At 45.1% G+C, this 115343-nt stretch carries 103 protein-coding genes and 2 tRNA genes (1 of these 105 only partly in view); 63 read left to right on the top strand and 42 right to left on the bottom strand.

Translation table 11 applies throughout. From position 1 onward, the window contains the following. From AC1RNB_RS07335 to AC1RNB_RS07310, 6 genes are all read right to left on the bottom strand, one after another. On the bottom strand, positions 1–803 hold the 5' portion of the coding sequence (locus AC1RNB_RS07335; RefSeq protein ID WP_493082008.1) for a hypothetical protein. 484 nt of this gene lie to the left of the window's left edge; only the first 803 of its 1287 coding nucleotides appear in the window; its start codon is at positions 801–803; its stop codon lies beyond the left edge, outside the window. 45 nt (positions 804–848) lie between these two features. Beyond that, positions 849–1148: a winged helix-turn-helix domain-containing protein gene (locus tag AC1RNB_RS07330; protein ID WP_493082007.1), complete on the bottom strand. Its 300-nt coding sequence runs from the start codon at positions 1146–1148 to the stop codon at positions 849–851. Next, positions 1145–1783, bottom strand: coding sequence for a hypothetical protein (locus AC1RNB_RS07325; protein ID WP_493082006.1), 639 nt, complete (start codon positions 1781–1783; stop codon positions 1145–1147). Before AC1RNB_RS07325 ends, AC1RNB_RS07330 begins: the two co-directional genes overlap by 4 nt. A 54-nt stretch (positions 1784–1837) precedes the next feature. Next, positions 1838–2125: a hypothetical protein gene (locus AC1RNB_RS07320; protein ID WP_493082005.1), complete on the bottom strand. Its 288-nt coding sequence runs from the start codon at positions 2123–2125 to the stop codon at positions 1838–1840. Positions 2126–2319: 194 nt separating this feature from the next. Next, positions 2320–2667: a DUF8817 family protein gene (locus tag AC1RNB_RS07315; RefSeq protein ID WP_493082004.1), complete on the bottom strand. Its 348-nt coding sequence runs from the start codon at positions 2665–2667 to the stop codon at positions 2320–2322. A 57-nt stretch (positions 2668–2724) separates the two neighbouring features. Then, positions 2725–3396: a 3-keto-alpha-glucoside-1,2-lyase-like domain-containing protein gene (locus AC1RNB_RS07310; protein ID WP_493082003.1), complete on the bottom strand. Its 672-nt coding sequence runs from the start codon at positions 3394–3396 to the stop codon at positions 2725–2727. 506 nt (positions 3397–3902) lie between these two features. On the opposite strand from AC1RNB_RS07310, the gene AC1RNB_RS07305 reads away from it, so the two are divergent. Then, positions 3903–4964, top strand: coding sequence for a Fic family protein (locus AC1RNB_RS07305; RefSeq protein WP_493082002.1), 1062 nt, complete (start codon positions 3903–3905; stop codon positions 4962–4964). Positions 4965–5101: 137 nt separating this feature from the next. Here AC1RNB_RS07305 and AC1RNB_RS07300 read toward each other — a convergent pair whose 3' ends face one another. Together AC1RNB_RS07300 and AC1RNB_RS07295 are read right to left on the bottom strand one after the other, a co-directional pair. Continuing rightward, a complete protein-coding gene (locus AC1RNB_RS07300) occupies positions 5102–5863 on the bottom strand; it encodes a LamG domain-containing protein (protein WP_493082001.1) in 762 nt (253 codons plus the stop codon). Position 5864: 1 nt separating this feature from the next. After that, positions 5865–6380: a DinB family protein gene (locus tag AC1RNB_RS07295; protein ID WP_493082000.1), complete on the bottom strand. Its 516-nt coding sequence runs from the start codon at positions 6378–6380 to the stop codon at positions 5865–5867. Positions 6381–6460: 80 nt separating this feature from the next. Between AC1RNB_RS07295 and AC1RNB_RS07290 the strand changes: the two genes are divergently transcribed. Continuing rightward, positions 6461–6823 carry a winged helix-turn-helix transcriptional regulator gene (locus tag AC1RNB_RS07290; RefSeq protein WP_493081998.1) on the top strand — a complete coding sequence of 121 codons (363 nt, stop codon included), beginning with the start codon at positions 6461–6463 and terminating at the stop codon, positions 6821–6823. Between the two features lie 78 nt (positions 6824–6901). Here AC1RNB_RS07290 and AC1RNB_RS07285 read toward each other — a convergent pair. Both AC1RNB_RS07285 and AC1RNB_RS07280 read right to left on the bottom strand, forming a co-directional pair. After that, positions 6902–6978: transfer RNA gene (locus AC1RNB_RS07285), tRNA-Asn, on the bottom strand. Between the two features lie 65 nt (positions 6979–7043). After that, positions 7044–7400 (bottom strand): Rieske (2Fe-2S) protein, encoded by a 357-nt coding sequence (locus AC1RNB_RS07280; RefSeq protein WP_493081996.1) that lies wholly within the window; start codon positions 7398–7400, stop codon positions 7044–7046. A gap of 75 nt (positions 7401–7475) precedes the next feature. Here AC1RNB_RS07280 and AC1RNB_RS07275 point away from each other — a divergent pair, with 75 nt between their 5' ends. Further along, complete coding sequence (locus AC1RNB_RS07275; RefSeq protein WP_493081994.1) at positions 7476–8129, top strand: hypothetical protein; 654 nt, start codon at positions 7476–7478, stop codon at positions 8127–8129. Between the two features lie 113 nt (positions 8130–8242). On the opposite strand, the gene hflX is transcribed toward AC1RNB_RS07275, so the two are convergent. Beyond that, positions 8243–9430, bottom strand: a complete 1188-nt coding sequence (hflX, locus tag AC1RNB_RS07270) for a GTPase HflX (RefSeq protein ID WP_493081992.1) — start codon at positions 9428–9430, stop codon at positions 8243–8245. 150 nt (positions 9431–9580) lie between these two features. After that, positions 9581–10303: a porin family protein gene (locus AC1RNB_RS07265; RefSeq protein ID WP_493081990.1), complete on the bottom strand. Its 723-nt coding sequence runs from the start codon at positions 10301–10303 to the stop codon at positions 9581–9583. Positions 10304–10582: 279 nt separating this feature from the next. On the opposite strand from AC1RNB_RS07265, the gene AC1RNB_RS07260 reads away from it, so the two are divergent. Continuing rightward, positions 10583–11839, top strand: coding sequence for a DEAD/DEAH box helicase (locus tag AC1RNB_RS07260; protein WP_493081988.1), 1257 nt, complete (start codon positions 10583–10585; stop codon positions 11837–11839). Positions 11840–11896: 57 nt separating this feature from the next. On the opposite strand, the gene AC1RNB_RS07255 is transcribed toward AC1RNB_RS07260, so the two are convergent. Next, on the bottom strand, positions 11897–12346 hold the full coding sequence (locus AC1RNB_RS07255) for a hypothetical protein (protein WP_493081986.1): 450 nt from the start codon (positions 12344–12346) through the stop codon (positions 11897–11899). A gap of 558 nt (positions 12347–12904) precedes the next feature. Between AC1RNB_RS07255 and AC1RNB_RS07250 the strand changes: the two genes are divergently transcribed. The 9 genes from AC1RNB_RS07250 (at position 12905) to AC1RNB_RS07210 (ending at position 31148) form a co-directional block, all read left to right on the top strand. Further along, positions 12905–15838, top strand: coding sequence for a PAS domain S-box protein (locus tag AC1RNB_RS07250; protein WP_493081984.1), 2934 nt, complete (start codon positions 12905–12907; stop codon positions 15836–15838). Between the two features lie 128 nt (positions 15839–15966). Further along, positions 15967–16284, top strand: coding sequence for a hypothetical protein (locus AC1RNB_RS07245; RefSeq protein ID WP_493081982.1), 318 nt, complete (start codon positions 15967–15969; stop codon positions 16282–16284). A 74-nt stretch (positions 16285–16358) separates the two neighbouring features. Next, on the top strand, positions 16359–17489 hold the full coding sequence (locus AC1RNB_RS07240) for an efflux RND transporter periplasmic adaptor subunit (RefSeq protein WP_493081981.1): 1131 nt from the start codon (positions 16359–16361) through the stop codon (positions 17487–17489). 8 nt (positions 17490–17497) lie between these two features. Beyond that, entirely contained in the window at positions 17498–20656 is a 3159-nt protein-coding gene (locus AC1RNB_RS07235; RefSeq protein WP_493081980.1) for an efflux RND transporter permease subunit, read from the top strand. Positions 20657–20661: 5 nt separating this feature from the next. Beyond that, positions 20662–22092, top strand: coding sequence for a TolC family protein (locus tag AC1RNB_RS07230; protein ID WP_493081979.1), 1431 nt, complete (start codon positions 20662–20664; stop codon positions 22090–22092). A 159-nt stretch (positions 22093–22251) separates the two neighbouring features. Continuing rightward, positions 22252–23658, top strand: coding sequence for an MBOAT family O-acyltransferase (locus AC1RNB_RS07225; protein WP_493081977.1), 1407 nt, complete (start codon positions 22252–22254; stop codon positions 23656–23658). A 12-nt stretch (positions 23659–23670) separates the two neighbouring features. Then, entirely contained in the window at positions 23671–24669 is a 999-nt protein-coding gene (locus tag AC1RNB_RS07220; RefSeq protein ID WP_493081976.1) for an SGNH/GDSL hydrolase family protein, read from the top strand. A 243-nt stretch (positions 24670–24912) separates the two neighbouring features. Next, positions 24913–29841 (top strand): glycoside hydrolase family 44 protein, encoded by a 4929-nt coding sequence (locus AC1RNB_RS07215; protein ID WP_493081974.1) that lies wholly within the window; start codon positions 24913–24915, stop codon positions 29839–29841. Positions 29842–29999: 158 nt separating this feature from the next. Beyond that, entirely contained in the window at positions 30000–31148 is a 1149-nt protein-coding gene (locus tag AC1RNB_RS07210) for an alpha/beta hydrolase family protein (protein WP_493081972.1), read from the top strand. 56 nt (positions 31149–31204) lie between these two features. On the opposite strand, the gene AC1RNB_RS07205 is transcribed toward AC1RNB_RS07210, so the two are convergent. Further along, positions 31205–31786: a PhnA domain-containing protein gene (locus tag AC1RNB_RS07205; RefSeq protein ID WP_493081970.1), complete on the bottom strand. Its 582-nt coding sequence runs from the start codon at positions 31784–31786 to the stop codon at positions 31205–31207. Between the two features lie 174 nt (positions 31787–31960). On the opposite strand from AC1RNB_RS07205, the gene AC1RNB_RS07200 reads away from it, so the two are divergent. Continuing rightward, positions 31961–32401: a hypothetical protein gene (locus AC1RNB_RS07200; RefSeq protein WP_493081968.1), complete on the top strand. Its 441-nt coding sequence runs from the start codon at positions 31961–31963 to the stop codon at positions 32399–32401. A gap of 186 nt (positions 32402–32587) precedes the next feature. Here AC1RNB_RS07200 and AC1RNB_RS07195 read toward each other — a convergent pair whose 3' ends face one another. Beyond that, the gene (locus AC1RNB_RS07195) at positions 32588–33016 is read right to left on the bottom strand and encodes a hypothetical protein (protein WP_493081966.1); all 429 of its coding nucleotides are present in this window, start codon (positions 33014–33016) and stop codon (positions 32588–32590) included. Positions 33017–33161: 145 nt separating this feature from the next. Beyond that, positions 33162–33590, bottom strand: a complete 429-nt coding sequence (locus tag AC1RNB_RS07190; protein ID WP_493081964.1) for a DUF302 domain-containing protein — start codon at positions 33588–33590, stop codon at positions 33162–33164. A gap of 196 nt (positions 33591–33786) precedes the next feature. Between AC1RNB_RS07190 and AC1RNB_RS07185 the strand changes: the two genes are divergently transcribed. After that, the gene (locus tag AC1RNB_RS07185) at positions 33787–35244 is read left to right on the top strand and encodes a glycoside hydrolase family 30 protein (protein WP_493081962.1); all 1458 of its coding nucleotides are present in this window, start codon (positions 33787–33789) and stop codon (positions 35242–35244) included. A 103-nt stretch (positions 35245–35347) separates the two neighbouring features. Here AC1RNB_RS07185 and AC1RNB_RS07180 read toward each other — a convergent pair whose 3' ends face one another. After that, positions 35348–35536 carry a hypothetical protein gene (locus AC1RNB_RS07180; protein ID WP_493081960.1) on the bottom strand — a complete coding sequence of 63 codons (189 nt, stop codon included), beginning with the start codon at positions 35534–35536 and terminating at the stop codon, positions 35348–35350. A gap of 388 nt (positions 35537–35924) precedes the next feature. Continuing rightward, positions 35925–36083, bottom strand: a complete 159-nt coding sequence (locus AC1RNB_RS07175; RefSeq protein ID WP_493081959.1) for a hypothetical protein — start codon at positions 36081–36083, stop codon at positions 35925–35927. 417 nt (positions 36084–36500) lie between these two features. On the opposite strand from AC1RNB_RS07175, the gene AC1RNB_RS07170 reads away from it, so the two are divergent. The 6 genes from AC1RNB_RS07170 to AC1RNB_RS07145 all read left to right on the top strand — a co-directional run bounded on the left by AC1RNB_RS07170 (position 36501) and on the right by AC1RNB_RS07145 (position 43685). After that, on the top strand, positions 36501–36956 hold the full coding sequence (locus tag AC1RNB_RS07170) for a styrene oxide isomerase (protein WP_493081957.1): 456 nt from the start codon (positions 36501–36503) through the stop codon (positions 36954–36956). Positions 36957–37550: 594 nt separating this feature from the next. After that, on the top strand, positions 37551–38597 hold the full coding sequence (locus AC1RNB_RS07165; protein WP_493081955.1) for a 6-bladed beta-propeller: 1047 nt from the start codon (positions 37551–37553) through the stop codon (positions 38595–38597). A 3-nt stretch (positions 38598–38600) separates the two neighbouring features. After that, positions 38601–41414, top strand: a complete 2814-nt coding sequence (locus AC1RNB_RS07160; RefSeq protein WP_493081953.1) for an outer membrane beta-barrel protein — start codon at positions 38601–38603, stop codon at positions 41412–41414. Positions 41415–41494: 80 nt separating this feature from the next. Then, on the top strand, positions 41495–41602 hold the full coding sequence (locus AC1RNB_RS07155; protein WP_493082069.1) for a DUF4391 domain-containing protein: 108 nt from the start codon (positions 41495–41497) through the stop codon (positions 41600–41602). Positions 41603–41706: 104 nt separating this feature from the next. Beyond that, positions 41707–42810, top strand: a complete 1104-nt coding sequence (locus AC1RNB_RS07150; RefSeq protein WP_493081951.1) for a Fic family protein — start codon at positions 41707–41709, stop codon at positions 42808–42810. A 314-nt stretch (positions 42811–43124) separates the two neighbouring features. Further along, positions 43125–43685: a GDSL-type esterase/lipase family protein gene (locus AC1RNB_RS07145; protein ID WP_493081949.1), complete on the top strand. Its 561-nt coding sequence runs from the start codon at positions 43125–43127 to the stop codon at positions 43683–43685. A 264-nt stretch (positions 43686–43949) separates the two neighbouring features. Here AC1RNB_RS07145 and AC1RNB_RS07140 read toward each other — a convergent pair. Beyond that, positions 43950–44023: transfer RNA gene (locus tag AC1RNB_RS07140), tRNA-Ile, on the bottom strand. Positions 44024–44293: 270 nt separating this feature from the next. On the opposite strand from AC1RNB_RS07140, the gene AC1RNB_RS07135 reads away from it, so the two are divergent. Next, positions 44294–44908, top strand: coding sequence for an HAD family hydrolase (locus AC1RNB_RS07135; protein WP_493081947.1), 615 nt, complete (start codon positions 44294–44296; stop codon positions 44906–44908). A gap of 45 nt (positions 44909–44953) precedes the next feature. On the opposite strand, the gene AC1RNB_RS07130 is transcribed toward AC1RNB_RS07135, so the two are convergent. Next, the gene (locus AC1RNB_RS07130) at positions 44954–45208 is read right to left on the bottom strand and encodes a DUF4834 family protein (protein ID WP_493081945.1); all 255 of its coding nucleotides are present in this window, start codon (positions 45206–45208) and stop codon (positions 44954–44956) included. Between the two features lie 234 nt (positions 45209–45442). On the opposite strand from AC1RNB_RS07130, the gene AC1RNB_RS07125 reads away from it, so the two are divergent. The 13 genes from AC1RNB_RS07125 (at position 45443) to AC1RNB_RS07065 (ending at position 59511) form a co-directional block, all read left to right on the top strand. Continuing rightward, positions 45443–45913: an LSm family protein gene (locus AC1RNB_RS07125; RefSeq protein ID WP_493081944.1), complete on the top strand. Its 471-nt coding sequence runs from the start codon at positions 45443–45445 to the stop codon at positions 45911–45913. A 44-nt stretch (positions 45914–45957) separates the two neighbouring features. Then, positions 45958–47208 carry a transcription termination factor NusA gene (nusA, locus tag AC1RNB_RS07120; RefSeq protein ID WP_493081942.1) on the top strand — a complete coding sequence of 417 codons (1251 nt, stop codon included), beginning with the start codon at positions 45958–45960 and terminating at the stop codon, positions 47206–47208. Between the two features lie 123 nt (positions 47209–47331). Continuing rightward, complete coding sequence (infB, locus tag AC1RNB_RS07115) at positions 47332–50262, top strand: translation initiation factor IF-2 (protein ID WP_493081940.1); 2931 nt, start codon at positions 47332–47334, stop codon at positions 50260–50262. 198 nt (positions 50263–50460) lie between these two features. Then, on the top strand, positions 50461–51873 hold the full coding sequence (locus tag AC1RNB_RS07110; RefSeq protein ID WP_493081939.1) for a peptidylprolyl isomerase: 1413 nt from the start codon (positions 50461–50463) through the stop codon (positions 51871–51873). Positions 51874–52597: 724 nt separating this feature from the next. Further along, entirely contained in the window at positions 52598–53056 is a 459-nt protein-coding gene (locus tag AC1RNB_RS07105) for a MarR family winged helix-turn-helix transcriptional regulator (protein WP_493081937.1), read from the top strand. Between the two features lie 53 nt (positions 53057–53109). Further along, a complete protein-coding gene (locus AC1RNB_RS07100; RefSeq protein ID WP_493081935.1) occupies positions 53110–53829 on the top strand; it encodes a pirin family protein in 720 nt (239 codons plus the stop codon). A 2-nt stretch (positions 53830–53831) separates the two neighbouring features. Next, positions 53832–54704 carry a pirin family protein gene (locus AC1RNB_RS07095; protein ID WP_493081933.1) on the top strand — a complete coding sequence of 291 codons (873 nt, stop codon included), beginning with the start codon at positions 53832–53834 and terminating at the stop codon, positions 54702–54704. 62 nt (positions 54705–54766) lie between these two features. Continuing rightward, positions 54767–55294 carry a YceI family protein gene (locus tag AC1RNB_RS07090; RefSeq protein WP_493081931.1) on the top strand — a complete coding sequence of 176 codons (528 nt, stop codon included), beginning with the start codon at positions 54767–54769 and terminating at the stop codon, positions 55292–55294. A 188-nt stretch (positions 55295–55482) separates the two neighbouring features. Continuing rightward, positions 55483–55872, top strand: coding sequence for a hypothetical protein (locus tag AC1RNB_RS07085; RefSeq protein ID WP_493081929.1), 390 nt, complete (start codon positions 55483–55485; stop codon positions 55870–55872). A 10-nt stretch (positions 55873–55882) separates the two neighbouring features. Continuing rightward, positions 55883–56263 (top strand): OsmC family protein, encoded by a 381-nt coding sequence (locus AC1RNB_RS07080; RefSeq protein WP_493081928.1) that lies wholly within the window; start codon positions 55883–55885, stop codon positions 56261–56263. Between the two features lie 32 nt (positions 56264–56295). Continuing rightward, the gene (locus tag AC1RNB_RS07075) at positions 56296–57006 is read left to right on the top strand and encodes a pirin family protein (protein ID WP_493081926.1); all 711 of its coding nucleotides are present in this window, start codon (positions 56296–56298) and stop codon (positions 57004–57006) included. Between the two features lie 38 nt (positions 57007–57044). After that, positions 57045–57608, top strand: coding sequence for an NADPH-dependent FMN reductase (locus AC1RNB_RS07070; protein WP_493081924.1), 564 nt, complete (start codon positions 57045–57047; stop codon positions 57606–57608). A gap of 55 nt (positions 57609–57663) precedes the next feature. Continuing rightward, entirely contained in the window at positions 57664–59511 is a 1848-nt protein-coding gene (locus AC1RNB_RS07065; RefSeq protein WP_493081923.1) for an amidophosphoribosyltransferase, read from the top strand. 74 nt (positions 59512–59585) lie between these two features. Here the strand turns inward: AC1RNB_RS07065 and AC1RNB_RS07060 are convergent, their stop codons facing one another. From AC1RNB_RS07060 to AC1RNB_RS07050, 3 genes are all read right to left on the bottom strand, one after another. After that, a complete protein-coding gene (locus AC1RNB_RS07060) occupies positions 59586–60665 on the bottom strand; it encodes a 3-oxoacyl-ACP synthase III family protein (RefSeq protein ID WP_493081921.1) in 1080 nt (359 codons plus the stop codon). Positions 60666–60898: 233 nt separating this feature from the next. Further along, on the bottom strand, positions 60899–61981 hold the full coding sequence (locus AC1RNB_RS07055; protein ID WP_493081920.1) for a mannose-1-phosphate guanylyltransferase: 1083 nt from the start codon (positions 61979–61981) through the stop codon (positions 60899–60901). A gap of 73 nt (positions 61982–62054) precedes the next feature. Continuing rightward, positions 62055–63017, bottom strand: a complete 963-nt coding sequence (locus AC1RNB_RS07050) for a KpsF/GutQ family sugar-phosphate isomerase (protein ID WP_493081918.1) — start codon at positions 63015–63017, stop codon at positions 62055–62057. Positions 63018–63263: 246 nt separating this feature from the next. Here AC1RNB_RS07050 and recQ point away from each other — a divergent pair, with 246 nt between their 5' ends. Next, positions 63264–65558 carry a DNA helicase RecQ gene (gene recQ, locus AC1RNB_RS07045; RefSeq protein ID WP_493081916.1) on the top strand — a complete coding sequence of 765 codons (2295 nt, stop codon included), beginning with the start codon at positions 63264–63266 and terminating at the stop codon, positions 65556–65558. Positions 65559–66499: 941 nt separating this feature from the next. Here the strand turns inward: recQ and AC1RNB_RS07040 are convergent. Both AC1RNB_RS07040 and AC1RNB_RS07035 read right to left on the bottom strand, forming a co-directional pair. Continuing rightward, positions 66500–69094, bottom strand: coding sequence for a DEAD/DEAH box helicase (locus tag AC1RNB_RS07040; RefSeq protein ID WP_493081915.1), 2595 nt, complete (start codon positions 69092–69094; stop codon positions 66500–66502). 9 nt (positions 69095–69103) lie between these two features. Further along, positions 69104–70687 carry a site-specific DNA-methyltransferase gene (locus AC1RNB_RS07035; RefSeq protein WP_493081913.1) on the bottom strand — a complete coding sequence of 528 codons (1584 nt, stop codon included), beginning with the start codon at positions 70685–70687 and terminating at the stop codon, positions 69104–69106. A gap of 139 nt (positions 70688–70826) precedes the next feature. Between AC1RNB_RS07035 and AC1RNB_RS07030 the strand changes: the two genes are divergently transcribed. Continuing rightward, a complete protein-coding gene (locus tag AC1RNB_RS07030) occupies positions 70827–71192 on the top strand; it encodes a helix-turn-helix domain-containing protein (protein WP_493081912.1) in 366 nt (121 codons plus the stop codon). A 58-nt stretch (positions 71193–71250) separates the two neighbouring features. Here AC1RNB_RS07030 and AC1RNB_RS07025 read toward each other — a convergent pair whose 3' ends face one another. Next, positions 71251–71421, bottom strand: coding sequence for a hypothetical protein (locus AC1RNB_RS07025; RefSeq protein WP_493081911.1), 171 nt, complete (start codon positions 71419–71421; stop codon positions 71251–71253). A gap of 12 nt (positions 71422–71433) precedes the next feature. Here AC1RNB_RS07025 and AC1RNB_RS07020 point away from each other — a divergent pair, with 12 nt between their 5' ends. Next, positions 71434–71688, top strand: a complete 255-nt coding sequence (locus AC1RNB_RS07020; RefSeq protein WP_493081910.1) for a hypothetical protein — start codon at positions 71434–71436, stop codon at positions 71686–71688. A 254-nt stretch (positions 71689–71942) separates the two neighbouring features. On the opposite strand, the gene AC1RNB_RS07015 is transcribed toward AC1RNB_RS07020, so the two are convergent. Further along, positions 71943–72992, bottom strand: coding sequence for a DUF3089 domain-containing protein (locus AC1RNB_RS07015; protein ID WP_493081908.1), 1050 nt, complete (start codon positions 72990–72992; stop codon positions 71943–71945). 127 nt (positions 72993–73119) lie between these two features. Here AC1RNB_RS07015 and AC1RNB_RS07010 point away from each other — a divergent pair, with 127 nt between their 5' ends. From AC1RNB_RS07010 to AC1RNB_RS06990, 5 genes are all read left to right on the top strand, one after another. Further along, the gene (locus tag AC1RNB_RS07010) at positions 73120–74064 is read left to right on the top strand and encodes an isopenicillin N synthase family dioxygenase (protein ID WP_493081907.1); all 945 of its coding nucleotides are present in this window, start codon (positions 73120–73122) and stop codon (positions 74062–74064) included. A gap of 159 nt (positions 74065–74223) precedes the next feature. Then, positions 74224–75480, top strand: a complete 1257-nt coding sequence (gene chrA, locus AC1RNB_RS07005; protein WP_493081905.1) for a chromate efflux transporter — start codon at positions 74224–74226, stop codon at positions 75478–75480. A 134-nt stretch (positions 75481–75614) separates the two neighbouring features. Further along, a complete protein-coding gene (locus AC1RNB_RS07000) occupies positions 75615–76358 on the top strand; it encodes a ParA family protein (RefSeq protein ID WP_493081904.1) in 744 nt (247 codons plus the stop codon). An 86-nt stretch (positions 76359–76444) separates the two neighbouring features. After that, positions 76445–77176: an esterase family protein gene (locus tag AC1RNB_RS06995; RefSeq protein WP_493081902.1), complete on the top strand. Its 732-nt coding sequence runs from the start codon at positions 76445–76447 to the stop codon at positions 77174–77176. 143 nt (positions 77177–77319) lie between these two features. Further along, complete coding sequence (locus tag AC1RNB_RS06990) at positions 77320–78090, top strand: peptidase associated/transthyretin-like domain-containing protein (protein WP_493081900.1); 771 nt, start codon at positions 77320–77322, stop codon at positions 78088–78090. Between the two features lie 195 nt (positions 78091–78285). Here the strand turns inward: AC1RNB_RS06990 and AC1RNB_RS06985 are convergent, their stop codons facing one another. The 4 genes from AC1RNB_RS06985 to AC1RNB_RS06970 form a co-directional block, all read right to left on the bottom strand. Continuing rightward, on the bottom strand, positions 78286–79338 hold the full coding sequence (locus AC1RNB_RS06985) for a phosphotransferase family protein (RefSeq protein WP_493081899.1): 1053 nt from the start codon (positions 79336–79338) through the stop codon (positions 78286–78288). 84 nt (positions 79339–79422) lie between these two features. Then, the gene (locus AC1RNB_RS06980; RefSeq protein WP_493081898.1) at positions 79423–80640 is read right to left on the bottom strand and encodes an acyl-CoA dehydrogenase family protein; all 1218 of its coding nucleotides are present in this window, start codon (positions 80638–80640) and stop codon (positions 79423–79425) included. An 81-nt stretch (positions 80641–80721) separates the two neighbouring features. Beyond that, positions 80722–81489, bottom strand: a complete 768-nt coding sequence (locus AC1RNB_RS06975; protein ID WP_493081896.1) for an SDR family NAD(P)-dependent oxidoreductase — start codon at positions 81487–81489, stop codon at positions 80722–80724. A gap of 21 nt (positions 81490–81510) precedes the next feature. After that, on the bottom strand, positions 81511–82347 hold the full coding sequence (locus AC1RNB_RS06970; RefSeq protein ID WP_493081895.1) for an SDR family NAD(P)-dependent oxidoreductase: 837 nt from the start codon (positions 82345–82347) through the stop codon (positions 81511–81513). Between the two features lie 175 nt (positions 82348–82522). On the opposite strand from AC1RNB_RS06970, the gene AC1RNB_RS06965 reads away from it, so the two are divergent. From AC1RNB_RS06965 to pdxH, 3 genes are all read left to right on the top strand, one after another. Beyond that, positions 82523–83575: an efflux RND transporter periplasmic adaptor subunit gene (locus tag AC1RNB_RS06965; RefSeq protein ID WP_493081893.1), complete on the top strand. Its 1053-nt coding sequence runs from the start codon at positions 82523–82525 to the stop codon at positions 83573–83575. A gap of 69 nt (positions 83576–83644) precedes the next feature. Then, complete coding sequence (locus AC1RNB_RS06960) at positions 83645–86722, top strand: efflux RND transporter permease subunit (RefSeq protein ID WP_493081891.1); 3078 nt, start codon at positions 83645–83647, stop codon at positions 86720–86722. A gap of 160 nt (positions 86723–86882) precedes the next feature. After that, a complete protein-coding gene (gene pdxH / locus AC1RNB_RS06955; protein WP_493081889.1) occupies positions 86883–87527 on the top strand; it encodes a pyridoxamine 5'-phosphate oxidase in 645 nt (214 codons plus the stop codon). Between the two features lie 18 nt (positions 87528–87545). On the opposite strand, the gene AC1RNB_RS06950 is transcribed toward pdxH, so the two are convergent. Beyond that, the gene (locus AC1RNB_RS06950) at positions 87546–89159 is read right to left on the bottom strand and encodes a M1 family metallopeptidase (protein ID WP_493081887.1); all 1614 of its coding nucleotides are present in this window, start codon (positions 89157–89159) and stop codon (positions 87546–87548) included. 160 nt (positions 89160–89319) lie between these two features. On the opposite strand from AC1RNB_RS06950, the gene AC1RNB_RS06945 reads away from it, so the two are divergent. Next, positions 89320–90162, top strand: coding sequence for a bifunctional helix-turn-helix domain-containing protein/methylated-DNA--[protein]-cysteine S-methyltransferase (locus AC1RNB_RS06945; protein WP_493081886.1), 843 nt, complete (start codon positions 89320–89322; stop codon positions 90160–90162). Between the two features lie 65 nt (positions 90163–90227). Beyond that, positions 90228–90950, top strand: coding sequence for an alpha/beta fold hydrolase (locus tag AC1RNB_RS06940; protein WP_493081884.1), 723 nt, complete (start codon positions 90228–90230; stop codon positions 90948–90950). An 18-nt stretch (positions 90951–90968) separates the two neighbouring features. On the opposite strand, the gene AC1RNB_RS06935 is transcribed toward AC1RNB_RS06940, so the two are convergent. The 4 genes from AC1RNB_RS06935 to carB form a co-directional block, all read right to left on the bottom strand. Continuing rightward, on the bottom strand, positions 90969–91475 hold the full coding sequence (locus AC1RNB_RS06935) for a GNAT family N-acetyltransferase (protein WP_493081882.1): 507 nt from the start codon (positions 91473–91475) through the stop codon (positions 90969–90971). A gap of 160 nt (positions 91476–91635) precedes the next feature. Beyond that, positions 91636–92595 carry a nitrilase family protein gene (locus AC1RNB_RS06930; RefSeq protein WP_493081880.1) on the bottom strand — a complete coding sequence of 320 codons (960 nt, stop codon included), beginning with the start codon at positions 92593–92595 and terminating at the stop codon, positions 91636–91638. A gap of 118 nt (positions 92596–92713) precedes the next feature. Next, positions 92714–93679 carry a transketolase family protein gene (locus AC1RNB_RS06925; RefSeq protein ID WP_493081878.1) on the bottom strand — a complete coding sequence of 322 codons (966 nt, stop codon included), beginning with the start codon at positions 93677–93679 and terminating at the stop codon, positions 92714–92716. Between the two features lie 104 nt (positions 93680–93783). Beyond that, positions 93784–95430: a carbamoyl-phosphate synthase large subunit gene (gene carB / locus AC1RNB_RS06920; RefSeq protein WP_493081876.1), complete on the bottom strand. Its 1647-nt coding sequence runs from the start codon at positions 95428–95430 to the stop codon at positions 93784–93786. Positions 95431–95569: 139 nt separating this feature from the next. Between carB and bcp the strand changes: the two genes are divergently transcribed. Both bcp and AC1RNB_RS06910 read left to right on the top strand, forming a co-directional pair. Beyond that, positions 95570–96043, top strand: coding sequence for a thioredoxin-dependent thiol peroxidase (gene bcp, locus AC1RNB_RS06915; RefSeq protein ID WP_493081874.1), 474 nt, complete (start codon positions 95570–95572; stop codon positions 96041–96043). Positions 96044–96320: 277 nt separating this feature from the next. Beyond that, entirely contained in the window at positions 96321–97400 is a 1080-nt protein-coding gene (locus AC1RNB_RS06910) for a hypothetical protein (protein WP_493081873.1), read from the top strand. A 151-nt stretch (positions 97401–97551) separates the two neighbouring features. Here the strand turns inward: AC1RNB_RS06910 and AC1RNB_RS06905 are convergent, their stop codons facing one another. The 3 genes from AC1RNB_RS06905 to AC1RNB_RS06895 form a co-directional block, all read right to left on the bottom strand. Continuing rightward, positions 97552–98451, bottom strand: coding sequence for an OmpA family protein (locus AC1RNB_RS06905; protein WP_493081872.1), 900 nt, complete (start codon positions 98449–98451; stop codon positions 97552–97554). A gap of 246 nt (positions 98452–98697) precedes the next feature. Continuing rightward, positions 98698–100344, bottom strand: coding sequence for an AMP-binding protein (locus AC1RNB_RS06900; RefSeq protein WP_493081871.1), 1647 nt, complete (start codon positions 100342–100344; stop codon positions 98698–98700). Positions 100345–100354: 10 nt separating this feature from the next. Beyond that, positions 100355–100921, bottom strand: coding sequence for a 1-acyl-sn-glycerol-3-phosphate acyltransferase (locus AC1RNB_RS06895; protein WP_493081869.1), 567 nt, complete (start codon positions 100919–100921; stop codon positions 100355–100357). 166 nt (positions 100922–101087) lie between these two features. Between AC1RNB_RS06895 and AC1RNB_RS06890 the strand changes: the two genes are divergently transcribed. The 9 genes from AC1RNB_RS06890 (at position 101088) to AC1RNB_RS06850 (ending at position 108908) form a co-directional block, all read left to right on the top strand. Continuing rightward, positions 101088–101555 (top strand): hypothetical protein, encoded by a 468-nt coding sequence (locus AC1RNB_RS06890; RefSeq protein WP_493081867.1) that lies wholly within the window; start codon positions 101088–101090, stop codon positions 101553–101555. 103 nt (positions 101556–101658) lie between these two features. Then, the gene (locus tag AC1RNB_RS06885; RefSeq protein ID WP_493081865.1) at positions 101659–102792 is read left to right on the top strand and encodes a DmpA family aminopeptidase; all 1134 of its coding nucleotides are present in this window, start codon (positions 101659–101661) and stop codon (positions 102790–102792) included. Further along, entirely contained in the window at positions 102789–103634 is an 846-nt protein-coding gene (locus AC1RNB_RS06880; RefSeq protein ID WP_493081864.1) for an aminotransferase class IV, read from the top strand. The genes AC1RNB_RS06885 and AC1RNB_RS06880 overlap by 4 nt, the downstream gene beginning before the upstream one ends. Positions 103635–103714: 80 nt before the next feature. Next, a complete protein-coding gene (locus AC1RNB_RS06875) occupies positions 103715–104455 on the top strand; it encodes a hypothetical protein (RefSeq protein WP_493081863.1) in 741 nt (246 codons plus the stop codon). A 62-nt stretch (positions 104456–104517) separates the two neighbouring features. After that, entirely contained in the window at positions 104518–105234 is a 717-nt protein-coding gene (pxpB, locus tag AC1RNB_RS06870) for a 5-oxoprolinase subunit PxpB (RefSeq protein ID WP_493081862.1), read from the top strand. After that, on the top strand, positions 105231–106220 hold the full coding sequence (locus tag AC1RNB_RS06865; protein ID WP_493081860.1) for a 5-oxoprolinase subunit C family protein: 990 nt from the start codon (positions 105231–105233) through the stop codon (positions 106218–106220). The genes pxpB and AC1RNB_RS06865 overlap by 4 nt, the downstream gene beginning before the upstream one ends. Positions 106221–106246: 26 nt before the next feature. Beyond that, positions 106247–106993: a 5-oxoprolinase subunit PxpA gene (locus AC1RNB_RS06860; RefSeq protein WP_493081859.1), complete on the top strand. Its 747-nt coding sequence runs from the start codon at positions 106247–106249 to the stop codon at positions 106991–106993. Further along, positions 106990–108171: an NRAMP family divalent metal transporter gene (locus AC1RNB_RS06855; protein WP_493081858.1), complete on the top strand. Its 1182-nt coding sequence runs from the start codon at positions 106990–106992 to the stop codon at positions 108169–108171. Before AC1RNB_RS06860 ends, AC1RNB_RS06855 begins: the two co-directional genes overlap by 4 nt. Before the next feature lie 119 nt (positions 108172–108290). Beyond that, a complete protein-coding gene (locus AC1RNB_RS06850; protein WP_493081856.1) occupies positions 108291–108908 on the top strand; it encodes a class I SAM-dependent methyltransferase in 618 nt (205 codons plus the stop codon). A gap of 298 nt (positions 108909–109206) precedes the next feature. Here the strand turns inward: AC1RNB_RS06850 and mnmH are convergent, their stop codons facing one another. After that, positions 109207–110325, bottom strand: a complete 1119-nt coding sequence (gene mnmH, locus AC1RNB_RS06845) for a tRNA 2-selenouridine(34) synthase MnmH (RefSeq protein ID WP_493081854.1) — start codon at positions 110323–110325, stop codon at positions 109207–109209. A 32-nt stretch (positions 110326–110357) separates the two neighbouring features. Between mnmH and AC1RNB_RS06840 the strand changes: the two genes are divergently transcribed. After that, positions 110358–110852, top strand: coding sequence for a SixA phosphatase family protein (locus tag AC1RNB_RS06840; RefSeq protein ID WP_493081852.1), 495 nt, complete (start codon positions 110358–110360; stop codon positions 110850–110852). A gap of 6 nt (positions 110853–110858) precedes the next feature. On the opposite strand, the gene AC1RNB_RS06835 is transcribed toward AC1RNB_RS06840, so the two are convergent. Continuing rightward, positions 110859–111764, bottom strand: a complete 906-nt coding sequence (locus AC1RNB_RS06835) for a DMT family transporter (RefSeq protein ID WP_493081851.1) — start codon at positions 111762–111764, stop codon at positions 110859–110861. Between the two features lie 96 nt (positions 111765–111860). Next, positions 111861–112952, bottom strand: coding sequence for a glycosyltransferase (locus tag AC1RNB_RS06830; RefSeq protein ID WP_493081849.1), 1092 nt, complete (start codon positions 112950–112952; stop codon positions 111861–111863). 192 nt (positions 112953–113144) lie between these two features. Between AC1RNB_RS06830 and AC1RNB_RS06825 the strand changes: the two genes are divergently transcribed. From AC1RNB_RS06825 to AC1RNB_RS06815, 3 genes are all read left to right on the top strand, one after another. Then, positions 113145–113399, top strand: coding sequence for a hypothetical protein (locus tag AC1RNB_RS06825; RefSeq protein WP_493081848.1), 255 nt, complete (start codon positions 113145–113147; stop codon positions 113397–113399). 349 nt (positions 113400–113748) lie between these two features. Beyond that, complete coding sequence (locus AC1RNB_RS06820; protein ID WP_493081846.1) at positions 113749–114615, top strand: hypothetical protein; 867 nt, start codon at positions 113749–113751, stop codon at positions 114613–114615. Positions 114616–114815: 200 nt separating this feature from the next. Further along, positions 114816–115178: a DUF2200 domain-containing protein gene (locus tag AC1RNB_RS06815; protein ID WP_493081845.1), complete on the top strand. Its 363-nt coding sequence runs from the start codon at positions 114816–114818 to the stop codon at positions 115176–115178. The last annotated feature ends 165 nt before the right edge of the window (positions 115179–115343 follow it).

Genomic DNA, 115343 nt, shown 5'->3' with positions numbered 1-115343 from the left:
GCGATAACAGGAGAGATTTTATTGACCAGCTGAGGATTGTTTACTACCAGGTAAGCAGAAAGTATCGGAATAGCCGAAAGCCCCCATACGGCAATATTTTTTGCATAAAATTCCTGAATATGCAAACCGATCAGTTCAAATAAACCAATCGTGATACCGGTGAACAAAATGCCTGCCAGCGTTAACAGGGCTGCCATCACCGCAAAGTCTCCGTTGAAACGCAGATAGTCGATCCGTTGTGTAAGGCTCTTCCAGTTACCCCCGGCAAAACTATAACCCAACAGGGTCCATAAAAAAACAGGCAGGTGAATACAGGCCAGCACAAGGGAATTGCTTGTAGGGTTATTGGGTAAGAAATTAATATAGAGAGCCGACAGTAAAACTGCTACCAATGGTACCAGTAGCTGGTTGATGCTGGTCTTTTGTTTCCATAAAAAATATGCCAGTAACATCGGAAAACCTACCAGGCCAATATTGCGCATAAAAAAGTAGTCCGCGTTCATACCGGTAAAATCCGGGATCTTGGCCAGGAATCCGGTAACCAACGCCGAGAGTAAAACAAACAACATTTCATTTTTCGCGCCGAGAAAGAAATCTTCCTGTTCAAAATTCAACCGTTCATTCCATACCTGTGCACTGGCATGTGTCTGGATGTCTGGGTACACCGCATTGAATACACGTAAGAATAACGTTTTGTTTTTCCGGTATAGTTTTTCCAGTTGTTTGGGATTGTCTATGTTATGGATGATGGCTTCCTTAACAGTGGTAAACTCTGTGCCGGGTTCTTGTATGGTTGCTTGCATATGTGGGTAATTTGAATGCCTGATAAAAGGGTAAGTGTATAGCTGTTAGATAGATTGTCTGATCAATTTCTCCAGCGCTGTGAGGTGTTCACTGAATGCTTTTTTTCCGGCACTGGTTACGGAATAAGAAGTATTGGGTTTTTTGCCGATGAATTGTTTTTTCACTGCTATGTATTGCAGTTTTTCCAGGGCACTCAGGTGACTGGCCAGATTACCATCGGTGATCTGCAATTGTTCTTTGAGGGTACCGAAATCAATACAATCGTTCACCATCAGGATCGACATGATACCCAGGCGCACCCTGCTCTCAAATGCTTTATTGATTTCTTCTATGAAATTTTTCACTTCTCGTATGTAAAATAAATACTGATGCCGTAAACAATATGCAGTATGCCAAATCCAAATGCCCAGAACAGCAGACCATAATCTGTAAAATAGGAAGCGATCAGTCCAAGACCAACTTCCAGCACACCCAGGTAGCGAATATCGTTGATGGTGTACTTGCTGGCGTTGAGTAGTGCCAGTCCGTAGAAAAGCAGGGTAGCCGGAAGAACCAGTGCCGGTTGACCCTGGTAAAGTAATATCAGACAGTAAATGCCGCCTGTTACCAATGGAATGGATAAGTTCAGCAGCATTCGTTTGGCGGTAGCATCCCAAACCGGCAGGTTTTGTTTTCTGGCTTTGCGTGCAGACATATAAATGCCGGTAAGCAGTGAGAGTAACAATACGAATCCAAAATCGGCAGCCAGCAATGTAAATAGCGTATAGCCGGCTATGGGAGATTCATTGTTCAATAATGTATAATACCCTTGTTCAAGTGGTGTTATACCCAGTAATAGATAGGCAGTCAGAATAGCGCCAAGGGCAAGGATCCCAACGACGACCCCCGCCAGACCGCTCAGCGATGAAAATCGCGATGAGCGTTCCATTAAGTTCCTGATGTCGCGGATGGCATCTAACTGTTCCTGTTGTTGATTCATCTGAATAATTTTAGGGTAGTAGGTAGTAAACGGTATATAAAAGTTGGTGACGTTTTAAAACGATTGCAGCATGAGGTCTATCTTATCAAATAATTGACCCACCCCTAGACTTGCCCAAATAATGAATATCGCCAGCAGAATTTTCAGTACACCGTGTACAGCATAGCCGGTCAGTTTCCGAAATAGGGAATGTAAAGGCGGATAGTAGACCAACGAAAGGGTAAACAGGAATAAGCCAAACATGGCATCGTTACCCCAGCACATATTCACGATGCCGATAGCAGAAAACAGGATGCCGCAGATCCAGCCCAGCAGATTTAAGATCAGTGATCTGTAATTCATGGGTTCTTTATTTTAAAAGTACTTTGTAATTCAAAGTTAACAAAAAATACTGACCTGCCAAATCTATTCAGGGTTTTGGCTTTGTTTTAACCTGAAAGGTGAAGGGAAAGAGATTGTTAAGTTATTTTGTTGTTGATTTTCAATCGATTACCTTAATTTCAAGGAGCTTCGCTCTGAAATTGCCTGCAACCGGATCATACAAGGTGCTGGCCAAAATGAATGATATTACCGCTATTATCCAGTATACTGAACTGCCGCAGTTGCCAGGGTTTGGTCTCTAATTTTCCGTTGGGATGTACAATACCGAGCGCATTGCATTCCTGGTACAGGGCATCAATTTCATCTACATACACATAACAGCCGGTGTTTTTGGGAATATTCTCATCATCGCACCGCCACAAATGAATGCTGATCTGGTCACGGTGAAACATCAGGTAACCATCCCAGTTCGCATTACAGGTAAAGCCCAGCTTTTCATAAAAGCTGATGGTGGGCTGCTGTTCCAAAAAAGCAAGTATAGGTGCGGCGGTTAATAGGGGCATGGATTAAAAATACGAAAAAGCATTAACCCTATACAGCAAACACAAACTTTCCAAAAGCTATTGGTTTTTGATGGTCAGATCTCTGAAAAAACCCTCGGTACCGATATCCACAAACAAACCGATTGCTCCGCTGGTATGTTCTCCGAGTTTCAGATCATTCACAATTAAAGAGGGATGTGCCTGGTTATTGATAAATAATTTTGCACGGGTCCCTTTTACTTCAATTCTCAATTGTATCCATTCGTTCAACCCCATATCCGCATAACTCTCATATTCACCGGCACTTTCCTTTCGTAATCTGTCATATTTAAAATCAGGGAAAGAAAAATACTGCACAGACCGGTTTCTCCGTAACTGCTGCCCGGCCCTGCCATTGGTTGGGCGGATATAGATACATTCGAAGCGCTCATTTTTTTCACTGATCCGGAATGCCACACCGATAAATCCCCTAGCATGTGCGGGAGCATCGGGTAACAGTCTGCTCAAAACATTTACTTCTATAGTGCCGTCCCGGAAAGTCAGATCGTTTATCCTCACAAAAGTGGCTTCATCATCTTTTTTAACGGCTGTATCTTTTGTTACCCGGATGGCTTTTCTACCATCCAGTTCAACAGCTTTCATCATTACCTGAACGGGAGTCAGTTTGTTTGGCGTTAATGCAATGGATTGCCCATAGACTTCCAAACCGCTGGTGAACAGAGACAATAAAAAAAGAATGTACTTATGCATGATAGAACAAATTGTTACAGGAAAGATACAATTTGCAGCAAATAAGATGAAGGATTACGTTACTTATGAGGATAGCGCAATGTTACGGCCTTTGTTAAAAGGCCATGCAGTTCAAACCTTGCAGGAAACTTTATGGAAAAGGGAAGTATCATTTGAAAAGAAAAGGGATTCGGTTTTATAGGTGATGTTGCGATGCAAGACAATCGTTGACAGAAAAGACAAATAGTAAAATTCAACCCGCTATGCTTACAAAATTCAAGGCACGAGCGGAAGCTTTTTTAACAAGTTTAGGGGGGTAAAAGCCAGTTTTGTGCAAGCCACAGAAAATAAGAGATACTTTTTTGGCGTAACTATTTGATTTTTAAGCCCCGCTTATTGATAGAAACTATACTTTTTCCGCCTTTCCATACTTTAAATACAACCCAGAAATAGGAAATAATGGGTTGTTTTTGTTTAATACAACCCCAAAAATTGGTATTTTGGGTTATATTAAATAATTAGACCCAATGCTCCAATTTCTGCCTATACGAGGAGATATCGAAACTAAGGCGGTCTTGCGTAAAGTTGCGATGGCGCATAAGGCACTAGCTGAACTGAAAGGTGTAATCGGAACAATTCCGAATGAGCATATTCTTCTCGAAACTCTTACACTCAGTGAGGCAAGGGAGAGTTCAGCCATTGAGAATATTATAAGCACTTTTGATGAGATATATCAAACCAGTTTGTTTAGTAATCAGTTTGCAAGTCCGGCAGCAAAAGAAGTACATCAATATGCCAAAGCATTAATTGAAGGGTTCCGACTGGTTAAAAAAAACAGGATCATTACCAGTAATCATATACTTCAGATCCAGAAAGTCGTAGAACAAAATGATGCCGGATACAGAAAGTTACCGGGAACTAAATTATTGAATGACAAAACCGGCGAAGTGGTATATACTCCTCCACAAGACCATGAATCTATTGTTGCGTTGATGAATAATCTGGAACTTTTCATCAACGACGATTCTCAAATGGATATAGATCCCTTACTAAAAATGGCCATCATACATCACCAGTTTGAGAGTATCCATCCATTTTATGATGGTAATGGCAGAACAGGTAGAATTATAAATATTTTATATCTGGTTCAAAAAGAATTGTTGCATTTGCCCATACTTTACTTAAGTCGCTATATTATTAGAAATAAAACGGACTATTACCGTTTGTTACAGGATGTACGTTCAAGCGAAAATTGGGAGGAATGGCTGCTTTATATGTTGGATGGAGTTGAAAAAACCGCATCAGAAACTGTCCTATTGATCAACTCCATGAAACGTTTGATGCAGGAATATAAAATGCTGATAAGAAGTAGATATCCAAAAATGTATAGTCAGGATCTGCTGAATAATCTTTTCAAATATCCTTATACAAAAATTGAATTTATACAATCAGACCTTCAGGTAAGCCGGAATACCGCCATCCGTTACCTTGAAGAATTGGTAAAAGCAGATATTCTTGTAAAACATAAAATTGGCAGAGAGAATTTTTATGAGAACAGAGAATTGTTTAAACTGCTGAGTGGAAAATAAAAAAACAGCCTTGCAGAATCTGCAAAGCTGTATAGTGTGGCTCCCCTTATTGACGAAAGATGCAGCTATATTCCGATGATTAAGGTTGCAATTATCTGAAAATTAAAGACTTGAACATCGTGTGAGATTGCAGGAGGTTAAATCCCATTCTGCTTTTCCTCTTTCTTCTTGGGAGCTTTGTATGCTCTTTTTATTACCTTCAAATCCTTAAAGTATCCTATGGTTGCAATATCAACATAAAGACCAACTCCTCCTTTTTTAACATTACCCAACATTTTATCAACGATAAAAGAAGAATACTTCATATTGTTTATAAACATCTCCGCTGTTTCACCATTTACTTCAATTCTCATGGTAATCCATTCTTTCAATGCAACCGGTGCAGAACCTTCATAAGAACCAGGAGGATAATTCTTTCTCAATGTTTCAAATTTAAAATTAGGATATGAGAAGTATTGAACAGCGTGGTTTCTAAACATTTGATTGGACGACCTACCAACTTTTGGTCGCAGATAAATGGACTCAAATGCTGAATCGTTTGGAGCAATTCTATAATACAAGCCAATAAAACCAGCAGCTGCAGGAAAAGGTGATGGGTCTTGGATTTGACTATACATTTTAACCTCAATAGTCCCGTTTTCAAAATCATCTATTCCAACTAATTTTGCATAATGCTTTTCATCCACAGTTGCTTCTAATCTATTAGCATCAAAAGGTAATGACTGCAAATCTCTTTCAATTTTAAGGACATTTTCACCTTGGAACTTAATGATTGAACCAGTTACATTATGTAATTCAAATTCTTGTTTACCCAACTTTAATTTAGTTTGAGCAAAGTTTGTTGAAGTTATTAGTAGTTGGATAATTGCTAATAAGATAATCTGTTTACTATTTTTCATATTAAAATAATTTTTCAGCTGGAGGTGTTGCACCTGCCAATCTTAAATAAACTGTTGTTTGACCACGATGATGTGTTTGATGTTCAAAGCATTTATTTATTGCTTGTTCTCTACTCATATCAAACTGACCAAATAACTTAATATGTTCTGCAAGTTTTGAATTAGGATATTTTTGAATTGCATTTATAGCAAAATCATAGGCTGCTAATACTTTTGCTGTAACAGATGCCTTATTTGTGTCGTTTGATTTTTCCAAATCAGACGCTGTTGGTTTCTCGTTAGTTGCAAAAGCGACAAACCCATAAATTGCATCACTCAAGTGTAAAACCTGACCAGAAAACGAACGCATTTCTTTTGTTGGCTTCAATGAATAACCACTTTCTGGCATTGCATCTAAATACTCTTTTGTATAAGCCTTCGCTCTTTGCCACTCTTTAACAAGTGTTTCATTTGACGTCTGTGCTTGTAAATTCCCCATAATTAAAATTGTTGTTAACAGTGTTAAAGTTTTTTTCATCGTGTTTATTATTTTGTTCAATACAAAACTAAATCACATAGTTTATATTTGTAACCAAATAAGTAAAAACCAGTAACCTTATGGTAACCACAAATTTTAATTCAAGATTTATTGACAACCCATTAAACTGTCCTGTAACAAGAGCAATGAGCATTATTGGTGGAAAATGGAAACCCATTATACTAAACTGTATTGGGGACAAGCAAATACGTTTTGGTAAATTAAATCAGATTATCCCCTCAATTTCTAACAAAGTGCTCTCGAGTGAACTAAAAGAAATGGAGAATTTTGGGTTAATTAAAAGGGTTGAATACACTGAAATGCCTCCAAGGGTGGAATACTCCCTTACAACGTCAGGCAAAACATTGCTACCAATTCTACATGAATTAGCTTCTTGGGGAAACACGAATACCGCTAAGAAAATAATTAAGGAGTTTGCTTGATTTTTTTACAAAGATGCAGCACACCTAAATCATTGACGGACAAAGAAAAAGCCATCATTTCTGATGGCTTGTCTAGTTTGGCTCCCCCTTCTGGACTTGAACCAGAGACCCTCTGATTAACAGTCAGATGCTCTAACCAACTGAGCTAAGGAGGAATTTCCCGCTATGGGGTTGCAAAAATAGGGAAAAATGTATTCCGGCAAAATCTGTGGCTGAAAATTTACAACAAACTCCAAAATCCCTTGTCTTCCAGCCCTATATAAATGCCATCGGGGCGGGTTTCTATGGGGTAGGTCTTTAAAAAATAGCCCTCGCCACTGGTATTGCGTCCGTTTTTCAGGTCAAACCGATAACGGTGCAGGGGGCAGGTTACCTGTCCGGCTGCATTAATATACCCATCGGCCAGAATCCCACTGGCATGCGGACATTTATGCGCACAGCTGAATAACTGTCCATTGTGCCTGGCCAGGGTCACCGTTTTACCTCCGGCTTCTACCAAACAGAGGTTATTATCCTGCCAGTTTAATTCGGCTTCATTGTCAGCGATTTTATACCAGGTTCTAGTTTTATCATCCATAAATGTATTTTTCTTTTATTATGTCTATCTTTAATATTCCCCCCCCCATCCCATATTGTGACGAATTTCTATCTTATGCGTAAACTATGCGTTTTTCTTTCCTGTGCAGGATTCTTTCTGGCAGGAACTGTTCTTTATGCACAATCTGTAAGGGTTGACCAGGTATTCGGATTAGGGGTAACCAGCGCCAATATTTCCGGTGAAGCCAGATCAATTACAGACTCATCTGTTACTGATGCTGCGTATTCTGTAAAACTACGTCAGTTCGGAATTGTGTATGGTGCAAGAGTAAACGTTCTTACCTGGTCTTTTGGATCGGTTAGTATCGGTTCTCCCGTAATGCTGGGTTTCAGCACAACGAGTAATTATCGTTCCGTCGATTTCAATGGTACCAAAAGAGATACGATTGTGGGACTCAGGGGTACTCGCCTGGCATTTGAGCTTCCTTTACTGGCAGACCTGAATATTGGCCTGTATTCAGCAGCTGAAGATTCAAGAAAGAAAAAATTCGGGATCTATGTTGGGGCAGGGTATGTATACAGTTATACCAAACTACATACTTCGGTAGGCAACGTGATTTTTGATGGATTCGATCCTTGTGTACGGGCCGGTATTCGTATGGGAGATAGCTGGGAAAGACGTTTTAGTATTGGCTTTACCCTACGGGGCAACTTTTCAAACAATGGTTCACCACGTACTTACGGCATTCAATTGTTGAAAGAACTGTAAGCAACCCGATTCAGACGCCAGCATTAATTTGAAAATGTCATAATCTGAAAATGGAAGCATCTACCCGGCGGTTTCATTTTCAAATTTTCAAATTGCCAAATTTTCAAATTGTTTTAGTACTGAACCGTTCTATAGGGGTATCTGATCTTATACATATCCCTCACTTTCGTTAAGATCATTTCTCGCAACGCGTCGATATTGTTTTTTTCCTGGGCCGAAACAAATACGCAATTATTATCGGTGGCTTCGTCCCATTTCTCTTTCAATTCGCGCAGGATCTCCTGTTGTACGCTTTCATCCAGCCACTCGTCAAAGTTCTTCTCGGTGTAGAGGTCCATTTTATTGAAGACGGTGAGGATGGGTTTTTCGAAAGCTTTCAGTTCCTGCAGGGTCTTGTTCACCACACCTATCTGTTCTTCGTATTGCGGGTGGGATATGTCTACTACGTGTAGCAGAATATCCGCTTCGCGCACTTCATCCAGGGTGCTTTTAAAGCTTTCTACCAGGTGGTGGGGCAGTTTGCGGATAAAACCTACCGTATCACTCAGCAGGAATGGGGTATTCTCAAAAACCACTTTACGGGTGGTGGTATCGAGGGTAGCAAACAATTTATTTTCGGCAAAAACCTCACTTTTACTCAGCAGGTTCATCAGCGTGCTTTTACCTACGTTGGTATAACCCACCAGGGCTACCCGTATCAGCTCGCCACGTTCTTTGCGCTGGGTAAATGCCTGTTTGTCTATTTCGGCCAGGCGTTTTCGTAAGAGGGAGATCTTATCCTTCACGATCCGGCGGTCAGTTTCAATCTCCGTTTCGCCCGGACCACGGGTACCAATACCTCCCCCCTGACGTTCCAGGTGTTTCCACATACCTTTTAAACGTGGCAGAAGATATTGGTACTGAGCCAGTTCTACCTGTACTTTGGCCTGAGCGGTGCGGGCCCGGCTGGCAAAAATATCGAGGATGAGATCGCTACGGTCAATGGTTTTTACACCCAGTTCCTTTTCAATATTGGAGATCTGCGAACCGGTTAACTCATCATCAAAAATCACGAGGTTGATATTCCGTCCCTTTACATAGGTCTTGATCTCTTCCAGTTTACCCTTGCCCACAAATGTGCGGCTATCCGGATGCGGTAGTTTCTGGGTAAAGCGTTTCACGGCCACGGCACCGGCGGTTTCTGATAGAAAAGCCAGTTCATCCAGGTATTCGGTTACCTGCGCTTCTGTTTGCTCTTTCTGGATCAGCCCCACCAACACGGTCTGCTCTTCATTCTGTATCGCTTTCTTTTTCTCGATCAAGGGGAAATAATTTAGGCGAAGGTAATCAATGATGGCGGGAATCGTGAGTCGTGAGTCGTCAGACGTGAGACGTCAGTCGTGAGAGAGGCAAAAAAAATCGTGAGCAGGATGCAATCCCACTCACGACTCACGTCTCACGACTCACGCGGCCTACAGTCCGCTGATGGTAACGCCGAGTGAAAATTTATTCATACTGGCACCAACGCCGTCTTTTAATACACCATTAAACTGGTAACCGGCATCAATCGAGAAAATGCCATAACCCACGCGGCCGGTAAGGGCCAGCATGGTGCCGTTGAAGAAGCGTTTGCTGCTTTCTTTTTCAATATAACTGGTACCGTACACAGAAGCACCACTTTTGGTGACCAGGTTTTTACCCTTGCTATAGGTTTTCAGCAGGGTGCCCACTTTAATACCCAGGGCCGCTTTCCATGATTTGCCGGGGTTGGCAGGGTCTGAGAAATAACGCAGTTCTACCGGGATCTCGGCGTAGATATTGGTTACTTTATATTTACTGAAGTGATTGGCACTGTCTACATTGGTAAATGGTAGTTTGGCCGTATTGGCATTGATATCTACATTGGTGTTCTTGAAGAACATATTGCTGCTCCCGATACCGATTCCATAAGCGATGCTGTACTTAGGATTGGTTTTGAAAGGTTTATCCAGCATGAAATAGATATTGAAATGCCTGCTGAAACCGCTGGTACGAACACTGTCAGGACGGTTGGTCCAGCTATCGGCTCCATATTGGATCATAAAATGATCGGCAGCACGGTTGCTGAGGTCTATTTTATTCTTGGTGTCGGTGGTTTGAGACAAAGCCAGGAAAGAAGCAGAGAGACTTAGAAGAACAAGTAATGTTTTTTTCATTTCAGATAGTTAATGGCAGATAGTTTGCCTTAGGGCGCAAAAATAACAGAATTGGCTGCATACCAGTGGTTAAAAATTAGTCAAAACACAGATTGTGGGTACCAGGCATGCTGTTTTCTGTGTAAAATCCGCGAAATGGCCTGTCTGAAGCCGTAAATGACCGCTGAAATGCCCCTTTTGATCCCGGTGTAAACCGGGTATCGGGTAAACAGAAGCGTCGATATCCTCCATAACAGCCTATCTTTACAGCTAATCATCACTTAAATATTTTTATCCGCTTTGAAGTTTACTGAATTTGGCCTCGACGAAAGATTACTGGAAGGGATCGACTCGATGGGCTATGAAAACGCCACCCCCGTACAGGAACAGGTGATCGTACCGATTTTACAAGGGAAAGACATTATTGCCTCTGCTCAGACGGGAACCGGCAAAACAGCCGCTTTTCTCCTGCCTGTTATCAATAAGATTATTACCGAACCGCATGATGCGCATAATATCAATGCCCTGATCATTGTACCCACCCGTGAACTGGCTGTTCAGATAGCCCAGAGCATGGAGGGGCTTTCTTATTTTACCGATGTAAGTTCCATTGCCGTTTATGGTGGTGGCGATGGTACCAGTTTTACCACCGAGAAAAAAGCTTTATCGAGCGGCGTGGATATGGTGATCTGTACCCCCGGCCGTATGATTGCCCACCTGAACATGGGTTATGTGAAGATGCAGGCAGTGAAATACCTGATCCTGGATGAGGCCGACCGGATGCTGGACATGGGTTTTTATGATGATATCATGAAAATCATCTCTTTTCTGCCCAAACAAAGGCAGAACCTCCTGTTTTCGGCCACTATGCCCATGAAAATGCGCGAAATGGCCCGGAAGATCCTGCACCAGCCACTGGAGATCAATATTGCCATATCCAAACCACCGGAGCAGATCGTACAGGAAGCTTTTGTAGTGTATGAACCCCAGAAGATCCCCCTGGTGAAAGAGATCCTGCGTAAGAAAGACTTCCAGAGTGTGATCGTTTTCTGTTCCAAAAAGATCAATGTAAAACAGCTTTCGAATGAGCTGAAACGTTCTAAGTTCTCCATCGAAGAGATCCACTCAGACCTGGAGCAGGACAAACGCGAGCAGGTATTACAGGATTTCAGGAACAAAAAACTGAAGATCCTGGTGGCCACTGATATTTTAAGCCGCGGTATTGATATAGAAGACATAGACCTGGTGATCAACTACGATGTTCCCAACGACGGTGAAGATTATGTACACCGGATTGGTCGTACGGCCCGTGCCGCCAGTGAGGGAACGGCTTATACCTTTATCACCGAAAAGGAACAGCAGAAATTCGGCCAGATCGAAGAATTGCTGGGCCATCCGGTAACCAAGGCAGCAGTGCCGGAACAGTTTGGTCCCACACCCGCCTATAATCCCCGCGCTGGTCGTGCCCCCCGTGGTGGCAGTGGTGGTGGACGAAATCATCCTCCCCGCGGAGGAGGAGGCGGTAAAAAATATGCCGGACGTAATCCGAAAAGATAATCAGGCTGATTAGCGATACTGATGTAAAGGACCTGAAAGGGTCCTTTTTGGTTTCTTTTAATTCAGTGTAACGGATAGTATCCAGGCAAGGGCCGCTGCGGAATCTGTAAAATACTGTTCAAAAGGGTTACTGAATTTTTCCTGGTAGTCTTTCATTTTGGTTTCATCCTGGTGCACATTGGCCATGGCCACCACCCGGATACCCTGTTCGGTGCTAAGGGTAATAGTTGCTTCGGGAAACATATCGAGGTAGCCAATGCGGTATCCATGCCGGGCGAGTAACAGGGGTATAATATTGCGGTATTGTTTGTGTACCTCAAAATTCTCTGCCTTGAATCCATGCAGATCAACCAGCATCTTCACATCTGTATTATCGGGTACCTGCTTTATGGTTCCGATCAGCGTATTTTCCCAATATTGTATATCTGCTGTATCTAAGAGGCCGCTTAGGCGGGTAGTAACCAGTTGTTCTGCAGGTTGCCAAAAACTATTAATAATTTTTGTCATAGGTTGATTTATATTAAAATTAATAGTAATCGTAATATCTGTCCCGCCTCTTGTATGTACGGCTTCTGACCTCTCTATCTGAAGCTATCGGATTTTTCAGGTTCGCGATCAGCAAGGGATTCAAGCAGGCAGTAGGATGGAACGGAAAGACGGGAAAAGGATGAAAGGGAAATAGTTCCCCCAACCGGGGCTGAAAAATCTGTCTGGCGTAAAATAACTAATCTGTAGTATCATAATAACATACACTATCTTACATTTATAGGCGCTAAGTCAAGTACTTTTCTTTCTTTTTACAGATGGGTATGATAATTATCATTCATCATTGTTGAAAGAAAAAATACCTTACTATGGTAAGTCAGGAATAGGAACTGATAGGCATACTCATCAAACAGGCAAGCGCACCGGTTAGCAAATGCAACACCCGTTCTGATACTAATCCATATCCACGAAAACAGGTATGTTATCCCCCCCGATTACACCTGATTGTTTTTATTACAGTTGTCTGTGATAGTATCATCTATTTCAGATGCATGCGGTTGTAAACGTGTATAGATTAGTATGAAAAGATATCGCCTTCGGTTATTAGTATATTTTTTTGCGAGCTTTTTGGTCACTACCCTGCTCATTTTATATGCGATTGAGTTTAATCGCCTGTCTGCCAGTAATAACAACAATAATAGTTCAAAAAACATCATCAACCTGATAGATCAGGTAGATGCATTCAGGGCCTCTCTCAACAGCATAGACATTACTATTAATAAATACCTGCTCACGCGTGATCCGGAAAGGCTCGAGGACATTAAGAGGGCACAGGTAAACGCAATGGCACATCTTGATAGCCTTAAACAGATCTGCAGCAGCTCTTCTGAAGGATGTACCAGTATAAACCGGCTGGATTCTCTTTATCAGAAGAGCCAGTTTTACATGACTTCCCTTTTAGAGCAACTGACCACCGCTGCAAAAAACCTGCGTAAGGATATACCGAACGAAAAAAAATACGACTCGCTCCGTCATAACATCATCCGGGAGTGTGATAATATTACAAAAACAGGCGATAATCGTTTATTGATGATTCATGATCTGTACGACAGTGAGTCTACGGATAAGTATTTGTTACTCGGGATGGTAACTTTTATTACGCTCCTGATCCTGGGTTTTATTATCTGGCGGATTTTTGTAGAACTCAGAGCCAAAGAATCGATATTAAAAAGATACCGGCTTTTTGAACAGTCGAATGAAGGACTGTTGGTTACCAATAGTGATTTTGTGGTTACTTATGCAAACAAGGCCATTGATGGGTTGCTGAAGTTGAATGGATTTGATATTATCGGTGCCCGCATTTTTGATTATATCAGTGATCTGGATGTACCGATGAATGAAGAGCTACGGTCTGAGCTCGTTAACAATCTCGCTAAAAGCGAGACCACTTATTTCGATTTTTATCACGACGCTGTGGCCAAATGGCTGCGGGTTACCATTCTGCCTTCTTTCAGTAATTATACTTTTTTTGTAAAAGATGTTACGGCTATCAAAGAAGCGGAGCAGGCAGCGTATAAGTCGAGAAGGCTGTATGAATTTATCGGAAGCTGTAACGACCTGATTTTACGGGCCAAAACCCCGGAAGCGATCTACAGTGAGATCTGTAAGATCGCTGTTGAAAAAGGTGATTTTATTTTTGGATGGGTAGGGATTCCGGATGAGTCAAAACATATGATTGAAGCGCGGTATCAGTGGAATGAAGAACAGGATTACGTGAAAGAGCTGAAAGTATCTACCCTCGACGATGCTTATGGGCAGGGACCTACTGGCAGGGCTTACAGAACGGGTAAATATTATTACTGTAATGATATTATGAACGATCCGGTGATGGCTACCTGGGCATCGCGCGCTTTGGAAAGAGGTTTCCGTTCTTCTATTGCGTTGCCGGTGAAAGCAGGAGACAAAGTGGTAAGCCTGGTTACCCTATATGCACCACGGGCTTTTTTCTTTACTGATGATGAGATCCGTTTGTTATTGCGGGTAGCAGAAAATATCAGTTTTGCCATTACGGCTTTTGAGAATAACCAGAAAAGAATAGCGGCCGAAAATGAATTGCTGAAAGTAACCCGGGCTGTTGAGCAGAGCTCTGCCTCTGTGGTTATCACCAATATCAATGGTAATATTGAATATGTAAATCCTGCCTTCACAAAACTGACGGGCTTTGAAATGGAAGAAGTGGTAGGGCAGAATCCAAACATGTTAAAAACCGGGCATACCAGCAGAGAAGAGTATGGGAAAATGTGGTATGCGATTACTCATTTCCAGACATGGGAAGGTGAGTTCCTGAATAAAAAGAAAAACGGGGAAACCTATTGGGAGCATGCTGTTATCTCACCGATATTGAATGAAAAAAAAGAGATCACCCATTTTGTAGCCGTAAAAGAAAATATAACCGAACGCAAACGGATAGAACAGGAACAGCAGCAATTACTCGACATATTTGAGAATACCAATGCCTTTGTAGCTACCTGCGATATGTCGAGAAGGTTCATTTATGCCAACAAAGCCATTCGTGATATCCTGGAAATAGACGGAGATGATATTACCCAATACATAGTCGATGATTTCAGGGGGGATGACGGGTTTAGGGTGCTTGAAGAAATGGATGTTGCTTTACAGAAGACCGGAAAATGGATCGGCGAAAATGTTTACCGGTCCAGATCAGGGAAAGAGATCCCGGTAATGCAGGTAGTGGTATTACATAAAGACCAGTCAGGAATAAATACGCAGATCTCTACTACAGCCCTTGATTTATCGAGGGTAAAAGAAACAGAGAAAGACCTGTTACGGCTGAACAGGGAACTGCGTGAGTTTTCGAGGCACCTGCAATCTGTACGGGAAGTAGAGAAGAATAAAATCCTGAGTGAAATGCATGATGAACTGGGGCAGGGGCTGGCTGCATTGATGATTGATGTATCATGGATCAAAAAACACCTGAAAGACGAAGACCCCACGCTGGTATCAAAAAAAATTGATGGGTTACTGGATGCGATCTCAGGTAATATTGATGCTTTCTCGCGCATCTATAGTTCGATGAATCCGTCTATGCTGAGCGAGCTGGGACTTCATGCATCTATCGAATACCTCATCAGTTCCTTTACCAAATCCAGCGGTATCCAGGTACGTTTTTCGTCCAATATAGAAAATGAATCGGTTCATCCCAATCAGAGCCTGGCTTTGTACCGGATTATTCAGGAAGCTCTGGCCAATATCAAACAACATGCAAGGGCCAGCCATGTAACGGTTTCGCTGATCAGGCTGGACGGTATGCTGGATCTGTCTATAGAAGATGATGGTATCGGATTTTCATCTTCGGCGGTAGATTCGGGCAACCACTACGGACTGCTGGAGATCAGGGAGAGAATCTATGCCATGAACGGAACTTTTAACCTGATAGCTGCGCCCGGTCAGGGCACTAAGTTGCAAATCCAGATTCCCTTAGAGAAACGTTAATTTTTTTTATCGCCGGTTACTCCTACATTCTAATGCAATCCTGGCGCGGAAAAGCCTATGTCATACAGTTGTCAGCTTTCCTGTAAAACGGTTTTTTAAGCCTTTTTTAATATAATTTCGCGGGGCAAATGGGAAAATTAGCCGCATTCTTACTGATACTGGTAGGGTCTACCCAATCCCCTGTTTTTGTTTACGCCCTGCAAACAAAAGCCAGGCCGGTTATTCATCTCCTGCAGGATCTTACACAGGAACAGGACCAGCAGGATCTTCCCGCTCCATCCGCTGATGATGGGCCGGATCAGTCTGACGATTACAAATTACCCCTCTGTCGTATCCAGGTTCCCGAACCTCTCTGTAAAGAGATTCCCGGTATTTCGGATCCATACCTGCTCATAGAAGTTTTGCAACAGAACTATGCGATAACCACACCACCACCCGAGTGTTAGTACGGTTCGCTTCAGTTCTCCCTGCCTGTTAAGTTTATTTTTTACCGGCCCGTTTGGGCAAAAAACCCCTAGTTATGCATAGTCGTGTACTGTATGTAAGTATTCTTAGTTGCATAGGAATGCTCTTTGTTGCCTGTTCCTCCAAACAACAACCCAGCCAAACTGCCCCTGAGAGTTTCCAGGTATTTAATCCCATTGTGATAGACACATCGTACGACAAATCTTACGTAGCAGATATCCATTCTATGCAGAACGTTGAGATCCGCGCCCGCGTAAAAGGCTTTATTGAAAAGATTTTTGTGGACGAGGGTAAACCCGTAAAAGCCGGTCAGGTACTTTTTGCCTTCAGTAACATGATGCTGAAAGAAGAATTACTCAAAGCCAATGCACAATTGAAAAATGCCGTAGCAGAGTTAAAAGTGGCAGAAGTAGAACTGAAGAACAGCCGTAATCTGGTAGAGAAAAAAGTGGTTTCAGAAACAGAACTGGAAATGGCCAAGGCCAAAAAAGAAGCCATCGAAGCAAAAATACTGGAAGCCAAAGCCGCCGTATCTATTGCAGAACTGCATATTTCCTACTCGCAGATCAAAGCGCCCTTTGATGGGGTGATTAACCGGATCCCCTATAAAGTGGGTAGCCTGGTAGATGAGGGTACCCTGCTGACCACCCTCTCCAATAACAAGGAAATGTTCGCTTATTTCAATGTATCGGAGAAAGAGTATCTGCGCTTTTCCAAATCAAATGAGCTGACCAAACAGAACAATATTTCGCTGCTGCTGGCAGATAATACCCCGTTCAAATACAAGGGAAGGATTGAAACAGCGGAAACAGAAATTGATAAAAATACCGGCAATATCGCAATCCGTGCACGGTTTGCCAATCCTGAATACCTGCTCAAACATGGCGCTACCGGTAAGATCATCCTCAACGGTGTATTGAATGATGCATTGGTGATTCCGCAGAAATCTACGTTTGAAGTGCAGGACAGGGTGAATGTTTTTGTGGTTGACAGTAAAAATAAGGTTAGAACAAGACCGGTAGAAATACTGTGGAGATTACCACACCTGTATGTGGTGGGGGCTGGACTAACTACCGGCGACAAAGTAATCTATGAAGGCGTGCAATTGGTGAAAGAGGGAGACAGTATCAACGCCAAGCCTGTTGATCTGCGCAGCCTGCTTCCACAACTTTTACCTACCAATTAATCCATCCCATGACAGCTAATTTTATACGCCGACCGATCTTATCCATTGTTATTTCGTTGTTGATCACTTTTCTCGGACTGATCTCACTCTCGCAACTGCCGGTAACCCAGTTCCCGGATATTGCGCCACCCGAAGTAACCGTAACCACCAAGTACACCGGAGCTAACGCAGAAACCTGTGTGAAAGCCGTAGTAACGCCACTGGAGCGCGCCATTAACGGCGTGCCGGGTATGTCTTATATGTCGTCTGTTTCCGGTAACGACGGATCCAGTGTGATCTCCATCATTTTTAAATCCGGGGTAGACCCTGAAGTGGCTTCGGTGAATGTACAGAACCGGGTATCTTCTGTGGTGGATGAATTACCGGAAGAAGTGATCAAAGCAGGTGTGATTGTAGAAAAAGTGCAGAACAGTATGCTGCTGTACCTGAACATTCTCAGTGAAGACAGTACCGTGGATGAAAAATTTCTCTACAACTATACAGACATTAATTTATTACCCGAGTTAAAAAGAATTGAAGGAGTTGGTTTTGCCGATATCATGGGATCCCGCGAATACTCGATGCGGATCTGGATGAATCCCGACAAAATGACCACGTACAATATTTCTACCGATGATGTGATCAAAGCATTGAAAGAGCAGAACGTAGAAGCGGCACCCGGTAAAATAGGCGAAAGCTCGGGCAAAAGGCCGGAAGCGTTGCAGTATGTATTAAAGTACACGGGTAAGTTTAACACAGAAGAACAATATGAAAATATTATCCTGAAGAGTACGGTAGATGGTGAGATCATTACGCTGAAAGATGTGGCCCAGGTAGAATTTGGTTCACAGGAATATGATGTGATCTCGAAAGAGAATGGAAAACCTTCTGCGGCCATCCTGCTCAAACAAAGGCCGGGCAGTAATGCCAGTCAGGTAATTGCCAATATCAAAAGCCGGATGGAGGAACTGTCTGCCGGTTTTCCTTCCGGTATGAAGTATACAATCAGTTACGATGTATCTGCTTTCCTCGATGCCTCTATTCACGAAGTAATTAAAACCCTGATCGAGGCCTTCCTGCTGGTGGCATTGGTGGTATTTGTGTTTCTGCAGGATTTCCGTTCCACCCTGATCCCTGCTATTGCGGTGCCGGTATCGCTGGTGGGTACTTTCTTTTTCATGCAGCTGTTTGGTTTTTCGATCAATATGATCACCCTGTTTGCATTGGTATTATCAATCGGGATCGTGGTCGATAATGCCATTGTAGTGATAGAAGCGGTACACTCCATCATGGAAGAAACCAATCTGGGTCCGCGAAAAGCCACCGAAAAAGCTATGAAGGAAATCAGCGGTGCCATTATTGCCATTACATTGGTGATGTCGGCGGTGTTTCTGCCGGTGGCGTTTCTCGAAGGTCCTACAGGCGTGTTCTACCGCCAGTTCTCTTTAACCATGGCGGTATCGATTGTGTTATCGGGTGTGGTGGCTTTAACTTTAACGCCCGCACTCTGTGCCACCATGCTCAAGAACAAACACCATGATGGTACTCATGCAAAGAAGAGCCTGTTTCAGTTTTTCTTTGATGGATTTAATAAAAAATATAATGGTGTTGCCGATAAATATAAAAAACTGATCGAAGCGATTGCCAACCGCCGCGTAGTTACCTGGCTCATCATTCTGCTGTTTTGCGGATTTACCGGATTGGTAGGAAGTGTATTACCCGGTGGCTTTATTCCTAACGAAGACCAGGCTACCATTTATGCCAATGTTACCGCACCATCCGGCGCTACCCTGGAGCGTACCGAAAAAGTAGTAGATGCCATTCAGAAAGCCGCACAGGAATTACCCGATGTGGCATCCGTATCTACCCTGGCCGGTTATAGTGTATTGTCTGAGGGCGTGGGTGCCACATTTGGAATGAACCTGATCGGTTTGAAAAAATGGGATGAGCGCGAGCGGACAGACAAAGAAGTGATTGAATTACTGAAAGACAAAACCCGCCATATCAAAGATGCCCGGATCGAATTCTTTACACCGCCACCGGTGCCGGGTTATGGTAATTCGAGTGGGTTTGAATTGCGGTTATTGGATAAAACCGGTAGAGGTGACCTGAAAAAACTGGAGTCTGTTGCCAACGATTTTGTGCGTGAGTTGAAAAAACACCCGGCTATCGGAAATGCCTTTACCACTTTTGATGCCAGTTTTCCGCAGTACCTCGTAAGTATTGATAATATCAAAGCTGCACAGAAAGGCGTGATCCTTGCAGATGTACTAAACACACTTCAGGCATTTATCGGTAGCGAGTATGCCACCAATTTCATCCGCTTTGGTCAGCTGTACCGGGTAATGATCCAGTCATCGCCCGAGTTCCGCTCAAGACCCGAAGACCTGATGCGTTTGTTTGTAAAAAACAAAATGGGCGAAATGGTGCCCGTAGCTGCTTTTCTTAAAATAGAAAAAGTATATGGTCCGGAACAGGTAACCCGTTACAATATGTATCCTTCTGCTATGGTAAACGGAGAACCCAATCCGGGATTCAGCAGCGGCCAGGCCATTGCCGCCATCCGCGAAGTAGCCAAGGACAAACTGCCGGCAGGTTTTGGTTACGACTGGGCAGGCTCCTCGCGCGATCAGGCCAATACCGGTAGTGAAGCCATATTGATTTTTGTGGTGAGTCTGCTGTTTGTGTACTTACTGTTATCAGCACAATACGAAAGTTTCCTGTTGCCCATGCCGGTGATCCTGTCATTACCAACGGGGGTATTCGGTGCCTTCTTTATGCTGTGGGCACTTGGTTTGGAAAACAATATTTATGCGCAGGTGGCCATGATTATGTTGATTGGTCTGTTGGGTAAAAATGCCATCCTGATTGTAGAGTTTGCTTCGCTGAAACACAGGGAAGGTAAAACGCCTTTGCAGGCAGCCATCGAGGGAGCGGCATCGAGGCTGCGCCCGATTCTCATGACATCCTTCGCCTTTATTGCGGGCCTGATCCCGTTGATCTTTGCCAGTGGTGCAGGTGCCATCGGTAACAAAACCATTGGTACCGCAGCAGCGGGCGGTATGCTGTTCGGAACCCTGTTCGGGGTGATCGTGATCCCGGGGATCTATGTGATTTTTTCGAAAGTGACAGATGCCATGAAGAAAACAAAAGGGAAGGAAGAAAAACCATTTACTGAGACAATCTAATCAATATGAAAAGAAATCATCTGGGTACCATCATGTTACTGGTAACAGGATTATTCCTGGGAGCCTGCAGCACACCCGCTGTTATAACGAAGAAAGCAGACATCACTTTACCAGCTACCTATCCGGGGTCTGCAGATACAGGAGTAACCGTTCTGCATTCATGGAAGAATTTTTTCACCGATACCAACCTGATAAACCTGGTAAATAAAGGGCTTACCTATAACCAGGATCTGCAGGCAGCTTTGCAACGTTTACAATCCGCGCAGGCAGAAGTGTTGCTACAGAAAGGTTTGTTATTACCCACGGTGGGTGCCAGTGTAGCCGGCAGCCTGAAAAAATTTGGTCTGTACACCATGGATGGCGCGGGTAATATTGTGACGGAGATAACACCCGGTAAACTTATTCCCATCAATCTGCCCGATTATTTTATGGGCATACAAACCAGTTGGGAAATAGATGTATGGGGTAAACTGAAAAACAGGAAAAAAGCGGCAGTGGCCCGTTATATGGCCAGCGTAGAAGGAAAGAACCTGCTTACTACGCAGATCGTTTCGGCCATTGCTGCCAGTTACTATGAATTGCTGGCCATAGATCATACCATCAAAATCATTGATGAAACCATTCTGCTGCAGGAAAAAGCCTATGAGCTGGTAAAAGCGCAGAAAGAATTTGCGGCATCCAATGAGCTGGCGGTAAAACAGTTTGAGTCGCGCTTATTAAACCTGCGCGGGTTCAGGGTTGATCTGCAGCAACAAACGCGGCAGGTAGAAAATGCCCTACATATCCTTACCGGCACATTACCGGGAGAAATCAAAAGGGAACAACAGTTTTTTGAAGCCAGATTCCCGGGCATGATCAGTACCGGTGTACCAGCTGCACTGTTGCAGAACCGGCCCGATATACGCCAGGCCGAATGGAATGTACTGGCCACCAATGCAGAATTACAGGCTGCCCGTGCGGCTTTTTATCCTTCAGTAGCCATCAATGGCTCATTCGGTTTTCAGGCTTTTAAACCCGATCTGTTATTGCGCACACCCGAATCAATGGCGTATGGTTTGCTCGGCGGACTAACCGCACCCCTTATTAACCGCACCGCATTGAAAGCTAATTTTCAGAAAGCCAATGCCGGACAATTAGAAGCCTATTATCAATACCAGAAAACCATCCTTACGGGATATGTGGAAGTGTATAATGAAATGCTGCGGGTAAAAAACCTGGAACAGGTATTTGAACTGAAGAACAAAGAAGTAGCTTCTTTATCTCAATCCATTGATATTGCTGAATTACTTTTTAAAGCAGGACGTGCCACTTACCTGGAAGTGCTGTTAACACAGCAGAACGCATTACAGGCAAAACTGGAACTGGTAGAAACCAAAAAGAAACAGTTTCAAACCACTGTGAATCTTTATAAAACATTGGGTGGTGGCTGGCAGTAATGCCTTATAAACAATGAATGATTGTAGGAACCCGGCAACGAATAGCCGGGTTCTTTTTTTGAATAGATTTTTATGTGTTCCGGGATACATGATTCTATCACTAAGATAACGGACGTATTCTGCTATATTTGGTAAATCTCTACAGGTAAACTTCCGGCTATGCAGTTTAACACATGGGAATTCGGCTATTTTGCGCTGGGCATACTTGTATTGTATTGGCTGTTCTATCAAAAAACGGCGATACAGAACCTGCTTTTACTGGCAGGCAGCTATTATTTCTACAGCCGTTTACACGTGCTGTTTCCTGTGTATTTATTGGCACTCACCGCGGTCGGATTTCTGGTGGGGCTGGCTATCTCCCAGGCAACACTGTACCGTAAAACATGGTTGGTGGCAGGGATAGTGCTTTTATCGTCCTGTATCATTATTCTCAAATACGCCAATTTCGGGATCAGTACTATTAATTCATTAGGTGCAGATATTGGTTTACTAAAACTGCTGGTACCCGTGGGACTGAGCTTTTATACTTTCAGTTCCATCGGTTATATCACGGATGTTTATAGAAAACATATCACTGCAGAAACGAATCCTGTTACCTATGGTGCTTATATCAGTTTCTTCCCGCATCTGTTGGCAGGCCCTATTCCGGCAGCTACTGTTGTGCTGCCGCAGTTCAGGCAAAAACGTGTATTCGAACTAACCCGGCTGGAACCAGCCGTACAACAAATTGTTTGGGGCTTGTTTAAGAAAATGGTGATAGCCGACAATATCAGCATACCGGTGAATTATTGTTTTGCCCATACCGATTCGCTGAACAGTTTCTCTTTATACCTGGGTATTGTATTGTTCAGTTTTCAGATCTATGCAGATTTCTCAGCTTATTCAGAAATAGCCCGCGGTGTGGCTTCCTTATTTGGTATTGATCTGTTTGCCAATTTCAAATACCCATTGCTTAGCCGTAACCCGGCAGAATTCTGGCGGCGCTGGCATACTTCTCTCAATAAATGGCTTACCGATTATTTGTACCTGCCCCTTGGCGGAAGAACCAGTAATCGGTTGCGTTATACGGCTGTATTACTTTTTATTTTTCTCTTTAGTGGATTATGGCATGGCGCCAACTGGACTTTTGTATTATGGGGCCTGCTGAACGGACTCTATTTTCTGCCCTATTATTTTACCGGGCGACTGGTCCGTTACAAAGAACCACCTAATCCGGGCAGGTGGCTGCCAACCACATTTGTGTTCCTGAATATCCTGCTCACTTTTCACCTGATCACGTTCAGTCGTATCCTGTTCAAGTCGTCCACTTTAGCACAGGCATGGAGTTATGCCAAAAGTCTTGCTACCAACCATAGCTTTAGCATGCCGCCGGCTTTCCTTTTTAATCATTTACACTGGTGTGTATTATTGGTTGTGCTGGAATGGATACAGCGTTCCCGTAATCATGCGCTGGATCTGAAGGCACCGGTATGGATCCGATATGCTGCGTATGTATTGGTTTTATTACTGGTAGTGCTATATCACAAATCTTTATCTTTACAGGAGTATTATTATTTTCGGTTTTAATCTTTTACAGCTATGAGAAAATTATTATTGGCAGTATCTTTTTTCAGTTTACTGCATGCTGGCTGTGAAGAGAAAAAAACAGAAACGACTGTTTCAGCTGATGTTAATCAGGAAAGAGAAGAACTGTTGAAAACCTATAGCCAGGTACCCGATGCATCGGCCATACTGCAGGCAGGTGATACTGGTAAGGCTGTGTATGACCTCTGTAAGCAACGTTATGCAGACCAGTTAAACGCCCTGAAAAAGGAAGCAGAAGCCATTGGTGCCAAACTCATTGTTACCATACTTTCTCCTGAGATTGGCGAATCTGTTACCAAAAGTACCCGCGAGGGAATTCCTTTTATTATGGAAACGGCTGCCGGGCTTGGATTGGAAGCCTACGATCTTACTACACCGCTGGCCGGGTATACGGCTAAACAGATTACACAGATGCCATTGGATGGTCACTGGTCTGCAGAGGGTTCTAAAATTGTAGCGGCTTTGTACCAGCCGGTTATTGCTGCGGCTAAAGGTGTCAGGTCTACCAAAACTTTTACCGATGCAGAAAGACGCGCTACCTTCGGCGATCTGGATCCCAACCAGGATGTAGCGTTGGATGGCGGTAAAAATATTCCTTACCAGCTCGTTACCAATAGCCAGGGATTAAGAATGAAAACAGCACTTGTTTTTCCGAAAACCAAACAACGTGTGTTATTGCTGGGCGATTCGCAGGTATATTCTCCTTTCCTGGATAATGATCAGATCTTCACCAGTCTGCTGCAGCAACAGTTCCCTGATACTGAGATCATGAATGCCGGCGTGATTGGATATACGCTGGATGACTGTACAGGACTACTTGCAGAAAAAGCAAAATACAGCGAACCGGATCTGATTATATTGGTAACCAACCCCAACGATATCGGCGACTTTTATTTTACCCAGCGTAACCGTATGGCAAGGTCTAAAAAAACCTTTACACCTACTTCCACCGAAATCGCTCTTTATCAGCAGCTTTTCGGCGAAAAGAAATAAGTTGCTGCGTAGAACACAAACCGCGTTTTGCTTTTACAGATACTTTTCTGCAAAAAAGAATTTCAACTGCTGATTATCCTGCCTGAGTTAACATATTAAATGTTTCAGTATATATTCCGGAAGAACTTTTTTCTGTAGGCTTTACTTTGTATGAATAAAACATTCGACTGCTGGTAAGCCGATGGTTATTGCTATGTGATAACCATCGCTTTACGGCAGTTTTATTTTGTAAAGTAAGCAACTATGGAAGTAAAGATGTACACAGGTAAACAGAACAGGCACAGGAAAAGTAAAGAATGGATAAGGGCTGTCAGGTCAAAGACTTTCTGGTTTCTCTTTTGCTGTTTCCTTACAGTAGCGGGTTCTGCACAGAAGCAGGTCCGTTTTTCTATTAATACCCAGCAGGCACGCAAGGCAATCAGTCCGCTGATTTATGGTACCAACGATCCCTACGATCGGGCGGGCTCTCTGCGTTTGGGCGGTAACCGCTTATCGAGTTATAACTGGGAGAGTAATGCCTCCAATGCAGGGCGCGACTGGATTCATTCCAGTGATAATTATGTTCCCTGGACGCAGCGGGTGCCTGAAAATGAATATGATTCTACAGGATCATCGCTGCGTTATTTTCAGAACCGGGCTTTATCACAAAATGCCTATTCCCTGCTTACCCTGCCCATGGCTAAATATGTAGCAGGGGATAAGTTCGGCGCGGTTCCTGAAACAGAAGCGGCACCATCGGCCCGCTGGGCAAAAGTGCTTCACCGCAAACCGGCAGATAAACTGCCCCTGCAACTGAAACCGGATCTGACAGATGGTACCGTGTATACTGAAGAAGAAGTAAACTTTATGCTTCATCATTTCGGGAAAAGTAATACGGCCACCGGTGTAAAGGCCTATTCGCTGGATAATGAACCCGGATTGTGGTTTGATACACATAGCCGTATGTTTGGACACACTAATGTATCTGTGAAGTATCTGATGGATCAGTCATTCCAGGTGGCAGAAATGGTGAAAGAAAAAGATCCTACCGCAGAGATCTATGGCCCCGCTTCCTGGGGTGTATCTGAATTTGAGAACCTGCAGTTTGCGCCGGATTGGGATGTGGAGAAAGGTCCTTACAGCACTTTTATAGATCTCTACCTGGCCCGTATGAAACAAAGGGGCGAATATCTGAACAAACGTTTACTGGATGTACTCGATCTGCACTGGTATCCGCAAACCAATAACGATGGCATTGCCCCTTTCAGCGATAATACCGACTATGCCACCAACGCAGTAAGAATGGCCATGCCAAGATCGTTATGGGATTCTACCTATATCGAAAATACCTGGATCGGCGCAGATCCGTATAAAGTGCAGCAGTTCCTGCCCTTTATTCCCAAAATCAATCAACATATCAATACCTACTATCCCGGAACCAAATTCGCTATCACCGAATACAGTTATATGGGAGCAGGCCATGTGTCGGGCGGTATTGCGCAGGCCGATGCATTGGGCATTTTCGGCAAACAGGGATTATATATGGCTACCTATTGGGGAGCGATCAGCGGTTTTGTTAAATCAGGTTTTGATATTTACCGCAACTACGATGGCAAAGGAGGCAGTTTTGGTAATGTATCGGTTGCCTCTGAAACCAATGATATTGTAAACAGCTCTGTATATGCTTCCATTACGGATAGTGATGAAAGCAAACTGCATACCATTGCCATGAACAAAAGCCAGGACGAATCCCTGGTAGCAACTATTACGGTTCAGGGCAGCAAACAATATAAAAGCGCAAGGGTATGGGCTTTCGATAACAGTACCGAAACCCTGCGGCAGTTAAAGAATATCCGTGTTATCAATAACAACACATTCGAGTACACGATCCCGGCATTAACCGTTTGCCATTTTCTATTAACAGAAGAAGACCTCTCTGTTTACCCTGATATTGATGAAGCTAAAGCAGAACCGGCCGCAGGTTATTCTGATGGTACGGCTTCTTTGGTACTTACAGCAAAAGTGTCCGATGGTAATCATAACCTGGCAAAAGTTACGGCCGACCTGAGTGGAGTAGGAGGCAGTGCAACAGCGGCACTCGCGCAAAGTGCTACCGATACTACTTTATATACCTTGTCATATCCGGTGCCGGTGGGTACTGCTTCGGGACTGAAATTTATCAAGATAGTAGCTACCGATGCTACCAGCTTAACGGCAGAAGCAACGGTAACCTATCGTGTTATCAAAAAAACAAGTTCTTCGCTGATCTGGGATGGAGATTCCATTACCAGGGGGGTTGGCCAGGCTTTTTACGATGGCAAAGATTCCAATATTCCGCAGATCAAAGTGCAGCGCGAGAGTACGGGTGGTAACACGGCTCCGGGTAGTCTGTATATGCATTTTAAACATGATCCCAATCTGTACAATGTAATGACCTGGCGTTTATCTAATGCAGATAACCCGGCCGATGCGGTTGATATCAGCGATTATGGAGCACTGGAATTTTATATCCGCTCCAACGCACCTGCCGGTTCAGATATTGAAGTGAGTATGAGAGATGCAACAGCACAGCTGGCCACTTCTGCGGGCATTTACCTGAAACAGAACGGCTATATCGCTTCATTCAGCAAAGATGCTTTTACCAAAGTAAGAATTCCTTTATCGGTATTTACAACCGGTTCCAATGTATCGTTGAACGAGATCTGGCAGTTTAACTTTCACTCCAATACAGCCGCAACCGGATTTGATGTTTGGGTAGATGATATCCGGGTAGTACCTTATTCACATCCTGTTTACCAGCCGGTAATTTCGGAAGCAACGGTTACACCCGCTTCAGGTTATGCGGATGGTAAAACAACCTATACCGTATCGGCCAAAGTAACCGATCCGGATAATAACCTGCAAACGGTTACGGTAGATCTTTCTGCCATCAATGGACCTAATAACCAGCCGATGCAGTTAGTAAATGGCCTGTATACATTTACCGGTACCATTCCTGCTACGGTATTGTATGGTAAAAAACTGCTGCGTATTTCGGCAACCGACCAGCATGAAAATGCAACAGATAAAGCCGTTAGCTTCCAGGTATACGAAAAAGCTTCTGACCTGGTGTTATGGGATGGCGATAGTGTGAATACTGGTAGTGGCATTACAGTAAATACCGCTACTACTATTAAAATTGATTCTACTGGAGGTAAAACAGCACCACTTAGTATGAAAATACATCTTGATATGGCAGACAACGGATTTGCTTCTGCGCATTGGGATTGGAACGAAGGCACATCGGATACGCAACTGAAAGATCTCAGTCGGAAAGGATATGTGAAGTTTTACCTGAAAGTAAATCAACCTACGCCCAATTTTGATCTGGATGTATTTATGAAAGACCGCTTCGGCCGTTTTTCCAGTGGTGTTAAACTGAAAGCAGAAGGATATGTTAGTTCGTTTACCGGCGATTACCAGCTGATCCGGATCCCAATGGAAAAAATCTGGGGTAACAGTGAAGTAGACAGACAGCAGATGGCCCGCCTGGGTGTATTGGCTGTGCAACTGCCCCAACAGGGTGTTGATATTGTAATCGATGATATCATTGCAGGCGGAAGTAATGTAGCAGAAGTAACATTCGATACTACTAATGCCAAATGTGGTGCTGATGGAAGTATTACGGTCGCTGGTGTAAACGGATCACTGATCAATTATACTTTCTTTATTAACGGCCAGCCCAATCCGGCCGGTATTAACCAACCGAAGTTTTCGGCATTAGCAGCTGGCACGTATGAGATCAGGATTGAAGGGCCACAAAATTTTGTATACGTAGAAAATATCACGGTAGGTGGTTCTGCACAGGGAATTACTGTAGCCGGAACCAGCACGGCCACTGCTATCGATATCACAGTAGCGGGCGGAAGCGGTCAGTACAGCTATCGCTGGTCAAACAATGCGGTATCAGAAGATCTCTCAGGACTGGCAGCAGGTACATACACTGTAACCGTTACTGATCAGCAAACGGGTTGTACGGCTGTGTTCGTTGCTACGGTTGCGGGTGCAGCTACCAAACCCGGTGCCGAGGTGTCGGTAACAGATGCAGCCTGTGGACCTAACGGAAAAATACTTGTACACAGCATCACCGGCTCTGCGGGCAACCATCGCTTTTATATTAACGGCAAAGCCAATCCTGCGGGCATAGACAGTGCCGCATTTACCAACCTGAAACCGGGTACCTATACTATCCGTGTAGAAGGCGATGGCGGTTTTAGCTGGAGTAAAAAAGTAACGGTGGCAGGCATTGGCAAGACCTTACAGCTTATCGGAAATGTGAAATATGACAATATCGATATCACGGTAAGAAACGGAAGCGGTATTTATATTTACCAATGGTCTGAAGGATCTACTACCCAGGATCTGAAAAAAGTACCCGATGGTAAGTATACCGTACTGGTAACCGATGCGGCTACACAATGTACGGCCAGTGCCACTTTTACCATATTAATACCTGGTATGGAATTGGCGGCTACCGATGCGCATTGCACACCCGATGGAACCATTACCGTAACCAGTGTAAAAGGAGCAACGGGTAATTACCGCTATTACATCAATAACCAACCCAATCCGGCGGGTATCACTAACCCGGTATTTACCGGTTTAAAACCTTCTACCTATACCATCAAGGCAGAAGCGGGTAATAATTTTAAAATCACCAAAAAGATCAGTGTAGAAGGTTCGGCAACAGCACCCATCGTAACCGCTGTTTGCAACCGTGAGAATATTAACCTTACCGTGAAAGGTGGAAGTGGGATCTATACCTATGCATGGTCCGAAGGATCTACCACGCAGAACCTGTGGAAAGTAGTACCTGGTAAATATTCGGTACTGGTAACAGACCTCGTAACCCAGTGCACCACTACTTTCGCTGTTGATCTGAGCAGCTATGCAGAAACCGTAACGGAAGATCTGCTGGTCATTTATCCAAACCCGGTTAAAACAGGCGGCCAGTTAAAAGTGAAGTATACTTTTACCGGTAAAACCATGCAGAAGCTGGTGCTGAAAGATCATTTCGGGGTAGTATTATTCAGTAAAAACCTATCGGCTAAAACCGGCGAAGTGTACATTCCCATGCAGAACATTAAACCAGGTATGTATGCGGTTATTCTGCAGGGCACACAGCAGTTATCGCGCCAGGTAATTGTAGAATAAGCGATGAGGTATACCATAATCGATAATACAAACAAAGGGGTTCTAACATAACCCCTTTGTTCATTTTGCCACCTGTCACAATTTGTTTTTTGAATGAATCGGGTATATCTATATTGATTCTGCGTTCGATTACGAGGATGCATGCTAAACAAATCCATATGAAAAAAGGATCTTGCCTGTTTTTTATTTTAATACTGGGATGCACTTGCCAAACCATATTGGCAAAACCAATCGCTGATACCGTAACTGGTTCGTTCGTATTACCAGCCCCCTCCGGTAAATATGGCGTGGGTCGTTCATTGGTGTACCTGCGCGATGCATCGAGGAGTAAAAGAGAAGTTCCTGTATTTATCTATTATCCCACTGCCCAAACAAACTTTGAGAATCTGATTGTTCCTACGGATGAGTGGAGAAAAGAGTACCTGCCGGTGCTAACAAGAAAACTGGGAGCTATTGCTGCAACAGCCATCGTAAACGGAAGGGCTTTTTTTACAAACGATGCTCCTGCTATCTCCCTCAAACAGAAATTTCCATTGATCCTGTTTTCGCATGGAATGGGCTGGTCAACACTTGAATATAGTTTTGTGCTGCAGGAACTGGCCAGTGCGGGTTATGTGGTGGCAGCTGTGAATTCTTATCCGGTGGCTCCTCTATTACAGGCAGAAGATGGCTCTTTTGTAAACGGAGATTATGCGGGCGATAAGTATTACCTGCTAACGCAGGATCTGACTTTTGTGTTAAAAGAGATCATGCAGCAACAAGGCAAATTGCATCCGGTGCTGGATCGGGTAGATCCTGATAAAACAGCCATGGCAGGGCATTCGATGGGTGGCGCAGCCGCTTTACTGGCCGCTTCATTTGGTACCGGTTTTGCCGCTTCTGTGAATTTTGATGGCGATTTGATGGAGGCCAGTAACAAAGCGGCACCCAAGGGCGCCGTTCTTTTCCTGAACCAGCTGCCAGCCGAAATGAAAGATAAATCCTTCGATGATTTACAAACAGACAGTAGGGTAGGCTGGCGTTACAAACAGATGGCCAAAACGGCCGGTCTTTCAACCAGTGGCCTGTATATTTCTATCCAGGGGATGTATCATTCCAATTTCCAGGATTATGCTTTGCTGCCCGAAAATTGGATTCCGGAAAATATCCGGAAAATAAGACTGGGCCCCATCAATGGCGAAAAATGTCTCCGGCTGATTACAGCTACTACGCTTGCCTTTTTTAATGAAACATTACGGGGCGAAAAAGCAGATTGGAACCAGCTAAGCCAGCAGCATGCTGAATGGAGATTGATAACGCTGCAATAAAAGAAAGGCTTTCTCGCAGAGAAAGCCTTTCTTTTGTCGGTGAACCTATCGGTCGGTTATCCCTGTTTTCGCACATATTTTGTCAGGATCACAATGGTCTGTCCCTCAATTTTTCCTTCTATCTGTTCTGTATTATCGGGCACCAGGCGGATATTTTTTACTACTGTACCCATTTTAGCGTTCAGGGTAGAGCCTTTTACATCCAGCGATTTGGTAAGAACGATCGTGTCGCCCTGTGATAGTACGGCGCCATTTACGTCTTTGTGCAGGTCCACACTGCCATCACTTTCATGATCGCCGGTGGCTTTGGCCCATGCCAGTTTTTCATCGTCGAGGTACAGCATATCCAGCTGGTCTGCTGCCCAGCTTTCGGTACGCAGGCGGTTCAGCATGCGCCAGGCTGTTACCTGTACCGCGGGAACTTCGCTCCACATAGAAGTAGTTAAACACTGCCAATGTGTTTGGTCCAGTTCCGCTTTTTTATCAATCTGGTTGCGGCAGGTTTTACAGGCTATCAGGCAATTTTCTTCGTTGCTATTATCCTGCGGCTGCACTTCGTACACCTCGATCTCACCTGTTGATCCGCATAATTCGCATTTGTTTTCACTCCTGCTGAGCAGGGCCGCTTCCAGTTTCATCTTGTATGAATTTGGGCCGCAAGGTAAAAAAACTATTTCAGTCTGGCGAGCTTTTATCAGATCCGCACAAAATAATGGGCCCGGAATCAGGGAACCGGGGTGGCGGAGAATGACAAATGTCATAGGCATTGGCAGGGGGCAGTACTATCTTTAGTGTACAATAAAACCAGTTTTATGGCAACGAAAACAAAAAGCCCCATCCATTGCGCTATATGGATCGATCATAAAAAAGCCATTATTGTCAGAAGAGAAGGTGCTGCTTTTATGGCTGCAGAAGTATTGCTTTCTGACAGCGCTTCACATCAGAGATTCAAGGGAGAAGGTTCCTCCAAAACCGGTTTGTTCGGTACCACCCTCAATAACAAAGAAAAGGAACAACACCGCGAGCATGAGATCCTGGGTCATTTCTATAAAAAAGTGATCACACATATTCCTGCAACCGTCGCTTTCCTGTTACTGGCTGGTCCGGCAGAGGCCAAATATGAACTGCACAAAGTGCTGGGTAAGAAAAAAGCATTGGCGCATGTACCTACAGAAATCAAAACCACCGGTAAAATCAAAGCAGAAGAACTGGGGGCCTTACTCCAGGAAAGAATGAAAGTAAAAGTGCTCTGATAAAAACCCCCTCTTTAACTCTTTTTCTCTTTAGCTCTTAGTGAAACATCCTCCATCTCCCTCACAATGTTTATAGTGCAGAAGGTTTCACTAAGAGTGGGTAAGTGAGAAAGAGGATAAAAGAATTCGTTGCTAAGTAGTAATTGAGTAGAACCAATTATGCCCTTGGCCTTTGTGTGGTATCCGTTATAACAACTTCATCCCATAATGCCCCAGCGTGGTAAACAGGGCACATCGAACTATTACACCCAGACTGCACCATAAAACCATTTTGTTAACCGGCACATTAAAACCCACTCCTACGCCAATACTGATGGGTGCGCCCACCGTCATAGTGCCCAGGAAGCCGAGCCCTACCACACCATATTTTTCCCAGATGCGGATGATCATACCTGATCGCGGTTTTACTGCCACTTCTTTCTTTTTCTTATACCGGTTAATCAGTTTGCGGGTCTGGTTGCCGAGGTAGGCTGCGGCAAATACCCCGATCAATCCACCTACCGTACTTGCCACACCAATGATCCATGCCGGTAAAGCAAAAGCGAAACCAGCCGGAATAGCAGCGTATACTTCAAATGTGGCCAGTCCGGCAACGGTCAGGATCTTGAGGGTCATAGTGTAAACGATTGGGTGCCGAAGATAGCGGATAACCCGCTTAGTTCTTCCTACTGGGTAGCAGCCTTACACACTTTAACATTACGGTACGGATATCAAAAAACCATGTACGTTGGGTGGTAAATGCCCGGTAAGATGGGAACTGTTATGCAACCAGAAACTGCATCATTTCCTGTATGGATTGATAGATCGCAGCAGCTTCTGCATATAATTCCTTATTGTGTTGGATCGATTCCATGGCCGGTTCCATATTCATGGTAGATACAATGGTTTTACCATTTTCTTCATACACGGCTATCCGGCAGGGCATAAATATGGCAAAGGATGGATTCACAGCCAGCATTTTAGAAGCCATAGGCGCCCGGCAGATCTCAAACACAAATACTTCGCGCTTTATGGGAAAACCCTTTCCTGCCAGGATCTCGGAAAAGTTATAACTGTGCAGTACAGAAAATTTGAACTGTTCACTAGCGGCACTCACCTGCGAAACGGTTTCGCCCACAGATTTTGAACTGCTGATCTGGTAGGTAAATTGAACAGGTGGCGTTTGGTTGGTGGCAGGTGTTGGGTGCATGGGATATTTTTTGCTAAGCTACCATTGTACCAGACCGTTTATTGTAACATTTGTTACAATTCGGGGTAACTGCGGTCCCTATCAGTCCCGGGAATGACAAATGTCATACCGGTATCGTAACTGAAACAATACATTTGTTTGCCATACAAAGCAGATCAACTGAATTATAACTCATTTTTTATTAAAAAGTGTACCTATGAAGTTCATCCTAACCACCGCACTGTTTTTTTGTGCAGCCTTCTCTTTGGCGCAAGTCAAAAAAACACCACCATCACATCCGGCCGCATATACCGGTAAAACAGTAACGGTGTATACAACCGCTGCCAATACCAACCTGCGTTTATCGCAAACAGATCAGGTGGTATTTAAAGAACTGGCCCAGCCAACAGAAGGGGAGATCAGTGTATTTGTTGATCCTGGTAAAACCTTTCAGTCGTTTATGGGAATCGGCGCTGCTTTAACCGATGCCAGTGCCGAAACATTTGCCAAACTTTCTAAAGAAAAACAGGAAGAATTTCTGACGGCTTATTACGATGTGTCAAAAGGTATCGGTTATACCCTGGCCCGCACCAATATACACAGCTGCGATTTCAGTAGCGGCAGTTATACCTATGTAACGGAAGGTGATGCGGCTTTAACTTCTTTCAATATTGAGCACGACCGGCAGTTCCGTATTCCCTTTATCAAAAAAGTGATCGCAGCTGCAGGGGGTAAGATCACTACCTATGCCAGCCCCTGGAGTCCGCCGGCATTTATGAAATCGAATAAAAGCATGTTACGCGGCGGCAAGTTATTGCCGGAATACAGGCAGAGCTGGGCCAACTATTATACCAAATTCATCAAAGCCTATGAAAAAGAAGGGATCCCTATCTGGGGTATCACTATTCAGAACGAACCCATGGCTACACAAAAATGGGAGTCCTGCATTTTTACTGCCGAAGAAGAAAGGGATTTCCTGAAGCAATACCTGGGCCCAACCATGGCACGTGAAGGACTGGCTGATAAAAAGATCGTGGTGTGGGACCATAACCGCGACCTGATGTTTCACCGCGCCAACGTGATCTTTGATGACCCCGATGCAGCAAAATATGCCTGGGGTATGGGTTTTCACTGGTATGAAGACTGGAGCGGCGGATTGCCCATGTACGAGAATGTGGGCCTGGTAAACAAAGCGTATCCCAATAAACATTTACTGTTTACAGAAGGTTGTGCCGAAAGTTTTGACGCCACCCGTTACCAGTTCTGGGGCCTGGGCGAGGAATACGGCCGTTCTATGATCAATGATTTTAACAACGGGTCTGTGGGCTGGACCGACTGGAATATTTTACTCGATGAAAAAGGTGGTCCCAACCATGTAGGTAATTTTTGTTTTGCACCGGTACATGCCAATACACAGGATGGCAGTTTAATCTATACCAACTCCTACTACTATATCGGGCATTTTTCCAAATTCATCCGCCTGGGTGCCAAAAGAGTGGGCAGTGCAGCCAGCAGAAGCCAGCTCTTAACTACTTCCTTTATCAATACCAACGGAAAAATGGCGGTCATAGTGATGAACCAGAGCAATCAAAAAATCGACTATAATTTATGTGTTGGAAAAAATGCAGCAGTGCTTTCTATTCTGCCGCATGCCATTCAGACCCTCGTATTCTAGCATGCCTCTGCTGTACAAAAAAGCGCCCTACACTTTGCAGGGCGCTTTTTTTACAGGTACATTACTAAAAGAAACCTCCACTCTGCCAAACACATACCGTACGTTACTGCCAAAATGCAGCGCAGTTCCGGAGTAAATAAACTGTCTGGTATAAAAAAACCACAATGGTGTAGGTACCGTGGGTAAGTGAAATGCTATACACACCCGCCGCATTGGTAGTGGTACCGGCTCTGCCTACCTGTTCTGCGTCATCTGCCAGTGGGGTGTTGCCTGCTCTTAGCATTCCTTTCAAGCGGGGCTGTTCGTGCCAACAGCGATATGGAAAACAGCGTGAACAATAGGGTTAACAGTTTTGGTAAAAAGTTTGCATGCTTCATACAAATAAAGTTTAGGTCCGGATAGAGTGTGTTGTATACGCTTCCTCCGGTGAGTAGATAAAAAAAAGAGGCAGGCGATTCTGTTAAGAATCGGTAAGAACATCAGCAAATCGATAATAAGCCGGACATGTGTAACAGTTTTTCAATTGGAGAAATAAATATCAGGAGGAGCTTAGTAATCCGCTAAAATGATAGACTATTTGTATAGAGATTTCTATCGGCCTTTCTAAAAACAGGATGAACAGCGTGTAACATCAGCCAATTGCGGTGTATCGTATCTGCAAAGTGGAAAGAAAAAAATATTTATTCCGGCGCACGCGAATCGGCCACAATTTTATGAATGATGTTGTCGAGATAAGTCAGTTCCTGTTTAATATCTTCGAACAAACGGTCTTTCTCTGCTTCCGATACCAGTTCCTTTTCGTTGCGGATCAATTGGATACAACCCAGTATGTTCACCACCGGCGAGCGTAACGGGTGCGATTGCAGTCAGGTTATTTCTCTTGGCAGGTCTATACCGGTACAGATTACCGGATGTTGTAAACGGTACCGGTTATACCAGTTAGATCTAACTGGTATAACCGCTATAATGCATTGACATATATTTCTTTGCATAACAGCAATGGTCTGAAACAGGCACTGAGCCGATGGTTCCGGACCAGGTGACGATAAGTTGCCGCTGAAAATGTGGATAAACCCAACTTATACTGAACTATCATTGGGAAGCGACCGGGAAGTAACCGGGATACAACCGGAACAAGACCGGAAAGAGACCGGGAAACAGTACTGTCTTGTATAAAAAAAGATCAGGCCTATCGTGGTTTCCGGGCGGGATTTGTATTTTGTTACAGCATGTATGCCAACCATCAACCGCTGCCTATGCCACTATCTTCTGCACTTTCAGAACGCATCCGTTTTTTCACCCTTTTGCTCGGAGTAATACAGGTAACCATGGGTTGCCTCGTGGGATTGATCCCGCCCGATGCCATTGCCTGGTACCGGGGCCTGGTAATGGCGCATATCCAGTTTACGGCCAATGGGGTATTGCTGGTGGTGCTGGGTTTTTTGCTGCGCGAGATGGCACTCTCTCCCTTGCAACTTCGCCTCTGGTTTGTTAGCACGCAGGCGGGTACCTGGCTCAATGGTATTGCGGGGATGATAGCCGCTTTCATCGGTCAGTCTTCCTCTCAGATGCCCGCGCTCAACAAAGCCTATCCGCCACCCACAGCCGGCTCCAGCGTGTTGGTGTACACAACACTGGTGCTTTGTGGTTTGTTGATTTTGGCGGGGTTGGGGTTAACGGTATGGGGTCTGGTAAAAGGAAGGAAGGGTTGATGTCTCTGATTTTAAACTGTCTGCTTTTTAGGGACACTTACAATATCACACTATTCCCCCGGTGGCAAAAAAAGTTCTAGTTGTGTTTTGAGTTTATATAAATGAGTGTGTTTCTCTATTAAACCTGCGCCGGGTAACTTTTGCGGAAGGGACAGGTGAATCATTGAGTCGTAAACTGTTGTATTTCAGCATTATTACAGTAACAAGTCTTTAGTAAGCCGGTTTGCAGCGATGAATAGCGGTAGTTGCCGCATAAGTGCAGTGAATATCGCTTAACAAAAAATTATAATTTGTAAAATAGTTTAAACCTCTTTTTTTGTATACTTTTCAATTAACCAAACTAACCGATAGAAAGTGCATTATCGCTATAGTTATTTTTTTGGGTCATGTAGTCTTTTGAGAAACCGATCCTCCCTGCCTGTATTTTTAATGGGTTGCTGTTTTTTTGTAAATAGTCTCAGAGCGCAACAGGTTGAAAAGATCTACCTTAATCCTAAGAGCCCCGTCATTCAAAAACAAACAAGCTTTGTAGACTCCCTTCAATTTACAGCTTTTGAATCTGTTGCAGGGGTCAGCTTTAATGAATATGCCAACGTGCGTTTGACGCATGCATATTTCCTCGTTACAGATTACACTGCAGGATTTTTATACATCTATACAAAGAAGGGAGCCTTTGTTAAGAAAATAAACTTTAAATCACTGACTAACGATTTATACCCAGCCTACAACGCGAAAACAAATGAAATTGTATTCTTTGGTAATAACAACAACTATACACTTACCTCGAAAGACAGGGTAAAGATTCAATTGGATTGGAGTAATGAGCGTAACCTGAAGTATTTCAAAAAATATGTCATCGATTTAAGTGATACTTCTTTTGAGATCAAAAAAGCGAAGCCTGATAAGTATAACCTCATAGGCGCCTATGCTTTTTATGCAGACCAGTACATTCAGACAAAAATTACTACCAGCCCTCTATATAAAGACAGCACCGGGTATGAAGTGAACTTATATAAGAATGAGAAACTGGTAAAAAACTATTTCCCCTATAACCGTGTGAATGAACCCAGATTCCTGTTCAGTGAAGAAAACGTGTCTGTCCCTTCTTCAGGTTCGCCCAATATATCTTATTTGATGAGGCCCTACTGTGATACCGTATACAAATTGGTGGAAGACAGATTATCTCCAGTTTACCATTTGGTAATGCCTGTTGAGAACAGTCTTCCCGCCACATTTTTTACTGATGTATCCGTAACAAAAACAGAAAGGGAAAATTTTAAAAGAAACAATGGCTGGGCTTTTCACCAGATCCGGGATTTTTATGAAACTTCCCGACTGATATACATCACCATCAGTTTTTTTTCGCACTATGAAGTTTTTGTGTATGATAAGCAAACCCAAACCGCCTATAACGCTACTAAAATAAAGGGAGATTCCCAACAATACAACCTGTCACTTTTAACCGCATACAATGTTACACGGGCAGGACATAAGTTTTATAAGTTATTGAAAGCTGATGTAATGATTTCTTTTTTCAGGCAGAACCCTACTATAGCTGTTCCAAAAGAACTGACTGCATTGTTACAGGGCAACCCCGATAAAAATGTGCCGATACTGGTGGCATTTACGCTCAAAGATTAACGGATGAAAAAACTATTCCTGGTCCAGGTGCTGATGGTTTGTTTTGTGGTGGCTTTTGGCCAGTCGGGCAAACTAAAGGCCGTTGTGTATGACTCAACATCAAAAATGCCGCTTGAGCTGGCTACCGTAAGTTTGTTTAACCTCGATTCAAGCCTGCTTACTTACCAGTTGTCTGATAAAAGCGGAAGCGTTTCTTTTGATAAACTGCCGCTTAAAAACAAAGTGCTGATCAGTATCAGTTATGTAGGGTACCATACATATAGTTCCCTTTTGCAGTTAACGGGGAGAGATTCTCTGCGTGTTCACCTTTCTCTAAATACAAGAGATACCAGTTCGGTAGTGGTAACTGCCAGAATTCCTGTTAGGATGAATGGAGATACACTGGAGATTAATCCGGCTGCATTTAAAATGAAAGCACACCAGGTTGTAGAAGAGTTGTTGAACCAGGTGCCGGGTATGACGGTATGGTCTGATGGAAGCATCACGGTATCGGGACGGAAAGTGCAGAATGTTTTTGTAGACGGGAAGCCTTTTGCAGGATCAACGGACCCGCGTATTGCCACCCAAAATCTTCCCAAATCGGCTATCGATAAAATCCAGTTATACCAGGAATATGACAGGGAGAATATCGGGAAACCTGGGCAGCAGCAAGCTGACTCCATTTTATCAATGAACATAAAATTGAAGGAGAGTGCCCAAAAAGGCTATTTCGGTAAAGGTGCTGCTGGCTATGGTACGGATAACCGGTTTGAGTCTGACCTGGTAATGCAGACCTATGATAAAAAATCCAGTATAGGGATTGGAGGCGGGTATAATAATATCAACAAAGATATCGGTAGTCTTGAACAAACGCTGCGGAATAATACCTACCGGACTACCAACCCCGATCTGTACAGGGTGGGCAGGTTTGGAGCCGGCGGAATTAATAAGAACCATTCGGTAGGTGTATCATTTACGCGGAATTTTGAAGAATCGAACAATAGCAGGCAAAGTAACCGACTGACTGTTAACTACAACAAGAGCGGAGGCGATAGCTGGATTACCAACCTGCGCACGCAGAACAGGATAGTTGCAGGATCAGAACAATTGGTAAAAGAAGAAGGACTACAGAACAACAATAGCAGTAACCATATGGTAGCGGTCAATTATATGAAAACCAATACCTATAATGATAACCTGATCCTGAATGGAACAACCTCTTTTCAGGACAGGAATGAGATTTCATCCCTTCATTCCGAAACAGGGGATGCACAGGGTTTGCTGCAGAGCACAAATGATCTGTTTACCCGGCAAATCAACCACTCTGATAATCAATACCTGAACCTGAATTTCGCAAGGAATGATTTTGACCGTCCGCTTACGAACATGAACCTGTCGGCTAACCTGCAACGTTCCCATTCTTTTTCGGACAGGAATGTGATCAGTGTATTTAAATCCATGACGGTGAATAATAAGGATACTTCTTACAACCGCCGATACCTCAATAACAGCCAGACTTTTAGTGCCCGTGCAACATTGCTATATGGAGGATTCAGGCGATTGCTGTTCGGCAGGTACAATCTGGGAGGTGTTGATCTTAAGCTGGAACAGGCGTTCAATTATGCGCAGGTAAACGGCAGTTCGCGGGTAAGCGATTTCGACAGTTCTGCCAAAAACTATACAGCCAATAAGAACCTGAGTAATGAGAATGACCGGAGAACGATCAGTTATGTACCTGCCTTATTGATAACAAAATCTTTTTCAAGAAGCAGGGTATCCGGATACAAGAATATGAGCCTGCAGGCAAAATTTATGGAGGATATCAGGTCGGATAAAAATATTTCCACCATCGCCTGGCGCAACCTCGACAGGGCTTTCCATTTTTTCAGGTATGAAGCAATGCTTAGTTTTTTCAGTTACAAAGCCAAAAAATACACTTACAACGCGTCACTTAACTATAATAAGAATTTCGACTATCCCTCCATCGATGCATTATATACCATCGTGGATGATATCAACGCCTATAGCATTACGGTGGGTAACCCCACACTCAAAAACCGTATTAACCATAACCTGAACCTGAACAGTTATTTCAATACGCAGAACCCGCAATCACTCTATGCCATCAATGCTAATATCAACGCCGGGTACAACCGGTCACGCAATCCGATAACAGACAGTGTGATTAACGCGCCCTCAGGTAAAAGAACATCGTATTATATCAATGCCGATAGAAGCGAAGACCTGTATATGAATTACAGCTTGAATATTTCAAAAAAGATGAAAAAGAATACGCTGCAGCTTATGTATAACGGAAGTTTTCGTTCAGGCAACCAGCCTAATTATATCGATGGGATCTATAACCTTAGTAAAAGCTCCCGGTTGTCAAACCAGCTATCGCTCCGGTTTTCCCTTGCTTCTATGTTGGTAGTAAGTATCGCAGAAATAGTAGAGCAAAACGAGGTGCAACAAACTGTAACCAAACTAAATCAGTTCAGAAACAACAGTAATACCACCAATATCAGTGTAACCCTCAACTATCCGAAAGATATCAGTTTTGGCAGTACCCTGGATCATATCAACAACTCCAGCCTCAACAACCCCACCATCCTCTGGAATGCATTTGTTACGTGCCGTATCATGAAACAACAGGGAGAGGTAAAGCTGGCGGCTATGGATATACTGAAGCAGTACAGGAATATCTCCAACAGCGTAAGTGCTTATGGCACATCAACCAGTATCTCCAACGGTCTGCAGCAGTTTTTCTTACTAACATTTGCGTATTATCCGAGAAAATTCGGGAAAAAAGCAGGAGAGGGAAAGGGTGAATGGGATTGATTCTGCATAAGTGAGGATAAGGCGATTTTAATTTCTATGCGTTGTACAAATGCAGGATAATATAAGTTCTTCGCCAGAAGATCAATAAACTAAAAAGTGCCATCAAACGAGCGACCCAGTTCAATAAAAAAGTTGAATTAAATCAGGAATTAAAAAGGCTTGAAGGTCAGCTCTCAAGCCTCAAATAGCCTGATACGGAGAATAATGCAGTTAATCTCCGCAAAAAAGCGGCGAATATATTGACAATACGGTGAATGGATGCTATATTTACCGCATTAAATGCGGAGAATGTATGTATATCCATGAACATCCTGAATGGCCGAAGTTTACCTGGAGTAGTGAGCAACTCGCTACCCAGCTTGCTGAAATACGGTACAGGCAAGGAAAGCTATTGGGCCGTATGGAGGCTTTAGGCTTTTCTATGCGCGAGAAGGCTGTATTGGAGACCCTTACCCTGGATGTGCTTAAGTCCAGCGAAATCGAGGGGGAAATACTTGATTCCGACCAGGTGCGTTCTTCTATCGCCCGCCGCCTGGGCATGGAAGTAGCCGGTGTTGAAATGGTAGACAGGAACGTTGAGGGCGTTGTTGAAATGATGCTGGATGCAACCCAGCACTTTGTCCAACCGCTTACAGACGAGCGTTTATTTGGCTGGCAGGGCGCTTTATTTCCTACCGGTAGAAGCGGCCTGTACAAGATTTCTGTCGGAGCATGGCGAACAGGCAAAAACGGGCCAATGCAGGTAGTGTCCGGTACATTTGGTAAAGAGAAAGTCCATTTTCAGGCCCCGGAAGCGAAAAAAATCCCGGATGAAATGAACGCATTCCTGGAATGGTTCAATGACAAGCAGGATTTAGACCCCGTTCTAAAATCTGCCATCGCTCATTTATGGTTTGTGACGATCCACCCCTTTGAAGATGGTAACGGCAGGATTGCGCGCGCGATTGCTGATATACAGCTTTCAAGGGCAGATGGAACAGCACAGCGTTTTTACAGCATGTCGGCGCAAATCCGCACTGAGCGGGATGCCTACTATACGATCTTGGAAAATACACAGAAAGGCGGCCTTGATATTACCTCTTGGCTGGAGTGGTTTCTTAGCTGTTTTGGACGGTCGCTGGATAAAGTCGAGGACACGCTAAAGGGCGTTCAACGTAAAGCGAAGTTTTGGGAAAGTGCTGCAGAAGTAGAAATGAACAGCCGACATCGTCTGATGCTTAACAAGCTCATAGACGGGTTTGATGGCAAGCTTAATTCATCAAAATGGGCGAAGATTACAAAATCCTCTCCCGACACAGCGCTTCGTGATATCAAATACCTAATAGACAAAGGCATATTGGTTAAGGATGATGCAGGAGGGCGTAGCACAAGTTATCTTTTGTGTGAGGTAAAATAATTTGCCTAAAACGAGAAAATAGTTTTCTATCAGTTCGGCTTCCTATAAATCTTGTGCAAATGAAAAAGCCGTTACAGTTTCTACATTGTAACGGCTTTATTTTTAAGTGGGCCCACCAGGGCTTCATCCCCAGTCCTCAGATTATGAATTTTTTCGATAACCATTGAAAGTGCGTAATAATTGTATTTAAATTTGATATCAATAATTTACGTTAAGAGATGATTCGTAAATCGATTCTCTATTCGACTATTTTTTTTTCGTCATTTATATCCTGTAGTAAATCTGTATTAAATAGTAATTATTATGCAGAGCGAGTGAATGCATTTAAAAAGGAGCCAATTGTTACAGGAAGAATTATTTTTCTTGGAGACAGTATTACAGAAATGGGTGACTGGAAATGGCTTACAGGAGATTCTACGGTAATAAACCGTGGCATTAACGGCGATAATACAACTGGTATACTGAATCGTCTTGATGACATTATTGTACGCCAGCCATCAAAATTATTCATACTGATTGGGATCAATGATATTGCCAACAATATTTCTGATATAGAAATCATTGATAACTACCGCCAAATAATCAAGAGGGTAAAATCGGAGAGCCCAGGAACTATTCTTTATTTACAAAGTATACTGCCTGTTAATATTTCGGCAAACTCATTCCTACATAATTACGATAAACAGTCGCATATTATTTCTACAAACCTGCTACTTGAGCAGCTGGCAACCAGTGATGTATTTGTAAATATCTATCCTTTGTTTTTAAATGTAGAGCAAAAAATGGATTTAAAATATTCAATAGATGGATTGCATTTGAATTATGATGGCTACCTTAAATGGGTGTCTTTTTTAAAACAGCAGCATTTTTTATAATGGAACTTCCCTGTTATTTCATGATTACTCAAAATCATTTAAAAATATAATATAGGTTGATCGTTATTATGACTACATAGAAAATCATCTAGGAGCAAAGAATGCTGAGAATTTTTCTGAAAAGAGATTTTGTTATTGTTCTGAAGTTACAGATCTCGAAATTGACGTTATTGTTAATTAAATCTACTTAACCTGTTTATCCCAAGGTCTATTGCGAGAGAAAAAAAGGATCCTAATCGCTTAGAATCCTTTGGAGTAAATAAGTGGGCCCACCAGGGCATGATCCTGGGACCCCCTGATTATGAGTCAGGTGCTCTAACCAACTGAGCTATAGGCCCGAAAACAACAGTGTTGCTTCCAAATATGTAAAAAAGAACGTTTGCCAATCCTGTAACCCTCCCGCCTACGCGGCGGGATGCTCTAACCAACTGAGCTATAGGCCCATCGAATTCACCATAGGCGAACTCAATAAGGCGGCAAAAATAGAAAAATTCACCACAAGAAAAAACTAAACATCTCTAACCGCGCCTTGGCGCCCTGGCGAGAAAATTTGCCCGCAAAGGCGCAGAGGCGCAGTTGGGTTTTGATGGCAGCCCTACATTTGTGCTATGACTCCGATCAAAAACATCATTTTCGACCTGGGTGGCATATTTATGAACCTGGATTTCAGTCTTACCGAAAAGGCTTTCATTAATCTCGGCATCACCCAGTTCCCCAGCATGTTTACCCAGCACCATTCCAACGACCTGTTTGAACAACTGGAAACCGGCCAGATGAGTGAAACGGAATTTTACGATGCTTTTCGCCGCGAAACCGGCAGTGAATTAACCAATGAGCAGATCAAAACCGCCTGGAACGCCCTGCTGCTCGATTTTCCGCCCGAAAGACTGGATTGGCTGGGCCAGATCAGGCACAAATACCGCATCTACCTCTTCTCCAATACCAACCGCATCCATTACGATGCCTTTGTAGAGATCCTTGCCCGCGAGAACAACTGCACCAACTTCGACAGCTATTTCATCAAAGCCTACTACTCGCACGAGCTGGGTCTGCGCAAACCTTATGTGGCTTCTTTTCAGAAAATTCTGGAAGAACAGGCCCTTAATGCCGCAGAAACCCTTTTTATAGACGATACGGCTAAAAACCTGGTGGGTGCGGGTGAGGCCGGGATGCAAACTATACACCTGGTGGCTCCGAAAACGGTATTGGACCTGGGATTATAAAGTCAAAAGTTAAAAATCAAAAGTTAAAAGTTAGGGAGGGTACTTTTACTTAACTTCCTCAAAATCAATATAATCGCCGCCTTTTGTGGCAGTTTCTTTGGCTGCTGCCTGCTGGGCCTGGGCTTCGGCGGCCTGCTTTTGCTGCTGCTGGTACTGCTGTTGTTGTGCCTGCTGCATTTCCTGCATTTTGCGGAGATTGTCTTTTACCTGCGATGTGGCTTTACTAACGGGGATCACCAGCTCAAATATGAATTTGTACGCCAGGTAAATCAGGAAGCCGTATAGGATGATCTTGAACATAGGGTGGCAAAGGTAAAGAATAATCTTTCCTTCCCTTACTCCCACAGTTTACTTTCCTCATCCCCCCGCCCTTCTCCATTCCATGGAGAAGGGAGCCTCCCCCTCTCCACTTTGTGGAGAGGGGGCCGGGGGGTGAGGAAAGATTTTTTCCATCTTATCCCCATTTTCCCTACATTTGCACTATCAAAGAATCAACAGAAGGGAACGGCTACCGTTCCCTTCTCCTTTTTTAATATGGCAAACGAAACCGCATTAGAGGCTATCGAACACATGCTTAACAGCGTGCTGGCAGATGAGCCTGAATATTTCCTGGTATCTGTGCGTATCAAACCCACCAACAATATCAAAGTGTTTATTGATGGCGATAACGGCATTACCATCGAAAAATGTGTACGTTTTAACCGGGCCCTCTACAAACTGATCGAAGAAGCAGGTATGTATCCCGAAGGCGAATTTTCGCTCGAAGTATCCTCGCCGGGTATTGATGAGCCCCTGAAAATGCACCGCCAGTACACCAAAAATATCGGTCGCGAGGTAGAAATCACATTTACAGATGGCAGCATCAAAGCCGGCAAACTGATTTCTGTGGCCGAAGCCGATCTGCTTATCGAACACACAGAAGGCAAAGGAAAAAAAGCGGTAACCCAGCAATTGGTAGTGCCGTTCAGTAACATACAATCAACAATTGTTCAAATAAAATTCTAAACCCGTTCCGCTTGGCGAAACGGCCCGTACTTAAAAATTGAATTATGGCCAGTATCAACCTGATTGAGGCGTTCCAGGAGTTCAAAGACGCAGAGAATATCGATCGTCCTACGATGATGAAAGTGGTAGAAGATGTGTTCAAAACCCTGCTCCGTAAAAAATTCGGCAGCGATGATAATTTTGATGTGATCGTAAACGCCGAGAAAGGTGACCTGGAGATCATCCGCAGACGTACCATTGTGGAAGATGGCGAAGTAATGGATCCATTGGCCGAAGTAGCGTATACCCAGGCAGTGAAGATTGAACCCGACTTTGAAGTAGGCGAAGAATTATACGAAGAAGTAGACATCCTCGATTTCGGACGCCGCGCTATCCTGGCCGCCAAACAAACCCTGGCCAGCCGTATCAGCGACCTGAAAAAGAATGTACTCATTAAAAAATATGGCGACCGCATCGGTGATATCATCAGTGCAGAAGTATACCAGGTTTGGAAAAAAGAAGTGCTGTTACTGGATGAGGAAGGCAATGAGCTGATCCTCCCCAAATCTGAGCAGATCCCGCAGGATTACTTCAAAAAAGGCGAAAATATCCGTGCCGTAGTGGCCCGGGTAGATCTGAAGAACAATTCACCGGTCATCATCCTGTCAAGAACCAGTCCGCTGTTCCTCGCCAAACTGCTCGAAATTGAAGTGCCTGAGATCTTCGACGGTCTTATCGCCATCAAAAAAATCGTTCGCGATCCGGGGGAAAGGGCCAAAGTGGCGGTGGAGTCTTACGACGACCGTATCGACCCCGTGGGAGCCTGCGTGGGTATGAAAGGAAGCCGGATCCATGGTATTGTGCGCGAACTGAAGAACGAGAATATAGACGTGATCAACTTTACCACCAATATCCAGTTGCTGATCCAGCGTTCTTTAACGCCTGCCAAGATCAGTTATATGGAGCTGGATAATGAGAAAAAACACGCCGAAGTATACCTCAAAGCCGACCAGGTTTCCCTGGCCATTGGCCGCCGCGGGGTAAACATCAAACTGGCCTGCGAGCTCACCGGCTACGAAATTGATGTGTACCGCGAAGACGAGGAAGTGGTGGATGAATTCGATATCGATCTGGATGAATTTGCAGATGAGATCGAACCATGGGTGATCGAGGAATTCAAGCGTATCGGTTGCGATACCGCCCGCAGCATCCTGAAACTGACCGCCGAAGAACTGGAAAGAAGGACCGATCTGGAGAAAGAAACCATCGACGAAGTCAGAAGGATTCTGCAGGAAGAGTTTGACAGAGAGGAATAAGCAGCTTATAAGCGCTTATCTTTGTCGAAGAGAGAGCGTATTGGAATAATCAGAAAACTGACCATGGACCATAGTCCATAGCCATGGATCAGCAATAATAGAATATGGACTAAAAACAACTGAATGTCAGAACTGAAATTACCGAGACTGTTAGCAGCCGCCAAAGAATTCAATATTGGCCAGGATACCCTGGTCGAATTTTTGGTGAAGAAAGGATTTAACCGCGATGACCTGAAGCCTACCGCGAAGCTGCAGGAAGACCAATACTATGCACTGCAGGCAGAGTTCCAGAGCGATAAAGTAGCGAAGAACAAAGCCGACCAGGTAGAGATACCCAAAGGTGCGCAGGGAGAGGCCAAGAAGAAAAAAGACGAGGAAGAGATCACATTCAGGAAAGAAGAGAAAAAGCCTGCGAAAGAAGAACCCAAACCGGTAGAGCCGGTGGTTGAAGCTCCCAAGCCGGAGCCGGTTGTTGAAAAGCCCGCCGCCCCAGCCCCACCACCACCGCCTCCTGTAGCAGAAGCTGAAGTAGTTAAAATAGATGCCCCCGAACTGGAAGGCACCAAAGTAGTTACCAAGATCGACCTGTCTGCCATAGACTCTTCTACCCGTCCTAAAAAGACCGCCAAGAAGAAGGAAGAGAAAGAAGAAGCGCCTGCTGTTGAAGAAGCGCCAAAAGCAAAAAAGAAGGAAGAAGCCGCACCCGTTGCTGAGCCAGTTGCCGTTACACCTGCACCTGCGCCTGCACCTGCACCCGTGGTACCCGAAGAACCAGTCGGACCCACTATCACCAATATCAGGGCCGAAAAACTGGAAGGTCCCAAGATCCTGGGAAAAATTGAATTACCTGTTAACAGCGATACCCGTCCGAAGCCTATGGGCAGGGACGAAAAACGTAAACGCAAACGCATTCCGGTAGATAAAGCCGGTACACCGGGTCAACCGGCCGCACCAGGTGCTATCCCGCGCGATGCCAATGGACGCCCTACCGGACCTAACCGTCCCATCGTACCGGCCAATAACAACACCGGCGGACGCGATAACCGTGGCCAGGGTGGTGGTTTTAACCGTGGCGGTGCACAGGGTGGCAACCGTGGTGGCAGCCGTGGACCAGCCGTTCGCAGGGAGGATAAAGAAATTGATCAGAAAGCCATTCAGGAAAAGATCCGCGAAACCCAGGCCAAACTGGCCGGTACGGGTGGAAGGGGTAAGAGCCTGAAAGCCAAATACCGCCGCGCCAAACGCGATGAAGCCGCCGAATCAATGGGCGAAGAGTCGATCGATAACAGGCTGCAGGTGACAGAATTTGTGACCGTAAGTGAACTGGCCAACCTGATGGACGTAAGCTTTGCCGATGTAATTGGTAAGTGTATGAACCTCGGTATCATGGTATCCATTAACCAGCGTCTGGATGCGGAAGTAATTGAACTGGTAGCCAGCGAATTTGGTTTTGAAGTAGAATTTATCGGTTTGGAAGATGCCGATGACCTGGAAGACGATGATTATGAAGATGATGCTGAGGACCTGGTTCCCAGACCACCAATTGTAACCATCATGGGTCACGTAGACCATGGTAAAACTTCCTTGCTCGACTATATCCGGAGCGCCAATGTGGTAGCCGGTGAGGCCGGAGGCATTACCCAGCACATCGGTGCCTACGAGGTAACACTGCCTAACGGAAAAGCGATCACTTTCTTAGATACACCGGGTCACGAAGCGTTTACCGCCATGCGTGCCCGTGGTGCCAAAGTAACCGATATTGCCATTATTGTGGTAGCTGCAGACGATGCGGTGATGCCACAGACCAAGGAAGCCATCAGCCACGCACAGGCTGCCGGTGTACCAATGATTTTTGCGGTGAACAAAATTGATAAAGACGGAGCCAATCCGCAGAAAATATACGAGCAGTTATCACAAATGAATATCCTGGTAGAAGCCTGGGGTGGTAAGTTCCAGAACCAGGAACTCTCTGCCAAACAGGGACTGAACGTGGATCTGCTGCTGGAAAAAGTATTGCTCGAAGCAGAAGTGCTGGACCTGAAAGCCAATCCTGAAAGGGAAGGTTCCGGTACCATCATTGAAGCATCGCTCGATAAGGGTCGTGGATATGTGGCCACCATCCTGGTGCAGAACGGAACACTTCGCCAGGGCGACCTGATTGTATCGGGTCAGCATTACGGACGTGTAAAAGCGATGTTCAACGAGCGTAACCAGCGTATTGAAGAAGCACCGCCATCTACACCGGTAGTGATACTGGGATTGAACGGTGCGCCTCAGGCCGGTGAGAAATTCAAAGTATTTGAAGATGAGGCCGAAGCCAAAGAAACCGCTACCAAACGTGCCCAGATCCTGCGCGAGCAAGGTCTGCGTGCAAGGAAACATATTACACTGGATGAGATCGGACGCCGTTTGGCACTCGGTAACTTTAAAGAACTCAACATCATCATCAAAGGTGACGTGGACGGTTCGGTAGAGGCCCTGAGCGACTCCTTACAGAAATTGTCTACCGAAGAAATCGCCATCCGCGTGGTACACAAGGGTGTGGGACAGATCTCTGAAAGTGATGTATTGCTGGCCACTGCCTCAGATGCCATCATCATCGGCTTTAACGTACGTCCTTCCATGCAGGCCAACAAACTGTCTGAAACAGAAGGCGTGGAGATCAAACTCTACTCCATCATCTACCAGGCCATCGACGAGATCAAGAGCGCGATGGAGGGTATGCTGGAACCCAAGTATCAGGAAAAGATCACTGCCAACGTGGAAGTGCGCGAAGTATACAAATTCGACAAAGCCACTGTGGCCGGTTGTTATGTACTGGAAGGAAAAATTGCCCGGAACAGCAAGATCCGTATCATCCGCGATGGTATTGTGGAATATCCCAAGGGAGAAGGCCAGGCCGCAGAGCTGGGCAGCCTGAAACGTTTCAAAGACGACGCAAAAGAAGTGGCATCCAATATGGAATGTGGTCTGACCATCAAAAACTTCAACGACCTGAAAGTGGGAGATATCGTGGAAGCGTTTGAGGAAGAAGAAGTGAAAAGGACTTTATAAGCCGTGAGCCATGAGCTTTGAGCTGCGAGCAGGAAAAGGTATAGACGACAAAACTGTTCTATACCTTTTCCATTTATCCCCGCTTCGCTCGCAGCTCAAAGCTCAAGGCTCGCAGCTAACTACATATATTTTGTTAAAAGCCCCACCCCATAAGGGAAACCGGGGCTGAATAATTACATTTGAATGATATTGAAGTTTATGAAGTATTTATTTTCAGTAGCAGTTGCTTTTCTGGCTTGCGGAACCATTGCTGTTTCGGCACAGGGCAAGAAAGTAGTGGCGGATAAGATTGTGGGACAGGTAGGAGACCGGATCATTCTCCGCTCGGATATCCAGAATGCCATGGCCGATATGAAACGCCAGGCCCAGGGCCAGGAAAATGTGATCCTGCCCACCGAATGCCAGATCATGGAAGGTCAGTTGATCCGCAAAGCGCTGGTATTACAGGCGCAGAAAGATTCGCTGAACGTGAGTGAAGACGAGATCGATGCGGCCCTCGATAACCGGATCCGCAGTTTTATCATGCAATACGGCTCCAAAGACATCCTGGAAGAAATTGCCGGTAAAACCGTTTACCAGATCAAAGAGGATTTTAAGGAAGCACTGCGCGAGCAGAAAATGTCGGAGCAGATGCAGAGTAAGATCGTGGATGCGATCAAGATCACCCCTACAGAAGTAAAAGCCTATTACAATAAGATCCCGAAAGACAGTCTGCCTTTTTACGAAAGTGAAATTGAAGTAAGCCAGATCGTGATCCATCCCAAAGCCAATAAGGATGTGGAAGAATACGTATCCAAACAATTATACGATTACCGCAGACAGGTAGAAACACAGGGTCCGAAAAAGTTTGACCAGCTGGCCAAATTGTATAGCGAAGATCCGGGTGTGAAAGAGAATGGCGGACAGTACAGCCTGAACCGTAACGACAAAGGTTCCTGGGATCCGGCTTTTCTTGCCGCTTCATTCCGTTTGAAAGAAGGACAGATTTCGCCGGTGATCAAATCCAAATTCGGTCTGCATATTATCCAGATGGTAAGCCGTTCGGGTGATGAAGCGGTGGTAAAACATATCCTGCGTATCCCACCGGTAACGGAAGACGAGATCAATGATGCCAAAAAATTACTCGATTCAGTTCGTAATAAACTGGTCGACGGATCCCTCACTTTTGGTGCGGCCGTAAATAAATTCAGCGACGACGAGAACAGTAAATTCAGCGCCGGTGCCCTCTCAGGAAGAGATGCTGCCGGGCAGCCTACTACTTTCCTTTCCATTGACCAGCTGGATAAGGATATCGTGGTTTTACTGAAGGACCTGAAGCCGGGTGAATACTCAAAACCACAGTTGTACAAAGATGAGCGTGGTACCCAGGTGGTTCGCCTCATTTACCTGCGCAACCGTACCGAGCCACACCGCGAAAACCTGAAAGAAGATTATGACCGCGTAGCCAAAAGAGCCCTCGAAGAAAAGAAAAGCAGTGCGTTGGAAAGATGGTTCAAAGAACATATTCCTACCTATTATATCTCTATCGACAAAGAATACGCCGCCTGCCAGGGACTGGAAGAATGGAGAAAATCAGCGGATAATGCGGAGAAGGCGAGGAACAACAACTAGGCGTGAATCGTCAGTCGTGAGTAGTCAGTGGTGAGTAGGGAGTTTTGAGGGGGTGGTTGATAATATGGAAAGGGTGAGAAGTAAACGGTAACATGTAAACCGCGTACTTCTCGCCTTTTTTCATGCAGCTAACTGTTGCAATTGTCAATGGGCAATGGTGAATCGTCAATCGTCAGTCGTCAATCGTGAGTGGTCAGTGGTGAGTAGGAAGTTTTAAATACTGCGAGATGGTTCCTCTTATTACACTCTTTCTCTCTTTTGCTCTTAGTGAAACATCCTCCATAATCATCAGAAAACCCGATAACGCGGAAAGTTTGAGGTATTGTATCAAGAGCGAGATGACTACAAAGAAAGAAATATTGCCATTCACCATTGCCCATTGACAATCGTGAGTGGTCGGTGGTGAGTAGGAAGTTTTAAATACTGCGAGATGGTTCCTCTTATTACACTCTTTCTCTCTTTTGCTCTTAGTGAAGCATCCTCCATAATCATCAGAAAACCCGATAGCGCGGAAAGTTTGAGGTATTGTATCAAGAGCGAAATGACTACAAAGAAAGAAATATTGCCATTCACCATTGTCCACTGACGATTTGCGTCCCATCTTACTCACTACTGACTACTCACCACTCACGATTCCTGTTCCCGAACATATTGAAAATCAATCACTAAGAAAATGGGACCAAAAAGATTTGGTAAATTACATGTATGTACATACATTTGTGTTGTGAAATTAGAACAGGCCATACAAAGTACCAAATTCAAGAACGAAGTGCACAAGGCAGGATTGAATATACTGTATACAGCCTGGTGGCTGAAAACAGTGATGAGCAGGGAATTGAAAGAATTCGGGTTAACACATGAGCAGTACAATGTGTTACGGATCCTGAAGGGTAAATATCCTGACCAGATGTGTGTACGGGATATTGCCTGCCGGATGATCGAGAAAAGCTCGAACGTACCGAGGATCATTGACAGGCTGGAGATCAAGAAACTGGTGAAACGCTCCACCTCGGCACAGGACAAGCGCGAAACAGTGATCACCCTTACACAGGCAGGTATCACTATTCTGGAAGCCAGTACCGTGGTACTTAACCGTGTGATGGATGAGATGATGCTGGTGAACGAGGCAGAAGCCCTTGATCTGAATAACCTGCTTGAAAAAGTAAGAAGCAACGAAGAGTAGATTTTTTTTAAACAAATACGTGTATGTACATGTATTATAAAAAGGAGGATAATATGAAAACGATCGTACACAAAGCAGCTACCCGCGGTCATGCCAGTTTTGGCTGGTTGAACAGCTACCACACATTCAGTTTTGGCAGCTATCATAACCCCGAGCGTGTTCACTTTGGTGCTTTACGGGTATTAAACGATGATACGGTGGCCAAAGGCATGGGGTTTTCCAAACACCCGCACGATAATATGGAGATCGTATCCATTCCATTAGAGGGAGATCTGCACCACAAAGACAGTACCGGTAGAGATGAGATCATCCGCCAGCATGATGTACAGATCATGAGTGCCGGAAGCGGCATCGCTCATAGCGAAATGAATGCCAACAAAGACAGAGAAGTAAAATTTCTGCAGATCTGGGTATTTCCGAAAGTAGCCAATATAGAACCGCGTTACGAGCAAAAGAATTTTAAACCGGAAGACCGGAACAACCAGTTACTGACCGTAGTAGCACCCGATGATGAAAATGCCGTATGGATCAACCAGGATGCCTGGTTCTCGCTGGGTAAGTTCTCTAAAGAATCAACCACCCGCTACCAGATCCGCAAACCCGGAAACGGCGTGTATGCATTTATCCTGAAAGGCACCGTAACCCTGAACGGAGAAACCGTAGCTGACCGCGACGGACTCGGTATCTGGGATACAGATACCATCGAGATCAAAGCAGACACCGACGCAGAATTTTTACTCATTGATGTACCGATGGAATTAGAAGGAGCGTAATCATGAAAACAAACAGAACCATACAATCTATTTTATATGCCACGCCTATGGATATGGGAGGTTTCCCGATCAGGCAGCCCTTCCCTTCCGGCAAAGCGCCGCAGATAGATCCGTTTTTATTGCTGCACCATGCAGACCTAAAAGTTTCTGCTAATGTAGATCCCCTGAAGGCAGGGGTGGGTCCGCACCCGCACCGTGGTTTTTCTCCCGTTAGTTTTATCCTGAAAGGAGGTGTACACCATCGCGATAGCCGGGGAAACAACAGCGTGATCTACGCAGGCGGTACCCAATGGATGAATGCCGGAATGGGTGTGATACATAGTGAGCGTCCGCCAAAAGATATTCAGGAACTGGGTGGCCGGCAGGAATTGCTGCAGTTATGGGTAAACACACCGGCCAAACATAAAATGGATGCGCCATCGTACCAGCCCTTAACGGCAGAAGAAACACCGGTGCTGAGATCAACCGACGGACAAACCACCATTCATATTGTGGCCGGTGAACTGGACGACGTGAAAGGTCCTATTCACACCCTTTCAGCTGTAAATACGTTTACTGCCGAAATGAAAAAAGGAGCAAAATACTATTTCCGTATTCCCGCCACCCACAATGCATTTATCTACCTGATAACAGGCAAACTACAGGTAACCGGTGATGGAGAAGTGGAAGCAAAATACGTAGCCGTGTTTAATACAGATGGAGAAGGTTTTGAATTGGAAGCACTGGAAGATAGTCACTTCTTCATCGGAACCGGTGAGCCCCTGAACGAACCCGTTGCTTCGCATGGTCCCTTTGTAATGAACAGCCAGACCGAACTGATGGAAGCTTTCCGCGACTACCAGATGGGGAAGATGGGGGTACTGATAGAAGAATAATTAAAAATTAAAAATCCGCAAATCCGTAATCCGCAAATTCAATAATCATTAAAACAAACAACATGTCAACTTACAAAATCGATGCAGCACACAGTGAGATCACATTTAAGGTAAAACACCTGATGATCACCAATGTAACCGGTAACTTCAACCAGTTTGATGCTACCCTGGAAAGTGAAGCCGCTGACTTCAGCGATGCTACAATTTCTTTTGAAGCAGATGTGAACAGCATCTCTACCAATAACGAACAGCGTGATGGTCACCTGAAAAGTGAAGACTTCTTTGCCGCTGAGAAATTTCCCAAACTGAGTTTTGTATCTACTTCTTTCAGCAAACTGAACGACAGCGAATACCAGTTAAAAGGAAACCTGACCATCCGTGGTAACAGCAAACCCGTGGAACTGGCTGTGGAATATGGTGGTACCGTTACCGATCCTTATGGACAGGTGAAAGCAGGTTTTGAGATCAGCGGAAAGATCAGTCGTAAAGAATTTGGTCTTTCCTGGAGCGCTACCACAGAAGCAGGTGGCATAGTGGTGAGTGATGAAGTAAAACTGCAGCTTGCTGTTCAGATGATCAAACAAGCATAAAGAAAAAAATCTGTGACCCTCTGTCTCTCTGTAACTCTGTGTTGAAAAAAGGGATGATGCCGTAAGAATGGGTCTTTTTCAACACAGAGACACTGAGATAGGGAGTTACACAGAGTGAAGGGTAAGTATCACACCCATTGTACATGAGAAGATAATGGGTCTATTGTAAACAACTATATATAATGCATATGAAAATCTTAAAAGACACGCCGGTGTATTTACTGGCATTGATTTACCTCGTATTTGGTTCCAACTATTTCTTTCATTTTATCAATATGCCGCCCATGGCCGGTAATGCAGGTAATTTTGTAGGTGTATTGTTCAGTACCAGCTTTTTGCTGGTGGTAAAACTGCTCGAGATCAGTTTTGCTGTGCTGATGCTGGTACCCAAAACAAGGGCACTCGGACTGGTGCTGATCGCACCGATTACCGTAAATATCCTTTTATTCGAATTACTGATTGCTAACCAGCCTGGTCTGGCAGTACTGATGGTAATACTGAATGGCGTAGCCATTGCACAACGCAAACAGCAATACCTCGGCATGATTGGCAGCCGGTTAGGTTTAGCAACTATTTAAAAATAAGTATATGACAACAGCCAGTATTGCTTCCACAGCTTACCGGGCAGAGATCCGGAACGGAAGGCATGAACTAACAGTAGATGAACCCTTGAACCTGGGAGGCGGAGATACCGGTCCTACGCCCGATGAGTTGCTGGAAGCGGCGCTGGCCAGTTGTACCGCTATTACCTTACGCATGTATGCCAACAGGAAAGAATGGCCCGTTACCGAAATCAATGTGGCGGTTTACCTGGAGCGAAAAGAAGACAAAACCTTTTTCACGCGTAACATACAAGTGGAAGGGACCCTTGATGAAGTCCAAAAAGAACGGTTGCTGCAGATAGCGAAAGCCTGTCCGGTTTCTAAAACTTTATCAGGCGCAATTGATATCAGCACCCAAATCGTATAATAACCGATTTATCACAAATACATACTCGGATCATGCAATACATGCTTTACCCCAATGCAGAAAGAGGACAGAAAGATCTGGGCTGGCTACAGAGCAGATTTTCTTTCAGCTTCTCATCTTACCGCAACCCGGTGAGAAAAAACTTCGGACTGCTGCACACCTTCAACGATGATACGGTAAAACCTGGTGGTGGTTTTGGTCTGCACCCGCATACCAATATGGAAATCATCAGTGTGATGCTGAAAGGAACGATGAACCACAAGGATACTCTGGGGTATTCAGAAATAGTGCAAAAAGACTGGGTGCAATTGATGAGTGCCGGAACCGGCTTACGCCATGAAGAGCATAATGTGGGAGAAGAGGAAGTGGCTTTTCTACAGATCTGGATCGAACCCAAACTGCAGAACATTAGCCCGCGGTACCAGAAAAGATATTTTCCGAGAGAAAAAAGAAAAAACCAGCTCACCACCATCGTGAGTAATGAAGAAGGAACGGACCATTGCTGGATTAACCAGAACGCCTGTTTACAGCTGGGTTGGTTTGAGCAGGGAAAGGAAATTCCGTATCTCCTGAACCCGCTGAATAAGGCCGTATTTATTTTTGTTCTGGAGGGCGCAGTAACTGTTGCCGCTAAAAAAATAGGGAAACGGGATGCGATCGGCATCTGGGAAACAGACCGGTTTACCATCAGCATTGAACAGGAAGCCGATTTTATTGTTATAGAAGTACCGGTGAATCATTAATATACCCATGTAAGCATTCATGGATCAAATCAAAGAAAATGAATATTGAAATTATAGCGGGAAGTCCGCGCAAAGAGAGTGTGACGCATAGAGTAGCTGTTTATTTACAAAAATACCTCTCGGCTAAAACCACTCATACTGTTAATATCATAGATGTGCGCGACTGGAACCTGCCTTTATTGCAGCATGTGTTCACCAGTGTGGAACATACGCCTGATGCTTTTAAGCCTTTGGCTGAAAGGATGTTTGCGGCAGATGCGTTTATACTGGTAACGCCGGAATACAATGGCAGTTATTCGCCCGCTTTGCAGAACCTGCTGGATCATTTTCCCAAGCAGCACCACAAGGCTTTTGGCATTGTAACGGCTTCGCCGGGAGCCATGGGCGGTATGCGGGCTACCCAGCAATTACTGCTGCTGGTGCCGGCTTTATTCGGTGTAGCATCGCCCTACATGCTGGTAACCCCGTTTGTAGACAAGAAATTTGATGCGGAAGCGAACCTGTTAGACACTGGTTTCCAGAAAAATATAGATGTTTTTGTTAATGAGTTCCTCTGGCTGGCAGAAACCCTGCACCCGGAGCTGGAAACGGTCTATAATTAACCTGATAAAAATGTGGCGGAGTTGTAACTTCGCCACTTTCTTTTAAATACCCCGCATGAGCGACGAAATTAAACACGAATGTGGCCTTGCCTTCATTCGTTTGCGTAAGCCTTTTTCTTATTACCTGCAGAAGCATGGCGCCGTTACGTATGGTTTGAACAAACTATACCTGTTGATGGAAAAACAACATAACCGAGGGCAGGATGGGGCCGGTATCGCCGCTGTAAAACTGAATACCGAACCGGGTAGTCCTTTTTTACACCGCATGCGCAGCAATGCACAACAACCCATTGCGGATCTTTTCTTTAAAATTGGTCAGGAAATAGGGGAACTGGAGAAATACCAGCCAGATATCAAACAGCATCCGGGTTTGATGAAAGGTCATCTGCCTTTTCTGGGAGAATTGCTGTTGGGACATCTGCGATATGGAACACAGGGTAAGAACAATGTAGAATTCTGTCATCCGTTTATCAAACGCGACCTGATGCCTGGCAAAAACCTGGCACTGGCGGGTAATTTTAACCTGGTTAACACCGATGAGTTATTCGATCTCATCAATATGGATCCGGGCGATTTTCAGAAGCAGAGCGATCTGGCAGCGATGATGGAAGTGCTGCATTATTTTCTCGCGAAGGAAGATGAACTGCATCCCAATGCCGCCAACCTATCCAACGTACTGAAAAAAGCGACGCCTTTGTTTGATGGTGGTTATACCATTGGCGGTTTACTGGGCAACGGGCACAGTTTTGTAATGCGTGATGCGCATGGTATCCGCCCTGCTTATTATTATATCAATGACGAAGTGATTGTTGCCGCCAGTGAGCGTGCGGCCATCCGCACCACGTTTAATGTGGGCGAGAATGAAGTGCTGGAGCTGATGCCGGGTATGGCACTGATCGTGGATGATGCGGGTAATTATACCATTGAACAGATCCTCGAACCCAAAGAAAGAAGGGCCTGCAGTTTTGAACGCATTTATTTCTCGCGCGGAAGTGATGAAAAAATCTACCGCGAGCGGATCGCGCTGGGGCATCACCTGAGTAAAACGGTGCTGGAAAATATTAACTACGATCTTAAGAATACTATTTTCTCCTATATCCCCAATACCGCTGAAGTAGCTTTTTATGGATTGGTGAAGGGGATGGAAGAGTACCTGAATAAGATCAAAGTAGAGCGGATCCTCAGCTGGGGAAAAGATTTTACGCCCGAGAAGCTGGAAGAAATGGTGAACCGTAAGATCCGCCAGGAGAAGATCGCCATCAAAGACGTAAAACTGCGCACATTCATTACCGAAGATGCCAACCGGAATGAAATGGTGCAGCACGTGTACGATATTACTTACGGAACCGTTCGCCGCAAAGAAGATACGCTGGTGGTGATAGACGATAGTATTGTTCGCGGCACTACCCTGAAAGAAAGCATTATCAGGATGCTGGCCCGCCTGCAGCCCAAAAAGATCACCGTGGTTTCTTCTGCCCCACAGATCCGTTACCCGGATTGTTATGGGATCGATATGAGCAAACTCGGCGACTTCATCGCTTTCCGCGCCGCCACTGCTTTGCTGAAAGAACGGAATATGGAACATATACTCACTGATCTGCTGGAGAAAGTGAAAGAATTACAACGTACCAACCAGCTGCATACAGAAAATGTGGTACGGCAGGTGTACAAACCCTTTACTACACAGGAAATTTCAGATAAAATTGCCCAGCTGATCACACCCAAAGAAGTAGATGTAAATGTAGAAGTGATCTACCAGACCATCGAAGACCTGCATGACAGCTGCCCCACCAATACCGGCGACTGGTACTTTACCGGTAACTACCCCACTCCGGGTGGCAACCGCGTGGTGAATAAGGCGTTTTTGAATTATATGGAAGGGAAAAATGTGAGAGGGTATTGATAATGAGTGAATGAGTGAATGAGTGAATGAATTTTGAGTCTGTCCATTCGCTCATTCGCTCATTCACTCATTGATTACACCCTGTAACAGATCGCATTAATATTCATGCCTGCCCCAACTGAAGCAAACATGATGATATCTCCCTTCTCCAGTTCGTGAGAGCCGAGTTGTTCGTGTTTAACGAGGTCGTACAGGGTGGGGATGGTGGCTACGGAACTGTTGCCGAATTTATGAATGCTCATGGGCATGATACCCTGTGGAACTTCTCTTAAACCGTAGAGTTTGTACAAGGCTTTTACAAATCCCTCATCCATTTTTTCGTTGGCCTGGTGCAGGAAGAATTTTTTTACATCGGTAACCTGTAATCCACATTTTTCAAGACAGGCTTTCATGGCCAGGGGTACGTTTTTGATGGCATATTCGTACACTTTTCTTCCTTTCATTTTCATATACCGGATATGCTGGTCTGCCTGCAGGTTATAGGAACTTCCGTAACGGAGGTAGTAGGCCTCATCAAAACAATGACTCTGCACGCTGGTGGCCAGTATGCCGCTATCGGAGGGTTCGCCTTCTACTGCTTCGATGATGGTAGCGCCTGCCCCATCGCTGAAGATCATACTGTCGCGGTCGTATTTATCAATTACGCGGCTCAGCGTTTCAGTACCGATCACGAGACATTTTTTTGCGATGTTGGCTTTGATATAAGCATCGGCCTGTATCACGCCCTGGATCCAGCCGGGGCAGCCGAAGAGGATATCATAGGCTACACAGTTGGGATTACGGATACCAAGCGATTGTTTAACACGGGAGGAAAGGGCCGGTAAAGCATCGCTCTGGATGCTTCCGCACAGGATATTCCCGAAATTGTGTGCCACAATGATCTGGTCCAGTGTCTCAGGATCAATGCCCGCATCTTCGACAGCTCTTCCGGCCGCAATGGCTGCCATATCAGAAGAATTCATTTCCGCATCAGCATAACGGCGTTCTTCAATACCGGTGATATCCCTGAATTTGTCTACTATCTCGTTTGGTGCGGCAACAATATGTTCATGATCTTCACTATAAAACTCCTGATCAGCAAAATCTCTGTTGGTCTTGATATTCGGTGGAATAAAACTTCCGCTTCCGGTGATAACGGTTCTTGTTTGCGACATGAGCCATACAATTAGTGATGTTCAACAATAGCCAGTGAAGATAGAATCCTGGGTTAACAGGCTGGTTTTCAAATGTAATAATTATTCGGCCAGAAAGGCTTTGCAATCCCCGATTTTACGCATAAAAAAAGCGACAGGTTGTTAGTTCCGGACGCGTACTATCATACCTAAACATACCTACCATATCCAAGCATGCCTGATCATGGAAATCAGCGTTAGTAAAATCAGAGATATCAGAGATATTTGTCCCCCTTATTCCGTTTTACCTCCGCCACATATTCCTTGATGGATTGTTCCTTTTCTTTTTTACAGATCAGCAGCACGTCTTTTGTGTCTACGACGATGAAATCGTCGAGTCCCTGTAACACCACTAATTTTTCATTGGCGGCAGATACCATACACTTGGTTGCATCGATCACAATTACATTTTCACCTGCTACGGCATTACCGAGATAATCTTTTTCAAGATTATCATAGGCGCTGTTCCAGGTACCGAGGTCGCTCCAGCCAAAAGAAGAGGGGATCACATATACATTGTCTGCTTTTTCCATGATAGCAATATCGATGGAAACATTGGTGCAGAGAGGATAGATCCGGTTAATGGCTTCATTTTCGGTTGGGGTATTAAAATGTTCTTTTTCGGAGTCAAACAATTCGAACATTTCGGGCTGGTAAATTTCAAATGCTTTGATCACATTTTTCACCTGCCAGATAAAGATACCCGCATTCCACAGAAAATCGCCACTGGCCAGGAAGGCCTTGGCCAGTTCGAGGTTGGGTTTTTCGGTGAAGGTCTTTACCTGGTAAATACCGTCTGCAACAGGTAAAGCCTCGTGCTGTATATACCCGTAACCGGTATTGGGATGGGTGGGTTTTACCCCCAGGGTTACCAGCGATTTTATATGCGATACAAAATCAAGTGCCTGCAACGTGATCTTTTGAAAATTTTCATCGTCAAGGATCATATGATCGCTGGGGGCCACAATCAGCGAGGCTTCCGGGTCTTTTTGCAGAAGCTTGAAAGAGATATAAGCCACGCAGGGAGCTGTGTTTTTGCGGCTGGGCTCTGCCAGGATATTTTCTTCGGCCAGTTGCGGAAGTTGTTCCTTTACAATAGAACTATACTCTTCGGAGGTTACTACGAATATATTTTCCGTAGGGATAAAACCCGCAAAACGTTCATAGGTCCATTGAACAAGTGTTTTGCCGTTATTGAGGATATCGAGAAACTGTTTGGGATAACTGCTGCGACTACTTGGCCAGAAACGACTTCCGATGCCACCCGCCATAATCGCAACATAGTGATGCTTGTTCATCTGCTATAATTAGGTACGGCAATTTTGTGATGCAATATTACAGGCTTATTTGTCGAATACCTGCAAAGATTGGTTAAACAATCCCCTCCCGCACCAGATCGTGCAGGTGTAAAATACCGAGATATATACCCTCTTCTTCCACGATCAGCTGACTAATATCGTTTTTCCTTAATACATCCAATGCTTCTACCGCCAAAACAGAGGCGGCAATGGTTTTGGGGTGTGGTGATAAAATATCTTTTGCGGTGATGGAACTGATATCATTGCTTTTTTCCAGCATTCTCCGTAGGTCTCCATCGGTAATGATCCCGATCACGTGGTTGCTATTGTCGGTAACGGCGGTTACTCCCAGTCTTTTTTCCGTGATCTCTACGATCACTTCTTTGAGGCTGGCGCCGGGCAGAACAGCGGGTTTTTCGTTGGCAGTAATCAGATCGGCTACCCGCAGGTACAAACGTTTGCCCAGGTTACCTCCGGGATGGTATTTGGCAAAATCCTGGCCGGTAAAACCGTTCAGTTGCATCAGGCAAACGGCCAGTACATCACCCATCACCATCTGTGCGGTAGTGCTGCTGGTAGGGGCCAGGTTATTGGGGCAGGCTTCTTTGCTTACCGTGGTATTCAGCACGAGGTCGCTGTTCTGCGCCAGAAAACTGCCGGTATTACCTACCATGCCGATCAGGGTATTTCCGAAATTCCGGATCAGGGGTACCAATACTTTGATCTCAGGGCTTTCGCCGCTTTTACTGATAATCAGCACCACATCATCTTTCTGAACCATGCCCAGGTCGCCGTGAATGGCGTCTGCGGCATGCATAAAAAGGGAGGGAGTGCCGGTAGAGTTCAGCGTAGACACGATCTTCTGTCCAACGATCGCACTTTTGCCAATGCCGCTGATGACAAGCCGGCCTTTTGACTTGTGAATGAGGTCTACAGTTTTTTCAAAACTGTCATCTACAAAAGCGGCCAGACCAGCTACGGATCGGGCTTCCAGTTCAATGGTATGGAGGGCAGTTTGCCGGATAATTGCATTCATGTGCAGCAAAGGTAAACTTTAACAGCAATGTGACAGTATTGCAGGTATACTTTAGTAACTTCGCTACCCTTTTTACAAAAGCTTTCTGCTGACCCCGGAACAGGGAACCCGATTGCAGCCGTACACGCTGTAATCCTCGCCGTTTAAAATTTTTAAGTGACGATTCCGGGTAAAAAGAAGTATATTATACATTGATTGAAAAGAGCGCTCCTCTACCATCCGGCAGGAGAAAATTGATTTTGATACATGGCAACAAGTACTAAAAAAACAGCTACCAAAACGGCTGCCCCCAAACCTAAGAAAGCGGCATCTCCTAAAGTGGCTGCTGCAAAGGCCAAAACGTCACATTCCCATGATATTTACGGGGCTCTGGAACAGTATTTTGGCTTCCGTGAGTTCAAAGGCACACAGGAAAAAGCGATCAACAGCATTCTCAACGGTAAAGACACATTTGTGATCATGCCTACCGGCGGGGGCAAAAGCCTGTGTTACCAGTTGCCTGCCATGATACTTCCGGGCTGTGCCATCATTGTTTCGCCCCTGATTGCGCTGATGAAAAACCAGGTTGATCTGGTTCGTGGCTACAGTGAAAAAGATGAAGTGGCGCATTTTCTGAACTCGTCTCTTAACAAAGGCCAGATCAAGGAAGTAAAAGACGATCTTACCAGCGGCAAAACCAAACTGCTGTATGTAGCGCCTGAAACACTCACCAAACAGGAGAACCTGGATTATTTCAGCGACCTGGATATTTCTTTTTTTGCGGTAGATGAAGCCCATTGTATTTCTGAATGGGGGCACGATTTCAGGCCCGAATACAGGCGCCTGCGCGAGATGATGGATATCATCAACCCCGATATCCCCGTGGTAGCATTAACTGCTACGGCCACGCCCAAGGTAAAAAGCGATATCGTTAAAAACCTGGGCCTCCGCGATCCGGATATTTTTCTTTCGTCTTTTAACCGGTCTAACCTGTATTATGAGATCCAGCCCAAGATCGCGAAAGACCAGACCATTAAAAGCATTGTCAAATTCATTACCGGCCACAAAGGCAAGAGCGGGATCATTTATACACTGAACCGTAAAACCACCGAAGAACTGGCTGAGATCCTGGTAGCCAACCAGATCAAAGCTGTGGCCTACCATGCCGGTCTTGACCAGAAACTGCGCGCCGAAAGGCAGGACCAGTTCCTGAACGAAGATGTACAGGTAATCGTGGCCACCATCGCCTTCGGGATGGGGATTGATAAACCGGATATCCGCTATGTGATCCATTTTAATATTCCTAAGTCGATAGAGAACTATTACCAGGAAACCGGCCGTGCCGGAAGAGATGGTATGGAGGGGCTCTGTGTACTGTATTACTCGCACAAAGATGTTTCCAAACTGGAGCACCTGATGCGCGATAAACCGCTGAGCGAAAGGGAAGTGGGTGCACAACTGATTGATGAAACAGTGGCTTATGCCGAGAGTGCGGTATGCCGCCGGAAAATATTGCTCCATTATTTTGGAGAGAACTGGGATACGCCCAACTGCGGCAACTGCGACAACTGTTTGCATCCCAAAGAAAAAATAGAAGCCAAGGATGATGTGGTGAAAATGCTGAAAGTAATCAAAGCGCTGGACGAACGTTTTACCACCGATTATGTAGTGAATGTAGTGATGGGAAAACTGACTCCGCAGATCAATATTTACCGGCACGATGCCTTGCCCGTTTTTGGTATCGGTAAGGACAAAGACGCGCATTTGTGGAACAGCCTGGTACGCCAGATGTTACTGGAAAACCTGATCAAAAAAGATATTGAGGAATATGGTTTGCTGAAAATGACGGAGAAAGGAGAGAAGTTCATTAAAAAACCGGCTTCTTTCAAGATCGTACTCAACAACCTGTACGAAGATGCGCAGTTTGATGAGGATGAGGGGGAGAATGCCTCACAATCCGGTGCGGCTGCCGATGAGAAGCTGTTTGAAATGCTGAAGGAGCTGCGCCAGAAAGAGGCTAAGAAAAAAAGTCTGCCACCTTTTGTGATCTTCCTCGAAAACTCGCTGCAGGATATGGCCACCATTTATCCAACCACACTGGAGGAAATGGAGAAATGCCAGGGCGTGAGTAAAGGGAAGTCCATTAAATACGGCAAACCTTTTGTGGAGCTGATTGCCAAATATGTGGAGGAAAATGATATTGAAAAGCCGGATGATTTTGTGATGAAGAGTGTGGCCAATAAAGCCAATAACAAAATCTATATCATCCAGAACGTAGATAAAAAGATTCCGCTCGAAACCATTGCTAAAAACAAGAGCCTGAAATTAGACGAGTTGCTGGAAGAAATGGAAACCATTGCTGCCAGCGGCACCAAATTAAACCTTGATTATGCCATTGATGAATGGCTGGATACCTACGACCAGGAAGAGATCATCGAGTATTTCAAAAGCTGCGAAACCTCCTCGCTGCAGGTAGCGCAGGAAGAGCTGAGTGAGAACAATTACAACTGGGAACAGCTGAAGATCATGCGGATCAAGTTTCTGAGTGTGTATGGGAATTGATTGATCACAGATTGCGCAGATTTCAGATCGCTGATGGCGCAGATTATATATGATTTTTGGGGGCCCGCTTTTTTGAGCGGGCTTTTTTATGGAGATAATAGGCTGTCAGGGCTAAAGCCAGTTGCATGTATTCGCCTTGTTCCCCAGCCTAAAGGCTGGGGTTATGGAAACATTTTTTTCAGTATCTGAATATACGGATTCATTCTCCCCCTGCCTTTATGCTGGAGTTATAAAAAAATTGTCTTGCGTATCTGAATACAAGGATTCATACTACCGCCTGTTTTAAGCTGTAGCTATAGAATAGCCGTATTCAGTGGCTGAATACACAGGTTCATTTTTAACCCCAGCCTTCAGGCTGGGGGCTTGGATGTCGAATTATTCTCGGGCTTTAGCCCTGACAAGGGTTGTGCATTGAGCGGAGTGGGATAATATGAGGTTGTTAAGGCTAAAACCGGTTGTATGTATTTGTGTTGTTCCCCAGCCTTTAGGCTGGGGGTGAGACGTCGAAGTATTCTTTGGGGTTGGCCATTGAGCGGGCGGGATGATATGAGGTAGGGCTAAAGCCGGTTGTATGTTTTTGCTTTGTTCCCCAGCCTAAAGGCTGGGGTTATGGAAAAGTTGTCTTCAGTATCTGAATGAATATACGTATTCATTCTACCCCCTGCTTGTAAGCTGGAGCTATGGAATAGCAGTGTTCAGTATCTGAGTGCACTGGTTCATTTTTAACCCCAGCCTTTAGGCTGGGGGTCGGATGTTGAAGTATTCTTTGGCTTTAGCCCTGACAAAGGTTGGCCATTGAGCGGACGGATGATATGAGGTTGTCAGGGCTAAAGCCGGTTGTATGTTTTTGCTTTGTTCCCCCGCCTGAAGGCTGGGGTTATTGAACCTTTTCCGGTTAGAGTTATGCTGGCGCTGTTTCGTTTTTTGCTATTCTATTGCTATCAAAGTGCCCTGATGGTGGATAGGAAGGCGTCCAGTGTATACGCGCCGTTTACTGAACGGTTTTCGTATACCATAAAATATCGGTACTCATTACCCGCTTTTTGGACCCAGGCAGTACTCAGCTTGATTTTCTGTTCTGCATCCAGGTGGTCTCCCTTGGTTTCGAGTATAATTGTTTTACCACTTTTGCTGCGGATAATAAAATCCGGGTAGTGATTGATATAACCGTTGATGCAAAATCCTCTTCTTTCTATGTTCCGCGTCCAGAAAGCGATATTTTTCATATTGGCTATCTCATTGATAATCCGCTCTTCAAAACCATTCATGCTACCCTCTGTTTCGTATAATGATTTCGGAAAATCTTTGGCTTTGTCGGCGGGAATAATTTCAGCGGGAAAACGATACGAAGGTCGTATCAGCACTTGATCGGTATCAAGAAACTCTCTGAATTTTCTCTCGGCAAATGCTTCTTTCAGACTATTGATCTTGTCTTTTATTTTTCTGGCGTAGGTATATTCCTGGTTGGCAAGTTCTGTAAATTGCTCATCGGTAAAACTTTCCAGGATTCTGCTGATATATTGTTTGATATCTCCTTCTGAAACAGAATCAAATTTTCCAATACTATCCATGATTCTTTTGGTAAAATTTTTGACCCTGCTGTCTTTTCTGGCCGGATCAAGCAGGTATGCCTGTAGATTTTCCCGGAGATCTCCATCCAGTTTGATAAAAGTGGGTGTATGTTCTTTTTTACTCTCGTCGAGATCTACCTTATAGAGATTAGATGAGATATTGTCAAAATCAATTTTGATATCTTCTTTAGATAACTGGAAATCTTTTCCTACTAACTCCTCTTTTTCCAACAGTTTATCCCCGCCAAAAATTTCTCCGGCAGGTACTTTCAGGAAGAACTGTGGTATTTCCATGGACAGCGCCTCTGCCCGGAAAAATTCTTTCATGGGGTATTTTTTCACGGCCGACTGAATTTCTGATGGTAATGATATCGTTTGCGCAGTAGCCAACTCCTTCACTTTCACATCCATGGCTGCTGTTTCCTGTATGGCGAGGGTTTCAATAATGGATACGGGTTCAGAAGAAACCTTCGTCTCAATCATAGCCATGATCCGGGATGAATCAATATCTGCTGTGATATCTTCTGAGACATCCTCTTTGTCTGTAGCAAATACGGTGAGCTGGTTAAATACATTGACAGGTTCTGGTGAAACAGTGGCAGCAACCGAATCCGGCAGTTTATAATCCTGTTTACTGAAGCCGGCTTTGTTAAGCCCCTTTACAATATTGTCGAGTGTGTCCAGAAATTTATCTGAAGCGGTTAATACATAACTGAGATTCAGTAAGGGAAATTTGTGTTTGGTAACATAGGGCTGCCGCAATACACGCCCCAGAATCTGCTCCACATCTACCGCAGATGTTTTATCGGCAAGTGATGCGAGAATATAGGCAAACGGACAGTCCCATCCTTCTTTTAACGCATTTACGGTGATGATAAAGCGAACCGGACAATCAGGACTCATCAGGTCCTCAGATTTTATCTCATTGATATTAGCCGTCTTAATCCGGATCCGCTCGGCGGGAATTTTGAGTTCAATCAGTTTCTCCTTTAGTTTTTCAAAAGTGGTATTGTCTTCCGCATTTCTGGGTTGGGCCTGAAACAGCACAATGGGCCGGATATATCTTCCGCCATTTTTGTATTCTTCTTCAGCTTCTTTCTCCAGTTTTTGCTGCAGTTGCAGGGCAGACTGGATCACATCTGTTTTATCATGGTGGTTATATACAATTACAGGCAGTTTTACCATGTTTTCCCGCTTCAGTTCCATGGCATCTACGAAACTGATGATATTACTGTTTTTCCGGGGTGTGGCGGTGAGGTCGAGAATAAAACAGGGGTTGAGGTTGGTAAGCATATCAACACTCAACTCACTTTCGGCATTATGACTTTCATCTACCACTACCAGTGGGTTCAGTGCCTGTATCACTTTCATGAGGCTGATCTCTTCTTCGTTAGCCAGCATGGGACTGAAGGATTGCAGGTTCCCGTTTTCCTGGTACACTTTCCGGTCTTCTTTGCTTCGCGAGCGGAAACTATCAAAGCTCATCACTATAATACTGAGTTGTTCCTGTACACTGGATGAGTTAAATCCACTGCCCTGCAGCAAACCTGATTTATCGAAGATCTCTACCCGGTTGCCAAAATGTGTATTCAGTTTCTGGCGGTAGGGGTGAGCGGGATCTTTCAGATTTCGAAGCGTTTGCTCCAGTATGGTAATGGAAGGCACCAGCCATACCACCACTTTGTTTTTATCGTGGTAAAACGCATCGAATATGGTTTTGATGGCGTTGCAAGCAATAAAGGTTTTACCCCCTGCTGTAGGAACTTTTACACATATATGCGGTACACCGGGAATATTGTTTTTGTAAGGCTCAATAGCCGAACCGGGAAAGGGTTGTAAAGGCGTTTTGGGATGGCCGGACCAGAAGCTGTGAAAAGACTCGCCCAGATTTTTTACTTCCTGTATCCGCGAAAGAAATCTTTCCAGATCTGAAATGACATCCTGCTGGTATTTTTTCAGTTCCATAGGGTTGACTTAAAACCGGGTAATATCTCTCGGTATTTTTTTAAAACTGATGGCAGACAGGGTTAAAAAATCCTTGGTTAGGGTGCAATTGTCTGCGTATATGATATATTGTTCTGCTTTGGTTCGTATAGTGGCCAGAAAATCGTGATCGAGGGTGGTAGTCTGACCGGGCTCGAATACGAAATAGTAGGCTGTTTGGTTATACAGGCCCAGCAAATAAGGGGTGTCTTTACCTTTTGTAACATCCGGTAAAGGCTGTTGGGTTTCGGTATAAAAAATATACTGCCGCAGTTCTTTCAGCGGAACCGTTTCGTTCAGGTTGCCCTCTTCGGTAAACAATGGTTGCCCCAGTGTATAGTAATCAAAAGCGCCACCGGTGGCTTCTTTATCTGCATAACCATTAATGACCCTTTTAACCCTTTCTGCCGTAATGGTTTCGGCATAGGGTTCCATTTCTATGAGAATGAATTTGCGGTTGCCGCCGTCCTGCTTATTGAGATTAAGAACAGCGTGGGCTGTGGTGCCGGAACCAGCGAAGGAATCTAAGATGATTGAATTTGAGTCTGTACCCAGTTGAACAATCCTTTCCATTAGTTTGATGGATTTGGGTGTATCAAATGGCAGATCGCTTTCAGAGAAAATTTGTTTTACTTCTTTTTTTGCTTCCTGCGTATGTCCTACTTCTTTATAGGTCCAAACCGTTAATGGGGTCATACCATCTTTTACATCACACTTAAATCTCTTAAGACGAGGCATATTCGAACCTGTTTCACCGAACCAGATCCTGGAATCTTTTTTTAATTCGTTGAACCTTTCTTCCGTTACAACCCAACATCTTCCTGCAGGTGGCACAAATTTTTTACCGCTTGGAGATATTATTTCATATAATTTTTCTTTTATAACTGGTCCGACTGTTAAATCACTTGAGGTCCATACTCCACGACTATCATTGTCCGGGTTAGCGTATCTATTGTCTGCATCTTCAGTTCTTGGTAAAACAAATTCTACTAACGCAATATTTTTGGCATAGCACAAGATGAAATCATGATTCGGGGAAAACCTTTTCTTAGTATTGATAGGGGAGAATGCCCTTTGCCATATTATATTGTTGATAAAGTTAGTTGTCCCAAAAATTTCATCCAGTAACAGTTTTAGGTTGGCATGTTCGTAATCATCAATTGAGCAAAAGAATATACCATCTTCTGTTAAAAGTTTGTGCATGATTTTTATTCTGGGATACATCATGCAAAGCCACTTATCATCCCGAGAAAGGTCTTCCCCTTCCTTTCCGACAATTTTGGCAAACCATTTTTCAATAGTAGGATGATTTACTTTGTCAGTATATAACCATTGTTCTTTCCCCGTATTGTACGGCGGATCTATATAAATACACTTGATTTTTCCTTCATACGCCGGCAGCAAAGCTTTGAGCGCTTCCAGGTTATCGCCATGGATGATTTTATTACCGCTATTGGTTTCGGCACTGCCCAGTTTTCCATCCGTAAATCCATACCCATGTTCCAGCACACGAAAGGGAACGGCGAGGTGATGGTTGATCACCTTGTCTTTTCCTATCCAATGTAATGTGGGCATCTGTCTTACCGGGTTTGGTTGCGTACAAAACTGTCTTTAAACAACAATATTGCACTATAAAGACAGTAAATGTATTTAAAATATCATAAACTATACTTTTAAGACAGTTGAAGAGTTGGGTGTTGAAGAAATTTGACTTGTGAAAAAAACCATTGGAGAACGTATACGGAGGTTGCGGCAAAGCAGGGACTATACTCAGGATAATATGGCTGCCGAACTGGATATCACTCCCGGTGCCTATGCCAAAATAGAACGTGGCGAAACCGACCCCTCTGCCACCCGCCTGCTGAGGATAGCCGAGATACTGAGTGTGGACGTAACCAGCTTCTTTAAAGACAGTACGGGTACTTCGCTGGTACAACAATCTGCTCATCAACCCTACGGGACAGCTTCGAAAGAAGAATTGGAACAACTGGCCCAGTTGGTAAGGCAATTGAGCCAGGAAATGGAAAAACTGAAAAAACAAATCAATACGGTTTCTAAGACTGGTAAAAGAGGAAAATGATAAGCCCTACCTATGGAAGAAAAATTGTATAAAGCAGCTCCGTAACCGGGCTGCTTTTTTATACCGTTCCTTCCAACTTTCCCAGTAAGGGAAAAATTCCCTTCCTCACAGGGGAAATTTCCCGTTTCTGCCCGAGCCGCTGTTTTTTGGCATTATCCTTGCCATATTTGAGCAGCGATAAACGCAGATCGGGTGTCATATAATTACCTCCCCCGATTTTTTGCAACACAAAGTAAGATTTATGCATATCCAGAACCTACAGCTTGGGTTGGTAGAAGAACTCAGTTATATGACCGTGATGGCCGATAAAACCGACCGGCTGGTATTCAAAGTGCTGGATATGGATGGCCGTATAGCCAAAACAATGGTGGCGCAGGTAAACGAGGGCAGGCAGCAACTGGCATTAAACATGGCCGACCTACATAGCGGGCGCTATGTAATCAATGCTTTCAGCGGGGATATTTTTATCAAATCCATCCGTTTTGAAAAGCAGTAAACCAGGGTTCAATTGGGGGTATTAATAATGGGTCCCGCTGATGGCGGGACCTTCTTTTTGCAAACGCGGGACTAAAGTCCCGGGATCTACTATGTAATTATCTCCTTCTACCACGCCCTTCAGGGCGTGGCAAATTAAAGTTGCAGTAAATAGAAGTAAACTGTTTTCAACCTGCCACGTCCTTTAGGACGTGGGTTAGAGGCTTTTTACTAATAGGATTGCGGGCTTTAGCCCGGAGTAGGGAGAGACAGTAGTTACTTTATTTGTGATTGCTTATAAGCCCGCACCCTTTGTTTCACATTCTCTCTCACGTTCAGGTAAAACAGATTCAGATCGGCTACATGGTAATTTTTGTTGGTGAGAAAAAAATTGCCAAAAAAATGTGGCTTGTCTGTCCAGAGCACTCCCTCGGTTGCATGGGCATTGGTAATTTTCGGGATCAGTTTATTGAAGTTCAGTAACAGTCCACCTTTGTTATCCGTTCTGTCGGCCATCTGTTTATTGCTGTCCCAGGTAAGCGGGTTGGTGACGATGGATACAAATTTCTCGTTGGCTACATATGCCGGTTTATAGCCATCGCGCAGGGTACGCCAGCTGACGGCACAGCCTGTTTGTGTGGGTGTGATACAGGGCTGAATAGAACCAAACCAATCGGGCTCCAATGGCATGCCTACCAGGTAGGCTACTATCAACTGTTTACCGAGATCTTTTCCATCAAAAAATTCTTTCAGTAAACGTTTGGCATGCTGGGTGCCCTGGCTATGTGCAGCAATCACGATCGGGTGGCCATGGTTATACTGCGAAAGAAAATATTGAAAAGCGGTTTTCACATCCTGGTAAGCTATTTCAAAGGCAGCGTAGGACTGTAGACTGTCTTCGGCAGTTACCGGGAAATAGGCGTAATAATTGGCCTGCCGGTAACGGGGTGCATACACGCTTCCGGCCTCATTAAAAACACTGGCCTGGAACAGGATGGTAGAATAATCTGTTTTGGCATTCAGTTCTGCATTATCGATAGGGGCATTCCATCCCAGGGCTTTGTGTTTGTCGGTATAGGTAGTAGGATGAATAAAAAAGACATCTGCTGTTGTATCCGGCGCATACGTATTACGTAGTGGTAGTGGAATACTGTCTGAGGGATCCCATTTACCGGGTAATGCCGCCCAGTGGTCGGGGTTGTGATAGTCGGGTACGCCCGCTTCATTGGTAAATTGGTACCGGGAAGCCAGTTGATGGTATTTGTTGGCACAGCTGGTTACCATGCAGGAGAGCAGGAGCAGAAAAGGCAGGTATTGACGGATCATAGCTTAAAGTTGATAAAATTTTGCAAGAAACCCATCTTATCTACATACTACCTCATCTCGCACTTGTTTTGTACTTTTCGCGGCGGATCCGGACAGATCTGATTATTCACGATAAAATTTAATGCGTATGTCTATTCCAGTTGTTGATCTGGCTGATTTTCTGAGTGGCGATGTTACACGCAAAGCTGCTTTTGTAGAGTCGCTTGGAAAAGCCTATGAAGAAGTTGGGTTTGTAGCCGTTAAAAACCATGGGGTGCCCGATGAACTCATAGCCCACCAGTATGAATATGTGCAGCAGTTTTTTTCGCTGCCGCTGGAGAAGAAACTGAACTATGAGATCAGCGGACTGGCCGGCCAGCGCGGATATACCAGTTTTGGCCGCGAGCATGCCAAAGGAAGTGAGGCACCGGATCTGAAAGAGTTTTTCCAGTATGGACAAACAGTGGAAGACAATGATCCCATTCAATCAGAATACCCTGCCAATGTTTCTGTAGCGGAGATCGGCCCTTTCAATCAAACACTTTTTAATGCGTACCGCAATTTTGAAAAAAGCGGTAAATCCTTACTGCAGGCCATTGCCCTGTACCTCGGGCTGGACGAACATTATTTTGATGCGCATGTACACAACGGAAATTCTATCCTTCGTTGTATCCATTATCCGCCTATTACCAACGAACCCAAAACTGCCATTCGTGCAGAGCAGCATGAAGATATCAACCTCATTACTTTGCTGGTAGGTGCTTCGGCAGATGGATTACAGATTCTGACCAAACAGGGCGAATGGGTAAATGTTACTTCCCTGCCCGAGCAGATCGTGGTAAATGTGGGCGATATGCTACAGCGCCTCACCAATAACAAACTGCGCAGCACTACACACCGTGTGGTAAATCCACCGAGAGAACTCTGGCATACCAGCCGGTTCTCTATGCCATTTTTCCTGCATCCGCGAAGCGAGATGAGCCTCGCCTGCCTGGAGAGCTGCATTGATGCAGCACATCCCAAAGCCTATCCGGATGCCACTGCCGGCGAATACCTGGATGAACGTTTACGGGAGATCGGTTTAAAAAAATAAAATTGGTTTAACCGCGCCTTTGCGAGCGTACTTTTTCTCGCAAAGGCGCAAAAGCGTGGTTTTTTGTGTGGGCTGTCCTTGTTTTAGGGCCTGTGTTTTATTTATTTCGCCCCTCCCTTAAAATTTTATTAATTTCCGGTCATAACCCCGTTGTGCCCCATGGTTTTAACCCGCCATATCCCCTTTCTGCGTGCTGTGTTCTGGCATAGTGTTACGGCGGTGGGTGGTCCGCAGGGACATATGGGCATGATGCTGAAAACTTTTGTACAGCAACGGAAAGATGTTACTGAAAAAGAACTGATTGAATACAATGGGTTCTGCCAGTTACTGCCGGGTGCTTCTTCTACCCAGACACTGACCCTGATCGGCTATAAAAGAGGGGGGCTTCCGCTGGCGATCATTACTTTATTGATCTGGATCCTGCCTGCCTGTACCTTGATGGGAGGCATTTCTTTTCTGCTCGATTATTTTGATGATATGGGGTTGAAAGTAGGGGTATTCAAATTTGTGCAACCCATGGCCATTGGGTTTATTGCCTATTCTGCTTACCGGATTTTTGGGGTGGCTGTTACGAATACGATTACACGGGTAATTATGCTGGTAGCTACCGTGGCTACCTTTCTCGCTTTTAAAACCCCCTGGATCTTTCCTGTATTGATTGTGGCCGCTGGCATTGCTACCAATTTCAGTGACAAAAGGATTCCGAAACAGGAAATCCCAAACAAACGGATTGGCTGGGGTAATATCCTGATCTTTTTTGCCTTGTTTGGAATGGCGGGTTATTTTTCTGAAACAGCTACCCGGCAGAACTGGGAGAACCGCAAACCCATCAACCTGTTTGAGAACGCCTATCGTTTTGGCAGCCTGGTTTTTGGTGGGGGTGATGTACTAATACCTCTGATGTACGAACAATATGTAACCCGCCCTGAAACCAAAAGAGTGCAGGAAACCGGTAGGGATGTACTGCGGATGAACCGGGCCGATTTTTTAACCGGCTCGGGCATGGTGCGGGCCATACCCGGTCCGGTATTTTCTATCGGGGCTTTTACCGGGGGTATGGTGCTGCGCGACCAGGGTCCGGGCATGCAACTGCTGGGTTGTGTAATCGGGGCCATCGCCATTTTTCTGCCAAGTGCCTTATTGGTTCTGTTCTTTTTCCCGGTATGGAATAATCTGAAGAGATATGCCGTCATATACCGCTCGCTCGAAGGCATTAATGCGGCCGTGGTAGGCATTATGACCGGTGCCACCTGTTATCTCATCAAAGACAGTTTTCTCAATTCGCTGATCCAGGCCGAGGCCATCGGAATCTGGGACCTGGTGGTGGTGGTGGTTACTTTTCTCCTGCTCAGCAGCCATAAAATTCCCGCCCCGCTGATCGTATTGGGCTGTTTGGTCATGGGCTGGCTGGTTTAATGCTTTCTTTTCTAGAGATATTGATAGTAACCGTGCCTTTGTGTGAGAATATTTTAGCACACAAGGGCATAATTGAGCTGATTGATAAAAAGCCGTAAAATCTCCACAGATTCAGTAATTCCGTATATTAGAGTATGGTCACACTAGCACTCTATAACCTGAAAGGTGGGGTTGGTAAAACCGCTGCCACTATTAACCTGGCGTATTTAGCTGCCAAAGAAGGCTATAAAACCCTGATATGGGATATGGACCCGCAAGGCTCTTCTTCCTTTTACCTGGGTGCCGAAGCGAGTACCAAAAACGAATCGCGCAAGTTGCTGAGCAGCGAAATGGATCTGCTGGATGCCGTACAGCATTCTCCTTACGAGAATCTCGACATCATCCCCGCCGATCTTTCTGCACGCCATGCAGATGTTCTGCTGAGTGAAATGAAACAATCGAAGCGGAAGATCTCTACCTTACTGGCCGGATTGAAAAAAGACTACGATGTAGTGATCCTGGATTGCCCACCCGGCATTTCCATCCTGCATGATGCTGTTTTCTTTGGGGCCGATTGGGTACTGATGCCCAATATTCCCACTACCTTATCCATCCGTTCTTACGAAACAGTAGCAGGATATTTTAAAGAACATGAATTGGACCTTTCCAAACTCAAATGTTTCTTCAGCATGGTAGATCACAGAAAAAACCTGCACCATGAAGTGATGAACAGCTTTTACAAAGACAAGGTTTTCCTGAAAAGTTATATCCCTTACCTGAGCGATGTAGAAAAAATGGGCATTAACGAAGCACCGCTCGAAACCTTTGCTGCCAGCAGTTATGCGGCACAGTGCTACCGTGATCTGTGGAAAGAGATTAAGAAAAATTGTATTGACTAGATTTTGAAAGCCGGAATAGAAGATGCAGGAACGGAGTGTATCCATTCCTATGCTACAGTTGCTTCTCATTCCCCAATCCTTACGCAATGAACAGAGAACTTACGTCCTGGTATAGTCCCGCACTGGGAAAAGAGATGCCGATCGCTTCTTACGGTCATTATGGTTTTGCCTTATTACTGATACCTACTGCAGCCGCTGATTACCTGGAATATGAACGTTTTCAGTTGATAGATGCTCTATCACCATTGATCAAAGCGGGCAAACTGCGGGTGTTCAGTATCGATAGTATGAACAAAGAAAGCTGGATGAACAATGAGATGGTGCCCGAACACAAAGCCATCCGTCATAACCAGTTCAATGAATATGTGTTTAATGAAGTGGTTCCTTTTATCCGCAATGCCACCAGCCAGGAAACCATGATCTACACTTGCGGGGCTTCTTTTGGTGCCCTGCATGCGATGAACCTTTTCCTGAAAAGACCCGATATCATTAATGGTGTGATCAGTATGAGCGGGGTGTACAATCTCACAGAATATACCAAAGGCTTTTTTGATGAGCAGGTATATTATAACAGTCCGGAACATTATTTGCCCAACCTTACCGATCACTGGTACCTTGAAAAAATCAGGGCCAGCCATCATATCCATATTTATAGCGGCAGTGGTGCCTATGAAGATCCGGAAGCGTCAAGGCGTTTTGCAGGGGTGCTTTACAACAAGGGAATCAATTATGACCTCGATATATGGGGGCATGATATTACCCACGACTGGCCCACCTGGCGTACTATGTTGCCCTATATTATTGATACAAAGTTTTAAACAGCAACAACGGGTAAAAAATTCCCTTGGTCTTATTCCCGAATGTGGAGATCAGTTGTTATTCTGCAAAAACCTAGTTAATTCCCCTTACATTTCTTGTACTCTGCCGCCGCTGCTTTAATATTACAGCCTAAATGATGGATTTGAGAAAAAGGCTACCCATTCTGCTGCTGGTATTGTCTGTATGTTTTCTTACCAAGGCCCGTGCCCAGGTAGTTACCATCAGCGGAACAGTGTATGATATATCTGCCCGCCGGCCACTGGAAGCGGTGGGGGTACTTAGTACATCCGGCAGGGGAACCATCACCGATTCGCTGGGTAAGTATACCATTACCGTGCCTGCGAGAGATTCTATCTGGTTCTCTCTGATCGGTAAAACCACGATGAAATACCCGGTGGATACCATTACCAACCTCGATAATTTTAATGTGATGATCCATATCCGCAGTTTTGAACTGCCGGAAGTGAAAGTGCGGAACAGTTATTACAAGTTTGACTCTATACAGAACAGAAAAGATTATGCCAAGATCTTCGACTTCAGAAAACCCGGACTGAGGCTGAGCAATAATCCAACCTATAATCCCGGCGGTTTAACGGTGGGATTTGACCTGGATGAGATCATCAACATGTTCCGTGTAAAACGGAACCGCAGTATTCTGAGTTTGCAGAAGCGCCTGCTTGACCAGGAACAGGAGAAATATGTGAACAACCGGTTTAGTAAACAGTTTGTTCGGAAGATCACCAAACTAACATCACCCGAGCTGGATACGTTTATGGTTCGCTACCGGCCCGATTACGAAGTGGTGCAATTACTGAACGATCTGGAACTGGGGTATTATATCCAGCAGAGTTATGAACAGTATAAAGCTTCGAAGAATGTGCCCAAAGGGGCTTTGCGGAGGAGGGAGGAGTAGAGAATTTTGAATAGCGAATATCGATCAAGGAATGTCGAATATCGAATCGCTGATGTTGAGGGAGCCCAACTGCTTTTCTCTGTGTAACACAGAATCTCTGTGTTGAAAAACACCAATCATCCGCAATCATTCAACAACATCTATTTTAATTTTTAACACTGAGATCACAGAGGAACAGAGAATCACAGATTTTTTTTACAACACTTCTTTTTCTATAGCATCTGCTGCTTTTTTCCCTAATAGTTGTATCATAGGTAATAAGGCGCCAAAACGGGCGTCGCTGCTGTGGCCCTGTTTCCAGCGGTGATAGATCTGCTGCGCGATAACGGCATTTTTAAAGAGGCCGAAAGCATAATAAAAAGAGATATGCGAAAGATCCCTTCCGCTTTTGAACGCATAGTGCGCTATCACTTCCCTGCGCGAAAAGTTGCCTGGTAACCAGGTAAGATTGTAGCTTTTGAATACATCTTCCTCGCCCGCTTCGAACCAATACGCGAGACTGGCGCCGAGGTCCATCAACGGATCCCCTACGGTAGCCATTTCCCAATCGAGTACACCCACTATTTCTGAAAAATTAGCAGGGTTCAGTATCACATTGTCGTACTTGTAATCATTGTGCAGAAAAGCCGGTGTCTGTGCGGGCGGTTGTTGTTGCTGTAACCAGCCTGCCACCGCATCCATGGAAGGGATCTTATCTGTTTCGGCTGCATAATATCTTTTGATCCAGCCCTCTAACTGCCTTTGTACGTACCCCTCCGGTTTGCCCAGTTGTATAAGTTCGGTGGTGTTTATATCCAGCGCATGCAATGCAACCAGGTTATCGATCAGTGCGGCAGATAAATTCCGGAATGTTTCCGGTGCGATATTCATCCTGGGGGCATTATGTGCACGAAGAATGATACCATCCAGTTTGTCCATGATATAAAATGGTTTTCCTATGATGGCTGCCGATTCGCAATAAATAAGGGGAGTAGGAACTTTTGTGTAATGGGGTTTCAATGCCTGCAATACCCGGAACTCGCGCCCCATATCGTGCGCCGATTTGATATTGGCGCCATGTGGTGGCATGCGTAACACATATTCTTTATCAGCTGTCTGTAACAGGTAGGTAAGATTAGAATAACCGCCGGTAAAACGGGTACAGAGGGTTACTTCACCAAAAGAATTGCCCTGTTGGTTCAGGTAACTGTTTAATGCCGTCAGATCCAATGTTGCTCCCTGCCCGGCAGGTGTTGGGTTACTACTCATGGTCGTAAATAATTTCTCTGTGTATCTCTGTTACTCCGTGTATTCTGTGTTGAAAAAGCTTTCTTAAAACAAAACTAAAACTGCTTATCTCTTTTTCCGGATATCCAGGCCATAGGATTTCAGAATATTCAAAGCCATACTTTGTTTATGCACTTCATCGGCCCCATCCCAGATACGGGCACCCCGTTCGTGCTGGTACAGATTAGCCAGCATGGTTTCATCTGTTAATCCCATACCCCCATGTACCTGTATGGATCTGTCGAGCACTTTTAACACCATATTGGCCACATAAAATTTGATACCCGATACCTGGTCGCGCACGGCTTTGGCACCTACCTGGTCTATATTGTAAGCGGTGCGTAATACCAGTAAACGGGCTGCATCAATTTCTACCCGGCTCTCGGCAATAAAACCCTGGATAAATTGTTTTTCTCCCAGCATCACGCCTTCTTCCAACTCACGGGTGGCGGCGCGTTGGCACATCAGGTCAAATGCTTTTTCGGCAATGCCGATCCAGCGCATGCAATGGTGTATGCGGCCGGGCCCGAGGCGCTCCTGCGCCAATCGGAATCCCATTCCTTCCTGGCCAATCAGGTTCGTTACGGGTACACGGCAGTTTACATAATTGATCTCTGCATGACTGGCCCAGCCTTCGCCCGTTTCGCCAAAAATGGGAATATTGCGAACAAACCGGAAGCCCGGATTATCGGTGGGTACAATGATCATACTGGCCCGCTCATGGGGTTTGGCTTCGGGGTTGGTAACAGCCATCACTACTGCAAAAGCAGCCCCATCAGCAGAGGAGGTAAACCATTTATGTCCGTTGATCACATATTCATCTCCTTCTCTTACGGCCGTTGTGGCCAATCGTGTAGGATTGGAGCCGGCAAATTCAGGTTCCGTCATAGAAAAGCAACTACGGATCTTTCCTTCGAGTAAAGGATGCAGGAATTTTTGTTTGATCTCTTCAGACGCAAATCTGCTGATAAGTTCTGTGTTGCCGATATCGGGAGCCTGGCAATTAAATGTGTATTGCCCGTAATAAGGAGCCAGCGATAACACTTCGCTTACCTGTCCGAATTCGCAAAGTGTTAACCCTTGTCCACCTTCTGATGCTGGCAGATGCAAATTCCAGAGCCCGAGCGCTTTTACTTTCTCTCTTTTTTCAGCAAGAATTTTTTCAGTTTGTTTGAAAGGCCGGGTAGTATGTTCTTTTTCAAGCGGGATCAATTCTTCTTCTACAAAGGCTTTTACTTTGGGTAAGAGTGTTTTGAGGCGTTCGGTGGCAAATACGGATTCCATACAATAGGTTTAATCAGTTAGGTTGCTGCTCGGCATTTTTTCACCGCAGAGAACAGAGAAGCGGAGGTTTCGCAGAGGGATTTAGATAGTTACGCCACCGTCTGCTGTAAATAAGGTTCCTGTGCAATATCCCGAAGCATCGGAGGCGAGGAAGAGGGCCAGGCCGGCAATTTCTTCCACGGTTCCCATGCGGGCAATCGGGAGTTGTTTTACAAAATGGTTCAGCCATTTCTCGTTCTGCCAGAGGGCTTCTGAAAATTTGGTTTTGATCAGTCCCGGACAAATGGCATTTACCCGGATGCCATCTGCTCCCCATTCTTTGGCGGCTACTTTGGTGAGCATGTTCAAAGCTGCCTTAGACACCGAATACATACCCAATCCCGGATCGGGTGTGAGTCCGGCAATAGAACTGATATTGATCACACTGCCGCCACCCCGTTCTTTCATGATGGGATATACCAGTTTGCCCAGTTCAAAAGGTGCTTTCACATTTACGTTCATGATCTTATCGAATGCCCACTCCTCGCAGTTTACCACAGGGCCATATACCGGATTGGAAGCGGCATTGTTCACCAGTATATCAATACCGCCATAGAGCGCTACGGTTTTTTCTACCAGTTCTTTACAGGCAGCGATCTCGCCTGCATTGGCAGCAATACCGGCACAGGTGCCGCCTGCTGCTGTAATATCAGTGGCTACCTTGTCTAATTCTTCCTGTTTGCGCGAGTTGATGACCACTTTGGCGCCACAGGCTGCATACATACGGGCAATGGCTTCGCCAATACCTTTACTGGCGCCGGTGATAAGGGCCACTTTTCCTTCGAGACTGAATAGCTGGTTGGCTGTCATATAAATGGGTTTTTGCAGCGTTTATTTTCTACGCATGGCTTTGCTCATGGCAGCCATAAACTGTTCTTTTACTTTTTTTCTGAACCAGGTTGGGGCCAATCGCTTGAAAAGCCACATTTTTCTGGCAGCTTCCGGTAGGATGATATACAATTCCTTTTTACCTGCACGGTTCAATATTTCCTGTGCCACGGTATCGGCTTCCAGTCCGGATTTTTCGATGAAGAGCTGGGTAGCTTTTTTTACGAGTTCGCCACCGCGGGCATACTGCACCACATTGGTTCTGAAATAAGTGGGCTGGATACAGGATACCTGGATATTGTGGTCCATCAACTCGCCATACAGGGTTTCGCTGATGGCTACTACAGCAGCTTTGGTCATATTATAGGCCCCCATGGTGGGTGCACAGCCGATGGCCGCAGCACTGGCGGTATTGAGAATATGTCCGGACCGCTGTTTTTTCATCGCCGGGATAAAATAATGGCAGCCATATACTACCCCCATCTGGTTAATACCCACCATCCACTCGTAGTTCTCCAGTCCATACTCTTCAAAAGCCCCGCCATCGCCTACGCCGGCATTGTTGAACAGCAGGTCAATACCACCGGCATCGGCCAGAAAAGCCTGGGCCACTTTGGCATATTGTTCTTTGTCTGATACGTCGAGCGGGTAGATCCATGTTTTTCCGCCAAAGGCGTTGATCTCTGTTGCGGCGGTTTCCAGTTCTTTTACATTGATATCGGCCATACCGAGGTTCCAGCCGTCTTTGGCCAGTTCTATACAGAATGCTTTTCCCAGCCCCGAGGCGGCACCGGTAATAAAAGCTCTTTTGGCGGGGTGGGAGCGGCTAAGCAGGTACATGGCAGGCAAATAAGGGTCTACAATAGGGAATAGGGTGTTCCGGTAATGAATTTACACTGCAAACCGATCATTTCAGAGATTCAACCGAATTATTTTGGCTGCTTAACCATTCATAGATAAACTGCAGTCAGATATAAATTGTTTTTATCTTTAACGGCCCTTAAATTATACGATTTTGAAACATTTCTATATCCTTTCGCTCGGTTTATTCCTGGCTTCTGCCTGTAAGAGCAAAAAAGAGGATGCCCCTAAACAAAACAATTCCAACCAGGCTGTATCGGTAGATGTGATGATTGCCACCCCGCAAACGGTTTCCAACGCTGTGGAAGCCAATGGTACCGTAGTGGCCAATGAATATGTAGAGCTGCATCCGGAAGTGAGTGGCCGGCTTACTTACCTCAACGTTCCGGAAGGATCGCGTATTCAGCAGGGTACGCTGGTAGCCCGTGTAAACGATGCCGACCTGCAGGCACAGCTGAACAAAACCAAAGTATTGCTTGAAATGGCGGTTAAAACCGAAGACCGTTTGCGTAAACTACTAGCTATTAACGGGGTTAACCAGGCCGATTATGACCTGGCCCTGAATGCAGTGAACAGCTATAAAGCTGATATGGCTTATACCCAGTCGCTCATAGACAAAACTGTTATCAAAGCACCTTTCAGTGGTGTAGTAGGATTGCGCCAGGTGAGTCCGGGGGCCTATGTTACGGCTGCCACCATCATAGCCACTATCCAGCAGGTAGATAAAATCAAGATCGACTTTACTTTACCCGAAGAGTATGGTAAAATGATCCGTAAAGGCAATGTGGTGGATGTGCAGATTGATGCTACCAACAAAACGATCAAAAAAGCAACCGTAGTGGCTATTGAACCACAGGTAAACCAGGCAACGCGTAACCTGAAAGTAAGGGCCATGCTGCAGGATAATAATGTGAACCCGGGTGCCTATGTAAAAGTGTTCCTGTTGGCCAGCCGCGATAAAAAAACTATCCTGATTCCATCCAATGCCATTATTCCTGATGATAAAAATAAACAGGTGGTACTTGTAAAGAATGGCAAAGCGTCTTTTGTAAACATCGAAACAGGAAACAGGCAGGCTGCTACCGTAGAGGTATTGAAGGGTCTTGAGCCGGGAGATTCTGTGGTGGTAACCGGTTTATTGTTTGCCCGACCCAAATCAACGCTGAAAGTAAAAAGCGTTAAACAATTGGAACAGTTACTTAATTAAAGGATCCGTTGCATTGCGGATTTCTGATCCTGATTCATTGATCTCTCAAAACAGAACAGCCACTCAGCTATGAATATTTCCGAACTATCGTTAAAGCGGCCGGTACTGGCTACTGTGATGAACCTGCTGATCATCCTGTTTGGATTGGTGGGTTTCAGTTTTCTGGCTGTACGTGATTATCCCGCCATTGATCCGCCCATTATTTCTATCAGTACCAGTTATGTAGGTGCCAATGCCGATATCATTGAAAGCCAGATCACCGAACCGCTGGAGAAACAGGTGAATGGTATTCCGGGTATCCGCTCTATCTCTTCTTCCAGCTCGCTGGGTAGCAGTAATATTACGGTTGAGTTTAACCTGGGGGTTGACCTGGAAGCGGCTGCCAGTGATGTGCGCGATAAAGTTGGACAGGCACAACGGAGTTTACCACAGGATATCGATGCTCCGCCCATTGTTTCCAAAGCTGATGCGAGTGGCGATTTTATCATGGTACTGGCCGTACAGAGCCGTACCAAAAGTTTGATGGAGCTGAGTGATTATGCTGAGAATGTTTTACAGCAACAGTTACAAACGATCAAAGATGTAAGTGCCGTAAATATTTTCGGGCAGAAAAGATACGCGATGCGGATCTGGCTGAACCCCGACAGAATGAATGCCCACAATGTGGCTTTCACAGATATCAGAGCGGCCATCAACACAGAAAATATTGAACTGCCTCCGGGTAAGATCTATGGCAGCAGTACGGAGCTGATCATCCGTCCGTTGGGAAGATTACGTAACGAGCAGCAGTTCCGCGACCTGATTATCCGGGAAGACGCCAGTGGCATCGTGCGTTTGGGTGATGTGTCAAAAATAGAACTGGCCCCCGAGCAATTGGAGCAATCCTGGAAACTGAACGGGGTAAATGCAGTGGGCCTGGCCATTGTACCGCAACCGGGTGCCAATAATGTAGAGATTGCAGATGAGTTTAACAAAAGATTGGACCAGATTAAACGTGCCAATAAATCGGATATAGAGATGACGGTGATTCTTGATAACACCATCAATATCCGCAAATCGCTGGAGGAGGTAAAAGAAACCATGATCATCTCGTTCAGTCTGGTTGTATTGGTCATCTTTTTATTTTTCCGTAACTGGCTTATCGCCATACGGCCACTGATCGATATTCCGATATCGCTGATCGCTACTTTCTTTATCATGTACATTGCCGGTTTCTCTATCAATATCCTCACCCTTCTGGGTATTGTATTGGCAACGGGATTGGTGGTAGATGATGGAATTGTGGTAACGGAAAATATCTTCCGGAAACTGGAAGAAGGGCTCCCTATCCGCAAAGCGGCACTGGAAGGAAGTAAAGAGATCTTTTTTGCAGTTATATCTACTTCTATTACGCTGGCAGTTGTATTTCTTCCGGTAATCTTTCTCGAAGGTTTTGTAGGAAGGTTGTTCCGCGAGTTTGGGGTAACCCTGGCGGCGGCAGTACTGATCTCGGCTTTTGTGTCACTTACCATTACCCCGGTATTGAACGTTTATCTCAGTTCGCCTAAGGCACACGAAGGCTGGTTCTACAAAAAAACAGAGCCATTTTTTACAGGGATGGAAAGTGGATACAAACGTTTACTCACCGCCTTCATGAATATACGCTGGATGGCATGGATCATTGTATTGGCCTGCATCGGTATAATTGTAGCAGTGATGGGCACACTGCAAAGTGAGATAGCTCCCATGGAAGACAGAAGCAGTATCCGCTTTACCGTAACGGCGCCCGAGGGAACCAGTTATAATGCCATGCAAAGGATCTCGGATAATATTTCCAATTTCCTGATTGATTCTGTTCCGGAAAATGATTTTGTGCAGGCACGTACTCCGGGTGGTTTTGGTCCGGGCGGTGCCGCCAACTCTGCAGCACCCAGGATAGCACTGGTGCCACCAGATCAAAGGAAAAGAAGCCAGAATGAGATAGCCACCGAACTGCAGAAAAAAATGAGTCGGTTTAATGAAGTCAGGGTCTTTGCCATTCAGGAGCAGACCATTGCCGTAGGATTTGCTTCAAGAATGGCTTTGCCTGTTCAGTTTATTTTACAGAACCAGGATCTGGCTAAATTAAAAGAAGTCATCCCTAAATTTCTGGAAGAAGCACGTAAGGATAAAACTTTCGCGAATGTGGATGTGAACATCAAGTTCAACAAACCGGAAGTACAATTAACCATCGACCGGATGAAAGCCAAAGATCTGGGCCTGTCTACGGCAGATGTGGTGGCTACCATGCAGTCTGCTTTCAGCGGCGGAAGGCTGGCTTATTTTATCATGAATGGTTTTCAGTATTCGGTGGTTGCGCAGGTAGAGAGAGATGATCGGAATAATCCCAATGATATCCGTAACCTGTATGTAAGAAATAACCGGGGCGATTATATTCCGCTGGATGCGGTTGTGAAAATGGAAGAAAGCAGTAACCCGGCAACACTCTATCACTTTAACCGTTACAAATCAGCTACCATCTCTGCCTCGCTGGCCGAAGGTAAAACCATCGGGGATGGTATCAAAGCCATGAACGAGATCGGTAACAAACTACTGGACGAATCCTTCCAGACATCACTGAATGGTCCATCGAGAGATTATGCAGAAAGTTCTTCCAATATCGTATTTGCTTTTGTGCTGGCGCTGTTACTGATTTATCTCGTACTCGCCGCTCAGTTCGAGAGTTTCCTCGATCCGTTGATCATCATGTTAACCGTACCACTGGCATTGGCCGGCGCATTGCTGAGTTTATATGTGTTCGATCAAACCCTGAACATTTTCTCGGAGATCGGGATGATTATGCTGATCGGCTTGGTGACGAAAAACGGGATTCTTATTGTGGAGTTTGCTAACCAGAAACGCAAATTCGGCCTGCATAAACGGGCGGCAGTGATAGAGGCCGCTACCCAACGTTTACGACCTATTCTCATGACCAGCCTCGCTACTTCGCTGGGTGCATTGCCTATTGCCCTGAGCCTGGGTGCTGCGGCTACCAGCCGGGTACCACTGGGTATTGTAGTGGTAGGTGGTATCCTGTTCTCGCTGGTACTTACTTTATTGGTCATTCCTGCAGTGTACAGCTTTATTTCCGGTACACATAGGGCGAAGCATATTGAGATCACAGAATAAGTCAAAAGTCAAAAGTCAAAAGTCAAAAGTCAAAAGTCAAAAATGGGGCGCGTGTTCTGTTTTTACTTTTGACTTTTTACTTTTGAATTTCCTCTCTCCTGACTTTTATCATACCAAGTCCTTCTTTCTCTTATTACCTTTGTATCCTTAATCAAAGATTATGAGTAAATCTATTGCTGATATCCGGAGAGATTATATGATGCATGCCCTGAATGAAGCCGATATGGCCGATAATCCCATGGAGCAGTTTGCCCGCTGGTGGGACGATGCGATCAGGAGTGAGATAGATGAAGTGAATGCGATGACGCTGGCTACGGCCACACTGGGCGGATTACCTTCAGCCAGAATTGTATTATTAAAAGGATTTGATGAGCGCGGCTTTATTTTTTTTACCAATTACCATAGCCATAAAGGAAGGGAGATGGAACAGAATCCACGCGCTTCGCTTGTTTTTTTCTGGAAAGAACTGGAGCGGCAAGTGCGTATTGAAGGGATGGTTGAGCGGATCCCGGAAAAAGAGAGCGAAGAGTATTTTCAAACCCGTCCCGCCGGCAGCCGTATCGGTGCCTGGGCATCGCCGCAGAGTACGGTGATCGATAGCCGCGAAGTGATAGAAACCAATGTGAAGGAACTGGAGAAAAAATTCAGCGACGGCATTATACCCCGCCCCGAACATTGGGGAGGGTATGTAGTAAAACCGGCGAATATCGAATTCTGGCAGGGCCGAAGCAGCCGCCTGCATGACCGCGTGAAATATGTGCATCAGTTAGGCAATAAGTGGCATATGGTGCGGCTGGCACCGTGATGAATTTTCCGGCAATAGTTATTTAATTTCTTTTACCGCTATTCCCGCCAATAACCGGCAATCGGGATCGGCTATTATTTGTACGGGATGGCTTTGTGCAGGAATAGGAATCCTGGTTTTTCGCTGAGTAACCGGAATCTTTGTGCTGGTTTTCTTTCCCTGGTCATCTGTATAATTTAATTCCAGCGTAAAGGAGAAGTTGGTTTCTGTTAGCTGGGTGATACTGAGGTCTATCTGTTTCAACAATGCATTATAATGCCAGCTGATCTGCAAATCAGGATTTTCCGGCATATATAGCCACTGCGTAAAGAACTGCTGCAGGTTTTTACCGGAAACAGATTCAAACACTTTCTGCAGATCTTTTGTAGAAGCATTCCGGCCATTGTAAGTAGCATAATAACTTCTTACTGCTTTCCAGAAAAGAGTATCCCCTAATTCATTACGTAACATCAGTAATATCCAGCCGCCTTTCTGATAGGAATGTGTGTTCAACATGGCCATGGGATTCGTTCGCCCTCGAATGTCTACCACCCCCGTTTTTTTTATTTTGGTGAAAGCCAGCACGGTGTCCCTGTCTTTTTGTAAACGGTTGATCAATGTGTCTTTCCCGTATCTGTACTCCATATACAAGTGTGTCATGGCTGTGGCAAAACCTTCGCTGAGCCAGAGATGTGGCCAGTCTGTTTCGGTGGCACTGTTGCCGAACCATTGGTGTGCGATCTCATGCGTCAGCAATTCTTCCATCTGTTTTTTACCGGTGATGGTGTTTTCTGCATAAAAAATAGCACCGGCATTTTCCATGCCCCCAAAAATGGTTTTTGACTGCACATTGGCCAGTTTGTGATACGGATAGGGCCCCACCCGCTCTATAAAAAAAGGTAAAATTTCTGTAGCCTGTGCATAATCGTAAAAAGCCTGTTCTTTATTTTCGGGGTATACCCAGCTTGCCACCGGAATACCGCTTACCTCCCCCGCCTGCGTGATGGCAAAATCGGCAATACCCACTGCCATCACTTTGGTGGGCAGCGCAACGGTTTCTATCCAATGGGTTCTGCGTAAGTGACTCGGCAGCTGTATTTCTTTTGTTCTTACACCGTTGGACACCACTTTGTAATGATCGGGTGCGGTAATCACAAATTCAACTGAGGCTTTATCTGATAAATGATCTTTGCAGGGCAACCAGTAGCGGGCGCGGTTGGGCCAATGATCGCTGAAGTAAGTTCGCCGGCCGAATTTGTTTTTGCTGATGATCAGTCCATCGGCAGGAATACCCTTGTATTCAATGGTATACGTAGTCACTGACCCCACAGCTGCGGAATCTGCAAGTGTGATATGAACCACATCTTTCTGATGAGTAAACGAGAGTAGTTTGCCATTTTCTTTGATAGCGGTTATCAGCATGCCTCTTCCGGTATCGTTCACATTGGCAAGATCAAAAGAAACGGTCTTTACTTTTTCTGTAAAACGAATGGTGATCAGTGCTTTACCCTTCAGGCTATCGTTGACATCTGATACCTGCGCCTGAAAAACATAGTGTTGTACATCGATGGATGGATTGTACAACGTATTTTGCTGCGAAAACAGGGATTGGCTGAAGAGGAAGCATACAAGAGGGAGGACTTTTTTCAGCATGGCAATGATTTCTGAGATTAAATGTAAAACTTGTCGGGCTATTTCTCTGCGAAATGACTATTCTCAACAGGGAATGATTATACCGGTGAAAGAGAAGACAGCAAGTTCCGGGTTTTGGGATAACGGAAGGCTCAATAGTTTTGCTTTATAAACGTATATCATGAACAGTCAGCAGGAACTCAACTATAACAGGATCGCGGAAGCAATTGAATATATCCGTTGCAACTTCCAGTCACAGCCCGATCTGGATGAAGTGGCAGCCAAAGTACACCTGAGCCCTTTTCATTTTCAACGGTTGTTTAAAGACTGGGCCGGTGTTAGTCCGAAGAAATTTTTACAGTACACCAGCGTAGCCTATGCCAAAAATATACTCCGCAACCAGGAAGCTACGGTATTTGATGCGGCATATGATACCGGCTTATCGGGCACAGGCCGCCTGCACGATCTGTTTGTGAAAATAGAAGGCATGACACCGGGTGAATTTAAAAACGGCGGAGAGAATCTGTCGGTCAATTACAGTTATGCAGAAACGCCCTTTGGAAATATCATTGTGGCTTCTACACACCGGGGTATTTGTTATATGGCATTTGCGGAGGAAGAACCAGCCGCTTTTCAACTCTTGCAGGCGCAATTTCCCCGCGCGGCTTTCAGACAGATCACTGATATTATTCAGCAGAATGCGCTGTATATATTTACCCAGGACTGGAAAAAACTGGACCAGATTAAACTGCATGTAAAGGGAACCGCTTTTCAACTGAAGGTTTGGGAAACCTTGCTACAGATTCCGGAAGGGCAGTTGACTACGTATGGAACCATTGCAGAAAAAATACAGAACCCCCGGGCTTCCAGAGCAGTAGGTACAGCTATCGGAAGTAATCCTGTTGCTTTTCTGATTCCCTGTCACCGGGTGATACAGTCAACCGGTATGCTCGGTGGTTATATGTGGGGTATCAATCGTAAAACAGCCATCATTGGCTGGGAAGCTGCCAAAACAAATCATTAAGAAAGCAAGTATCGGGTTGCCCGTAAGCGGCAGCTGTGGCAGTTTTGCCGTACAAATCAAGCTACATGAAAACATTTATTTTAGTACATGGTTCCTGGCATAGCGCCTGGAACTGGCACAGAGTTGCTCCCATTCTGGAAAAAAGAGGGCACAAGGTATTTGCTATTGATCTACCAGGTATGGGCAGAGATAAAACCCCGATACAAGCAATAACGCTGCAAACCGGTGTAGAAAAAATCTGCAGCCTGATAGATAGTATTGATGGGGAAGTGATCCTGGTGGGGCATAGCAAAAACGGGATCATGATTTCGCAGGCGGCAGAATACCGACCGGGGAAAATTGAAAAATTAATTTATCTCGCAGCTTATCTTGTTCCCAATGGTAAAACACAAAGGGAATATTCCGTAGAGGATACGGAAGGTGTATTAAAACCTTATGTAACCCTGCACGAAGCCACCGGCTCTTCCACTTTACAGCCCGAAATATACCAGGAAGGATTATACCACGATTGTGATGAAAACATTACGGAGCTCGCTAAGTTGTTATTGAGCCATGAGCCGGTGATCTCCGGTATTACCCCCCTGCAATTAACAGAAGAGAATTTTGGAACTGTACCCCGTTACTATATTGAATGCACAGAAGACAGGGCCGTAACTCCTTTTATCCAGCGAAAAATGTATACGGAAACCCCCTGTAAAAAAGTGTACCGTATGTCTACCAGTCATTCACCTTTCTTCAGCAAACCGGTGGAGCTGTCGGATATATTTTGTGAGATTGCGGATGACTAAATTCTTTTACGAAAGAAATTAGTTGATCTCTAACCGCCAGGTAAAACCGGTTTCTGTTTCACCCGATCGTACAAAACCGTTTTTCTGCAGGATGGTATAGGAAGCGATATTTGTTTTATCGGTACCGGCCACAATGGTTTTTACAGCAGGTTGTAGTCTGGCCCATTGTATGATGCCACCCACAGCTTCTGTCATATACCCTTTTCCCTGCTCAGCGGCGTAAGTACCGTAACCGATCTCGATCTCACCATTTTCATTGGGCTCGTTTACGATGCAGAGGTCTGCTACCATACGGTTTTCTGCTTTCAGTATGATGGTCCAGAGCGTACAGAACAGGTAATTTTTTTCCGGGTTAGCGGTATTCGGAAGAAAAGCCTGTTCAATAGCTTCTTTCAGTTCGGGAGCAATCACCAGCTCTATGGGGGTAAGCGCTAATGTTTCTTCCAGCGAATGATCTGCCCGCAGGTATTGCTGTAACTGATCATGGGTGAGGGGAAGCAAGCGGAGCCTTTTAGTCTGGATCATGTTATCGAATTGTATCACACCAAATATAGATGATGTTCTGCGAAGCGTTTCAATAAGAGAAAAACGGAGAAAAGAAGCCGCAAAAAGATTTTCACTTCTTTTCTCTTTTTCTTCGTTTTTCTCTTATTGAAACAATAGGTCCTGAATTGCAGCAATGAGCTTATTTTTTTTCTGCCGTATGTAACCAAACTACTTTCTGTTCTGCTTGGTGATCCTGCCCGATAATATCCCGATACAGATCTGGCCGGCGGGCTTTCAGGTAACGGGTTCCTCCGGCCATGGTAAGTTTTTCGGGTGTGAGGGTAGCCGTAACAAAACTGTCTTCAAAGCTCCGGCACTCAGATAATATATCACCAAAGGGATCAATGATCATAGAACATCCGTTCTTTAACTGATCATCATCCATGCCGATCGGATTGGAGAAGATGGCATATATAGCATTATCGTAAGCTCTGGCGGGTAACCATTTCATCAACCACGCCCTTCCTTTCATTCCGTCAAATTCCAGGCGCAGCGAAGTGGGATCTGCTTCCCGGTTTTCCCAAAGTTTGGGATCTACAAAACCGGCCCCGGGTCTGGTAGAAGGGGTACACATGGTAACATGCGGCATAAAAATGATATCGGCACCCAAGAGTTTGGTTGCTCTCACATTCTCAACAATATTGTTATCGTAACAGATGAGGATACCACATTTCCAGCCAAGTAAATCAAATACACAATACCTATCGCCTGCTGTGAGATGCGGGTTGATAAATGGATGCAGTTTTCTGAATTTGGCTACCAATCCATTTTTGTTTACACATACATAGGTTTTGAATAAATGATCCTGGCTGTCTTTTTCAAAAAGCCCAGCCAGCACTACCATATTGTTTTCCCCGGCAATGGTAGTAAGTCTTTGAATACTTTCTCCATCCGGAATAAACTCTGCCATGTCCAGCATCTGTTCTTTCGATAAATGCCTGGCAAAAGTATACCCCGTAATGGAACACTCATGAAAGGCAATCACCTGCGAACCTTCCGCTGCCGCTTTTTTTGTCAGTCTTTCAATCACTGACAGGTTATAATGCTTGTCCGCATTTTTATGTTCGAATTGGGCACTCGATATTTTGATTGGATTCATAGGGTGGGTTTTTGCAGGTAGAATTATTTTTTCCGGCGTTGAACTAAGATACTAAAGTAGGAAATAAAAAACCGCAGCTGAAAGGCTGCGGTTACTATCCATCAGTTTGTAATACAATTTATTTTTTTCTTGCCATCGCTTTCTCAGCAGCAGCAACAATAAACGGTGTATCCAGACCATACTTGGTTAACAGTTCGGTGGGTTTACCGCTTTCGCCAAATGTATCGTTGGTGCCGATGTATTCAATAGGAACAGGAATATGTCTGGCAGCCACCTGCGCAACGGCATCGCCCATACCACCAATGATGTTATGCTCTTCAACGGTTACGGCACATTTGGTTTTAGAAAGGGAAGCAATGATAGCTGCTTCATCTAAAGGCTTGATGGTATGCAGGTTAATCAGTTCTACACTGATTCCTTTTTCTTCCAGGATTCTTCCTGCTTCAATGGCTTTCCATACCATATGTCCGCAGGCAAAAATGGTTACATCGGTTCCCTCGCTCAGTTGTTGTGCTTTGCCGATCACAAAATCACTGCCGTCTTCTTTGGTAAAATTGGGCCATTTGGGTCTGCCGAAACGTAAGTATACCGGACCATGGTGTGCTGCAATGGCTTTGGTAGCGGCTTTGGTCTGGTTAAAATCGCAGGGAACAATCACGGTCATACCAGGCAGCATTTTCATCAGTCCAATGTCTTCCAGGATCTGGTGGGTAGCACCATCTTCGCCCAGGGTTAAACCGGCGTGAGAGGCGCAGATCTTTACATTTTTATCGCTGTAAGCCACACTCTGGCGAATCTGGTCGTACACACGGCCGGTGCTGAAGTTGGCAAAAGTGGTGGTATAAGGAATTTTACCGCCAATGGTCATACCGGCAGCAATACCGATCATATTGGCTTCTGCAATACCTACCTGTACAAAACGGTTAGGGAAATCCTTGATAAAGGGCCCGAGCTTTAAAGAACCGGCGAGGTCGGCCGTCAATACCACCACATTCTCATTCTCTTTGCCAATTTCATAGATGCCTTCACCAAAACCGCCACGGGTTTCTTTTTCATTCAGTACCTGGATGTCTTTCAGTTTCATACAGTGATTTTGTTAGTGGTGCAAAGTAAAGGAAAAGTAGGCAATGGTGAATGGTGAATGGGCAATGGGTATTCAGCATTCACCATTGCCCATTCACAAAGCTTTTATCCTTCGAAAGTGCTGTAGAAATAAGGTGTTTTTGCCTCAAATTCGGCGGCGCAAGTATCTACCATTTTGTACACGCGGGTAATGCCGAGCGATTTTCTTTTTTGGTATACCTGTTCATCGGTGCAGTCGCCATGCAGGATGCGGGCAATCTGGGCATCTCCGAAACCATTTTTCTTGGCTTCTTTCAGCAGATCGGTGGGCAGGGTATCCAATGAATACTGTGCCATCTCTTTTTCGATGGTACATAACTGCTGGATCTGGTAGATAAACCAGCGGTCTATACGGGTAGCCTGTGCAATGGATTTAACGGTAGAGCCCTGCATCAGCGCATCTTTGATACGGAAAATGCGGTCCCATTTCGGGGTTTTGATATATTCTACCAGTTCCTCGCTCTTCATCAGGCTTTTGCCATAATACCCCAGTCCAATGGCTTCGTTCTCCAGGCTCTGGCAGGCTTTCTGGATGGCTTCGGTAAAACTTCTGCCGATGGCCATTACCTCACCCACACTTTTCATCTGCAGTCCCAGGGTATCGTTGGCGCCTTTGAACTTATCAAAGTTCCAGCGGGGCACTTTTACAATTACATAATCCAGCGCCGGTTCAAAATAGGCCGAAGTGGTTTTGGTGATCTGGTTCTTCAACTCATCCAGCGAATAACCAATCGCCAGTTTGGCGGCGATTTTGGCAATCGGATAACCAGTGGCTTTAGAGGCCAGAGCTGAAGAACGGCTTACGCGGGGATTGATCTCTACTGCAATCAGTTCTTCTGTTTCGGGGTTTTGCGCAAACTGCACATTACAGCCGCCGGCAAAATTGCCGAGAGAACGCATCATCAGGATGGCCTTGTTACGCATATCCTGGAAAGAGGTATCACTCAGGGTCATGGCCGGGGCCACAGTAATGGAGTCGCCGGTGTGTACGCCCATGGGATCCAGGTTCTCCACGGTACAGATGATCACCACATTGTCGTTCTGGTCGCGCAACAGCTCCAGCTCATATTCTTTCCAGCCCAGTACCGCTTTTTCTACCAGTACTTCATGAATGGGAGAGGCTTTCAGTCCTCTTTCCAGGGCCGCATCCAGATCGTCTTTGGTATGTACAAAACCGCCTCCCGTACCGCCAAGGGTAAAGGAAGGGCGTATAACTAAGGGGAAACCAATCTCTTGTGCAAACTCTTTTCCTTCCAGAAAACTGTTGGCTACGCGACTGGGTGCCACGGCTACCCCGATCTTCACCATCAGCTGGCGAAATTTCTCGCGGTCTTCGGCGGTATCGATGGCGGCAACATCTACGCCAATCAAACGGCAGTTATGTTTCTCCCAGATGCCCAGTTCCTCGGCTTCCTTACAGAGGTTCAGGGCTGTCTGGCCACCCATGGTGGGCAAAACAGCGTCTATCTGGTTCTCTTCCAGGATCTGTTCAATACTTTCCACGGTGAGTGGCAGGAGGTAAACCCTGTCGGCCATCATGGGGTCGGTCATAATGGTGGCCGGGTTACTGTTAATGAGGATCACTTTGATACCCTCTTCGCGCAAACTGCGGGCAGCCTGGGAACCGGAATAGTCAAACTCGCAGGCCTGGCCAATAATAATGGGGCCGGAACCAATAATCAGAACGGATTTGATGGAATTGTCTTTGGGCATGGTTGCTTAAAAATAAATTGTGCAAATGTAAGGCTGCATGGGCAATGATGTTGTTATTTTTTGCGCTGAAATGGCCAAATCGGAACAAAACAGCCCAAATAGCGTTATTATTACAAATTGATTTACATAAAATAATAATATGGCTGTATTAAAAGAAGGCAGTAAAGCACCCGCATTCAAGGCATTGGACCAGAACGGGAACGCTATTTCACTGGCCGATTTCAAAGGAAAAAAAGTAATCCTGTATTTCTATCCCAAAGATGATACCCCCACCTGTACCATACAGGCCTGTAACCTGCGCGATAATTTTGCCCTGCTCAAGAAAAAGGGCTACCAGATAGTAGGTGTAAGTGTAGACGACGTGAAAAGTCACAAGAAGTTCGTAGAAAAACATGATCTGCCTTTTCCGTTGGTGGCAGATGAGGATAAAAAGATCGTAGACAAGTACAATTTATGGGGTGAAAAGAAATTCATGGGTCGTACCTACATGGGTACCACCCGTACCACTTTCCTGATAGATGAAGAAGGAAAGATCGTTAAGATCATCGATAAACCCGAAAGCAAGAACCACACGGAAGAAATTCTGGAAGCGTGGAAAGCGGCCGGTAAATAAAAAAGCAGAGAGCAAAACAATATAGGTTTTGCTCTTTTTCTTTGTAGCAATCACTATCAGGTTTCACATACTAAGGCAATAAAAGGGAATTGACAACCCATACAGAAATCGTATAGTGCTAACTAGTGCTGTGTCTGATGTTCTTATAATCAGTCAGGTATAATTTGCAACTGGTATTAATTTGATAAGCGGTCCGTCAACTTATTTTGCGGCGGTTAGATTTGTTTAGATAACCCTGTCCGAGGGTAGAATCTATAACAGATTAACAGCAAACAAAATGAAACGATCTTCTTTGCGTACCTGGTTAGGTACAGGCATTTTTCTTCTGTGTTATACTGCACATGCACAGCAAAATAGCAACCGCCTGGAGAAAATGTATCTGCGGGCTTTGCAGGGTAATGTAAAAGGTATTGTAAAGGATCTGGATACTTTAGCTGATCTGAACCTACATCCGCAGGAATTAAAAACGAAGCAACAATATCTCAAACGCTTTAAAGATCAGGATGAGATATTTACGTATCCAACAAAAAATGAGCTCCTGTTGCAACTGATCAGCATATACCGGGTGTACTGGAAAGAGGTTTTGCTGCAACAATATCCCGTTCAAACAGCAGATAAGCGGCTATTGAAAAATATAGAGAACTACCTGCTTCATCATGAAACTGCACAGGAGAGTAAAGAAGAGATCCGCCAAAATGTAATTGACTACGTTAAAAAACTACTGACCCGGAATGGCTTTTATGTGGCAAATGGTAAAACCGCCGGGTTCTATGATCTGCTGGTATGGGCAAAAGAGACAGAAACCCATTACAATGTAGTATTACCGGAAGGTAATACAGACGTAACTGTTGTGTTTATGGATAGTGTTGTAACAATGGGCTGGGAAGAGTATGCCACATTCGGCAAATATTTTCCGGGCGGCTGGGCAACCGATAAGGCTTTGTATTGTGTACGAAGCACTTATGATACATCCAGTGAAAATTTCAAGATCAGTTATCTGCAACACGAAGGCCAGCATTTTGCAGATTATAAACTTTACTCGGAGCTTTCAGGTGCCGATCTTGAGTACCGGGCCAAGTTGGTAGAGCTGGCTTATGCCAACCAATCGGCTTATAAACTTTTATCTTTTTTTCAGTCTAATGCAAACCAGAACAGAAGTAACGCTCATTCCTTTGCAAACGCCCATGTGATTAAAAACATGGCAAAAGAATTGTTGAGACATGAACAGGTAACTGATAACAGCGAATGGAAGAAATTAACCATAGTTGATATCAATGCTGCCGCCAGAAAACTGCTTGGCATCAACTCAGAAGGTCTGCGTAAAGCCGGGAAAGAAGTGAAAGAGTTTATTCAATAATGTTCCGACACCATATAACTACAGACAGAATAGTAGTAATCAATTGTAATGATGCACTGGTATAATTAGCGCTGCAAAGCCATAAAAGGGTTGTTATACAAAAAAGAAGCTGCCTTTTCGGACAGCTTCTTTTTATCAGGAAGGATAATAACTATTTCTTAGTCTCCAGTAATTTGAAGAACTGGTCCAGTTGCGGCAGGATCACGATACGTGTTCTGCGGTTGGCAGCACGGCCTTCGGCAGTACCATTATCAGCGAGTGGTATATATTGGCTGCGGCCGGCGGCGGTCATACGTTTAGGGTCCAGACCGTAAGTATCCTGCAGAATACGAACCACCGTAGTAGCACGTTTCACACTCAGATCCCAGTTGTCTAAAATGCCGGGGCTCTTAATAGGCACAGAATCTGTATGACCTTCTACCTGGAATTCAATCTCAGGCTGGTTGTTCAATACTTTGGCAACTTTACCGAGTACTTCTTTGGCACGGTCGGTTACTTCGTAGCTGCCGCTTTTGAACAGCAGTTTATCGGAGATATCTACATATACTACACCCTTGTCAACTTTGATATTGATGTCTTTATCATCCAGGTTACCGATGGCACCTTTCAGGTTCATCACCAGGGCCATGTTCAGCGAATCCTTGCGGGCAATAGAGCCTTGCAGATCGCGGATATAGATGTCTTTGGCACCGATATTATCGAGCGATTTTTTAATACTTTCAGCCTGTGCACCGGTTACTACAGACAGGTCTTTTAACTGGTTCAGAACGGTATTATTGTTCTGTTTCAGGTAATCGATCTGTTTGGTCATATCGGCGATCTGCGATTCCAGGGCCGCTTTGCGGGTACTCAGATCAGAGATTTTGGCAGTGGATTCATTCTGGCAACGCTTCAGTTCATCCTGCAGGTCGCGGTATTTGGCCTGCAAAGCGAGGTAATTACCACTTAATTCAGTGTACTTGGCTTTTTCTTCTTCGAGTTTCTTGGGACTCACGCAGGAAAAGAGGGCCAGGGAGCCCATGGCGATCAATAAGTAGATTTTTGATTTCATGTTCGTTCAATTGGTGGTGATAAAAATTGCCCTTATGTAACGCTGCTGCATAACATTAAATTGTGCTTAAAGCAGTTATCACAAAATTAATTCCTGATAACGGATGGCTTTTGGGTAAGTTTTCAACAAAAAATGAGCAGGGGAACTGTGATCTATGACCAATGATGTAAACCACCGTGCCTTGGTGCCTTTGTGTGAAACAGTATTTGCACACAAAGGCACAATTAATCAGGGTGACCGCTCGGGTCAGGCAAAAATGACGGTATTGGGGGTTTTGCTCCAGGAGCCATATTGTTCCCCAAAACTGGCGTCGATCATTTTCCGTTTGATTTTTAAGGTAGGGGTAAGTAGTCCATTCTGGATGGTCCATTCTTCGGCCAGTACAATTAACTTAGATAGCTGCTCGTGGTGTTCCAGGCTTTTATTTACGGTTAATAATGCCTGGTACAGGGTTTCCTGAAGATTTTCTATAGCATGATTTCTGGCATTTTCAGACAGGGTGCAGAGTGCCATGGCATTGGGCATACCCGAACCCACCACGCAAACCTGGGCCAGTTCCGGCGTTTGCAGCAGCTTGCTTTCTACCGGGGCAGGCATAATGTATTTGCCTTTACTGGTTTTGAACTGGTCTTTGATGCGGCCGGTAATAGTAAGATAACCTTCATTGTCGATCGATCCCTCATCACCCGTGCGTAAATACCCGTCTTCAAAACACTCGGCAGTTAAACCTGGTTCTTTATAGTAGCCGAGCATACTGGCCGGACTCTTCACCTGCACTTCATTGTCTTTCCCTAATCTTACCTCTACACCCTGGTAAGCCTGGCCTACGGTGCCGAATTTTACAGCACCTCTGCGGTTAGAGTGCGAGAGGGCCACATTCTCCGTCATGCCATAAGCTTCCTGAATGATAATACCCAGTTTGGCAAACCAATGCAGTAAACCGGGGTTGATGGGAGAGGCACCGGTAAATATAAAACGGGCATTGGCCAGACCGAGTTTTTTCCGGATCGCTTTTTTAATGATGGAGGAAACGATGGGGATGGATAAAAACCGGTCCAATTTCTGTTGCGGCATTTTTTTCAGGATGCCTTCCTGCAGTTTTTCCCAGATACGGGGAACGGCCAGAAATACAGTGGGTTTTGTATCGGCCAGGTTTTTGGCGAATGTATCCATCGATTCTACAAAATACACGGTACTGCCGGTAAAAATGGCGCCACATTCTACCAGCATACGTTCTGCTACATGGCAAAGTGGGAGGTAAGAGAAAAAGATTTCTTCTTTAACATCGGGGAAACTGGTAGTAAATGCATCTACAGCAAATGCAATGGCATAATAGGTATGCATCACACCCTTTGGCTGTCCGGTGGTACCGGAGGTATACACAATACAGGCCAATGCATGCGGGTCCAGCTCAGGTTTGCCTTCCAACCCTTTTTTACCGGCAATCAGTTCGTTCCAGTTCAAACATCCGGCATTGGGGTAAAAGGGGAAACTGATTTGGATCAGCCCATCCGGTACTCCGGTGCGCAATTCTGCCGGGTTGTCCAGTTTGCCGATGAAGATGGCTTTGCTTTCGCTGTGTACGATGATCTCGCGCAGTGCATCGGGCGTGATATTGGGATAGAGAGGTACGGAAATACAGCCCGCCATTGCAATAGCGAGATCGGCCAGAATCCAGTGGGCGCAGTTTTTACTGAGGATGGCTACTTTATCATCCTTACCGAGTCCCATTTCTTTCAGGACAGCAGCCATTTTTCGCACCTGGGTACCGGCTTCCTGCCAGGTAAATTTTTGGTACTCACCCCGTACCGGTTCGGCCAGAAATAATTTGTTGGCGCGGCTTTGCTCAAACTCGCAGAACTTATCCAGCATGGTGGGGAATTGTGCAGACATACGGTATCGGTTAAAGTTGGGGAGATAATAAGTGAGACATGCCCTGTTCAGGGATCTTTCCCTGAATGGGCGCAAAAAATGCATGGATCTTTCTAAAGTCGGCAGCTTCATCATCCGAAGGCATAAAGGGTTCGGCGATGATGCCCTCTTTCCGGCTAAAATCCATACCCACCATAACAATGGGTACACCGGCTTTTTTGGCGATATGATAAAACCCGGTTCGCAGCCGATCCACTTTTTTACGGGTACCTTCCGGTGAGAGGGCCAGTACAAATTTATCCTGGCTGTTAAACAATGCTACCACCTGGTCTACCATATTGTGCTGGCTGAAACGGTCTACCGGAACGCCCCCCAGTTTACGGAAGAAAAAACCAAAACGGCCTTTAAAGAGAGAATCCTTGCCAAGATATTTGAGGTGTTCGAGATGCAGTTTGCTGCGAAAAGCCAGTCCGATCACAAAATCCCAGGCACTGGTATGCGGACCCACAATCACCACGCATTTGGACAAGTGATAAGGAAAAGAACCGCGCAGGGTCCATCCTGTTATACGGAGATAGAAGCTCCATAATAGTCTCATGTGGCAGCAATTGGGTCTGATTTACAAGATAGTAAGAAAATGAATATCGTGAGTCGTGAATCGTGAGTAGGGGGGTACTCACGTCTCACGACTCCCCGCAGGGAAAAATGTGTGGAATAAGCAATTTTCTATTTTGAAACAGCGTTATAGCATAAATCCCTGTACCATGGCCTCTTTCAGAAGTTTTGTTGCCAGTGAGCTGATGTCGATCAAGCAGAATATTGCTGCGGTGCGTAATATGGTTCCGAATAATATAAAACTGAAGCCCAGCGAAAGACGGAGTATGTTCAAACTGAACACCAAACGGCACGAGTTTGTGGAGAAAGCCGTTCAGTTCATGCGCAAGAACCCCAATACCGTTCCCTCGTTTGTAGATGTGATGGAGTGCAACAATTATGTTCACCTCTATGCACAATATACCGAACTGATAGAGGAACTGGAATCGGTAAAAACCAAACTCGAAGATGCCAAACTGGTCATCGGTAACGAGATCATGAAACAGACAAGGGCCTATTTCCAGAACTCCAAGAACGCTTCCGAATCTGGCAATGAATTACTCGGTAAGATCTACAAAGAGTTAAAACCGCATTATGCGGTGGGGAGGAATAGTAAGAAGGCAGTTAGTAATGTATAATTAGTAGTTAATCATTAATATTTGAGGGGGAGAATAATATTTACATTTCTAATTACTAACTATTAATTACTAATTCTCACAACTCATCCTTCCATCCATTATCATGAACAGATTCTCAGTTTTTTATTTTTGTCTCCTACTTTCCCTCCCTGGCTTCTCCCAATCCGCCAGGCCACGTGAGCTGGGTATATCCATTGGTGTGCTGCCAACTGGGAAACGGAATGCCATTACAGATGTGTCTGGGGTAAAAGTGGGACATACAACGCTGATCAACGGAGAGAAGGTACGTACGGGGGTAACGGCCATCCTGCCTTTTGCCGGCAATATCTTTCAGCAAAAAGTACCGGCGGCCGTATTTGTAGGCAATGGCTTTGGTAAACTGGCCGGCAGTACGCAGGTAATGGAACTGGGTACACTGGAGAGTCCGGTAATATTGACCAATACATTGAGCGTAGCCACTGCCATGGAAGCGGTGATCGATTATACCTTACAGCAACAAGGCAACGAAAAAGTATATTCCGTAAACGCGGTAGTGGGAGAGACCAATGATAGTTACCTGAACGATATCCGTGGCAGGCATGTGCAGAAAGCAGATGTGCTGAGGGCTATTGAGCAGGCGGGCTACGGAGCCGTAGCAGAAGGCTCGGTAGGGGCCGGTACGGGAACGGTTTGTTTTCAGTTTAAGGGTGGTATCGGAACCGCTTCCCGCAAACTGCCGGAAGCCATGGGCGGTTATACGGTGGGCGTATTGGTGCAGACCAATTTTGGTGGTGTATTACAGGTAGATGGGGTGCCGGTGGGCGAGGAACTGAACCAATATTACCTGCGCGATCTGTTAACCAAAAAAGAAGATGGCTCCTGTATGATTGTAGTGGCCACTGATGCGCCGCTGGACAGCCGCAATCTGGGGCGTTTGGCCAAACGTGCTTTTATGGGACTGGCCAAAACAGGGGGCATAGCGCATAACGGCAGTGGTGATTATGTGATCGCTTTCTCTACCGATAGTACACTGCGGGTTCCGCATAACAGCAAAGAAAAAAAACAGACCGTTAGCCTGTTAACCAACGATGCCGTTTCGCCTTTGTTCATGGCGGCGATAGAAGCCACTGAAGAAGCCATCATCAATTCTTTGTTTGCGGCCACTACCACCAAAGGAATAGATGGGCATAAGGCAGAAGCTTTGCCGGTAGAAAAAGTAATCGCTATTTTGAAAAAATATAACCGGATTTCTTTATGAGTGATCTGATCTGCTACAATCATAACCGCTTCGCATCACTGGAAGATGTGTCTGTTCCTGTGAACGATCTCGGCTACCAGCGTGGCTATGGCATTTTTGATTTTTTACGTGTGGCAGGTGAAACGCCTTTGTATGTGGATGATCACCTCAATCGGTTTTTCTATTCTGCCGCAACAATGCGCCTGCCGGTAAAACAGACCAAAGAAGAATTATTGCAGATCATTCAGCAGATGATCAGTGTGAACCGCCTGCCCTATTCCGGTATCCGTATCATGTTATCAGGCGGTAGTTCGCCGGATGGGTACCAGATCACAGAACCCAACCTGGTAATCGTACAGGTGCCGTTAACACCACCACCTGATCGGTTGCTGCTTCCCGGTTACAAAGTAGTTACTTACGCGCACCAGCGACAGATGCCGCATGTGAAAACCACGGATTACCTCATGGCCATCTGGTTACAGCCCTGGGTAAAAGAACTGGGAGCAGATGATGTGCTGTATCATCATAACGGTATTGTATCAGAGTTCCCGCGGTCTAATTTTTTTCTCGTAGCCGATGAAAAGACGTTGATAACACCTGCCCATCATATTCTCCACGGGGTTACCCGTAAACAGATCCTGCAGGTAGCAAAAGCACGGGGAATGAATGTGATCGAAAAAGATATCCCGATGGAAGAGATCCGCTCAGCCAAAGAAACTTTTATCAGCAGTTCTACCAAACGTGTAATACCCATCCGGCAATTGGATGAGATCCGTTTTGCACCTTATACTGCAGATTCCGTTACCGCGCAACTATTTGGATGGTTGCAGCAACACGAGTTAGCAACCGCAGCCAGGGTATAGAGCTGCCATTTATCCCAAATCGCTTGTTACGCTTTTGCCGGTAAGATAGTTTTGCGCCCATTCCTGTGTTGAACTAAAGTATGGAACCAAAATTATTACCTGCTGTGTTGCTGTCGGTACTGTCGCTGATCTGCCTGATGGCAGTGATGCGTGGTCTGCAGATCGCATTAACCAAAACAATGATTGCCCCGGCGAGGCAGAAAAAACTTATTGTTACTACCTATAGCATAGTAGCTGTATGGGTACTGCTGGTGGGGGTACTTTCGCTGAACGGATTCTTCTCTGATTTTTCAAAACTGCCACCAAGGCCTTTATGGGTAATTATTATCCCAACAGTATTCTTTATCATTATTGCCTTTACGCGAACAACCGGAGAAATCTTATTGGCTATTCCACCATATTGGCTGGTAGTTATGCAAACATTCCGGATACTGGTAGAAATACTGCTATGGAAAACATTCATGCTGAACCTGCTGCCCATACAGATGACATTTGAGGGAAGTAATTTTGATGGATTGAGCGGTTTGCTGGCCGTTCCGGTTGCCATGATTCTTTCTAAAAAATGGGCACCGAAATTATTGCTGGCCTTTAATCTGGTGGGTTTGCTCTTACTGCTCAATATCCTCGTAATTGCGGTACTCTCTATGCCCACTCCGCTCCGCTATTTTATGAATGAACCACCCAATACACTGGTGGGCGAGTTTCCTTTTATTTACCTCGGTGCCGTGCTGGTGGCTATTGCACAGGGACTGCATATCTTCTCTTTACGTCAATGGTGGCTACTGCGTAAACGCGATGCGATGTTACAGGAGCAGGAATAATATTCCCTGTCAATTTATCTCTGTTGATGGTTCTTTCTGGTTGATGATGTAATTTGTATGCTGTGCCATCCTCTCCTGCATACCAACTGTATCCCTGTGGCGATCACGCCATTACCATTACATGGGGTAATACGATTACCGCAGCAGCCAACCAACAGGTGATGGCACTGTATCGGTATCTATGCGAGAGAAAAATACCCGGTGTGCTGGATCTGATTCCGGCATATGCTTCGCTTACATTGGTGTATGATCTTGCCACAGTCATTAAAAAATTCCCAGGTCAGTCTGCTTATACCATCATGGAATCAGCGTTGCAGCTGGCCGCGCAGTTGGTAGAATTGTCTTCATCTACTGGTTCCCGTAAAGTGATCATTCCTGTTTGTTATGATCTGTCGCTGGCACCGGATCTTGTTGCACTTGCAGAACAACACTGTTTAACTATAGACGAAGTCATTCAGTTACATACCGCATCAACCTACCGCGTGTATATGATCGGCTTCCTTCCGGGATTTGCGTATATGGGTTCGGTAGATGAGCGGATCCGCACGGCCCGGAAAAGTAGTCCGAGAACAAAAGTGCCTGCCGGCAGTGTAGGGATAGCAGGCGAGCAAACGGGCATCTATCCGCTTGATTCGCCGGGGGGCTGGCAGTTGATCGGCCAAACACCTCTGCGGTTATTTGATGTAAACAAAGCAGATCCCTGTTTGCTGCAGCCGGGCGATGATGTGCAGTTTTCTCCTATCTCCCTCACTGAATTTCATCAATTAAAAATGACATGAGTATACAGGTAATCAAAGCCGGTATACTCGATACCGTGCAGGATGCAGGCAGGTATGGTTACCAGCAATTGGGTATTAACCCCGGCGGGGTGATGGATAGAACCGCCATGCGAATCGCCAATGCATTGGTGGGCAATGACGCCGGTACACCCGTGATAGAAATGCATTTTCCGGCAGCAGAAATACTGTTTGAAGAAACCATGCTGGTGGCTTTGAGCGGCGCCGATTTTTCGCCCCGTATCAATGGCGAAGAAATGCCGGTGCATAAACCGGTCTGTGTGCGCAAAGGATCTGTACTCTCTTTCGGTAAACAAATAAAAGGTGCACGCACCTACCTGGCAGTAAGGGGCGGTTGGAAAGCGGATAACTGGCTGCATAGTTACAGCACACATCTTACGGTAAAAGCAGGCGGACAGGCCGGGCGTGCACTCGGCAGAACAAACAGGCTCTTTCCTCAGCAGCTACAGCCCTATGGGTTGCTCAACAAAGAAAGTATTTTTGAAGCACTGCCCTGGCAGGCGGCTGTCAACGTTTTGTATAATGAGGGAAGTTTACGGATAATGCAGGGTTATGAATTTGATACACTCACCCCGGCAGCAAAAGAGGTTATGCTCAGTAGTTCGTTCACCATCAGCCGCGAAAGTAACCGCATGGGGTATCGCTTACAGGGTCCGCCACTGTTAACTACGCTTACTACAGAACTGATCTCTACAGCCGTAACCCGCGGCACCCTGCAGTTATTACCCGATGGGCAACTGATTGTATTGATGGCAGATCACCAGACCACCGGTGGTTATCCGCGGGTGGGGTATCTGATCAGTGCCGATATGGCTTCGCTGGCACAAAAAAATGCCGGAGAACTCTTTTCTTTATCGGTTGTAACTGTTCAGGAAGCAGAAAATATCCTGCAGCGCCAGGAAATGGATTTGCAGCAACTTCAAAATGCCTGTAACTTCCGGTTAGCGCAATACCTGTTGGGTGTATAAACGGTTTCACCAACTTATCACTGCCTATGCAAATAATTGACCTGAACTGCGATATGGGAGAGGGCCAAACCAATGATGCCCTGTTGATGCCCTGGATCAGCAGCGCCAATATTGCCTGTGGCTATCATGCCGGTGATGCAGCTACCATGCAAAAAACCATTGCCCTGGCCATGGAACATCATGTGGCCATTGGTGCACACCCGGGATTTGCTGATAAACCCAATTTCGGAAGAACAGAAATGAACTTGCCGCTGAACGAGATCTTCGACCTCGTTACAGAACAGGTATGGCAACTGCAACAGCTGGCAAAACAAATGGGCGCTTCGCTGCAACATGTAAAACCACACGGTGCGCTGTATAATATGTCGGCAAGGGATGCTTTACTGGCCAATACCATTGCCAAAGCGGTATTTACGATTGACAGACACCTGGTATTATTTGGTCTCAGTGGCAGTCTTTCCATCAGCGAAGCAGAAAAGATCGGACTGCCAACGGCCAGCGAAGTGTTTGCCGACAGAACCTACCAGACCGATGGCAGTTTAACACCCCGTTCAGCACCGGGTGCCCTGATCGCATCAAACGAACAATGCCTGCAGCAGGTATTGGAAATGATACAACAACAAACGGTAACAACTACCGATCATAAAACGATCCCCATCAGCGCGCAGACACTATGTTTGCATGGCGATGGTGAGCAGGCTGTTGCTTTTGCGCAATTGATTTACCGGGAATTGGAAAACAATCATATCAGGATTCAACGTATCACCCAGTGAAAAAAATAGCCAGATCCTCCGCCATTACCGGCGCCGCTTTTCTGATGGCCACTTCGGCTATTGGTCCGGGATTTCTTACACAGACCACTGTATTTACCCAGCAGCTGCTGGCCAGTTTTGGTTTTGTGATATTGATATCTGTACTGCTTGATATTGGTGCGCAGATGAATATCTGGCGGGTACTGGCCGTTACCGAAAAACATGCACAGGATATTGCGAATGAAATGCTGCCCGGATTGGGATATTTTATTGCCGCACTGATTGTGCTCGGCGGGTTAGCCTTTAATATCGGGAATGTGGCGGGTTGCGGTTTGGGACTGAATGTATTAACGGGTATGGATACCATGTACGGTGCCATTCTCAGTGGCATATTTGCCTTGTTTATTTTCTGGATGAAAGAAGCCGGTGATGCCATCGACCGCTTTTCGAAAATACTGGGGGTATTGATCTTTCTGTTAACGCTCTATGTAGCATTCAGTTCGCAGCCACCGGTGGGCGAAGCTTTGTACAGATCGGTGGTTCCGGAAAAGATCAGTGTGGTGGCCATTGTTACGTTGGTGGGTGGTACAGTGGGAGGATATATCTGTTTCGCCGGTGGCCACCGTTTACTGGATGCCGGTATCAAAGGCGTGGATGCATTACCACAGGTTACCCGCAGTTCTGTAACGGGTATACTGGTAACGGCATTTATGCGGGTGGTACTTTTCCTGGCTGCTCTGGGGGTAGTGATGAAAGGGGGGCTGTTAGATCCGGGCAATCCGCCTGCATCGGTTTTTAAACTGGCTGCGGGTGAGCTGGGCTATCGCTTTTTTGGTGTGGTAATGTGGGCCGCAGCTATTACATCTGTAGTGGGAGCATCTTATACTTCTGTCAGTTTTCTGAAAACCTTCCATCCCTGGATCGATAAAAATTCCCGCTGGATCATTACCGGTATGATCCTGTTTTCTACTGTGGTTTTTGCCATTGTAGGCAGACCCGTAAAGATCCTGCTCACAGCGGCGGCTTTGAACGGATTGGTATTGCCCATTACATTGGCCGTGATGTTGCTGGCAGCCAGAAATAGTAAACTGGTAGGTACTTACCGCCACCCGATGATTTTACAGGTGGCAGGATGGATCGTGGTGATTGTGATGTGTGGGATGAGTTATCTGACTATTGCCAATTGGTTGGGTGTGTGATCTGTATCAGTTGTTTGCGTTACTGGTTTCTGGTTAGCACGATTAGTTTTAGGCAACAAGTGTTTTTTGTATAACCCGATGGTTGTAATTTTCTTAGTAATTTTATGTAAACCGATTGTATGCAAGACCGCCAACAATACTGGGATAAGATCTACCAGACCAAACAACCTGCTGAAGTAAGCTGGACACAGGAGAAGCCCGCAACTTCTCTCAACTTTATCCATAGTTTTCCCGTTTCCAAAAAAGCGCCCATTATAGATGTGGGTGGTGGCGATAGCCGTTTGGCAGATCACCTGCTGGCAGAAGGTTATGAGAATATTACCGTACTCGATATTTCGGAAGAGGCCCTCAACCGCGCCAAAAAAAGACTGGGCGATAAAGCGGACCGGATCAAGTGGGTAGTATCTGATGTGACTGAATTTACCCCCGATACCACTTATGAAGTATGGCACGACCGCGCCACCTTTCATTTCCTTACTACACCCGAGCAGATCAATCAGTACTTAACCATTGCGTATAAAAATGTGAATGGTTACCTGGCCATCGGAACTTTTTCTGATAACGGACCGGAAAAATGCAGCGGTCTTCCCATTAAACAATACAATGAAGCCCAACTGCAAACAGTGCTCGCAGATAAGTTTGACAAGATCCGCTGCATCACCGAAGATCATATCACCCCTTTTCAAACCAAACAGAATTTTCTGTTCTGCAGTTTTAAAAAACACAGGGATAATTAGTTGTACTATTAGCTGTTTCAAAATTTCATTGGTTTGGAAAATGAAAACAGCCAATACTAGGTGTCCGGAAAAAATATCTATTCAGTCCCTGTGTACGGGCCTCTTTTTGTTCGGTGCCGAGCGAATGCGAAGGCAGACAAAATGATGCGTAGCATCCCGCTAAAAGCAGGAGCAGAAGAAAAAGCAGTCCCGCCATCGGCGGGATAACAGGACGGGGCTCCCGCCGATAGCGGGACCGCGAGCGACAATAAGTCCCGACTATCAGGGTAATTTTAATACCACAGCAAGTTAGAGGTACTTAAGATTGACTGCTACTTGCAACCGCAATAGGGTTTGCATAGTATTTCAATACGGCCGAGGCAGTTTCATCTGCTGAAACAGTAGCCAACTCTATTTTATTGAATAGGCTCGAAAAATTCTCCCGGTTCTGTAAACTCTTCAGGTAAAACTTATCGTAATAAGCAAGCAGTATGGAGAAAGCTCCTCTCACATTGTCTTCGATCAGGTAATTCACCGCGTTTTTGGTTTCCAGTCCACCCAATCTTTTTTTAATACGGATCACCGCATTTACCAGTAATGCTTTTTCAAACTTGCCGTAGTGTTCTGTGATAAAATTCAATCGCTCTTCAAAGGGAATGTCAAGGAAATAGATCTGTTTGTCGCGCATCTGTTTAAAGAATGCGGCCGGTAAATTTACTTCGCCTATCCGCTGGCTTTCATCTTCCAGCCAAAGTACAGGATCAGGTGTAGCTGCCAGCTGCCATTCGTCAACCGTTTTTTTCAATACGGCGGCCAGCAGGTTCTCAAACATTTCCTGTGTAGGCTGTGGCGGCTGCCCCAGCGATCCGAAGGCGGAACCTTTGTGGTGTGCCAGTCCTTCCAGGTCTATCACCGATTGTTTTTGTTTGGCCAATGCCTGCAGGGCTTCTGTTTTACCGCTTCCGGTAAAACCACCAATAATGCGGATGGGGTAAGGGATCTCGAACTGTGCCAGCACCCAGTTACGGTAAGCTTTGTAGCCGCCCGCCAACGTGTACACTTTAAACCCATAGAGATCCAGCATCCAGGCCACACCGGCACTGCGCATACCTCCGCGCCAGCAGTGTACCAGTACAATGTACTGGTCTCGTTTAAAAGCTTCCTTACTGTTGGGTAGCTGTAAAATTGCTTCTACTTCTTCCACCATCTTGGCCATCTTCACACCGTAAAAAGCAAGTCCCAGTTTAATGGCTTGCTGCTGGCTCTCCTGTTTATACGCCGTACCCACTATTTTTCTTTCTTCATCAGAAAAAAGCGGCAGGCTGTGTGCACCGGGAATATGGGCATGGCCAAACTCGCCCGGACTCCGCACATCCAGCACAGGATGTTGTTGGGCGAGTAACAGAAACTCTTTTACCGTGATACGTGTAATGGCCATAAAACAAATGTAAGGGGAGAATTTTGTAACTTTTGGGCCTGAAACAGTTATTACTCATACGACACGCCAAAAGCAGCTGGGCCCTGGCCGGGCAGGACGATTTTGACCGCCCGCTGAACGACCGTGGCCAGCGCGATGCGCCTATGATGGCCAAACGTTTGCTCAACCGGAAAGTGGGTATTGATCTGTTCATCTCCAGTACGGCCAACCGTGCGTTAAGCACTGCCAGACATTTTGTGGATGTATATGAAGCGGGTAAGGGCAGACTGGCCACCAGCAAACAATTGTACCACGCTTATCCTCCTGCTTTTTATGAAGTGATCAGCGAGATCGATGATTCTATCCGCACGGCAGCTATCTTCTCGCATAACCCAGGGATCACTGCTTTTGTGAATGAGCTGACAGATACCCGCATCGATGATATGCCCACCTGTGCCATATTTGCCGTAAAAGCAGAAACGACCCATTGGAAAGATTTTCGCGCAGCTAAAAAATCATTCTGGTTTTTTGATTATCCCAAACTGTAAGCCTGGTTAAGAAGGCTGAATGGTTTCTGTCTGCTTTTTAAAATTGGCCAGGTATACCCCGGTGAAAATGAGAATGGCCGCGCAGAGTTTGGTTACACTGAAATGCTCCCCCGCAAAAATGATGGCGATCACGGCAGCAAATACCGGCTGGGTATAGATATAGGCCCCCGTAGCCGAAGCGCCGATGGAAGAAATGCCATATACATTCAGGAGATAAGCAAGAAACGTAGCGCCCACCGCCACGGCCGCCAATGCCATCCATTGCGAAAAACCAAAAGCGGTCCAATCAGTTGCCAGAAACTCCTGCATGCCAAAGGGAAGAATGATGCAGGCACCAAAAGTAAATACCCATCTTAATACCTGTATGCCGCTGTAATGCTGCATCAGGGGCCGCACCAGCACCAGGTAAAACGCATACGAAATGGCATTGATGATCACCATTACATCGCCCAGCAGCATATTGCTGCCTGCATGGCCGGCATCTTTCATCAGTATCAATATAGCCGCACCACCAATGCCGAGTACCAGGCCCAGCAATTTGAGCAGGGTAAAACCCTCGCGTAATAACCAGGCCGCAATGAGGGTGATAAAAATAGGTGTGGCCAATGCGAGTAGGGCGCTATGAATAGGTGTGGTCAACGAAACTCCTTTGATAAAAAAGATCTGGTTGATCACTACGCCCGTTAACGCACAGATCAGAAAACGGGGAATATGCTTTCGCTCCAGTTTTACTTTGCCGGGTTTGAAGAGAAATAAGCTCCAGAACAGGAACAGGCTCACCAGTATGCGAACCACATTCAAGGCAAAAGGATGCAGGTAAGCGGGGGTGATATATTTTACGATCGCATAATTGGCGCCAAAAATAAAATTGGCGCTGAGCACGGCGGCGTGGGCTTTGGTGGTTCGGGTCATGGAGTGGGGGCAAAGGTAAGGAAATCGGGAGGGGTGAGGCGTGAGTCGTCAGTCGTGAGACGTGAATCGTGAGTGGTGAGTAGTGAGTAGGGAGTTTTATTTTGGAAGCGATTTTTTGAGGAGTTGGGGTAGCATATCTGCGTGGAAGAGGGTGAGTGGGGGGAATTGGTAGGGGTGGGTATGGGCAAGGGGTAGGTGTTGAGTGGCATTGAAATCGGCTTGCGTAAAACTTAGACAGATACCTGCGGACTGCAAACGGTGGGCAAGGTATTCCTGTTCGGTTTGGCCGGGGGTGGGGATGAGGATGGCTTTTTTGTGCATGGCCAGTAATTCCATCACGGTACTGTAGCCACTGCGACTGATCACATACGCACTCTGGCGGATGGCCGTTTCCAGTTCGGGGCCGGGCAGGTGATTTACTACGGTTACATGGGGGGCGATGCTGAGCTGTTCGGTGCTGCCGGGTTTGCCTCTTACGAGTAAACAGTTGCCGACAACGGAAGGCAGATCGCGGATGAATTTGTTTTCGAGTAAACTACGTTGCGGTTCGGGACCTGATAGCAGGATGCAGTAATCATATTTTTTCTCCGCCTCACCGGGTGCAAAGCGAGAGAGTAAACCGAGATACAACACGGGTATGTTGGGTAAATGTTTGGGGTGAGATAAGATGCCGGCAATATTGGCCGCTCCTTCCATATCGGGCACCCAGCAGGCGGAAAAGCGGTTGATGAACCGGTAATTGATGCTTTGCAATAAGTTCTCCAGCCAGGCAAAAGGGGCTTTGATGGTTAACTGGTGGGTGATAAAAATGGAGGAAACCTTTTTTGAATATAACCCGTACCGGTTATCGGAGATCACGAGATCGATCTGGTGGGTATGGATCACCTGCTCCAGCCAATCATGTTCTTCGCGGATCTGTTGGCGTAAGCGGGGTAATTGTTTGATGAGGCTGAGGGCCAGCCCTAACCGGGTTTTGGCATAGCGTACCCGGTAACCGGCCAGTGGCAACATGGTAAGTTGCGGAAATTCCTGTTGCAGTAAATGGGCCTGTGCACCTTCTGCCGCCAGAAGTACCGTATAACCATTGGCTACCAATGCGTTGATGAGGGGGATGCAGCGGGTGGCATGGCCCAGGCCCCAATCGAGCGGGGCCAGCAGTACGGTTTGTATGTTAAAATTAGAATACAACAGCAGCTCTTTGGTTTGGGTACAGCGTAAAGTAGTATTTTAGAACGCGAATATGAAGATGAAAATAAACCAAATAATCCTTTTGTTGTTGTTAGTAACCCTGGTAAGCAGTTCCTGCGGTCTTTTGAACAGAAATAAAAGTTCTAAATACTGCGGCTGTCCACCCAGTCACCGCTAAACCGGTAAACCATTATGCAGGATAACAGCAGAGAAAGAGATGTATTGGTATTAACCAACGCCGCCCAGCATAACCCGCAACAAATGGAGCGCGAACTGGCGCTGTTAGACAGGATCCTCTACCACACCGAAAACTGGCAAACTTTCTCCACCGCCAACGAGCTCATCGATATCAACCGCCGCAAGATCATCCGCAAAACCCATCTGATTCAGCAGATGCTGACGGAGAAGAATAAGAAGCCGTTTGTGTTTACTTGTAATAAGAATTAGGAGGAAGACTCCCGAGATGGGAAGCGAAAAATTATTTTATCGAAGCACATACCCCGAAATAGTTGATGACCGCCCCAAGCTACATAGTACACAGTTAGGATAATGATTTGCTGTGGTTGGTAACTGTTGAAAGGTCTATACATACCATGCCTAGCTATGCCAGCAGTAAAACAACTGACATCTATACCAATGTAGGTATGATGATTCTTAAAATACAACCACATCTTTAGATGACTTATAATATATTTTCCTATGTTTATTATGTGTTAGTTATACAAGCAAAGCCAATTCCAGTAGGTGTATTGACACAATGGTTTAGTGCGAATAACTAGGGTAAGCAAAATTTAAAATGACATCAAAATTAACAGAGGCAAAGAGACAACAGTTCTTTAAAGAAATCGAAGCTTTACGAAGCTCTCTAGGAGACATTTTGGAATTTTCTAAAGATAACCTAGTAGCTTTTAATGGAAGAGAAACTCATAATTACAGTTATCATTTCCTACAAATATTTGCTCGCTTTAGGCTTAACTGTGAAGGTTTATTGAATTTAATGAATGCTTTTAAAGAAGATTATCGGCTAAAAGTGTGTGTTAACCTTTTGCTTAGATCCATCTGCTCTGATGTTTTAACAGCTATATATTTATTGACTTTTTACGATAAGGATGACCCTGAAAATATATCTCTCAAAAACGAACTTGATATAATCTCGACTGAATATTTAAGATCAGTAAAAAAGATAATAGAAGAAGACCATGAACTAATGACACTTCTGTCAATTGAGCCAACAACAAGTATTGAAGAAAAGCGAAAATGGTACAATTCTGTTTCAGAAAATTTGAGTAATGAAGATGGAAAACTTAAGACAAAAAATCAAATAAGATTAACAACTAACGATGAAATCAAGGAGGGACTTAAAACAGGTGGACTATTTATAAGTGAAGATGAAAAATATCAGAGAATTAAAGATAAAGGGTTCACTCAATTTGGATTTGCATTTACAATTTTCAAATACTATTCACAATTTCAGCATTTTACTTTGTCGTCTCGTGATCTAATAGAACATGAACCCTTTCACGATACGTTTTTTATGTCGCTTACGATTGATCAAATGCTCATGACGATTGATTTAATATTACAAATTTCAAATACACAAAATCCAGACTTCAGAGCACAAATTAAAACCATAAGAGACAAGCTTTCCGAAAACTTAGCCTAACATTAGTTTTTATGCAAGTTGCGATTGATATTGTAACATAGGCTAATTCAAATACCAGTTTCAGCAAACGAATAACTATCAGCTTTTGTACTTAACTTAATCAACATATTTTCAATCAACCGCGGTTGTGACCGAACGGAATTCTAATTCCCAACCGCATAAAGCCCTGCCCATTATCCTACAATTACTAACTTTAGCTGATGAACAGCACCTCCCACCACGACGACCGCTTTGCAAAAATGACATTTGCATCTGTGTATCCACACTACCTCAACAAAGTGGAGAAAAAAGGCAGAACCCAGGCAGAACTGCACCAGGTAATACAGTGGCTCACCGGGTTTAGCGATAAACAACTACAGCAGCAGATAGACAATAAAAACAGTTTTGAACAATTCTTTCAGGAGGCTACCCTGCATCCCAATGCTGCCCTGATTACAGGCCTGATCTGTGGTTACCGGGTAGAAGAAATCGAAAACCCATTAACGCAGAAAGTAAGGTACCTGGACAAACTGGTAGATGAACTGGCCAAAGGCAAAAAGATGGAGAAGATTTTGCGTACTTAGGTTTCCCCTGCAATCATTTCATTAACCCCATGCTTCAGCATGGGGATCAACAGCACTCATTTGCCTGCGGGCTTCAGCCCTGATAGCAGGGGCTAAAGCCCGGTAGGGTAGGTGGGGTCTTGTCCCCAGCCTGAAGGCTGGGGTTATAGATAAGTTTAGGAATAA

This window comes from Sediminibacterium sp. GW821-FHT12F12, from assembly GCF_058806635.1.
This window is presented reverse-complemented; position numbering and strand designations above follow the sequence as displayed.

What these genes read in the sequence shown, in the direction of transcription:
- carB (WP_493081876.1), bottom strand. Translation starts at nt 95,430, where the DNA reads ATGCCCAAAGACAATTCCATCAAATCCGTTCTGATTATTGGTTCCGGC.
- AC1RNB_RS07010 (WP_493081907.1), top strand. Translation starts at nt 73,120, where the DNA reads ATGTCTATTCCAGTTGTTGATCTGGCTGATTTTCTGAGTGGCGATGTT.
- AC1RNB_RS07040 (WP_493081915.1), bottom strand. Translation starts at nt 69,094, where the DNA reads ATGGAACTGAAAAAATACCAGCAGGATGTCATTTCAGATCTGGAAAGA.
- AC1RNB_RS07035 (WP_493081913.1), bottom strand. Translation starts at nt 70,687, where the DNA reads ATGCCCACATTACATTGGATAGGAAAAGACAAGGTGATCAACCATCAC.
- pdxH (WP_493081889.1), top strand. Translation starts at nt 86,883, where the DNA reads ATGAGTAAATCTATTGCTGATATCCGGAGAGATTATATGATGCATGCC.
- AC1RNB_RS06905 (WP_493081872.1), bottom strand. Translation starts at nt 98,451, where the DNA reads ATGAAATCAAAAATCTACTTATTGATCGCCATGGGCTCCCTGGCCCTC.
- AC1RNB_RS07320 (WP_493082005.1), bottom strand. Translation starts at nt 2,125, where the DNA reads ATGAATTACAGATCACTGATCTTAAATCTGCTGGGCTGGATCTGCGGC.
- AC1RNB_RS06945 (WP_493081886.1), top strand. Translation starts at nt 89,320, where the DNA reads ATGAACAGTCAGCAGGAACTCAACTATAACAGGATCGCGGAAGCAATT.
- AC1RNB_RS07210 (WP_493081972.1), top strand. Translation starts at nt 30,000, where the DNA reads ATGAAAAAAGGATCTTGCCTGTTTTTTATTTTAATACTGGGATGCACT.
- AC1RNB_RS06935 (WP_493081882.1), bottom strand. Translation starts at nt 91,475, where the DNA reads ATGATCCAGACTAAAAGGCTCCGCTTGCTTCCCCTCACCCATGATCAG.
- AC1RNB_RS06875 (WP_493081863.1), top strand. Translation starts at nt 103,715, where the DNA reads ATGGAACCAAAATTATTACCTGCTGTGTTGCTGTCGGTACTGTCGCTG.
- AC1RNB_RS07080 (WP_493081928.1), top strand. Translation starts at nt 55,883, where the DNA reads ATGACAACAGCCAGTATTGCTTCCACAGCTTACCGGGCAGAGATCCGG.
- AC1RNB_RS06850 (WP_493081856.1), top strand. Translation starts at nt 108,291, where the DNA reads ATGCAAGACCGCCAACAATACTGGGATAAGATCTACCAGACCAAACAA.
- AC1RNB_RS06900 (WP_493081871.1), bottom strand. Translation starts at nt 100,344, where the DNA reads ATGTCTGCACAATTCCCCACCATGCTGGATAAGTTCTGCGAGTTTGAG.
- AC1RNB_RS07130 (WP_493081945.1), bottom strand. Translation starts at nt 45,208, where the DNA reads ATGTTCAAGATCATCCTATACGGCTTCCTGATTTACCTGGCGTACAAA.
- AC1RNB_RS06890 (WP_493081867.1), top strand. Translation starts at nt 101,088, where the DNA reads ATGGCCTCTTTCAGAAGTTTTGTTGCCAGTGAGCTGATGTCGATCAAG.
- AC1RNB_RS07075 (WP_493081926.1), top strand. Translation starts at nt 56,296, where the DNA reads ATGCAATACATGCTTTACCCCAATGCAGAAAGAGGACAGAAAGATCTG.
- AC1RNB_RS06825 (WP_493081848.1), top strand. Translation starts at nt 113,145, where the DNA reads ATGCAGGATAACAGCAGAGAAAGAGATGTATTGGTATTAACCAACGCC.
- AC1RNB_RS06980 (WP_493081898.1), bottom strand. Translation starts at nt 80,640, where the DNA reads ATGGAATCCGTATTTGCCACCGAACGCCTCAAAACACTCTTACCCAAA.
- AC1RNB_RS07280 (WP_493081996.1), bottom strand. Translation starts at nt 7,400, where the DNA reads ATGGATGATAAAACTAGAACCTGGTATAAAATCGCTGACAATGAAGCC.
- AC1RNB_RS07020 (WP_493081910.1), top strand. Translation starts at nt 71,434, where the DNA reads ATGCATATCCAGAACCTACAGCTTGGGTTGGTAGAAGAACTCAGTTAT.
- AC1RNB_RS07255 (WP_493081986.1), bottom strand. Translation starts at nt 12,346, where the DNA reads ATGACAAAAATTATTAATAGTTTTTGGCAACCTGCAGAACAACTGGTT.
- AC1RNB_RS07215 (WP_493081974.1), top strand. Translation starts at nt 24,913, where the DNA reads ATGGAAGTAAAGATGTACACAGGTAAACAGAACAGGCACAGGAAAAGT.
- AC1RNB_RS07225 (WP_493081977.1), top strand. Translation starts at nt 22,252, where the DNA reads ATGCAGTTTAACACATGGGAATTCGGCTATTTTGCGCTGGGCATACTT.
- AC1RNB_RS07110 (WP_493081939.1), top strand. Translation starts at nt 50,461, where the DNA reads ATGAAGTATTTATTTTCAGTAGCAGTTGCTTTTCTGGCTTGCGGAACC.
- AC1RNB_RS06985 (WP_493081899.1), bottom strand. Translation starts at nt 79,338, where the DNA reads ATGAGTAGTAACCCAACACCTGCCGGGCAGGGAGCAACATTGGATCTG.
- bcp (WP_493081874.1), top strand. Translation starts at nt 95,570, where the DNA reads ATGGCTGTATTAAAAGAAGGCAGTAAAGCACCCGCATTCAAGGCATTG.
- infB (WP_493081940.1), top strand. Translation starts at nt 47,332, where the DNA reads ATGTCAGAACTGAAATTACCGAGACTGTTAGCAGCCGCCAAAGAATTC.
- AC1RNB_RS07095 (WP_493081933.1), top strand. Translation starts at nt 53,832, where the DNA reads ATGAAAACAAACAGAACCATACAATCTATTTTATATGCCACGCCTATG.
- AC1RNB_RS07160 (WP_493081953.1), top strand. Translation starts at nt 38,601, where the DNA reads ATGAAAAAACTATTCCTGGTCCAGGTGCTGATGGTTTGTTTTGTGGTG.
- AC1RNB_RS07240 (WP_493081981.1), top strand. Translation starts at nt 16,359, where the DNA reads ATGCATAGTCGTGTACTGTATGTAAGTATTCTTAGTTGCATAGGAATG.
- AC1RNB_RS06835 (WP_493081851.1), bottom strand. Translation starts at nt 111,764, where the DNA reads ATGACCCGAACCACCAAAGCCCACGCCGCCGTGCTCAGCGCCAATTTT.
- AC1RNB_RS07090 (WP_493081931.1), top strand. Translation starts at nt 54,767, where the DNA reads ATGTCAACTTACAAAATCGATGCAGCACACAGTGAGATCACATTTAAG.
- AC1RNB_RS06975 (WP_493081896.1), bottom strand. Translation starts at nt 81,489, where the DNA reads ATGACAGCCAACCAGCTATTCAGTCTCGAAGGAAAAGTGGCCCTTATC.
- AC1RNB_RS07275 (WP_493081994.1), top strand. Translation starts at nt 7,476, where the DNA reads ATGCGTAAACTATGCGTTTTTCTTTCCTGTGCAGGATTCTTTCTGGCA.
- AC1RNB_RS07300 (WP_493082001.1), bottom strand. Translation starts at nt 5,863, where the DNA reads ATGAAAAATAGTAAACAGATTATCTTATTAGCAATTATCCAACTACTA.
- AC1RNB_RS07200 (WP_493081968.1), top strand. Translation starts at nt 31,961, where the DNA reads ATGGCAACGAAAACAAAAAGCCCCATCCATTGCGCTATATGGATCGAT.
- AC1RNB_RS07265 (WP_493081990.1), bottom strand. Translation starts at nt 10,303, where the DNA reads ATGAAAAAAACATTACTTGTTCTTCTAAGTCTCTCTGCTTCTTTCCTG.
- AC1RNB_RS06885 (WP_493081865.1), top strand. Translation starts at nt 101,659, where the DNA reads ATGAACAGATTCTCAGTTTTTTATTTTTGTCTCCTACTTTCCCTCCCT.
- AC1RNB_RS07125 (WP_493081944.1), top strand. Translation starts at nt 45,443, where the DNA reads ATGGCAAACGAAACCGCATTAGAGGCTATCGAACACATGCTTAACAGC.
- AC1RNB_RS07100 (WP_493081935.1), top strand. Translation starts at nt 53,110, where the DNA reads ATGAAAACGATCGTACACAAAGCAGCTACCCGCGGTCATGCCAGTTTT.
- AC1RNB_RS06940 (WP_493081884.1), top strand. Translation starts at nt 90,228, where the DNA reads ATGAAAACATTTATTTTAGTACATGGTTCCTGGCATAGCGCCTGGAAC.
- AC1RNB_RS07070 (WP_493081924.1), top strand. Translation starts at nt 57,045, where the DNA reads ATGAATATTGAAATTATAGCGGGAAGTCCGCGCAAAGAGAGTGTGACG.
- mnmH (WP_493081854.1), bottom strand. Translation starts at nt 110,325, where the DNA reads ATGGCCATTACACGTATCACGGTAAAAGAGTTTCTGTTACTCGCCCAA.
- AC1RNB_RS07325 (WP_493082006.1), bottom strand. Translation starts at nt 1,783, where the DNA reads ATGAATCAACAACAGGAACAGTTAGATGCCATCCGCGACATCAGGAAC.
- AC1RNB_RS07315 (WP_493082004.1), bottom strand. Translation starts at nt 2,667, where the DNA reads ATGCCCCTATTAACCGCCGCACCTATACTTGCTTTTTTGGAACAGCAG.
- AC1RNB_RS07170 (WP_493081957.1), top strand. Translation starts at nt 36,501, where the DNA reads ATGCCACTATCTTCTGCACTTTCAGAACGCATCCGTTTTTTCACCCTT.
- nusA (WP_493081942.1), top strand. Translation starts at nt 45,958, where the DNA reads ATGGCCAGTATCAACCTGATTGAGGCGTTCCAGGAGTTCAAAGACGCA.
- AC1RNB_RS06910 (WP_493081873.1), top strand. Translation starts at nt 96,321, where the DNA reads ATGAAACGATCTTCTTTGCGTACCTGGTTAGGTACAGGCATTTTTCTT.
- AC1RNB_RS06930 (WP_493081880.1), bottom strand. Translation starts at nt 92,595, where the DNA reads ATGAATCCAATCAAAATATCGAGTGCCCAATTCGAACATAAAAATGCG.
- AC1RNB_RS07290 (WP_493081998.1), top strand. Translation starts at nt 6,461, where the DNA reads ATGGTAACCACAAATTTTAATTCAAGATTTATTGACAACCCATTAAAC.
- AC1RNB_RS06860 (WP_493081859.1), top strand. Translation starts at nt 106,247, where the DNA reads ATGCAAATAATTGACCTGAACTGCGATATGGGAGAGGGCCAAACCAAT.
- AC1RNB_RS07055 (WP_493081920.1), bottom strand. Translation starts at nt 61,981, where the DNA reads ATGAACAAGCATCACTATGTTGCGATTATGGCGGGTGGCATCGGAAGT.
- AC1RNB_RS06815 (WP_493081845.1), top strand. Translation starts at nt 114,816, where the DNA reads ATGAACAGCACCTCCCACCACGACGACCGCTTTGCAAAAATGACATTT.
- AC1RNB_RS07050 (WP_493081918.1), bottom strand. Translation starts at nt 63,017, where the DNA reads ATGAATGCAATTATCCGGCAAACTGCCCTCCATACCATTGAACTGGAA.
- AC1RNB_RS07205 (WP_493081970.1), bottom strand. Translation starts at nt 31,786, where the DNA reads ATGAAACTGGAAGCGGCCCTGCTCAGCAGGAGTGAAAACAAATGCGAA.
- AC1RNB_RS07065 (WP_493081923.1), top strand. Translation starts at nt 57,664, where the DNA reads ATGAGCGACGAAATTAAACACGAATGTGGCCTTGCCTTCATTCGTTTG.
- AC1RNB_RS07305 (WP_493082002.1), top strand. Translation starts at nt 3,903, where the DNA reads ATGCTCCAATTTCTGCCTATACGAGGAGATATCGAAACTAAGGCGGTC.
- AC1RNB_RS06865 (WP_493081860.1), top strand. Translation starts at nt 105,231, where the DNA reads ATGAGTATACAGGTAATCAAAGCCGGTATACTCGATACCGTGCAGGAT.
- AC1RNB_RS07235 (WP_493081980.1), top strand. Translation starts at nt 17,498, where the DNA reads ATGACAGCTAATTTTATACGCCGACCGATCTTATCCATTGTTATTTCG.
- AC1RNB_RS06960 (WP_493081891.1), top strand. Translation starts at nt 83,645, where the DNA reads ATGAATATTTCCGAACTATCGTTAAAGCGGCCGGTACTGGCTACTGTG.
- AC1RNB_RS07150 (WP_493081951.1), top strand. Translation starts at nt 41,707, where the DNA reads ATGTATATCCATGAACATCCTGAATGGCCGAAGTTTACCTGGAGTAGT.
- AC1RNB_RS07190 (WP_493081964.1), bottom strand. Translation starts at nt 33,590, where the DNA reads ATGCACCCAACACCTGCCACCAACCAAACGCCACCTGTTCAATTTACC.
- AC1RNB_RS06970 (WP_493081895.1), bottom strand. Translation starts at nt 82,347, where the DNA reads ATGTACCTGCTTAGCCGCTCCCACCCCGCCAAAAGAGCTTTTATTACC.
- AC1RNB_RS06925 (WP_493081878.1), bottom strand. Translation starts at nt 93,679, where the DNA reads ATGAAACTGAAAGACATCCAGGTACTGAATGAAAAAGAAACCCGTGGC.
- AC1RNB_RS07250 (WP_493081984.1), top strand. Translation starts at nt 12,905, where the DNA reads ATGAAAAGATATCGCCTTCGGTTATTAGTATATTTTTTTGCGAGCTTT.
- AC1RNB_RS07185 (WP_493081962.1), top strand. Translation starts at nt 33,787, where the DNA reads ATGAAGTTCATCCTAACCACCGCACTGTTTTTTTGTGCAGCCTTCTCT.
- AC1RNB_RS07220 (WP_493081976.1), top strand. Translation starts at nt 23,671, where the DNA reads ATGAGAAAATTATTATTGGCAGTATCTTTTTTCAGTTTACTGCATGCT.
- AC1RNB_RS07060 (WP_493081921.1), bottom strand. Translation starts at nt 60,665, where the DNA reads ATGTCGCAAACAAGAACCGTTATCACCGGAAGCGGAAGTTTTATTCCA.
- AC1RNB_RS07310 (WP_493082003.1), bottom strand. Translation starts at nt 3,396, where the DNA reads ATGCATAAGTACATTCTTTTTTTATTGTCTCTGTTCACCAGCGGTTTG.
- AC1RNB_RS06995 (WP_493081902.1), top strand. Translation starts at nt 76,445, where the DNA reads ATGAACAGAGAACTTACGTCCTGGTATAGTCCCGCACTGGGAAAAGAG.
- AC1RNB_RS07135 (WP_493081947.1), top strand. Translation starts at nt 44,294, where the DNA reads ATGACTCCGATCAAAAACATCATTTTCGACCTGGGTGGCATATTTATG.
- recQ (WP_493081916.1), top strand. Translation starts at nt 63,264, where the DNA reads ATGGCAACAAGTACTAAAAAAACAGCTACCAAAACGGCTGCCCCCAAA.
- chrA (WP_493081905.1), top strand. Translation starts at nt 74,224, where the DNA reads ATGGTTTTAACCCGCCATATCCCCTTTCTGCGTGCTGTGTTCTGGCAT.
- AC1RNB_RS07195 (WP_493081966.1), bottom strand. Translation starts at nt 33,016, where the DNA reads ATGACCCTCAAGATCCTGACCGTTGCCGGACTGGCCACATTTGAAGTA.
- AC1RNB_RS06950 (WP_493081887.1), bottom strand. Translation starts at nt 89,159, where the DNA reads ATGCTGAAAAAAGTCCTCCCTCTTGTATGCTTCCTCTTCAGCCAATCC.
- AC1RNB_RS06895 (WP_493081869.1), bottom strand. Translation starts at nt 100,921, where the DNA reads ATGAGACTATTATGGAGCTTCTATCTCCGTATAACAGGATGGACCCTG.
- AC1RNB_RS06820 (WP_493081846.1), top strand. Translation starts at nt 113,749, where the DNA reads ATGACATCAAAATTAACAGAGGCAAAGAGACAACAGTTCTTTAAAGAA.
- AC1RNB_RS07015 (WP_493081908.1), bottom strand. Translation starts at nt 72,992, where the DNA reads ATGATCCGTCAATACCTGCCTTTTCTGCTCCTGCTCTCCTGCATGGTA.
- AC1RNB_RS07085 (WP_493081929.1), top strand. Translation starts at nt 55,483, where the DNA reads ATGAAAATCTTAAAAGACACGCCGGTGTATTTACTGGCATTGATTTAC.
- AC1RNB_RS07230 (WP_493081979.1), top strand. Translation starts at nt 20,662, where the DNA reads ATGAAAAGAAATCATCTGGGTACCATCATGTTACTGGTAACAGGATTA.
- AC1RNB_RS07295 (WP_493082000.1), bottom strand. Translation starts at nt 6,380, where the DNA reads ATGAAAAAAACTTTAACACTGTTAACAACAATTTTAATTATGGGGAAT.
- AC1RNB_RS07000 (WP_493081904.1), top strand. Translation starts at nt 75,615, where the DNA reads ATGGTCACACTAGCACTCTATAACCTGAAAGGTGGGGTTGGTAAAACC.
- AC1RNB_RS06880 (WP_493081864.1), top strand. Translation starts at nt 102,789, where the DNA reads ATGAGTGATCTGATCTGCTACAATCATAACCGCTTCGCATCACTGGAA.
- AC1RNB_RS07245 (WP_493081982.1), top strand. Translation starts at nt 15,967, where the DNA reads ATGGGAAAATTAGCCGCATTCTTACTGATACTGGTAGGGTCTACCCAA.